114 protein-coding genes (1 of these 114 running past the window's edge) are annotated in these 115343 nt (G+C 36.2%); 56 read left to right on the forward strand and 58 right to left on the reverse strand.

Annotation, left to right across the window (positions count from 1 at the left end):
• Positions 1 to 360 precede the first annotated feature (360 nt).
• Both ACODST_RS19535 and ACODST_RS19540 read left to right on the forward strand, forming a co-directional pair.
• Positions 361 to 1602: a peptidase U32 family protein gene (locus ACODST_RS19535; RefSeq protein ID WP_488933765.1), complete on the forward strand. Its 1242-nt coding sequence runs from the start codon at positions 361 to 363 to the stop codon at positions 1600 to 1602.
• Positions 1602 to 1832 carry a ferredoxin gene (locus ACODST_RS19540; protein WP_199003158.1) on the forward strand — a complete coding sequence of 77 codons (231 nt, stop codon included), beginning with the start codon at positions 1602 to 1604 and terminating at the stop codon, positions 1830 to 1832. Before ACODST_RS19535 ends, ACODST_RS19540 begins: the two co-directional genes overlap by 1 nt.
• A gap of 121 nt (positions 1833 to 1953) precedes the next feature.
• Here ACODST_RS19540 and ACODST_RS19545 read toward each other — a convergent pair whose 3' ends face one another.
• The 8 genes from ACODST_RS19545 to ACODST_RS19580 all read right to left on the reverse strand — a co-directional run bounded on the left by ACODST_RS19545 (position 1954) and on the right by ACODST_RS19580 (position 7443).
• Positions 1954 to 2994 carry an XAC2610-related protein gene (locus tag ACODST_RS19545; RefSeq protein WP_488933766.1) on the reverse strand — a complete coding sequence of 347 codons (1041 nt, stop codon included), beginning with the start codon at positions 2992 to 2994 and terminating at the stop codon, positions 1954 to 1956.
• Between the two features lie 22 nt (positions 2995 to 3016).
• Complete coding sequence (locus ACODST_RS19550; protein WP_488933767.1) at positions 3017 to 3769, reverse strand: hypothetical protein; 753 nt, start codon at positions 3767 to 3769, stop codon at positions 3017 to 3019.
• 21 nt (positions 3770 to 3790) lie between these two features.
• Complete coding sequence (locus tag ACODST_RS19555; RefSeq protein WP_488933768.1) at positions 3791 to 4567, reverse strand: hypothetical protein; 777 nt, start codon at positions 4565 to 4567, stop codon at positions 3791 to 3793.
• 38 nt (positions 4568 to 4605) lie between these two features.
• On the reverse strand, positions 4606 to 5304 hold the full coding sequence (locus tag ACODST_RS19560) for a hypothetical protein (protein ID WP_488933769.1): 699 nt from the start codon (positions 5302 to 5304) through the stop codon (positions 4606 to 4608).
• Between the two features lie 37 nt (positions 5305 to 5341).
• Complete coding sequence (locus ACODST_RS19565; protein ID WP_488933770.1) at positions 5342 to 5890, reverse strand: hypothetical protein; 549 nt, start codon at positions 5888 to 5890, stop codon at positions 5342 to 5344.
• A gap of 33 nt (positions 5891 to 5923) precedes the next feature.
• Positions 5924 to 6589, reverse strand: coding sequence for a hypothetical protein (locus tag ACODST_RS19570; RefSeq protein WP_488933771.1), 666 nt, complete (start codon positions 6587 to 6589; stop codon positions 5924 to 5926).
• Between the two features lie 18 nt (positions 6590 to 6607).
• The gene (locus tag ACODST_RS19575; protein WP_488933772.1) at positions 6608 to 6889 is read right to left on the reverse strand and encodes a hypothetical protein; all 282 of its coding nucleotides are present in this window, start codon (positions 6887 to 6889) and stop codon (positions 6608 to 6610) included.
• A 74-nt stretch (positions 6890 to 6963) separates the two neighbouring features.
• Positions 6964 to 7443 (reverse strand): hypothetical protein, encoded by a 480-nt coding sequence (locus ACODST_RS19580; RefSeq protein WP_488933773.1) that lies wholly within the window; start codon positions 7441 to 7443, stop codon positions 6964 to 6966.
• 428 nt (positions 7444 to 7871) lie between these two features.
• On the opposite strand from ACODST_RS19580, the gene ACODST_RS19585 reads away from it, so the two are divergent.
• From ACODST_RS19585 to ACODST_RS19595, 3 genes are all read left to right on the forward strand, one after another.
• The gene (locus ACODST_RS19585) at positions 7872 to 8171 is read left to right on the forward strand and encodes a type II toxin-antitoxin system RelE/ParE family toxin (protein WP_488933774.1); all 300 of its coding nucleotides are present in this window, start codon (positions 7872 to 7874) and stop codon (positions 8169 to 8171) included.
• Between the two features lie 2 nt (positions 8172 to 8173).
• Positions 8174 to 8461 (forward strand): addiction module antidote protein, encoded by a 288-nt coding sequence (locus tag ACODST_RS19590; RefSeq protein WP_488933775.1) that lies wholly within the window; start codon positions 8174 to 8176, stop codon positions 8459 to 8461.
• A 231-nt stretch (positions 8462 to 8692) separates the two neighbouring features.
• Positions 8693 to 9109 carry an XRE family transcriptional regulator gene (locus ACODST_RS19595; RefSeq protein ID WP_488933776.1) on the forward strand — a complete coding sequence of 139 codons (417 nt, stop codon included), beginning with the start codon at positions 8693 to 8695 and terminating at the stop codon, positions 9107 to 9109.
• A 152-nt stretch (positions 9110 to 9261) separates the two neighbouring features.
• Here the strand turns inward: ACODST_RS19595 and ACODST_RS19600 are convergent, their stop codons facing one another.
• The 7 genes from ACODST_RS19600 to ACODST_RS19630 form a co-directional block, all read right to left on the reverse strand.
• Positions 9262 to 10176 carry a CbrC family protein gene (locus ACODST_RS19600; RefSeq protein WP_488933777.1) on the reverse strand — a complete coding sequence of 305 codons (915 nt, stop codon included), beginning with the start codon at positions 10174 to 10176 and terminating at the stop codon, positions 9262 to 9264.
• A 133-nt stretch (positions 10177 to 10309) separates the two neighbouring features.
• Positions 10310 to 11044, reverse strand: a complete 735-nt coding sequence (locus tag ACODST_RS19605; protein WP_488933778.1) for an XAC2610-related protein — start codon at positions 11042 to 11044, stop codon at positions 10310 to 10312.
• A gap of 154 nt (positions 11045 to 11198) precedes the next feature.
• Positions 11199 to 12263, reverse strand: a complete 1065-nt coding sequence (locus tag ACODST_RS19610) for an ankyrin repeat domain-containing protein (RefSeq protein WP_488933779.1) — start codon at positions 12261 to 12263, stop codon at positions 11199 to 11201.
• A gap of 33 nt (positions 12264 to 12296) precedes the next feature.
• Positions 12297 to 12839, reverse strand: a complete 543-nt coding sequence (locus tag ACODST_RS19615; protein ID WP_488933780.1) for a hypothetical protein — start codon at positions 12837 to 12839, stop codon at positions 12297 to 12299.
• A gap of 62 nt (positions 12840 to 12901) precedes the next feature.
• Positions 12902 to 13342 (reverse strand): hypothetical protein, encoded by a 441-nt coding sequence (locus tag ACODST_RS19620; protein WP_488933781.1) that lies wholly within the window; start codon positions 13340 to 13342, stop codon positions 12902 to 12904.
• Between the two features lie 212 nt (positions 13343 to 13554).
• The gene (locus tag ACODST_RS19625) at positions 13555 to 14904 is read right to left on the reverse strand and encodes an ankyrin repeat domain-containing protein (protein WP_488933782.1); all 1350 of its coding nucleotides are present in this window, start codon (positions 14902 to 14904) and stop codon (positions 13555 to 13557) included.
• A gap of 421 nt (positions 14905 to 15325) precedes the next feature.
• Entirely contained in the window at positions 15326 to 16507 is a 1182-nt protein-coding gene (locus ACODST_RS19630; RefSeq protein ID WP_488933783.1) for an ankyrin repeat domain-containing protein, read from the reverse strand.
• A 372-nt stretch (positions 16508 to 16879) separates the two neighbouring features.
• Here ACODST_RS19630 and ACODST_RS19635 point away from each other — a divergent pair, with 372 nt between their 5' ends.
• From ACODST_RS19635 to ACODST_RS19660, 6 genes are all read left to right on the forward strand, one after another.
• Positions 16880 to 18250, forward strand: coding sequence for a PSP1 domain-containing protein (locus tag ACODST_RS19635; protein ID WP_488933784.1), 1371 nt, complete (start codon positions 16880 to 16882; stop codon positions 18248 to 18250).
• Positions 18234 to 18713 (forward strand): gliding motility lipoprotein GldH, encoded by a 480-nt coding sequence (locus ACODST_RS19640; RefSeq protein WP_488933785.1) that lies wholly within the window; start codon positions 18234 to 18236, stop codon positions 18711 to 18713. Before ACODST_RS19635 ends, ACODST_RS19640 begins: the two co-directional genes overlap by 17 nt.
• Positions 18714 to 18727: 14 nt before the next feature.
• Positions 18728 to 21034, forward strand: coding sequence for a penicillin-binding protein 1A (locus ACODST_RS19645; RefSeq protein WP_488933786.1), 2307 nt, complete (start codon positions 18728 to 18730; stop codon positions 21032 to 21034).
• Positions 21035 to 21201: 167 nt separating this feature from the next.
• Positions 21202 to 21903, forward strand: coding sequence for a CoA transferase subunit A (locus tag ACODST_RS19650; protein ID WP_488933787.1), 702 nt, complete (start codon positions 21202 to 21204; stop codon positions 21901 to 21903).
• Positions 21904 to 21993: 90 nt separating this feature from the next.
• Positions 21994 to 22647: a CoA transferase subunit B gene (locus ACODST_RS19655; RefSeq protein ID WP_488933788.1), complete on the forward strand. Its 654-nt coding sequence runs from the start codon at positions 21994 to 21996 to the stop codon at positions 22645 to 22647.
• Positions 22648 to 22999: 352 nt separating this feature from the next.
• The gene (locus ACODST_RS19660) at positions 23000 to 25774 is read left to right on the forward strand and encodes a M4 family metallopeptidase (protein ID WP_488933789.1); all 2775 of its coding nucleotides are present in this window, start codon (positions 23000 to 23002) and stop codon (positions 25772 to 25774) included.
• Between the two features lie 94 nt (positions 25775 to 25868).
• Here ACODST_RS19660 and ACODST_RS19665 read toward each other — a convergent pair whose 3' ends face one another.
• Positions 25869 to 26396 carry a DUF6646 family protein gene (locus ACODST_RS19665; protein WP_488933790.1) on the reverse strand — a complete coding sequence of 176 codons (528 nt, stop codon included), beginning with the start codon at positions 26394 to 26396 and terminating at the stop codon, positions 25869 to 25871.
• A gap of 49 nt (positions 26397 to 26445) precedes the next feature.
• Positions 26446 to 27180, reverse strand: coding sequence for a metallophosphoesterase family protein (locus tag ACODST_RS19670; protein ID WP_488933791.1), 735 nt, complete (start codon positions 27178 to 27180; stop codon positions 26446 to 26448).
• A gap of 137 nt (positions 27181 to 27317) precedes the next feature.
• Between ACODST_RS19670 and dinB the strand changes: the two genes are divergently transcribed.
• A complete protein-coding gene (gene dinB, locus ACODST_RS19675) occupies positions 27318 to 28400 on the forward strand; it encodes a DNA polymerase IV (RefSeq protein ID WP_488933792.1) in 1083 nt (360 codons plus the stop codon).
• Between the two features lie 94 nt (positions 28401 to 28494).
• Entirely contained in the window at positions 28495 to 28995 is a 501-nt protein-coding gene (locus ACODST_RS19680) for a PAS domain-containing protein (protein ID WP_488933793.1), read from the forward strand.
• 124 nt (positions 28996 to 29119) lie between these two features.
• On the opposite strand, the gene ACODST_RS19685 is transcribed toward ACODST_RS19680, so the two are convergent.
• The 10 genes from ACODST_RS19685 to ACODST_RS19730 all read right to left on the reverse strand — a co-directional run bounded on the left by ACODST_RS19685 (position 29120) and on the right by ACODST_RS19730 (position 39260).
• Complete coding sequence (locus ACODST_RS19685) at positions 29120 to 30724, reverse strand: fumarate hydratase (protein WP_488933794.1); 1605 nt, start codon at positions 30722 to 30724, stop codon at positions 29120 to 29122.
• Between the two features lie 73 nt (positions 30725 to 30797).
• Positions 30798 to 31541, reverse strand: coding sequence for a hypothetical protein (locus tag ACODST_RS19690; protein WP_488933795.1), 744 nt, complete (start codon positions 31539 to 31541; stop codon positions 30798 to 30800).
• A gap of 4 nt (positions 31542 to 31545) precedes the next feature.
• Positions 31546 to 32007 carry an IS200/IS605 family transposase gene (gene tnpA / locus ACODST_RS19695; protein WP_488933796.1) on the reverse strand — a complete coding sequence of 154 codons (462 nt, stop codon included), beginning with the start codon at positions 32005 to 32007 and terminating at the stop codon, positions 31546 to 31548.
• A 732-nt stretch (positions 32008 to 32739) separates the two neighbouring features.
• On the reverse strand, positions 32740 to 34179 hold the full coding sequence (locus tag ACODST_RS19700) for a nucleoside recognition domain-containing protein (RefSeq protein WP_488933797.1): 1440 nt from the start codon (positions 34177 to 34179) through the stop codon (positions 32740 to 32742).
• Positions 34180 to 34289: 110 nt separating this feature from the next.
• Positions 34290 to 35363, reverse strand: coding sequence for a winged helix DNA-binding domain-containing protein (locus ACODST_RS19705; RefSeq protein WP_488933798.1), 1074 nt, complete (start codon positions 35361 to 35363; stop codon positions 34290 to 34292).
• 67 nt (positions 35364 to 35430) lie between these two features.
• On the reverse strand, positions 35431 to 36144 hold the full coding sequence (locus tag ACODST_RS19710) for a 3'-5' exonuclease (protein ID WP_488933799.1): 714 nt from the start codon (positions 36142 to 36144) through the stop codon (positions 35431 to 35433).
• A 193-nt stretch (positions 36145 to 36337) separates the two neighbouring features.
• Positions 36338 to 36814, reverse strand: coding sequence for a methylated-DNA--[protein]-cysteine S-methyltransferase (locus ACODST_RS19715; protein ID WP_488933800.1), 477 nt, complete (start codon positions 36812 to 36814; stop codon positions 36338 to 36340).
• Positions 36815 to 36957: 143 nt separating this feature from the next.
• Positions 36958 to 37773: an NAD-dependent epimerase/dehydratase family protein gene (locus ACODST_RS19720; RefSeq protein WP_488933801.1), complete on the reverse strand. Its 816-nt coding sequence runs from the start codon at positions 37771 to 37773 to the stop codon at positions 36958 to 36960.
• A gap of 147 nt (positions 37774 to 37920) precedes the next feature.
• Positions 37921 to 38373, reverse strand: coding sequence for a GNAT family N-acetyltransferase (locus ACODST_RS19725; RefSeq protein ID WP_488933802.1), 453 nt, complete (start codon positions 38371 to 38373; stop codon positions 37921 to 37923).
• The gene (locus ACODST_RS19730) at positions 38358 to 39260 is read right to left on the reverse strand and encodes a LysR family transcriptional regulator (RefSeq protein ID WP_488933803.1); all 903 of its coding nucleotides are present in this window, start codon (positions 39258 to 39260) and stop codon (positions 38358 to 38360) included. The genes ACODST_RS19725 and ACODST_RS19730 overlap by 16 nt, the downstream gene beginning before the upstream one ends.
• A gap of 149 nt (positions 39261 to 39409) precedes the next feature.
• Between ACODST_RS19730 and ACODST_RS19735 the strand changes: the two genes are divergently transcribed.
• The gene (locus ACODST_RS19735; RefSeq protein ID WP_488933804.1) at positions 39410 to 39805 is read left to right on the forward strand and encodes a rhodanese-like domain-containing protein; all 396 of its coding nucleotides are present in this window, start codon (positions 39410 to 39412) and stop codon (positions 39803 to 39805) included.
• 53 nt (positions 39806 to 39858) lie between these two features.
• Here the strand turns inward: ACODST_RS19735 and ACODST_RS19740 are convergent, their stop codons facing one another.
• The 3 genes from ACODST_RS19740 to ACODST_RS19750 are packed head-to-tail and all read right to left on the reverse strand — an operon-like array spanning position 39859 to position 44134.
• Positions 39859 to 42249, reverse strand: coding sequence for a M28 family peptidase (locus ACODST_RS19740; RefSeq protein ID WP_488933805.1), 2391 nt, complete (start codon positions 42247 to 42249; stop codon positions 39859 to 39861).
• 11 nt (positions 42250 to 42260) lie between these two features.
• Complete coding sequence (locus tag ACODST_RS19745) at positions 42261 to 42608, reverse strand: hypothetical protein (RefSeq protein ID WP_488933806.1); 348 nt, start codon at positions 42606 to 42608, stop codon at positions 42261 to 42263.
• Complete coding sequence (locus tag ACODST_RS19750; protein WP_488933807.1) at positions 42605 to 44134, reverse strand: carbon-nitrogen hydrolase family protein; 1530 nt, start codon at positions 44132 to 44134, stop codon at positions 42605 to 42607. Before ACODST_RS19750 ends, ACODST_RS19745 begins: the two co-directional genes overlap by 4 nt.
• Positions 44135 to 44311: 177 nt before the next feature.
• Between ACODST_RS19750 and ACODST_RS19755 the strand changes: the two genes are divergently transcribed.
• Positions 44312 to 44638, forward strand: a complete 327-nt coding sequence (locus ACODST_RS19755; RefSeq protein ID WP_488933808.1) for a single-stranded DNA-binding protein — start codon at positions 44312 to 44314, stop codon at positions 44636 to 44638.
• A 118-nt stretch (positions 44639 to 44756) separates the two neighbouring features.
• Here ACODST_RS19755 and ACODST_RS19760 read toward each other — a convergent pair whose 3' ends face one another.
• From ACODST_RS19760 to metG, 13 genes are all read right to left on the reverse strand, one after another.
• Complete coding sequence (locus ACODST_RS19760; protein ID WP_488933809.1) at positions 44757 to 45449, reverse strand: DUF2461 domain-containing protein; 693 nt, start codon at positions 45447 to 45449, stop codon at positions 44757 to 44759.
• Between the two features lie 86 nt (positions 45450 to 45535).
• Complete coding sequence (locus tag ACODST_RS19765) at positions 45536 to 45721, reverse strand: hypothetical protein (RefSeq protein ID WP_488933810.1); 186 nt, start codon at positions 45719 to 45721, stop codon at positions 45536 to 45538.
• 82 nt (positions 45722 to 45803) lie between these two features.
• Positions 45804 to 46322 (reverse strand): ferritin, encoded by a 519-nt coding sequence (locus ACODST_RS19770; protein WP_179003006.1) that lies wholly within the window; start codon positions 46320 to 46322, stop codon positions 45804 to 45806.
• A gap of 94 nt (positions 46323 to 46416) precedes the next feature.
• Positions 46417 to 47889, reverse strand: a complete 1473-nt coding sequence (locus ACODST_RS19775) for a hypothetical protein (RefSeq protein WP_488933811.1) — start codon at positions 47887 to 47889, stop codon at positions 46417 to 46419.
• A 135-nt stretch (positions 47890 to 48024) separates the two neighbouring features.
• Positions 48025 to 49176, reverse strand: coding sequence for an OmpA family protein (locus tag ACODST_RS19780; protein ID WP_488933812.1), 1152 nt, complete (start codon positions 49174 to 49176; stop codon positions 48025 to 48027).
• Positions 49177 to 49292: 116 nt separating this feature from the next.
• On the reverse strand, positions 49293 to 49922 hold the full coding sequence (locus ACODST_RS19785; RefSeq protein ID WP_488933813.1) for a CatA-like O-acetyltransferase: 630 nt from the start codon (positions 49920 to 49922) through the stop codon (positions 49293 to 49295).
• Entirely contained in the window at positions 49922 to 50629 is a 708-nt protein-coding gene (locus ACODST_RS19790; RefSeq protein WP_488933814.1) for an HAD family hydrolase, read from the reverse strand. The genes ACODST_RS19785 and ACODST_RS19790 overlap by 1 nt, the downstream gene beginning before the upstream one ends.
• A 294-nt stretch (positions 50630 to 50923) precedes the next feature.
• The gene (locus ACODST_RS19795; protein ID WP_488933815.1) at positions 50924 to 51808 is read right to left on the reverse strand and encodes a DMT family transporter; all 885 of its coding nucleotides are present in this window, start codon (positions 51806 to 51808) and stop codon (positions 50924 to 50926) included.
• A 155-nt stretch (positions 51809 to 51963) separates the two neighbouring features.
• Positions 51964 to 52497, reverse strand: a complete 534-nt coding sequence (locus ACODST_RS19800) for a hypothetical protein (RefSeq protein WP_488933816.1) — start codon at positions 52495 to 52497, stop codon at positions 51964 to 51966.
• Positions 52494 to 52829 carry a hypothetical protein gene (locus ACODST_RS19805; protein ID WP_488933817.1) on the reverse strand — a complete coding sequence of 112 codons (336 nt, stop codon included), beginning with the start codon at positions 52827 to 52829 and terminating at the stop codon, positions 52494 to 52496. Before ACODST_RS19805 ends, ACODST_RS19800 begins: the two co-directional genes overlap by 4 nt.
• A 101-nt stretch (positions 52830 to 52930) precedes the next feature.
• Positions 52931 to 54451, reverse strand: a complete 1521-nt coding sequence (locus ACODST_RS19810) for a flotillin family protein (RefSeq protein WP_488933818.1) — start codon at positions 54449 to 54451, stop codon at positions 52931 to 52933.
• Positions 54452 to 54462: 11 nt separating this feature from the next.
• Positions 54463 to 55029 carry a serine protease gene (locus tag ACODST_RS19815; protein WP_488933819.1) on the reverse strand — a complete coding sequence of 189 codons (567 nt, stop codon included), beginning with the start codon at positions 55027 to 55029 and terminating at the stop codon, positions 54463 to 54465.
• A gap of 163 nt (positions 55030 to 55192) precedes the next feature.
• Positions 55193 to 57250: a methionine--tRNA ligase gene (metG, locus tag ACODST_RS19820; protein ID WP_488933820.1), complete on the reverse strand. Its 2058-nt coding sequence runs from the start codon at positions 57248 to 57250 to the stop codon at positions 55193 to 55195.
• Positions 57251 to 57616: 366 nt separating this feature from the next.
• Between metG and ACODST_RS19825 the strand changes: the two genes are divergently transcribed.
• Positions 57617 to 57844 carry a CDGSH iron-sulfur domain-containing protein gene (locus ACODST_RS19825; protein WP_488933821.1) on the forward strand — a complete coding sequence of 76 codons (228 nt, stop codon included), beginning with the start codon at positions 57617 to 57619 and terminating at the stop codon, positions 57842 to 57844.
• Positions 57845 to 57994: 150 nt separating this feature from the next.
• Here ACODST_RS19825 and ACODST_RS19830 read toward each other — a convergent pair whose 3' ends face one another.
• From ACODST_RS19830 to ACODST_RS19845, 4 genes are all read right to left on the reverse strand, one after another.
• Positions 57995 to 58897, reverse strand: coding sequence for a PhzF family phenazine biosynthesis protein (locus tag ACODST_RS19830; protein ID WP_488933822.1), 903 nt, complete (start codon positions 58895 to 58897; stop codon positions 57995 to 57997).
• Positions 58898 to 58988: 91 nt separating this feature from the next.
• On the reverse strand, positions 58989 to 59390 hold the full coding sequence (locus ACODST_RS19835; RefSeq protein WP_488933823.1) for a hypothetical protein: 402 nt from the start codon (positions 59388 to 59390) through the stop codon (positions 58989 to 58991).
• Between the two features lie 5 nt (positions 59391 to 59395).
• A complete protein-coding gene (locus ACODST_RS19840) occupies positions 59396 to 59953 on the reverse strand; it encodes a YdeI/OmpD-associated family protein (protein ID WP_488933824.1) in 558 nt (185 codons plus the stop codon).
• A gap of 95 nt (positions 59954 to 60048) precedes the next feature.
• Complete coding sequence (locus ACODST_RS19845; protein WP_488933825.1) at positions 60049 to 60495, reverse strand: protease complex subunit PrcB family protein; 447 nt, start codon at positions 60493 to 60495, stop codon at positions 60049 to 60051.
• 237 nt (positions 60496 to 60732) lie between these two features.
• Here ACODST_RS19845 and ACODST_RS19850 point away from each other — a divergent pair, with 237 nt between their 5' ends.
• The 12 genes from ACODST_RS19850 to ACODST_RS19905 all read left to right on the forward strand — a co-directional run bounded on the left by ACODST_RS19850 (position 60733) and on the right by ACODST_RS19905 (position 72294).
• Positions 60733 to 61275: a DMP19 family protein gene (locus tag ACODST_RS19850; RefSeq protein WP_488933826.1), complete on the forward strand. Its 543-nt coding sequence runs from the start codon at positions 60733 to 60735 to the stop codon at positions 61273 to 61275.
• Positions 61276 to 61449: 174 nt separating this feature from the next.
• The gene (locus tag ACODST_RS19855) at positions 61450 to 62346 is read left to right on the forward strand and encodes a hypothetical protein (protein WP_488933827.1); all 897 of its coding nucleotides are present in this window, start codon (positions 61450 to 61452) and stop codon (positions 62344 to 62346) included.
• A gap of 25 nt (positions 62347 to 62371) precedes the next feature.
• Positions 62372 to 63769, forward strand: coding sequence for a T9SS type A sorting domain-containing protein (locus tag ACODST_RS19860; RefSeq protein ID WP_488933828.1), 1398 nt, complete (start codon positions 62372 to 62374; stop codon positions 63767 to 63769).
• 236 nt (positions 63770 to 64005) lie between these two features.
• Positions 64006 to 65277, forward strand: coding sequence for a serine--tRNA ligase (gene serS, locus ACODST_RS19865; RefSeq protein ID WP_488933829.1), 1272 nt, complete (start codon positions 64006 to 64008; stop codon positions 65275 to 65277).
• A gap of 132 nt (positions 65278 to 65409) precedes the next feature.
• On the forward strand, positions 65410 to 67191 hold the full coding sequence (locus ACODST_RS19870) for a tetratricopeptide repeat protein (protein WP_488933830.1): 1782 nt from the start codon (positions 65410 to 65412) through the stop codon (positions 67189 to 67191).
• A 134-nt stretch (positions 67192 to 67325) separates the two neighbouring features.
• Positions 67326 to 67637: a DUF4286 family protein gene (locus tag ACODST_RS19875; RefSeq protein ID WP_488933831.1), complete on the forward strand. Its 312-nt coding sequence runs from the start codon at positions 67326 to 67328 to the stop codon at positions 67635 to 67637.
• 162 nt (positions 67638 to 67799) lie between these two features.
• Positions 67800 to 68459 carry a hypothetical protein gene (locus ACODST_RS19880; RefSeq protein WP_488933832.1) on the forward strand — a complete coding sequence of 220 codons (660 nt, stop codon included), beginning with the start codon at positions 67800 to 67802 and terminating at the stop codon, positions 68457 to 68459.
• 45 nt (positions 68460 to 68504) lie between these two features.
• A complete protein-coding gene (gene rsmA / locus ACODST_RS19885) occupies positions 68505 to 69290 on the forward strand; it encodes a 16S rRNA (adenine(1518)-N(6)/adenine(1519)-N(6))-dimethyltransferase RsmA (protein ID WP_488933833.1) in 786 nt (261 codons plus the stop codon).
• A complete protein-coding gene (mgtE, locus tag ACODST_RS19890) occupies positions 69274 to 70623 on the forward strand; it encodes a magnesium transporter (protein WP_488933834.1) in 1350 nt (449 codons plus the stop codon). The genes rsmA and mgtE overlap by 17 nt, the downstream gene beginning before the upstream one ends.
• A 113-nt stretch (positions 70624 to 70736) precedes the next feature.
• A complete protein-coding gene (gene proC / locus ACODST_RS19895; protein WP_488933835.1) occupies positions 70737 to 71522 on the forward strand; it encodes a pyrroline-5-carboxylate reductase in 786 nt (261 codons plus the stop codon).
• A 255-nt stretch (positions 71523 to 71777) separates the two neighbouring features.
• Positions 71778 to 72005: a DUF2683 family protein gene (locus tag ACODST_RS19900; protein ID WP_488933836.1), complete on the forward strand. Its 228-nt coding sequence runs from the start codon at positions 71778 to 71780 to the stop codon at positions 72003 to 72005.
• Positions 71995 to 72294: a type II toxin-antitoxin system RelE/ParE family toxin gene (locus tag ACODST_RS19905; RefSeq protein ID WP_488933837.1), complete on the forward strand. Its 300-nt coding sequence runs from the start codon at positions 71995 to 71997 to the stop codon at positions 72292 to 72294. Before ACODST_RS19900 ends, ACODST_RS19905 begins: the two co-directional genes overlap by 11 nt.
• An 86-nt stretch (positions 72295 to 72380) precedes the next feature.
• Here the strand turns inward: ACODST_RS19905 and ACODST_RS19910 are convergent, their stop codons facing one another.
• Together ACODST_RS19910 and nhaA are read right to left on the reverse strand one after the other, a co-directional pair.
• On the reverse strand, positions 72381 to 72908 hold the full coding sequence (locus tag ACODST_RS19910) for a hypothetical protein (protein ID WP_488933838.1): 528 nt from the start codon (positions 72906 to 72908) through the stop codon (positions 72381 to 72383).
• Positions 72909 to 72918: 10 nt separating this feature from the next.
• Positions 72919 to 74073, reverse strand: a complete 1155-nt coding sequence (gene nhaA / locus ACODST_RS19915) for a Na+/H+ antiporter NhaA (RefSeq protein WP_488933839.1) — start codon at positions 74071 to 74073, stop codon at positions 72919 to 72921.
• Between the two features lie 191 nt (positions 74074 to 74264).
• On the opposite strand from nhaA, the gene ACODST_RS19920 reads away from it, so the two are divergent.
• The 7 genes from ACODST_RS19920 to ACODST_RS19950 all read left to right on the forward strand — a co-directional run bounded on the left by ACODST_RS19920 (position 74265) and on the right by ACODST_RS19950 (position 79769).
• Positions 74265 to 75812 carry a hypothetical protein gene (locus tag ACODST_RS19920; protein WP_488933840.1) on the forward strand — a complete coding sequence of 516 codons (1548 nt, stop codon included), beginning with the start codon at positions 74265 to 74267 and terminating at the stop codon, positions 75810 to 75812.
• Between the two features lie 51 nt (positions 75813 to 75863).
• On the forward strand, positions 75864 to 76811 hold the full coding sequence (locus ACODST_RS19925) for a 2-hydroxyacid dehydrogenase (RefSeq protein ID WP_488933841.1): 948 nt from the start codon (positions 75864 to 75866) through the stop codon (positions 76809 to 76811).
• 209 nt (positions 76812 to 77020) lie between these two features.
• The gene (locus tag ACODST_RS19930) at positions 77021 to 77446 is read left to right on the forward strand and encodes a DUF805 domain-containing protein (RefSeq protein ID WP_488933842.1); all 426 of its coding nucleotides are present in this window, start codon (positions 77021 to 77023) and stop codon (positions 77444 to 77446) included.
• 21 nt (positions 77447 to 77467) lie between these two features.
• Positions 77468 to 77746 carry a TM2 domain-containing protein gene (locus ACODST_RS19935; RefSeq protein ID WP_488933843.1) on the forward strand — a complete coding sequence of 93 codons (279 nt, stop codon included), beginning with the start codon at positions 77468 to 77470 and terminating at the stop codon, positions 77744 to 77746.
• A gap of 78 nt (positions 77747 to 77824) precedes the next feature.
• Positions 77825 to 78061, forward strand: coding sequence for a TM2 domain-containing protein (locus ACODST_RS19940; RefSeq protein ID WP_488933844.1), 237 nt, complete (start codon positions 77825 to 77827; stop codon positions 78059 to 78061).
• A 192-nt stretch (positions 78062 to 78253) separates the two neighbouring features.
• Entirely contained in the window at positions 78254 to 78520 is a 267-nt protein-coding gene (locus ACODST_RS19945) for a TM2 domain-containing protein (RefSeq protein WP_488933845.1), read from the forward strand.
• Between the two features lie 151 nt (positions 78521 to 78671).
• Positions 78672 to 79769, forward strand: a complete 1098-nt coding sequence (locus ACODST_RS19950; protein ID WP_488933846.1) for a suppressor of fused domain protein — start codon at positions 78672 to 78674, stop codon at positions 79767 to 79769.
• 71 nt (positions 79770 to 79840) lie between these two features.
• On the opposite strand, the gene ACODST_RS19955 is transcribed toward ACODST_RS19950, so the two are convergent.
• Positions 79841 to 81643 (reverse strand): GNAT family N-acyltransferase, encoded by a 1803-nt coding sequence (locus tag ACODST_RS19955; RefSeq protein WP_488933847.1) that lies wholly within the window; start codon positions 81641 to 81643, stop codon positions 79841 to 79843.
• A 120-nt stretch (positions 81644 to 81763) separates the two neighbouring features.
• Between ACODST_RS19955 and ACODST_RS19960 the strand changes: the two genes are divergently transcribed.
• From ACODST_RS19960 to ACODST_RS19980, 5 genes are all read left to right on the forward strand, one after another.
• Entirely contained in the window at positions 81764 to 82525 is a 762-nt protein-coding gene (locus tag ACODST_RS19960) for an exodeoxyribonuclease III (protein WP_488933848.1), read from the forward strand.
• 73 nt (positions 82526 to 82598) lie between these two features.
• Positions 82599 to 83543, forward strand: a complete 945-nt coding sequence (locus ACODST_RS19965; RefSeq protein ID WP_488933849.1) for an OmpA family protein — start codon at positions 82599 to 82601, stop codon at positions 83541 to 83543.
• 162 nt (positions 83544 to 83705) lie between these two features.
• Positions 83706 to 83957 (forward strand): hypothetical protein, encoded by a 252-nt coding sequence (locus tag ACODST_RS19970; protein WP_488933850.1) that lies wholly within the window; start codon positions 83706 to 83708, stop codon positions 83955 to 83957.
• Positions 83950 to 84243, forward strand: coding sequence for a type II toxin-antitoxin system RelE/ParE family toxin (locus ACODST_RS19975; protein ID WP_488933851.1), 294 nt, complete (start codon positions 83950 to 83952; stop codon positions 84241 to 84243). The genes ACODST_RS19970 and ACODST_RS19975 overlap by 8 nt, the downstream gene beginning before the upstream one ends.
• Before the next feature lie 225 nt (positions 84244 to 84468).
• Positions 84469 to 85506, forward strand: a complete 1038-nt coding sequence (locus tag ACODST_RS19980; protein ID WP_488933852.1) for an aldo/keto reductase — start codon at positions 84469 to 84471, stop codon at positions 85504 to 85506.
• 47 nt (positions 85507 to 85553) lie between these two features.
• Here ACODST_RS19980 and ACODST_RS19985 read toward each other — a convergent pair whose 3' ends face one another.
• From ACODST_RS19985 to ACODST_RS19995, 3 genes are all read right to left on the reverse strand, one after another.
• Positions 85554 to 87185, reverse strand: coding sequence for a DUF4139 domain-containing protein (locus ACODST_RS19985; protein ID WP_488933853.1), 1632 nt, complete (start codon positions 87183 to 87185; stop codon positions 85554 to 85556).
• A 63-nt stretch (positions 87186 to 87248) separates the two neighbouring features.
• Entirely contained in the window at positions 87249 to 87872 is a 624-nt protein-coding gene (locus ACODST_RS19990) for a murein L,D-transpeptidase catalytic domain-containing protein (protein WP_488933854.1), read from the reverse strand.
• A gap of 8 nt (positions 87873 to 87880) precedes the next feature.
• The gene (locus ACODST_RS19995) at positions 87881 to 89038 is read right to left on the reverse strand and encodes a vWA domain-containing protein (RefSeq protein ID WP_488933855.1); all 1158 of its coding nucleotides are present in this window, start codon (positions 89036 to 89038) and stop codon (positions 87881 to 87883) included.
• Between the two features lie 235 nt (positions 89039 to 89273).
• On the opposite strand from ACODST_RS19995, the gene ACODST_RS20000 reads away from it, so the two are divergent.
• Both ACODST_RS20000 and ACODST_RS20005 read left to right on the forward strand, forming a co-directional pair.
• Positions 89274 to 91094 (forward strand): tetratricopeptide repeat-containing sensor histidine kinase, encoded by a 1821-nt coding sequence (locus ACODST_RS20000; RefSeq protein ID WP_488933856.1) that lies wholly within the window; start codon positions 89274 to 89276, stop codon positions 91092 to 91094.
• Positions 91091 to 91840: a LytR/AlgR family response regulator transcription factor gene (locus tag ACODST_RS20005; RefSeq protein ID WP_488933857.1), complete on the forward strand. Its 750-nt coding sequence runs from the start codon at positions 91091 to 91093 to the stop codon at positions 91838 to 91840. The genes ACODST_RS20000 and ACODST_RS20005 overlap by 4 nt, the downstream gene beginning before the upstream one ends.
• Positions 91841 to 92140: 300 nt before the next feature.
• On the opposite strand, the gene ACODST_RS20010 is transcribed toward ACODST_RS20005, so the two are convergent.
• From ACODST_RS20010 to panC, 5 genes are all read right to left on the reverse strand, one after another.
• Entirely contained in the window at positions 92141 to 94108 is a 1968-nt protein-coding gene (locus ACODST_RS20010; protein WP_488933858.1) for a transglycosylase domain-containing protein, read from the reverse strand.
• Positions 94109 to 94128: 20 nt separating this feature from the next.
• A complete protein-coding gene (gene radA, locus ACODST_RS20015) occupies positions 94129 to 95490 on the reverse strand; it encodes a DNA repair protein RadA (protein ID WP_488933859.1) in 1362 nt (453 codons plus the stop codon).
• Positions 95490 to 96644 (reverse strand): alpha/beta hydrolase, encoded by a 1155-nt coding sequence (locus ACODST_RS20020; protein WP_488933860.1) that lies wholly within the window; start codon positions 96642 to 96644, stop codon positions 95490 to 95492. The genes radA and ACODST_RS20020 overlap by 1 nt, the downstream gene beginning before the upstream one ends.
• Positions 96645 to 96841: 197 nt before the next feature.
• Complete coding sequence (gene panD, locus ACODST_RS20025) at positions 96842 to 97192, reverse strand: aspartate 1-decarboxylase (RefSeq protein WP_008465481.1); 351 nt, start codon at positions 97190 to 97192, stop codon at positions 96842 to 96844.
• A 14-nt stretch (positions 97193 to 97206) separates the two neighbouring features.
• The gene (gene panC / locus ACODST_RS20030; RefSeq protein ID WP_488933861.1) at positions 97207 to 98085 is read right to left on the reverse strand and encodes a pantoate--beta-alanine ligase; all 879 of its coding nucleotides are present in this window, start codon (positions 98083 to 98085) and stop codon (positions 97207 to 97209) included.
• Between the two features lie 78 nt (positions 98086 to 98163).
• Between panC and ACODST_RS20035 the strand changes: the two genes are divergently transcribed.
• The 14 genes from ACODST_RS20035 to ACODST_RS20100 all read left to right on the forward strand — a co-directional run.
• On the forward strand, positions 98164 to 98970 hold the full coding sequence (locus tag ACODST_RS20035; protein WP_488933862.1) for a glycogen/starch synthase: 807 nt from the start codon (positions 98164 to 98166) through the stop codon (positions 98968 to 98970).
• Positions 98971 to 98991: 21 nt separating this feature from the next.
• On the forward strand, positions 98992 to 100716 hold the full coding sequence (gene bamH / locus ACODST_RS20040) for a BamH family beta-barrel-assembly machinery protein (RefSeq protein ID WP_488933863.1): 1725 nt from the start codon (positions 98992 to 98994) through the stop codon (positions 100714 to 100716).
• Positions 100717 to 100726: 10 nt separating this feature from the next.
• Positions 100727 to 102577, forward strand: a complete 1851-nt coding sequence (glmS, locus tag ACODST_RS20045; protein ID WP_488933864.1) for a glutamine--fructose-6-phosphate transaminase (isomerizing) — start codon at positions 100727 to 100729, stop codon at positions 102575 to 102577.
• A 639-nt stretch (positions 102578 to 103216) separates the two neighbouring features.
• Positions 103217 to 104137, forward strand: a complete 921-nt coding sequence (locus ACODST_RS20050; protein WP_488933865.1) for a hypothetical protein — start codon at positions 103217 to 103219, stop codon at positions 104135 to 104137.
• A gap of 314 nt (positions 104138 to 104451) precedes the next feature.
• Entirely contained in the window at positions 104452 to 107280 is a 2829-nt protein-coding gene (locus ACODST_RS20055) for a TonB-dependent receptor domain-containing protein (RefSeq protein WP_488933866.1), read from the forward strand.
• A gap of 84 nt (positions 107281 to 107364) precedes the next feature.
• Positions 107365 to 108918 carry an SGNH/GDSL hydrolase family protein gene (locus ACODST_RS20060; protein WP_488933867.1) on the forward strand — a complete coding sequence of 518 codons (1554 nt, stop codon included), beginning with the start codon at positions 107365 to 107367 and terminating at the stop codon, positions 108916 to 108918.
• A gap of 237 nt (positions 108919 to 109155) precedes the next feature.
• The gene (atpD, locus tag ACODST_RS20065) at positions 109156 to 110667 is read left to right on the forward strand and encodes a F0F1 ATP synthase subunit beta (protein ID WP_073415454.1); all 1512 of its coding nucleotides are present in this window, start codon (positions 109156 to 109158) and stop codon (positions 110665 to 110667) included.
• A gap of 92 nt (positions 110668 to 110759) precedes the next feature.
• A complete protein-coding gene (locus tag ACODST_RS20070) occupies positions 110760 to 111041 on the forward strand; it encodes a F0F1 ATP synthase subunit delta/epsilon (protein ID WP_488933868.1) in 282 nt (93 codons plus the stop codon).
• A gap of 189 nt (positions 111042 to 111230) precedes the next feature.
• Positions 111231 to 111869, forward strand: coding sequence for an NAD(P)-dependent oxidoreductase (locus ACODST_RS20075; protein ID WP_488933869.1), 639 nt, complete (start codon positions 111231 to 111233; stop codon positions 111867 to 111869).
• 74 nt (positions 111870 to 111943) lie between these two features.
• Positions 111944 to 113080: an aminotransferase class I/II-fold pyridoxal phosphate-dependent enzyme gene (locus tag ACODST_RS20080; protein ID WP_488933870.1), complete on the forward strand. Its 1137-nt coding sequence runs from the start codon at positions 111944 to 111946 to the stop codon at positions 113078 to 113080.
• A gap of 2 nt (positions 113081 to 113082) precedes the next feature.
• On the forward strand, positions 113083 to 113217 hold the full coding sequence (locus ACODST_RS20085; RefSeq protein ID WP_488933871.1) for a hypothetical protein: 135 nt from the start codon (positions 113083 to 113085) through the stop codon (positions 113215 to 113217).
• A 406-nt stretch (positions 113218 to 113623) separates the two neighbouring features.
• Entirely contained in the window at positions 113624 to 114496 is an 873-nt protein-coding gene (locus ACODST_RS20090; RefSeq protein ID WP_488933872.1) for a TraB/GumN family protein, read from the forward strand.
• A 7-nt stretch (positions 114497 to 114503) separates the two neighbouring features.
• Entirely contained in the window at positions 114504 to 115007 is a 504-nt protein-coding gene (locus ACODST_RS20095) for an RNA polymerase sigma factor (protein WP_488933873.1), read from the forward strand.
• Positions 114997 to 115343, forward strand: partial view of a hypothetical protein gene (locus ACODST_RS20100; protein ID WP_488933874.1) — the 5' portion only. The gene runs 268 nt beyond the window's last position; only the first 347 of its 615 coding nucleotides appear in the window; it begins with the start codon at positions 114997 to 114999; its stop codon lies off the right edge, out of view. The genes ACODST_RS20095 and ACODST_RS20100 overlap by 11 nt, the downstream gene beginning before the upstream one ends.

The following is a 115343-nucleotide window of genomic DNA, read 5'->3' on the forward strand; positions in this document are numbered from 1 at the left end:
CCGCAGGAACACAACGTATGTCCTCGACGATTATTCATTTCGCAGGATTAAATCGGAATGCTCAACGATACGTTCCCCGTGGTTGAAACCACGGGCTATATTTGACAAACAATACGCAAATGAAAACATAGCCTGCGGTTTCAACCGTAGGAACACAATGTATATCCTTGACGATTATTTATTTCGCAGGATTAAATAAATGCTCAACGATACATTCCCCGTGGTTAAAACCACGGGCTATAGCTATATTTGATAAAACATGATATAAATCATAGAAATCTAATCTACCCCCACATTATTTTTGCCAATTGTTAGAATGACTGATTGAAAAATCATTTCATTGAAATAATAGAATCAAAAATGACAATTAACAATACAATTGAACTCATGGCTCCGGCTGGAGACTTTGAGTCGCTTCAGGCTGCCTTAGATAATGGCTGTGATTCCGTATATTTTGGCGTGGAACAGCTTAATATGCGTGCACGTTCGACAATGAATTTTACGATTGATGATTTAAAAGAAATTGCCAATCGTTGTGAAGCCAAAAACGTTCGCAGTTATCTTACGTTAAACACCATTATTTATGATCATGATTTATCGGTTGTAAAAACATTATTGATCAAAGCCAAAGAAGCCAATATTACAGCCGTAATTGCTTCGGATCAAGCAGTAATTGCTATGGCAAGATCGATTGGAATGGAAGTTCATATTTCAACACAGTTGAATGTTACCAATATCGAAACCATTAAATTCTACAGTTTATTTGCCGATACAATGGTTTTAAGCCGAGAATTAAGCTTACGCCAAGTAAAGAACATTACAGATCAAATCGAAAAAGAACAGATCAAAGGGCCAAACGGGAATTTAGTCGAAATCGAAATTTTTGGACATGGTGCTTTGTGTATGGCGGTTTCGGGGAAATGTTATTTGAGTCTGCATTCGCATAATTCATCTGCGAATCGCGGCGCCTGCAAACAAAACTGCCGAAAAAAATATACCGTTATTGATCAGGAAACTGGTTTCGAAATCGAATTGGATAACGAATACATGATGTCGCCTAAAGATTTATGTACGCTGGATTTCTTAGATCAAGTTATTGATTCCGGGATTAAAGTTTTAAAAATCGAAGGACGAGGCCGTGCGCCAGAATATGTAGCCACAGTAACCAAAACCTATCGTGAGGCTATTGATGCATATTATGATGGCACTTTCTCAAAAGAAAAAACTGTAGAATGGATGAAAGCTTTGGAAACAGTTTACAATCGAGGTTTCTGGTCGGGTTATTATCTAGGTCAGGAATTAGGAGAATGGAGTGATGTTCCAGGTTCTATTGCAACGCAGAAAAAGGTTTATGTTGGAAAAGGAACGCATTATTTCCCAAAAGCAGAGGTTGGTCAGTTTAAGATTGAAGCTTATGATATTAAAATAGGGGATAAAATTTTAGTTACGGGACCAAGCACAGGAGCTCAGGAAATGATTATTGATGAGATGTTTGTAAACGATGCAGCTGGAGATAAAGCAACAAAAGGCGATGATTGTAGTTTCAAATTACCATTCAGAATCAGAATGTCTGATAAGCTGTATAAAATTGTTGAAGCATAATGGTTATCATAACTTTACAAAGAGATAAATGTATTGGCTGTAATTATTGCGTTGAAATGGATCCGGTTCATTTTCAAATGTCCAAAAAAGATGGGAAATCGGTTTTGATTCATTCTGTAAATGCTAAAGGATTTTTTACGTTGAAATCACCAAATCATACTATTGTTGAGAGTTGTGAATTGGCGGCAAAAGCCTGTCCTGTGAAGATTATTACGGTTAAAGAGACTTAGAGTAATTACTAAAAAATATAGATTCTTCTAGTTAGACCTAACAGGTTTTTAAAACCTGTTAGGTCTTATTGCGCAAATAAAAGGTATACTATGCCTAATTTATAATTGGAGTGTTTTAGAATTAATCATTTGTAACGTTAACAAATTTGTTGTTGACTAATTTTTGTAAAGTTCCAGTTTTATTCTTTCCCTGCCAGTCAGATATTTTTCCATTGACATTAATTTTGATTCCGACTCCATTTGCGGTTTCATAAACTAGATATTTTATACTGCCACTGTTAAATTCAAGTTCATAATCTGTATTTTGTTTTTTAAATTTAAAAGTCGATTTATCTGCTTTTTCAGGACTGGACGGATATGCAAAAGAGATAAATTTATATTCGTCGTTTTGTTGAAAACCATAGTACAGGATATCTTTAACCTTAAACAAGAGTATCCGACCTTTTCCGTTTTTAGTATCGAAAGAAAGAATTTTGTCTAAACCTGGTTCATAAACAGATAAGGAAGAAAAAGAAGCCCAATTGTTGTCTTTCCATTTTTTGCCCGTTATTGTTGAAAATGGAGAAAACGAATCGGCTCTTTCTTCAAAAGTGGCTATTTCTTTAACTTTTATTCCAGAAATACTATAGTAAGAAGAAACATGAAGTGCAGCGCCACCACTGCTCGAAGTGATAATGCGTTTGTTTTTAGAATCAATTTCAAATGAACCTCCCCGTACACAGTAAGCTTCATTGTATAAGCGACTGATATCAGGACTGCTGAGGAAATTTCCAGGTGTATTGATAAAAACATAGGCTGTTGCCTGAGCTGTATAACAGCCATCGTCGTTTATATCCGTTTCATGGATTACAATGTCTTGTCTGCCATCAAAGTTTACGTCACCTAATACCTGAATGTTTTTATCTGTGATACTTTTAAATGTTGCTGTTTTGGCTGTTTTATTTATTTCTGGTGTAGAAAGTTCACTTGCACCAAACTCAAGTACCGCTTTTTTACTTTCGTTTTCAGTGAGTTTATAATATTGCTTTGTCTCAGACTCCGTTTTATGACTGATAAAATACAAAGTATAACCTTTCATGAAATCATTAATTATATAAGCTTTCTGTGCCTTTACAGTAAACATTCCAGAGATAATGAAGAGCATTAAAATCTTTACTTTCATGTTTTTAGTATTGATGAGGTTTTTATCGGTTATCTGATACATCTAATTCATCGAAATCGCTGATATCGGATAATCTAAGAAGTTTGTTTGGAGGAAGTTTGGTTTCCGTTTTTTCAAAAATTTCATCACCGTCATAGGTGTTTTCGTTGACGTTCTGATTGACAATCTTTTTTCGGGTCAGGAAATTGATGCTGGTTTCGGTAAGTGTAACTGGTCCATGATTACTGCTGGCATCATAACCTATCAGTTCAAAATCATTGTTTTGATATCTAAAAGTATATTCCCAATAGCCGTATCTGCCGTGTCGGTAGGCAATATATAGTTTACCGTTTTTTATTTCGAGGTCAAGTTCAGGAGCATAGTAAACGCCTCCTTCTTCATTTTCAGACGAAAAACAATCGTAGTTTTTAACTGCCAGTTCGTAGCCGTTATTTTTGTGGATTAAAGCTATAATTCCTCTGCGGTTTCGGTCTAGTTTACCACGATATTCGTCTGTAATGACTTTACTTTTATCGGTACCCTTGATGATGAGAATATAATCTTCTAATCCGTCTTTATTAAAATCACCCGTAATGGTGTCAAAAGGAACATATCCTTTCGGAATAAAATCTTCTGGTTTTTTCTTTATATCGACTGAGGCTGTATCTCCTTCAAAAACTTCTTCAACGACAGGTATTTCTGAAACCTGAACAGCTTCGGTTTTTTCTGGTGTCTTTTTACAGCTTGCAATTGAAAGCAGTAAAATAATTGTAAATACATTAAATAACTTATTCATAAACAGATAGTATTTTGGCTTTTAATTTTTGAATTGTTTTTTGGATATTAATTTCCATTTTCCGTTTTTTCCAACATACTCATAATCATATATTTGTTTTCCGGTTCGATCCTCATAGTGTTTTTTTAGCGGGATTATAGTAAAATCATTTTCTAATCTATAGCTACTTTCTTCTGATGTTCCAAAAGCACTTCCATAACGTTCTGTATTTATAGTCTTCGTTTTTTTGTCAAATTCGGGTCTGCTCCAAATATAGGTTTGGTCAACGGTATTGTATAGCTTAATGAGTTTTTGTTTCTTTTGGTCATTAATAAAAATAATCGTCCATTCGTTGCCATTCATATTAGAGCTTACCCAACACAGTAGATCTTCGTCGCCGTCATTGTCAAAATCGCTGATTTTGAATCTTGAAGTAATTATATCCCCATCAAAATTCCAGAAAAAAGACTCATAATCTATATTTTCCTGAAACTGAAATTTGTTGTTTTTAAATTGATAAAGCGATGCTATCGAATCACTTTGTAATTGGAAATAATATTTTAAGAGAATCTTTCCTTTCAATTCAAATTCACACTTTGGTCTTTCTTTAGTAAAATTAATAAGACCGTCACTCAAAGTATCAGCAGGATTAATTTTAAAAATAAGAAACTTTGTAGAATCTGGTTCTTCAGGAATTTTTTCTTTAACTGTTGAAATCACTGTTTTTTGTTCTTCTACTTTTTTATTTTTTGATTTACTACAACTAATGTTTCCTAATACTATTAAAAGCACTACTGTAAAAAACAAGCACTTGTTCATATCGATTTAATGTTGAGGTTCTAAGGGTTTTCCTAAGATTAATGTTTTGTTTTAGATATTAATTTCCATTTTCCGTTTTTTCCAACATATTCATAATCATATATTTTTTTTCCGGTTCGATCCTGGTAATGTTTTTTTAGCGGTATAATAGTAAGATCATTTTCTAATCTATAACTGCTTTCTTCAGATGTTCCAAAAACACTTCCATAAAGCTCTGTGTCTATAGTTTTTGTTTTTTTGTTAAATATGGGTCTGTTCCAAATGTAAGTGTCATCAGCTGTATTGTAAAGTCTCACCAGTTTTTGCTGTTTTTGGTCATTAATAAAAATAACTGTCCATTCGTTTGTATTTACATTCGAATAGACCCAGCAGACTAAATCTTCATCTCCATCATGATCAAAGTCTGTTACTTTAAAATTTGACATTACGACATTATTGTCTAAGAGCCACATAAAAGGCTGATAATATAAACTTTCCTGACGTTGAAGTTTGTTTTTTTTAAATTGATGCAATGACGCTGTGGAATCATTTTCGAGATAAAAAGTATATTTTAACGGAATTTTTCCTTTCAGTGTAAATTCACATTTTGGTTTTCCTTTGGAATAATCAATTTCATCCAAGTCTGAAATTTTTTTCGGATGATTAACCTCAAAACCAAGCATATATTCTGAGGGTTTTCTCGTTTGAGAAAATGCAGAATTGTATAGTAACAGAAAAAGTAAAAAAGAATATTTCATTGTGGTTTATACTATTTAGGTTTTTTAAAAGGGAAATTTATAATACAAAATCCACATTTTTGTATCGTTCGTAGTACTGGCTTTCTTCCGGGATTTCTCCATTTGCCATTCTTTCTGTTATTTCCCTTTGAATTTGAATTTCTTCTTTAAGCAGTTTGTTCCAATATTCGGGGTTGTCTGAGAAATTTTCATAATAATCTAAGATATCAATAACCAATAGAAAATTAGAAATAACATTTTGTGGTTTTTCCAGACTATAAATGCAATTTTCCAGTCCGCTCAGGATGTTGACTTCCATAGGTTCGAGTTCGACAAAGTCATCAGCATATTCATCTGTTTCGGCATCATATTTTTCCAAGGCCTCTTTAATATACCAAGTGGTATTATTTTCTAAGTCTTTAATAAACTGCTCTTTAGTTGTTTTTATTCCCAAATGATCTTCCAGACATTCTGTTACATCAGGCAGCAGGAAATAGAATTGGGCAAAGGCAAAGGTGATTCTTTTGTTCTGAAGCGGATATAGTTCTTTTAGATTATGTTCTAAAAAAGCAGTGTGCTGTTTTAGTATAGTTAAAAGCTTAAACATATTATGATTATTTAAATTATCTGAAATTAAGCTTTACCAAATTTTCCACCAGGGTTTATTTTTAGGAGCAGTATTTTCCTGATCTATTATGCTCATAGCGTTGTATGTACCATCAATTTCTCTTAAAGCAAAACCTAAAAAATCATTTTTGTTTACTCCGGAGTGCTGGTGTGGCTGAACCATTAACTGGTATGCTCCAATATTGGTTGTAGCAGAAAATTTCTCGACACGGCCCCAAACCAGTTCCGGTCTGATTTCAGGATCTTTTGAAAATAAGAATATCTGAATATCATCCGGATAGCCATTGGCTCTTAAATGATCAAAACTCGGATTGTTTCTAAATTCAGTTAAATCATTTCTTTCATAGATTCCCAAATCGGAAGGATTTACTAATTGATGATTTTTCAAAAAAGAATCTTCGATCAGCTGATAAGGGGTTTCTGAAAATTGGGCATATCGAATAATAATCCGGAGCTCTTTATCAGACAAAGTATCCGTAAATTCTATTGTATCATCGACTCTGTTAAATAGTTTTATTACGTCTAGCGTAATTCCTGCCACATGATCAATGTAGATATATCCTAAAAGATGATCACCTGAGAGATCATATAAACCATTTGCAATAGCAGGATAATTTTGGAAATTGTCAATCGTTATCCATTTTCCACAAATGTCCCTGTCGTTTTTTGATGTATTCATTATGATGTTTTATGAGGTTTATTTTTTAAAGAATTTCTTTGTTACTTTCTGACAAACCATCAAACTAATAACCGCCAATATAAAAGCAACTACAATATCAAATACTAAGTTTAGGAAAATAAACCTCGTCACTTCTGCATTTGGAGCGGGCACGTCCATTCCGCCATACAAAACATAGAACGAAGCCGGAAAACCATACATGTCGTTTCCGTCTACTTTCATTTGCAGACTGGCAGTGGAGAAGGTGAGTACCGTAAAAATTACGATTGTTAGCAGAAAGATTGTTATAAATTTCTTCATTGTTAGATTTTTAAGCCTGCTGTGTTTTTTATTCATTGAATATTACACTGAAATCTCCGGACATAAACACAAAATCACCAATTTAAAGATAAGAAAACAAACTGCCATTTGTCTTCATATTCAATAATATAAGTTGACCAGCTCCACCATTCAAAAATGACAACAATATCAGTTGAAGTGTTTAAATCTATAAGACCGGTTAGTTCTTTTCTGGCTTCGGTTATTTTTGGGTCCCGATTTTTAAATACATTATGTATACTTTCCAGAAACTCTTTGGGTTCTAAATGTTTAAATTTAATTCTTTCTTCCTCATCTTCCCAGTCGTCAAAAGGATCATCTTCTATCTGAATATAACATTGACAAATAAAATCATAAATCGTATTGTTACTGTTTTTAGAATATTCGAATAAGGAATATTCATGATACACAGAATCGTATTCAAAAGAGTTTTCGAAAACAATCTGATTTGAAAAATCATTTGTCAAACCTTGATTCTTCCATTTATTCCAGCTTTCTTTAAGAGCGTTAATATCAATTGTTGTTTTTTTTGACATGGTTGGTTTTCTATATTTCTTACTAAATGAATTTTTTGGGATTCAGTTTTTTGTTTTTAATTGTCACGTTTCAGCTTTTGTCTGAATCCTATAATAAGTCCACTAAAGTAGTCAATATCTTACTTGTTCTAAGTGGTTTTTGTATTTTATTCTTTATGAATTCTCTTTGTGTTTATGGTAACAAGCAAGATGCTCGCACCAGCAGGAGGTACAAAACTTGGTAAACCTGCCTACGATTTAAAGTAGTGAAATTCGACCACTTTAAAATCGGGATTGTGTATTTGCTTCAGGTACCTAAAAATTCAAGTGTATAACGGTTTATAGTGTGGAGTTGTGTGTCATTTTACCAAAGTGAAATGGTCAAAACTGAATTTGCAAGATTAAATTATTCTTTATAAGTTTGTATCCAAATGAATACAGTTTGAAAAATGTACTTTATTGAAAAGACAATAGAATTTGATAAGTGGCTTAAGAAGCTAAATGACTTGAGAGCAAAAGCAAAAATTTTGTATCGTCTTCAAAAATTAGAAAAAGACGAACATTTTGGAGATTGTGAACCTGTTGGAGATGGAATTAGAGAATTGAAAATCAACTTTGCAAAAGGTTACAGAGTATATTTCAAAGAAATTGATGGAAAAGTTATTATTCTGCTTATTGGCGGAGATAAATCAACCCAGCAAAAAGACATTGAAAAAGCAAAAGAGATTTGGGAAAAATTAAAAAAATAAAAATGGAAACATCAAAATTTGATATAGCAGATTATTTGGATAACAATGAAATGATTATCGAATATTTAAATACAGTTTTGGAAGAAGGTAATGACACTGAAATTGTTACTGCTATTGGACATATTGCAAAAGCAATTGGTATGACCAAAATTGCGGAAGAAACCGGATTGAGCAGACCAAGTCTGTACAAAGCATTGTCAGAAGGTGCCAAGCCACAGTTTTCAACAATACTAAAAGTCTTGAAAGCCGTTGGAGGACAAATACATATAAACCCGGTAACTAACACTTAAAAAACATTAGATAAGGGGGTTTATTTTGAGTGGTTTTATTCTTTGTCGATTCTCTTTATGTGTATAAGTAATAGCAAGATGATCACAATGGCGAGGGAACTAAAAAAGCAAATAAATCAGATACAATATCTTACAAAAATAAATTTAACCGTATATTTTCTTATCTTTGAAACTCAGGATTTTTAATCCAAATCGCTTTATTTTTGAGTTTTTAGAAAACGAACATTCATTATGGAACAGAAAATACATCAGGGAAGAAACGTAAAACGTTTTAGAGAAATGCTTAACATCAAGCAGGAAGCTTTGGCTTATGATCTGGGAGAAGAATGGAGTCAAAAGAAAATTTCGATACTGGAACAAAAAGAGGTAATTGAAGAAAACCTGCTGAAACAAATTTCGGCTATATTAAAAATCCCTGTTGAAGCTTTTCAGAATTTTGATGAAGAAAAGGCCGTAAGTTTTATATCAAATACATTTGGTGACCATGCTTTTAGCAATGCTTGTGTTGGAAATCCTAATTCAACTTTTAACATTAATACTGTTGAAGAAATAAAAAAACTACACGAAGAAAAAATTGCCCTGTACGAGCGTATGCTAAAAGAGAAAGAGGATATGATGATAAGGCTTGAAAAATTAATCAATAAGTAATTATTTATAAAGATATATTGATTTTATAGAGAGACTTTTAAAGTCTCTTTTTTTATTCTTTGCCGGTTCTCTTTGTGTTTATGGGTACGAGCAAGATGCTCGCACCAGCGGGAGAGCAGAAGGTAAGCTGCATTTTGAATGTTGTTTTCTTGTCAGTCAAAATCAAAGTACAGTCTATATTTTTTACAGGTTAAACATTGAAATAAATATCCTTGACAGGAACCGTTATTTTTCAGGACTTTTGGCAAATCTTCTTTCTTTAGTCCAAATTCTGTGCAATCACTATCCAAATCAACAAATTCGTCTAGTTTGTCTTCTATTTCTGCCCAACCGACATAACCTACAAAAGCACATAAATCGTCACAATGTCCAAGCCAATAACCTTGTTGCCAACTGCTGTATGCAGGCGTTCTTTCTGTCAATTCAATCAAATTCTCTTTTTTGTAGTTTATAATATTAGAGGTCGACGGGTCGGCTGAAATACCTTCGATACTTGCATAGTCCTGAAATTCCCCATCAAATTTTTTTGAAGCTTTTCCGCTCGAAATACACCAAGGGCAAAGTGCGTCTATATTTTCTACACTATAAAATGGGCCTGTATAGTAAATGGGAGTTTCTTTTGCACAACAGTCGCATATGATAACATTATCCGACTCAAAAACACCTGTTTCAACAGGATTGGGATGAAATTTAAAATAAGGCATTTCTCTACCGGCTACTATTCCTTTTGATTTCTTGATTTTGGGTTGTGGCTTAACAATATCTTTGTGCGTATTTAATTCCTGAAGTAAGCCTTTATCTTTTGGCTTACCTTCTAATTCAATCGCTTTTTCTAACAGTGAAATCGCTTCTTTGTAATCCATTGTATAGGTTTTCAACTGGGATTTCATGCGATAAAAATGGGCTGAATTTGGAAAATCTAAAATGGCCAGATTCAACATTTCGTCTGCTTTTTCAAACAACGGTTCAGCAACTTTTGAAGGGAGATAGTGTTCAAAATAAAATTTACCACTTTTGCTAATTGCTTGACCCAATACTTTACTGATTTCTTTAATTCTTTCGGTCATAATGATGTACTCTTTTAAATTTTACTGTCTCCTGAAATGTTGTTGGTTAATCGTATGTGTTTTCTGTTTAGTCGTTTATTAAGTCCACACAAACTTTCAAATCCTGACTTGCATCAAATACATTTTAAATTTATTATCGTTTGAATTTCTGATAGTTTTTGTTCCAATATTCTTTGATGAAACTCCATTTGTCTGCATTAGAATCTAAGACGGAATAAGGAAGTTTCTTTATCAGTTTCAAATTTTCTTCATCATTGTTAAGCACCTTTGAGATTTCAATACTCTGTGGGTCTTCTTCATCGTCACAACCTTTTCCATAGATATAACCTACTACAAGGGTTTCAAAATTTTTGAAAGTAAACAATTCGCTTGTCCAGTTCAGATCAGCACAGCCAGCCCGGGAATAGCTGTACCAATAATTGGGATTGGATTTTAGTTGAACTGGCTCGCTGATACGCCCAAAACCTCTGGATTTTACAAAAGTATTTTTTAAAGAATCATACAAATAAAGTTCATTTTCGCCACCACCTTGTGCTCTGCGAGAAAACAGGATATCAAAATAACCATCATTATTAAAATCTATAAATTCCTGATTATAAAGTCCTCCTTTGTCAATATAGGTTTTGAAAATTATCAAAGAATCCCTCTTAACCTGAACCAAAAGCGTATCACTTTTTTCTAAATTAGGGTCAATAATTGCAATGTTGAATATGTGTCCTTTGGCAAACAGCGTGGTATCAGAGTTGAAATAACTTTCTGTTTTTGTAGTATCAGCAGGCATTTTTGCTGAAACAACAATTGTGTTCCTTTTGTTACATGAAGTTAATACAGTTATTATTGTAATTATAAAAATGAATTTTGCTTTCATGTTTCTAATTTTTGTTTGCTGTTGTGCATTTTGCTATGATTATTTTAAAATAGAGCAAAATGAAAATATCATTTAACCAATAGATATCGCTGTAAACTAAAAATATTGGAGGAAGTTCCTCTTTACTATTTTTGAGGTTTGTCCCACTAAGGTTCTATCTTTTATAGTTTGGTTTATCAAGTAATATCGGTTTTGTATTGGCCAGAACCCATTTAGTGGCCAGTTCGCATAAAAAATTAAGGTCATCGGTTTCACCATCTCCATTTTTGCGAATATCTTTTATAATTATATCGGCTTTTTCAAGTTCGTTATGAGACAATGAATCATTGGAAGACAAATGGATAAAAAAAGCATCCAACATTTTTTTAAAATCGATATTCCAGTTTCCACCGCCATTTCGGTATATTTCATCTCTCACTTTTCCGGCAATTCGAACTACTTCGCCTTGTACGGTTGTTGAACTGCCTTTTGACGGTACTAAGAGTTCCCATAGTTCTTCGTATTGTTTTTCCCATGTTGTGCCAGTTACCAAAATCGGAGATACACCGTCATGCATAATACGTTTTTTAACAGGCGCGACATTGTACATTTTATAAAGTTCAGATAACGCATGGTCTGTTTCTGCTAAATAATCTTTATTGAAGTTTTCTCTGTGAAATTCAAAATCTTCTCCTCTTCGGGTAACTGCATCTTTCATGGTTTGCGTTATTTCCATATTTGGTGTTAAAAGTATTTTTGATATTTCGACCAGATTTACAAGGTTTATGTTGCTTGCTCTAAGCAAAGCACGTTCCAAAGGAGTTTGTTTGCTTTTATTCAACGCATTGGTATCTGCTCCATATTCAATCAGTTTTTTAACGGCATCAGCATTATAGCCACTACCGCTTGCAAAATGTAAAGGAGTATCTCCATAATTGTCGATGGCATGTACATTTGAACCGAGTTCTAATAAAGTAGAAACCTTTCCAGTGCGTATCATTGCATTTTGATGTAATGCAGTGCGATTATAAGTATCGACCGCCTCTAAATCTGCACCGTTTTGTACCAGCCAATGTATAAGTTCATCTGGAATACCCCAAAAACTTAACGCTGTCGTTTTTCCGTACCCGCCTCTGGCTTCTAATTCGCAGGTATCAAATACAGCTTTTAAAGCTTCAATGTCTTTCTTCTCAATTAATTCATTGAAATTTTTAGGTAGTGTTTTCTTTTTCTTAGCCATTTATTCAGATTGCTTTTTTAAAACCATTTATCTTTAAATTCCTATTTTGGCATTAATGTTATGTTTTTCAACATAAGCTTTAGCAGTATTCATCAGTTTTGAGAACTTAGCATCAATATCGTTTTGAGTCGAGGCATCAAAATTTGCGATTGCTTTTTCTATTTGTTCTGGAGAAGCTTTTTCATCTTTTAGTTTCGCAATGGGTAAATAACCTTCTTTTTGTTTTGCTATAGCATACTTAAAAAGGTCTTTTGATGCCTGAAGCAGTTCTTTATTGTCATCGTCTTCTGTTATTTCTGCGATACTTTTTAATCGGATTTCTAAGTTAGAAATATCATATTTAAAATAATCGTAGTAAGAAGAAGGAATCATTTTTTTCTGGCTCTCATCATATACTTGTGGTTCCGACTTTAATTTTTCATTAATTTCTTTACCTCCAAAACGGGATAATAAATTCGAGTTTAACGCCGCTATTTCAAAAGTTTTTTCCGGCGAAAGGTTTGTACAAGAGCTGGAAACCAAACTTGCAACGGTTACTACTAAAAACAGGATTGTGGTATTTAAGATTTTATTCATTGTATTATTTATCCTTTTAAGATTTTATTATTTATTTTAAAATTTAGCCATTTTCTTCCATGCTATTCAAAATAGGTCAAACTATCTTTTGCATTATCGATAATGTTTTGCGGGTATTCTGTATTTAGAGAAATACTCTTCATTACGTCCAGATATTTTTGATGTTCAGGATGATTATCATCGTTTATCAGACGATGTAATAAGCCCAAAGTATATTCTGTCGGTTTACGTTCAATAGATTGTAAAAGCAATTCTTCGTATCCGTTTTTATAATGGTTTTCCATAAAACTGCCTAATGGGCCAGGCCCACCATAATCTATATCAGGACTACGTTCAATCAGTTCAAAAATGGGTTCTATTGTGTTGAAATTATCTTCCATCGCTTCCAATTCGTCACGGATTTCATAAGCAGGGTCTATAAATTCATATTTATCTCCCGTTTCGTATGCTTTTTGAATGTATTGTTCCAGATTGGTAATGATTGTTTTAATTTGGGTTGTCATATTTTATTGTTTTTAAGATGTTGGGTGTAATTCATGTTTTTTTATTCAACACATAGAAACATAGATTTTATTTTAAAAAGGGGATTAAAAAGAAACCAGTTTCTAACACATAGCAAACTATGTTTGTTTTAATAAAGTGAAACGCCTTTGACGGTACCCTAAATCTATGTTTCTATGTGTTTGAATTAATTGAACCCAATGAGTTGTTATTTTTATCCTTTTAAGATTTTACTTTTTTCCGTATCAAATTCCTCCGAAGTCAAAATTCCGGCATCTAAAAGCTCTTTCAAATCCAGTAAGGCTTTCTTTTTGGCTTCCATCGAATTCCCTGCATCTGATGTTGCGGGTTCTTCCGTTTTGGTTTGAATTGGCGTTACAACCGTTCCTGAAGGTGCATATTTAAGAATCAGTTCTGTGATTTCATTAAAACCTTTCACATTCGAATAATCAATTGCTTTTTGTTCCTTAACGTTTACGATTGAGGCATCGGCTTTGTTGTCAAGAAGATATTTTACTACATCTTTCTTTCCGTTTGCAGCACTGTAATGCAAAGGTGTATTTCCAGATTCGTCCTGAATATTGATATTTGCTCCGGCTTCAATTAATAGTTTTACCATGCTGAGGTTTCCTTTTTTGGTGGCAACGTGTAAAAGACTTTCTCCGCCGTAATTGTAACTGCTGTTTAATGTAAAACTCGAATCGTTGGAAATGTTTGAAGCACTTACAACCCAATCCAAATAATCGTTCATAGACGAAGTATCGCCAGCGACTGGTTTGCTGTAATTGACATCAACGCCATTTTCTAAAAACAAAGCCACAATTTCCTTTTGATTATTTGCACAAGCGTACCAAATTGGAGAATAACCATTGTTGTTTGAGGTAAATACATCGGCGCCTCTTTCGACTAATAATTTTGCCAGCATTCTGTTAGTTTCGTAGCAGGCAATCAAAAGTGCATTTTCGCCCGAATGATTGGCATGATTCACATCGGCACCATTGTCCAAAAGTAAAGTTACCATTGGTAATGATTTGGTATAACAAGCATAAAGCAATGGCGTATTGCCTTGTTTATCGGTCGCATTAATATCGGCACCTTTGTCTAGAAGCAATTGTATAATTTCTCTGTTTAATCTGGCCGATGCCAGTAAAAGTGGTGTTTCGCCATTGTTATTCAATAGATTAACATCAACCCCTGCTTCAAGCAACTTTGTTGCAATTTCAACTTGAGCTGTCTGTACAGTCAAGTGTAACAGGCTGTTACCGTTTTTATCATTGATTTCGATTTTGGCTCCGTTTTCCAAAAGATACAATGCAGTCTGTTTTTGTTTTTGAAGACAGGCAAAGAACAAAGGTGTTTCTCCCGCATGATCTTCATAATCAATATCGGCACCATCTTCGCATAATATTTTTACAATATCCAGATAACCTCTGTGAGCAGCATAATGAAGGGCCGTTCTTCCAAGTTCATCGGTATATTTTACATCTACTTCTTTGTTTTGAAGTAGTAATTCAGCTATTTTTCGGTTGCCGTTTTCGCAGGCAATTATAAATGACATTGACATAGAATCTTCGTTTTTATATAATTATTTTTAAACACATAGAAACATAGTTCTTTGGTAACTTAAAAAAAGGCGTTTCACTTACATAAATTCACATAGCTTTCTATGTGTGAGAAACTAGTTTCTTTCTAACTTCTTTAATATTCACAAACAAAAATCTATGTTTCTATGTGTTTATTTTTTTCTCGCAGATTTTGCAGATCTCGCAGATTTTTAATTTTAATCTTTTGAATCTGTGGCTTAAACTTTTTTAACACATAGAAACATAGCTTATTGAAGATTAAAAAAGGCGTTTCACTTGCATAAATTCACATAGCTTTTCTATGTGTGAGAAACTAGTTTCTTTCTAACTTCTTTTATTCACAAATAAAAATCTATGTTTCTATGTGTTTAAATTGTTTTTTATTAAACCATCTGGATAAGTTTAAGTTTTCATTAAAAGCTCAACAGTTTTTACTTTCAAATTATCTGTAGAAGCAAGCGTAAGAGCCGTTTCGTCTTTATCGTTGGTAATCTCTTTATCAGCTCCATTCTCCAAAAGTAATTTTACTTTTCGGTAGATTTCTTTCGCTGCTTCCGCATCATAATTCACATTATACCCGCAGACTTTGTGTAAAATGGTATTTCCTTCGTTGTCTTGTTCGTTAACATCAATGCTTCCACTGTCTAATGCCGATTTTAAAATACCTGATTTTTTTTCAGCAATATAATCAATACCCGATTTTGGATTTCCGTAATAGGTAGCGCAGTGGTTTAAGTCGGCACCATCTGATAATAATCGTTGTAAAGAGTTTAAATCATATTCAGAATCAGACATCATTCGGATAAATTCGGTTAGTAAAGTTCTTCCGTCTTTGTTGATACTGTTGAAATCAGCTGATGAAGATTCGGCCAGAATTTCGTACATCGGAATCGAAAATTGCTCGCCTACAGCATAATAAAATGAACTGTTTTCCTGATTGTCTTTTTCATTTGGATCAGCTCCGTTTTCTAATAACATCGGAATGTATTCTTTTTTATGTCTTTTAATGGCATACATCAAAGGCGTTGTACCGACTACATTTTTATCATTGATATCAACTCCGTTTTCAAGAAGGGTTTTAATATACGCTGTACCTTTTTCAGCATTCAAAGAATAATTATTAACGATTTTATGGATTAGATTTTCTTGTGAATTGCTTTTGTAATTGGCATTACAGCCGAAGTCTTCTATTAAGATTTTAATGACTTCCGGAACGGCTTCTTTCTCGATGAAGTATCCCAATAACGTCTGATCGCTGATTTCGTCATTTACATTATCGACTTTTGATAGGATTTCTTTGAAGAAAGAAAGAGATGCATCATCATTTTTGATATTTCTGGAAAGAGGATTGAATATTGATTTGTCAAAACTGTCCAGTTCGTAGATATCGGTTTCAATAAAACCGGATTTTATTAAGACTTCTATGAGATCGATCGCTTTTGCCTCTATGATTTTGGCAGTGATCTGCGAGAAATTGTTTTTTAGATATTGCTCGGAAAAAGGTTCCCCATTTTTAATAGCTTCCCGGGCAGCGTCAAGATTTCCCTGAAAAATGTACTGTTCGATAATGTTCTGTGTGTGCATGTAAAAAATATTAAAGTGATGGATAAAGATTGAATTATACCGTTTAGCCTTCTAAAATTAAAAAAGTAAAAACGGAGTTGTAAGATAAAACATAAAATCGATAAATATATTTCAGAATTAAAATTAAAAATGTCTGTTTGTGTTATAAAATTGACAGAATAAGATTTTTGATGTGTTTTTTAGGCCGGTTTCTAATAAAAAAAACGAACTAACAGCAATTTTGGTACGAATCATTTGTAGATAACGAGGCATTTTTTTATTTAACAACCCTTTAGATTTAATCTATAAATAGCAAAATAAAAAAAATACTATCTTTACCGATCAAACGTTTATGAACTTAAGCTGCGTTTTGGCAGCACTACATATATACTTATGGCATGTACAAGTTGTTCAACCTCAGATGGCGGCGCACCAAAAGGTTGTAAAAATAATGGGACTTGCGGCACCGACAGCTGCAATAAATTGACGGTTTTTGACTGGCTTTCGAACATGAGCCCGTCCAATGGAGAGGCGATTTTTGATTGTGTTGAGGTTCGTTTTAAAAACGGACGTAAGGAATTTTTTAGAAATTCAGAAAAATTAACTTTAAGTATTGGTGATATTGTTGCTACTGTTGCCTCACCGGGACATGATATTGGAATTGTTACTCTGACAGGAGAATTGGTTAAGATTCAAATGAAGAAAAAAGGAGTTAATCCGGATAGTAATGAAGTTCCAAAGATTTACAGAAAAGCATCTCAAAAAGATATAGACATCTGGTCTGTGGCTCGTGACCGCGAAGAACCTATGAAAGTTCGTGCACGTGAACTGGCTATCCAGCATAAACTGGAAATGAAAATCTCGGATATTGAATTCCAGGGAGACGGTTCTAAAGCTACTTTTTACTACACAGCAAACGATCGTGTCGATTTTAGAATGCTGATTAAAGACTTTGCTAAAGAATTCAGTACCAGAGTCGAGATGAAACAAGTTGGTTTCCGTCAGGAAGCGGCTCGTTTAGGGGGAATAGGTTCCTGCGGACGTGAGCTTTGCTGTTCGACCTGGCTGACCGATTTCAGAAGTGTAAATACTTCGGCGGCACGTTACCAGCAGTTATCTTTAAATCCGCAAAAATTAGCGGGTCAGTGTGGTAAACTAAAATGCTGTCTGAATTACGAGTTAGATACGTATATGGATGCCCTGAAGGATTTTCCGGATTACGATACCAAACTGATTACCGAAAAAGGCGATGCAGTATGCCAGAAACAAGATATTTTTAAAGGTTTGATGTGGTTTGCTTATACTAATAATTTTGCGAACTGGCACGTTTTGAAAATTGATCAGGTAAAAGAAATTATAGCCGAGAACAAACAAAAAAACAAAGTCTCTTCATTAGAAGATTTTGCGATTGAGGTAACTTCAGAACCGGAAAAAGATTTCAATAATGCTATGGGGCAGGAGAGTTTAACCCGTTTTGACCAGCCAAAAAGAAAGAAGAAAAACAATCGTAAACGCAAACAGACTGCTGAAGCTGCAGCTGTGGAGACTCCTGCAAAACCAAAACAGGCTAATAATAACAATAAACAGGGCGGAGGTAATCCAAATCAAAATCAGCAGAACAAACAAAATCCAAACAAAAATCATAAGAACAAGCATAATAATTCGAATAAAGGAAATCACCCGAATAAGCAGAATTCTAATGAAAACAAATCAGCTGAACCTAAGAAACCTATAAATAACAATAGAAATGAGAATAAAAAATAGCGGGATTCTTGTTTTGGCCGCGATACTTTTTTTTTCGTGTGATAAAAAAAGAGTATTCGACGAGTACAAATCTGTTGGAAGTGCCTGGCACAAAGACAGCATTGTTACTTTCGACCTGCCGGTTTTAGATTCTACTAAAAGATATAATTTGTTTGTAAATCTCAGAGATAACAACAATTATCCTTTCAATAATTTATTTTTGATTGTCGCTATGGAAACACCAAGCGGTTTTACAAAAGTAGACACACTCGAATATCAGATGGCCAATCCGGACGGAAGCCTTATGGGGAACGGATTTACTGATATTAAAGAAAGTAAACTGTATTACAAGGAGAATGTAAAGTTTAAAGGACAATACAAAGTTCATATCAAACAGGCTCTTAGGGAATCCGGAAAAATTCCTGGTGTAGAAGCTCTGGAAGGTATTACAGATGTAGGTTTTAGAATAGAACAAAAAGATTAGATTAGAAAATAGTTATGGCTGCTAAAAAAAACAATCAAAACAATACCGTTAAGGATATTAATTACTACAAAAAGAAATTCTGGAGAATTTTTGCCTATTCGTTATTAGGTGTTCTGGCCTTCTTTTTATTTGCCTCCTGGGGGGTATTTGGTTCTATGCCTTCGTTTGAAGATTTAGAGAATCCGGATTCAAACCTTGCTACAGAAATTATTTCTTCGGATGGAGTTGTAATTGGTAAATATTTCAAAACGAACAGATCACAGCTTAAATATTCAGATTTACCTAAAAATCTGGTAGATGCTTTAGTTGCAACTGAAGATGCCCGTTTTTATGAACATTCGGGAATTGACGGTCGTGGAACTTTACGTGCTGCTTTTTCGCTGGGAACCAATGGAGGAGCGAGTACCATAACACAGCAATTGGCCAAACAGTTGTTTCATCGTGGAGGATCCAGTTTTTTACCTTTTAGAATAGTGCAAAAAATAAAAGAATGGATTATCGCTATTCGTTTGGAAAGGCAATATACCAAAAATGAGATTTTGGCGATGTACTGTAACGTTTATGACTTCGGAAATTACGCTGTTGGTGTAAGTTCAGCCGCTCAAACCTATTTTTCCAAAGACCCTAAAGACTTAACCATAGACGAGTCGGCAATTTTAGTGGGAATGTTTAACAATTCATCCCTTTACAATCCGCTTCGTAATCCTGTTGGAGTAAAAAACCGCCGTGATGTTGTTTTGGGACAGATGGTAAAAGCCAAGATGATTACTAAGGCTGAAAAAGAAAAGTATCAGGCATTACCAATAGCTTTAAAGTTTAAATTAGAGAGCCACCGTGAAGGAATGGCCACTTATTTTAGAGAATATCTTCGTGATTACATGAAGAAATGGGTTGCCGAAAACAAAAAGCCAGACGGATCTGACTACGATATCTACAAAGATGGGCTTAAAATTTATACTACAATAGATTCAAGAATGCAGTCGTATGCAGAGGAAGCCGTTGCAGCACATATGCAAAACCTGCAGCAGCAGTTTTTTATTGAACAGAAAAACAATAAAAATGCCCCTTTCGTCAATATTACACAGGCCGAAACCGAAAGAATTATGATGCAGGCGATGAAAAACTCGGTTCGCTGGGCTCAGATGAAAGAAATGGATAAAAGCGAAGAGGATATTATTGCTTCTTTTAAAGTGAAAACGAAAATGCGTGTTTTTACCTGGAAAGGAGAACGTGATACGGTAATGACACCAATGGATTCTATTCGCTATTACAAACACTTTCTACAGTCAGGTTTAATGGCGATGGAACCTCAGACCGGAGCTATTAAAGCTTGGGTTGGAGGTATTAATTATAAATATTTTCAGTACGATCACGTAGGACAGGGAGCAAGACAGGTGGGGTCTACTTTTAAACCTTTCGTTTATGCAACCGCAATCGAAGAGTTAAATATGTCGCCTTGTGATTCTATTTTAGATGGTCCGTTTATGATTCATAAAGGGCGTCACCATGTAACAGCAGACTGGGAACCAAGAAACTCTGACTACAGATATCGCGGTATGGTTACTTTGAAACAGGCCTTAGCAGCTTCGATCAATACGGTTTCGGCTAAATTAATTGACAGAACAAGCCCTGAAGCGGTTGTGGAACTGACTAAAAAATTAGGAGTAAAAACAGAAATTCCGGTACAGCCTTCAATTGCCTTAGGTGCTGTTGATATTACAGTGGAAGATATGGTGGCTGCATATAGTACATTTGCAAATCAGGGAGTGTATGTAAAACCACAGTTTTTAAGCCGAATCGAGAACAAAAGCGGGGAAGTTATTTATGAGCCAATTCCGGAATCGCATGACGTTTTAAATAAAGATATTGCTTTTGCCGTAATTAAGTTACTTCAGGGAGTTACCGAAAGTGGTTCTGGTGTACGTTTGCGTACGCAGGGCGGAGGAAGCGGAGATAACCGCTGGACAGGTTATCCGTACATGTTTACAAACCCTATTGCCGGTAAAACCGGTACAACGCAAAATCAGTCTGACGGCTGGTTTATGGGAATGGTTCCGAATCTGGTTACCGGAGTTTGGGTTGGATGTGAAGATCGTTCAGCACGTTTCAAAAGTTTAACTTACGGACAAGGTGCAACGGCAGCTTTACCAGTGTGGGGATATTTTATGAAAAAATGTTACGCCGATAAAAACCTCCAGATTTCTAAAGGAGAGTTTGAGCGTCCGGCTAATCTTTCTATAAAAGTGGACTGTTATCAGAGACCTGCTGTAGTAAAAGATACTACGCAAACCGAACAAAATACGGATGAATTTGAATTGTAACAATGTTGCAATAAGGTTTGTCTAACTATATTTGAATCCCTTTACGACTCTTTTTAGAAGATTAGTAAAGGGATTTTTATTTTGGTTTTATTTTTACGAAATCGTTATAAATCCATCTAAAAATCTTATTTTTATCAAAAAATAGACAGTAATAAAGATAGTTTGTTATGATAACAAAAAAAGTAAATAACGTTCAGGAGGCTATTGAAGGAATTGAAAGCGGTATGACCATTATGTTTGGCGGTTTCGGATTATGCGGTATTCCTGAAAATACAATAGCGGCTTTAGTAAACACATCGATTTCCGATTTAACGTGTATTTCAAATAATGCGGGAGTAGACGATTTTGGTCTGGGGCTGCTGCTTCAGAAAAAACAGATCAAAAAGATGATTTCTTCTTATGTGGGCGAAAATGCAGAGTTTGAACGCCAGATGCTTTCGGGTGAACTGGAAGTTGAACTCACTCCTCAGGGAACTCTGGCGGAAAGATGCCGCGCCGCTCAGGCTGGAATTCCGGCTTTCTTCACACCGGCAGGCTACGGAACTGAAGTGGCGGAAGGAAAAGAAGCCCGCGAGTTCAACGGAAAAATGCATATTATGGAAGAGGCCTTCAAAGCCGATTTTGCTATAGTGAAGGCCTGTAAAGGAGATGAAGCCGGAAACCTTATTTTTAAGGGAACTGCCAGAAACTTCAATGCCTGTATGGCAGGTGCGGGAAAAATTACCATTGCCGAAGTAGAAGAACTGGTTCCGGCAGGAACTTTAGATCCAAATCAGATTCATATTCCGGGAATTATGGTGCAACGCATTTTTCAGGGAGAAAAGTTTGAGAAACGTATTGAACAACGTACAGTAAGAGCTAGAAATTAGATAATGAGAAAATGTGACAATTAGATAATTTCAAAGCAGAAGGTGAAAATTATCTAATTATCAAATTGACTAATTAACACATTAAAAGATATGTTAACAAAAGAAGATATAGCAAAACGAATTGCCAAAGAAGTAAAAGACCGTTATTTTGTAAATCTGGGTATCGGAATTCCAACGTTGGTGGCTAATTACGTAAGAGAAGATATTGCTGTAGAATTTCAAAGCGAAAACGGTGTTTTGGGAATGGGGCCTTTTCCATTTGAAGGCGAAGAAGATGCCGATGTTATTAATGCCGGAAAACAAACTATTACAACACTTCCGGGAGCCAGTTTCTTTGATTCGGCTTTCAGTTTTGGAATGATCCGCAGTCAGAAAGTCGATTTGACGATTCTGGGCGCCATGGAAGTTTCTGAAAACGGAGATATTGCCAATTGGAAAATTCCGGGCAAAATGGTAAAAGGAATGGGAGGCGCTATGGATCTGGTGGCTTCTGCTGAAAATATTATTGTAGCGATGATGCATGTAAACAAAGCCGGGGAGTCAAAAATTTTAAAAAGATGCACTTTACCGTTAACTGGTGTCGGCTGCGTTAAAAAGATCGTAACGGAGCTTGCGGTTCTCGAAGTAACAGAAAAAGGTTTTAAGCTCTTAGAACGAGCGCCAGGCATCTCAGTAGAGCATATTATTGCTTCAACTGAAGCCGATTTAATAATTGAAGGAGAAATTCCCGAAATGAATATTTAAATCAATTTCTTTTCATAAAGAAGAAGCCGGCTAGAAATAGCCGGCTTTTTTTGTGCTGTTTATTGTTAGGGTCACAGGACTTTATTTGATGATTTATTTGTTTTTGTCTGTAATTCAGTACTTTAAAATTGATTGATATGTTATTTTTCGCACATATTTGCTGCTAAATTCTTATGGTTTGTTATATAAAAGTGAAATTTAAGTAAAAAATGTTGCATTTTATCGATTAAAGGCAAATTTCATCGATTATCTAACAAAATTGAAATACTTTTATCTGTAATTTAAGTATTTACTTACTTTAATTCATTTGTTTTCAAAAACACTTTTACCAAACCTAAAAACCCCGCTTATTATGAAAAAAAAATTACCACGGATTATTACATCAGCCGTTATAGTAACTTTTTCACTCTCCGCTTTCGCTCAGGTAGCCGATAAGAGAGTCAGCCAAAAAAACCTGTCAGAAAATGGACAGCCAAGTTTAATTACTTTCAGCGAACTTTCTGATTACAAAAACTCAGAGTCACATAAGATTTTTAAGGAACAGCTGGGTTTAAAAGAAACGCAGTCATTTTCAAAAATTAAAACGGAATCTGATAAACAAGGTTTTATGCATGAAAAATTCCAGTTGTACGAACAAGGAGTTAAAGTAGAATTTGCTAATTATACGTTACACTCAAAAAACGGTAAGCTGGTTTCAATGAATGGTGAATTTTACAATTTTGAAAATGTAAAAGTTACTCCTAAGCTTTCCCGTGAAGCGGCATTTACGAAAGCGCTTAGTCATACAAAAGCTTCAGAATATCTTTGGGAAAAACCGGAAGATGCCAAAGAAATGGGATATGAAAAGCCTAAAGGCGAATTGGTACTGCTCCCGGATATGGAACAGCAGGGCGAAAACAGAGTGAGCGATAAGGTGCGCCTGGCCTATAAGTTTGATATTTACGCCACAAAACCGTTAAGCAGAGGAGATCTTTACATTGATGCTGAAACCGGAAAAGCCTTGTTTTACAATGCCGCTATAAAACATTTAAATGATAATGTTCATGGAAAGAAGTTTTCATCTTCTGAGAAAATAGAAAAAGAAGCTTCTTCATCAAAAATGGCAATGGTAGCTGCAAATGCGGCAACACGTTACAGCGGAACCCAGACTATTCAGACAACTTTAAGCGGTTCATCTTATATTCTTCTGGACGGAACAAGAGGAAACGGAATCCAGACCTATAATTCAGCAAGGACTGCAACTTATCCTACTACTAATTTTACAGATGCAGATAATAACTGGACTGCTGCAGAATATAATAATACCAATAAAGACAACGGAGCGCTGGATGCTCATTGGGGAGCCGAAATGACTTATGACTACTGGTCGGCTGTTCACGGCAGAAACAGTTACGATGATGCCGGAGCAAAAATTAGAAGTTATGTACATTATAATTTAATTGCGGCCGGCTATTCAAGTAATAATAATGCTTTCTGGAACGGAAGTGTGATGACGTATGGAGACGGAAGCGGCACAGGAGGTTTTGATATTTTAACTTCTCTGGATGTGGCCGGACATGAAATAGGCCACGCCGTTTGTACCTATACCGCCAATTTAGCTTATCAAAAAGAATCAGGAGCTATGAACGAAGCTTTTTCGGATATCTGGGCAGCTTGTATTGAGTATCGCGCCGCGCCAACCAAATCGACCTGGTTAGTGGGAGAAGATATTGAAAGAAGAAGCGGTCATATTGCCTTACGTTCTATGAGCGATCCAAATGCCGAAGGTCAGCCTGATACGTATGGTGGTACTTACTGGGTTAATGTAAGCTGTACGCCAACCAGCAGCAATGACTATTGCGGTGTTCATACCAATTCTGGTGTACTGAACCATTGGTTTTATATTTTGACCATCGGTAAAACAGGTACCAACGATATTGGAAATGCATACAGTGTAACAGGTATTGGTATTGATAAAGCGGCGAAAATTGCTTTTCGTTTAGAAGATGTGTATCTGTCATCTAATTCTACTTTTGCCAATGCCAGAACTTACGGGATACAATCGGCAATTGATTTATACGGGGCTGGTTCTGCTGAAGTAATCGCAACGACCAATGCATTTTATGCTATAGGTGTGGGTGCTGCTTATTCAGGAACGACAGATACAGTGGCACCTTCTGCGCCAGCCGGACTTACAGCTTCGGGTACAACCGGAACGACTACCAATTTAACCTGGACTGCTTCTACAGATAATGTAGCTGTAACAGGATATGACATCTATCAGGGAACAACCCTAAAAGGATCCTCAACCACAACTTCATATACGGTAACGGGATTAACAGCTTCTACCGCTTATACCTTTAGTGTAAAAGCCAAAGATGCAGCAGGGAATGTTTCGGCTGCCAGTAATACTGTAAATGTAACGACAACTACAGCTTCTGTAACCTATTGTAATTCTCAGGGAAGCAGTGCGGCAGATGAAAGAATAGGTAAAGTTGTATTTGGAACTATCAATAATACATCCACAGGAACCACAGGTTATGAAAATTATACGTCGATCTCAACTAATGCAGCCAGAGGCAGTTCTTATACGATTACGATAACACCAACATGGACTTCTACCACTTACAATGAAGGGTATGCTGTGTTTATTGATTATAATCAGGATGGTGATTTTGCTGATTCAGGAGAAACGGTCTGGACCAAATCGGCTTCAAAAACAACTCCGGTAACGGGAACCATTACAATTCCGTCAACAGCAGCTTTAGGAACTACCAGAATGAGAGTGTCTATGAAGTACAATGCTGTTCCAACATCCTGTGAAGGTTTCTCATACGGACAGGTGGAAGATTATGCGGTAAATATTACTGCTTCAGGAACAATTGAACCAGAGGAAATTACAGCAGGACTGATTGAAACTACCGAAGCTGGTTTTGCACTGTATCCAAACCCGGTTGAAAGCGAATTAACCGTTTTGATTCCGGAAGCAGAAGCCTATTCCTATAAAATCGTAAATACATTAGGACAGCAGTTAGGTTCAGGTCAGGCTGCAGGAGCGATTGATGTGAGCAAATTAAGCACCGGAATTTATCTGATTGAATTAAATAACGGTGATAAAAAGATCGTTAAGAAATTTGCGAAAAAATAGAAAACAAATGTATTGAAGGTAAGTTTTTCAAAAATACTTAAAAACAAAAACCGCCCTTTTTGGGGCGGTTTTTATTATATAAAGACTGTGTTTTTTACAAACTAAAAGAAGCTCCTAAACTAAAAGTAGCCTGATTGTTTAAATGATCAAATACATCATTATTGTCGCTGTATTTGGCAATTGGGAAACCAATTTCGGTAAAAACACCAAATCCGTCAGTAAAAAAGTAACGCCCGCCAATATGTCCGCCAAAGTTGCGTAAACCTAAACTTAAACCAGGATAAACGTCTAATTGCTCTACTCCGATAACACTGCTTAAATTGGCATTGATTCTTGCTTTAGCATCAAAACGATCTTTAAATTCCGGTTTGTAATCGTAGTAAGGAGTTGGATTGTTGTGGTAGATACCGTTAAAATTATCTACTCCCAGTAAATAACTTGTAACAAATCCAAAAGAGAAGTTCTCTCCTAAACCAAAGTCAATTGACCCTTGAATTCCTGAACCTCCATCTTGCAGATTAGCACCTACATTTACTCTCATGTCTCCTTTTCCTTTAAAAGCCTGTTGTGCCTGAGTAAATCCAAATGATACTAAAAACAAAAATGTGATAACTTTTTTCATAAACTTAAATATTAATTATTTTGCGTTGGCAAATTTAGTTTTTTACAGATTAATTCCTACCTTTTTCGTTAGAATACAATTCATTTAACGGTTCGCTCTGCCAGAATTCCTTGGTATTGATGTCCATAATAGTCAGTGGACCTTTAAAAGCGGCACCCGTATCCACATTCCAGACACAGGCTTTGTTTATAGGGACAGTCTGTCCGATTCGGGTAACCGGAGTGTGCCCGATATAGATTTCTTTATACACCGTAAATCGTTTAGGGTAATACAAATCATCAGGTTTTAAATTAGGATCTAATGCCAGGGCCGATTCCCAAAGTGTTCTGTCCCAGTAAAATAATTTTGGGAAATATTCCCAGACTACCCCGTTAAGGTTGGTAAATCCGGCATGGACAAAAAGACGGTTTTCATCATCCAGATAATAATCTTTTAGATCTTCAAAAAAGGCAATATGATCTTTTTTTCGTTCAGGAGAAATTTTAGCATATCCTTCAACAGTAGCTTTACCGCCATGTTTGTACCACATTTCTTCATCAAAATCTTCATGTCTGTTCTCAAGCCAGTCTAAGGCCAGCTGATCATGGTTGCCCCGAATAAAAATGCAGTTTTGTGTTTTTTTGAATTCAATCAGAAAATCAATTACTTCAGCCGACTGGCTCCAGCCGTCAACGTAATCACCTAAAAATATAAGGGTGTCTTGTGCAGTAACTCCGGCTCTTTTCAACACCTGCTGAAGTGCAAGCAGCCCGCCGTGTATGTCACCTATAACAAATGTTCGCATTTTTAAATATTTCGTAAACTACAAAAATAACGAAAATGATTTGTTTGGAATCATTTCCTTTCTAATCTTTAAAAATTGATATTATTTATAACTATTGACAACGTTTTTTTTAATGTTTTCCTGTTTAAATTTGCATAATGTCAGAAGAATCCATATATCGAAAAATAATCCATATTGATATGGACGCTTTTTATGCTTCGGTAGAGCAGATGGATAACCCTGCCCTAAAGGGAAAGCCAATTGCTGTGGGAGGTTCTGAAAACAGGGGTGTCGTAGCGGCAGCGAGTTATGAGGCGCGAAAGTTTGGTGTGCGGAGTGCCATTAGCGGCGTTCTGGCGAAAAAATACTGCCCCGAAATTATTTTTGTCCGGCCCAGATTCGATCGCTACAAAGAGATTTCGTCTAAAATTCATACTATTTTTCACGAATATACCGATCTGGTCGAACCACTTTCACTTGATGAAGCCTATCTGGATGTAACCCACAATAAAAAAGGCAATCCAAGTGCAAGCCTGCTGGCTCAGGAAATCCGTTTCCGGATTTTAAATGAAGTAGGGCTTACCGCATCGGCAGGAATTTCAGTTAATAAATTTGTGGCTAAAATAGCGAGTGATGTTAACAAGCCAAACGGACAAAAAACGGTTAACCCGGATGAAATAGAAGGTTTTTTGGAAGAACTGCCTATTCGAAAGTTTTACGGAGTGGGAAAAGTAACGACCGAAAAAATGTATCAGCTGGGGATTTTTACCGGTTTAGATCTGAAAGCCAGATCGCTGGAGTTTCTGGAAAAGCATTTTGGCAAATCAGGGGCTTTTTATTATCGTGTAGTCCGGGGAATTCATAACAGCGAAGTAAAACCCTTTAGAGTTACCAAATCAGTTGCGGCAGAACATACTTTCGACGTGAACCTGTCTTCGGAAATTTTTATGCTGGAACAGCTTGAGAAAATTGCAGTTTCACTGGAAAAGCGGCTTCAAAAACATAAAATTTCAGGTAAAACGGTAACACTTAAAATAAAGTACAGTGATTTTTCACAACAGACCAGAAGCAAAACCCTGCCTTATTTTATCTCAGATAAAAAATTAATCCTTGAAGTAATCGAAGAATTACTGTATCAGGAAAAGATGAAAGATTCTGTCCGGCTGCTGGGTATCTCACTTAGTAACTTAAATACAGAAGAAAAAAAGGCAGTAGCGGTGCAGTTGAAATTCACTTTCTGATCTACAGAAAATTCCGTAAAATGAAGTTTTCCATAGCATAAATCATGAATTTAGTCTTACCTTTGAGGAAAAGGATTTCTAAAATTCATTAAAAATGAAAAAGAATAACTCAGAAGAAATAACTGGCCGTACTCTGGTACCAATTCTGGCCCTGGATCTTCATTATGAGTATTTAAATGAATTGAAGGCCGTTTTTGCTGATATGAAAAGGGTTAATAAAATCTCAAGTCAGTTTACCTGGAATGAGAACGATCTTAACATTGAGGAGCGGATCAAAGAAGAGGTGGTTCTTATTACTGATCCGGATTTAAGAATTGTCTTTGCCTCTAACGGAATCAAAAAAATGACAGGATATCAGGAAGACGAAATCCTGGGTAAAACTCCAAAGATGTTTCAGGGAGCCGAAACCTGTCCTTCTGTACTTCAGGAGATTAGGGAAGCCATACAACAAAGAATCCCCTTTAAGAAAATCATCAATAATTACAAAAAAGACGGCAGAACTTATAAATGCAGTGTCGATGCACAACCCGTTTATAATGCAAAAGGGGAGTTGTCGCATTTTATAGCATTTGAAAAAGAAGATAAAAGTCTCTGAGTTGAAAGGGTGAAAAGGAACAAAACCACAATGGAAAATTTATTATAAAAAAGAAAACCGCCCTGAATAAGGCGGTTTTTTGTATTTAAGAATAGCAGTGTTTCCGTGCTTTTGCAGCTAAAAACTATAAATTTTCAAAGAAATCATTTCCTTTATCATCAGTAATAATGAAAGCAGGGAAATCTTTTACGGTTATTTTACGAACCGCTTCCATTCCTAATTCTTCAAAATCAACGACTTCTACTTTTAAGATGTTGTCTTTTGCCAGGATAGCAGCAGGACCTCCAATAGAACCCAGATAGAATCCGCCGTATTTGTTACAGGCATCAGTAACCTGTTTGGTACGGTTTCCTTTGGCCAGCATCACCATACTTCCGCCATGTTTCTGGAACTCATCGACATAAACGTCCATACGTCCGGCTGTTGTAGGACCAAAACTTCCCGAAGCCATTCCTTCCGGTGTTTTGGCAGGGCCCGCATAATAAACCGGATGATTTTTAAAGTAATCCGGCATTGGTTTTCCGGCATCCAGTAATTCTTTAATTTTGGCATGAGCAATATCACGTGCTACAATCACCGTTCCGTTTAATTTTAAACGGGTTTTGATTGGGTATTGTGATAGTTTTGCCAGAATATCAGCCATTGGCTGATCTAAGTCAATTTCAACAGGAGCTTCTAAATGTGGAGCTGTTTCCGGTAAAAACTGTTTTGGGTTTACTTCCAGCTGCTCAACAAAGATTCCGTCTTTGGTAATTTTGCCTTTAATGTTGCGGTCCGCAGAACAGGAAACTCCTAATCCAACCGGACAGGAGGCTGCATGGCGCGGCAGACGGATAACACGAACATCATGCGTAAAATATTTTCCGCCAAACTGAGCTCCGATTTCACTTTCCTGACAGATTTTTTGAACACGTTCTTCCCATTCTAAATCACGAAATGCCTGACCGGCCATATTCCCTGAAGTTGGGAGATTATCATAATAGCCGGCAGATGCTTTTTTAACAGCACTTAAATTGGCTTCTGCCGAAGTTCCGCCAATTACCAAAGCCAAATGATAAGGAGGACAGGCAGAAGTTCCTAAATCTTTAATCTTAGTACGGATAAAAGCATCCATCGATTTATCATTCAGTAACGATTTTGTCTGTTGGTATAAATACGTTTTATTAGCAGAACCACCGCCTTTTGCCATGAAAAGGAATTCGTAAGAAGCTCCTTTTTTAGCATAAATATCGATTTGTGCCGGAAGGTTCGATCCGGAGTTTTTCTCTTCAAACATCGAGATCGGAACAATCTGCGAATAACGAAGGTTGCGTTTTTGATAAGTATTGAAAATACCTCTGCTTAACCATTCCGCATCATCAACACCCGTAAAAATGCTTTCCCCTTTTTTTGCCATAACAATGGCCGTTCCGGTATCCTGACAGCTTGGTAACTGACCTTCGGCAGCAACAGAAGCGTTCTGAAGTAAATTGTAAGCTACGAAACGATCATTGTCTGTAGCTTCCGGGTCGTCAAGTATGTTTCTTAGTTTTTGTAAATGTGTCGTTCTCAGCATGAACGAAACATCGGTTAAAGCTTCTTCAGCAAGCAGTTCTAAACCTTTTGGATCGACAGTTAAAACTTCTCGTCCTCCAAATTGTTCTGTTTTTACAAAATCAGAAGTGATTTTGCGGTATTGCGTATCATCTTTTAAAATAGGATACGGATCCTGGTATATAAAATCAATCATTTCTTTGTTTTTTTACAAAGTTAGAAATTATTTACCTAAGAAAGAATTTGAATAAGGCTGCTTAGAATGGTTTTTACTGCTGGTTGTGAAACTCATTAAAGCTCATTTTCTTTTCAAAATACGCTTTGTCTTTTGCAGAAAGCAGTCTCTTTTTCCATTTATCGCCTTTTAATGAAAAAGAGATAGAATCGTAATATTTTACAACGCCTGAATCTTCTGAATCATCCTCTCCGGGTTCAAATGAAACAGTCTTGCAATAAAAACTTTCGGGGTCTTTTCCATTGTCGTCGCTCAGAAATTCAGTCCAGTTTCCCCAGCCGCTGTCGGACATCGAATACCATTGGTGTACAAGCTGAAGTTTATTGTTTTTCAAATAATAGAGATAATGATCATGGTTATAACCGCAGGCAGGATATCCCGAGCTGATTTTGATAAAAGAAGAATTTTTATCTGAAGAATCCGTTAAGCCTAACGAACCGTACCATTCGGCACCTTTTTCATACTGTTTGATTGATACATTCGAAGAAGCTATTTTGGTTTTGTTCTGATAAAAGTCGAGCCTGAAATGTGAAGTAACGATACTGTCTTTATCTGCTTTTTGACTCATCAGATTGGCAAATACATGACTAATACTGGTATTTTTATCATCCGAAAGACGGATCGTATCAGTATGCAGAGATTTTGGTTCAGTTTCTTTTCTGTTTTCCGAAAGCGTTTTTGAAGTCTCAATTGGATTTAAAGCTGCTGTCTGGAGTTTCTTCTGTTCTTTTTGACAGGCAGCAAACAGAATGATGATGAAGATATATGGTAGTTTCATAATATTACATTAGATCCTCAAAAATATATTTTTCTTCGTACTGAACCTTGAATTTGTTCAGAAAATTTAGATATTCATCGTTGAAATTTTGTTTTTTGTGGTGCTCTTTTTGGTTTTCGATGTATTTGTAGACCGCATCGATCTGAGATTGACTGTAAGAGAAAACTCCGTAACCTTCCTGCCAGGAAAATCTGGATTTAGTTAAATGATGGTCGTTTATGTATTTCGAAGATTTTGCTTTTACAGCTTTCATTAATTCTGACAGGGTTGTGGTGGGTTTAAATGCAAACAGACAGTGGACATGATCTTCAACTCCATTTACGATAATTGTTTTACATCCCGTTTCATTGATAAGATTCCCAATTACCCCCAGTAATTTTGATCTCCATTTCTCGTCAAGCACCGCATTTCTGTATTTTACCGCAAAAACAGCCTGAATATAAATTTGATGGTAGGTATTTGCCATTTCATTTTTTTTATAAAATAAATGAATCTTCACGGAATAAAATTTGTTTTTGTAATATTTAACTTTCTTTTTTTTAATAAATTTTCAACGGATTAAAATCCGTTGCTACAAAATGAATCGTTCCTTCGGAACTTTAAGATGGAGGTGCTTTATTTTTTAATGAATTTTAATCTGTCCCTGGAAAATGAATTGTTCTTCCGACATTCTGGGAATATTATAAATTCATTCGAATAAATCCGTTTTAAGAGGAACACATGATTATTCAAGAGCCATCGGCTCGTTTAATAGTGTAGGGCCGGATTTTAATCCGGTTATACGAATGAATGCGAAAAGAAAAAAAGATCCGTAGGATCGGATCATAAAAATTAGATTTTGTTTTTAGGATTTAATTTGTCGAGCTGTATCGTTCCTCTGGAACTTTGCGTTAGCGACGTTCTGTTTTCAACGGATTAAAATCCGTTGCTACAAAATAGATCGTTCCTTCGGAACTTTAAGATAGCGGTACTTTATTTTCAATGAATTTTAATCCCTTGGTGTAAAAATGAATTTTTTCTTCAGCATTTTGTAAATCTATCGCAATAAATTCGTTTTAGAAAAAAGTATTATGATTCAAGAGCCATCGGCTCGTTTAATATTGTAGAGCCGGATTTTAATCCAGCTATGCGAATGAATCGAAACAGAAAAATAGATCCGTAGGATCGGATCATAAAAATTAGATTTTGTTTTTTAGATTTAAAAAAACCATGTTGCGACAAAAATAGCTGTAATCACACAAATAACATCTACTAAAAGCATCGTACCAAGAGCATAGCGGGTATTTTTGATGTTAACTGATCCGAAATAAACGGCAATTACATAAAAAGTACTTTCGGCACTGCATTGGAAAATACTGCTTAGTCTGGCAGTTAACGAATCGGCTCCAAAAGTGTTCATAGAGTCGATAAGAAAACCTCTTGATCCGGCAGAACTAAACGGACGAAGCATAGCCACAGGCAAGGCGTTAGTAATTTCTTTGCTTACTCCCATATTAGAGAAAACAAAAGCAATTCCGTCACTTATAATTTCAAATAAACCACTATTTCTGAATAATGAGATGGCCACAAGCATTCCCAGTACATAAGGAAAAATGGTAACACCGGTTTTAACGCCATTATTGGCACCCACTACAAACGTGTCAAAAACGGTAGTATTGGCTTCTGCGAATTTCTTTTCATTTTTGAAAGAAAAGATCAGCGTGAAAGCAATAATCGCAATTAAGATTAATCCCGAAAGATTAGAAGTAAAGTAATTTTTTCCAATTAAATCCAGTTGATTTACGTACATCAGTAAACCAATGATGGCCGCAATTAATCCCATTAAACCAATGAGAAGGGAGCCGCTTTTAAAATTGATTTTTTGTTTAATTCCCACGATCAGAAAGGCAGCGATTGTTCCAATGAATGACGTAATGATACATGGAAGCATTACATCGGCAGGATTACTCGCATTGGCTGCGGCACGATATCCGATAATTGAAGTGGCAATCAGGGTTAAACCCGAAGCATGCAGACACATAAACATAATCTGGGCATCACTTGCTTTGTCTTTTTCAGGGTTTATTTCCTGCAGACTTTCCATCGCTTTAAGTCCGAAAGGTGTTGCAGCCGAATCTAATCCGAGGAAATTGGCAGCAAAATTTAAAGTCATATAGGAAATAGAAGGGTGATTTTTAGGAATACTTGGAAACACTTTCACAAATACAGGGCTTAGCAGTTTTGCCAGATTTCCTGAAGCGCCCGAAACAATTAAAAGTTCCATCAGCCCGCAGAAAAAGGCCAGATAAGCAATTAATGGCAGAATTAAATCTATTAAAGTACTTTTACAGGTTGGCAGTAAACCGTCGGATTTTTGAAGTCCGCTGTAAATTTTTACCGTTTTGTTTTTGAAAACATAAGTAGTATCGGTATTAAGCGTATCACGATTGATAATCATGGTCTGATCCGGGGCCTTTTTGATACTGTCTTTGATAAAAGACGGAAGCTGTTCTATATATTTTTCGGATACCAGAATCGGATCGTCTTTTTTACCATTTAAAACAGAATCGATTGTATAAGTGTTAGCTGTAAATAAGCTCACTACAATAAAAACAATCGAAGAAATAAAAATGACCAGCCAGAATCTGCTTAATACCATAATGCTAATTTTTTTGTAAATGTAATTATTTAGCGAGAATAAGTACAAAGATTTTGTTCTCTAAGGGCGAATTATGTTTGGAGTGGATATAATCGTAATGAAATTTCTAATTATTCAATTACGATTTTAGTCCCAAGATAGTTCTCAAAAGATTTGATTTCCTCAAATATGGCTTGTTTTTTTGAGTTGTCAGTTTCATTAAAAAACTCGGTTTCAATTTTGACATGATCTTTTTTGAAGGTTCTTTTCCAGATTCCGGTCACTTTTCCGTCTTCCAGAATTATGGGTTTAAAAATGCCGTTATTGGTAAAAACCTTATTTTGATGTTCTGATAAAAAAGAGACTTCTCTGGTTTTATAGGCGATTAGAATTTCGTCAAAAGCGGGGAGGAAGTGAACTTTTTTATTATAGCTATTATGTTCAAAGTTTTGATTTACAAAGTAATATGTTTTATTTTCTATCGTAACATTTTCTAATTGCAACTTAATTGCGTCAATCGTTTTTTGGCAGATTGTAGGTGAAAAGCCCGACCACCAGGAGAAATCAGACAGTGTTGCAGGACCATGACTTTCAAAATAACGAAGGGCCAGTTTCGTCAGACCTTCTTCTTTAGTCAGTTTGTTTTTTGGTTTTGGAACACGTTCTTCCAATAGAGCATAAGTGATTTTTTTACCCTTCATTCTTCCATTACAAACCAAACCATCCTGTTCGGCATGCATCATAATCGCGGCGCTTAGAAAATCTTCCTTAGAAGTTTTTTTTATGCCGAGTTCCTGCATGATTTCGTCACGGGTTAAATAATTGTTTCCGGATAATAGTTTAGCGATAGCACTATTGGTCTGTTCTAATTTTTTAGCATCGTAACCAAACTTTTTAGCTCCTGATAACGTCATTTGTTTTACCTGATGTCCGGCAATGTCCAGCATCCAGTAAATATCTTCGGGTGCAACAAAATGCCAGGTGGGGCGTAAAATATGGGTTCTAATGATTTGTGCCGAGTTTACAGCTTCTTCAATTTCTTTTTCTGAGGCATCACAACGGGAACCAATGGCCCATTTTGCCATAGCATAATCCTGAGCCTGCATGGCACCAAAATGCCGAACGACCTCCTGTGGCGAACATGTAGCAGCCTTAAACAATTTTTGACAAGCCAGACGGTGATGAGAAATTTCAGAAGGAGTCATATTCAGAAGTATTTTAAACCATGTAAGTTAAGTTCGTGTAAAAAGCAATTTCAGCGTCTTAAAAGCATCAGACATGAATAATTTCATCTTCAATCAATAACTCTTCACGGCGTAAACGGAGAAAAATCTGTGCTACTGCAATAGTATCTTTTTCGCAATACGTTATTATTCGGTCAATATCTTTATCGACATAATACACCTGGGCTACCTGACTGCCGTCAATATCACCTTTTGGAGAAGGCACACCAAGAATTTTGGTCAGGAGTTTCAGAGAGGTAAAATGTTTGTAGTCGCCAAATTTCCATAATTCTAATGTATCCAGATGTGGGATTTCCCAGGGCTTTTTACCAAAAAGATTCAGTTTGTCCGGGATGGCAATCTGATTGATAATCATACGGCGGGCTAAAAACGGAATATCAAATTCTTTGGCATTATGGCCGCATAAAAGATGCTGTGGTTTATTGAAATGATTGTTAAGCAGATTATTAAAGTCCTTGAGGATCTTTTCTTCTTCTCCAAAGAAAGAAGTTACCCTGAAATTACGGACATCCGCTTTAATAGTAAAATAACCAACGGAGATACAGACGATTTTGCCAAACTCTGCCCAGATCCCGGCACGATCGTAAAATTCTTCAGGTGTAAAATCGTCTTTTCGCTGATATTGGGTTTTACTATCCCAAAGAGACTTCATTTCTTCATCGAGCAGATTGAAGTTTTCTTCTTCGGGAACGGTTTCTATATCCAGAAAGAGGATATTGTTAAGGTTTATTTTGTCGATCATAGTTTTATTATGTATGGTTTTGCCACGAATTCGCGAATTTTTAATAATTCTTTATGTGGTATAAATGTACACAATTTTGATTTTTATAAAGTATTTAATCTTATAAAAAGAATGAATTTTCTTATTTTTAATAAAGCGGTATTGCTGAGAAATAAGAATAGAAGAAAATTGAAATAATTCGCAACAAATCTTCTTAAAATAAACTTTGCTGTTTGGCTGGGCTTTCATGTTCCAGCAGCCATTTTTTACGGGTTAATCCGCCGGCATAACCGGTTAAAGATCCGTTTGTTCCAATAACACGATGGCAGGGCACTACAATCCATAACGGGTTTTTGCCATTTGCCGAAGCAACTGCCCGAATTGCTTTTACATCGCCGAGCTTTTTGGTTTGGTCCATGTAACTAACGGTTTTTCCATACGGAATTTCAAGTAACGATTTCCATACTTTTTGCTGGAATTCGGTTCCCTGCGGATTTAGTTTTAAATCAAAATCGGTTCTTTTGCCTTCAAAATATTCATTTAGCTGTGAAACCGCATTTTGCAAAACTTCCGGAATAGTTTCTGAAACTTCACTTGTACCGGCATCAGAAACAGAAATGACAGCAATGCCATCCAGATCTCCAACAATTTTGGTGATTCCTAAAGGCGAATTGATGTAGACTGTTTCCATAATTTTTTTGAGTTAATTACAAAGATAAGGAAGGTTTTGCAAAAGTTTTTTAAACCATATAAGTTATATAAGTTCTCTTAAGCCAGGTTTACTAGATTTTGCGTAGAGAAAACAATGAAAAACTCAAAACGTTTTTTAATGGTTTAATAATTTTCCAGTTGAAAAGAATAGTTTAAAACGGCTTCAATTTTTTCGCCGGAGATTACCTTTTTGATGTTTGATTTTTCGGAACTGAATCCCGGTAGTATAAGCTTTCGCTCTTTTGCTTTTTGGGTATAATATTCTTCTCTTGTGGGATGAAATGGTGCTGCAGCATTAAAAACCTCATTCCATTTCTCCTGCTTTATGATTTCCTCAATAATTCTGATGCAGTCATTCTGATGGATCAGATTGACTGGCGCATCCGGGCTTTCAAGGTTTTCTTTTCCGGCTAAAAATTTAACGGGATGACGGTCTTCACCGATTAATCCGCTGAAACGAAGAATCGTGGTTTCGAAGTTTTGATTACTTTGAAGAACCTTTTCTGCTAAAAGCAATTGTTTACCGCTTTCAGTGTCAGGGTTGGGTATGATTTTTTCTGTAATGAATTCGTTATCGTCTCCGTATACTGAAGTAGAACTTACAAAAAGTACTTTTTTGATACTGGATTTTTCAATAAACGGAATCAGGTTTTCGATTTTTTGTACAAAAACCTTCTTTTCAGAATCGGGATTTTCATTGCGTAATTTTGGCGGAATATCTATAATCAGGATCTCGCTTTCGGCTAAAAAAGCAGTTATGTTCCCCAAAATGCCATCACTTTCAACATTAATTAAAAACGGATTTATTCCACCTTCTTCTAAGGTTGAAAGTTTATTTTCGGAAGTTGTGGATCCTTTTACTGAATTTCCATTTTTAATTAGTGTTTCTGCTAACGGAAATCCGAGCCAGCCGCAGCCTAATATGCTTATTTGAGTCATTCTTTTAGAGGTTCAAAGAAGCAAAGATACAAAGGTTGAAAGGTTTTTGTTTCATGTACTTTTGGAGAGTACAAATCATTTTAATCCTTTAATCTGTGGCTGTAAAATTTTGCGTGCCCGTTCTGGACAGCTGCCGGGATTATGAGATTAAATCAAAGCCAGTGTAAATCGAACTTTGTCTTTTCCTTTTGCACCAATCCGGTTATAGAATTTAATGGCTCTTTCATTAAAGTGAGGAGTCTGCCATTGTATGTTGATACAATTATTTTGAATACCTATTTCTTTTAATTTGTCTATGAGGACTTCTCCAATTCCAAAACTGCGGGCTTCTTCTTCTAAAAACAGACAATCCATATACAGAAAATCAGCAGCATCCCAGGTTGAAAAATCAAAGGTATAAGAAACGTATCCTGCGATCTTGTCTTTTACAGAAACAACCAGACAATGCAGTTTTGGATTTTCACCAAAAAGGGCTTTCCTCAGTTTTTCTTCTTTTCCTTCGGGAGAATAATCTGCTTTTTCAAAGGCAGCATGTTTCTCACACAAAACAACGAGTTGAGGCAAGTCGGTTATTTCGCAGTTTCTTATTGAATATTCCATTGGAGGTTAATTTCGCTTTGCAGAAAAGTAATAAAATGATGAAAATAATCAGGATGGGTTTCATTTGCTCTTACAGCGATATAATGTTTGCGTTTCAGTCCGTTTTTGCCCACCTTAACGGCTTTGATCGGATTGTTCTTTAAATGCGGCTGTAAAGCCCATTTTGCCATTGACATTACGCCCATGTCGGCTTTTACCATTTCAAGAGAAGCTTCTGTCAAAGGCATTGGAGTTATCTTTTTGGGAGAAATTTTAGCCGGTGCCAAAAGAAACTGATGAATGGTAACGGTTTCCAACGGAAGAGAATGTATTATCAAATGTTCATTGATGAAATCTTCGGCTACAACATATTTTTTGTCTGCCCATCGATGATTTTCAGAAACCACCATTACCATTTCATCCTGAAAAAGTTCGGTATATTTTATATGATTGTCTTTAATGGTATCGCTTACAATGGCAATATCGATGGTATTTTCTAAAAGCTTCTGCAAGGGGATATGTGTTGCCTCGGTCATGATTTTAAGCTCGACATTGGGATACAAAAGATGAAACTGTTTTAAAACAGAGGGCAGCCAGTGGTAACTCGAAAAACACTCGGTACTGATCCGGATTTCGCCGTATTCACCAAAAACCATCTGTTTGATCTGGCTTTGGGTTTCCGAAAGTTTGTTCAGAATTTCATTAGCCGTTTCATAGATTTTTTCACCGGCTTTTGTGAGAACCAGTTTTTTGTTGGTTCGTAAAAAAACGGGAGTCCCCAATTGATATTCGGCTTCTTTAAGCTGATGGCTCAGAGCTGATTGTGTCAGGTGAAGTTTGTCAATGGCTTTGGTGATACTGCCTTCTTCAACAATTGCTTTGATCAGTTTTAAATGACGGATTTCCATTTTTTTAGGTATTTACAGAACAAAGTAACAAAATTTTAGACTGGCTTTTACATGAAAAAAACTAATGCGGTTCATGAATTCTTTTCGTTTTTATGACAGGGAATGAACTTCTACTTTTGGAAAACAAAATCATTAAAAACACAATTACAATGGAAGCACAAATTAAACATTATGAGAATAAGCTGGCTTTTGAAATGGATCCTTCAGATTTATTCGATGCTCTAAACGATGGTGAAAAAATAATAGCAATCGATGCCCGGCGGGCTTTTGGATATGACGAAGAACATATTCCAAACGCAATCAATATTCCGCATCGTGAAATGAACCTGGAAACAACACAGCATTTAGACCGTGAGGTTTTGTATGTGGTATACTGTACCGGAATTGGCTGTAATGCTTCGACAAAAGGAGCTTTAAATATGACCAAACTGGGATTTAAGGTCAAAGAACTTATAGGTGGTCTGGAATGGTGGAAAATCGACGGTTTTTCAACCGAAGGGACAAAAGGGGTGAAGGAAGGTTTAAAAGTAGAATGTGCGTGCTAAAAACAAAAAAGCAGACTTTGTTTCGAAAGTCTGCTTTTTTATTTGAAGTTCATTTATTGCGGAATAACAGGTTTCAAACTGTCCTTTACAATTACAGCGCTGTCTTTAACCGGAGCGGGCTGTATTGGAGGAGTTACCGGAGCGGTATATCTTTTTATTTTCTGCTGAATCATTATGGCATCGTTTAAAACAAAAGGTGTCGGCATCATCCAGTCGCTCCTTGGTTTAACTTTTAATTCCGGATTTGTCATCAGATCGAAGGAACTTTCGATTAAATCCATATCAAAAACAGACGATTTGTTAATATAGAATTCCATTACGAGCGGTTCGTTTCCTACCACGTAATAACATAAAATTTTACTGTCTTCACGCTGTAAACGGTTTCCTTTTTCACCAGCAGTTGAAACACCGTTTGCTTTAAAGTTATAAAACGTCATTTTTGGATTGGCGTAGATATCGTAACGGTTTACTTTTCGGTTTGGCGTGATTTTAATCTTTAAGTAACGGTTACTGCCCACAACGCTGTCTTTCAGAAATGCAATTGTTGGTTTTGGAATATCGATAACCGGTGCAATTGCACTGTGCGTGAACGTTGTATTGTATTTACTGGCAATAGGGAGACTGTTTAAACCCGGGGCTTTTTGGTTTTTTTCTCCCAGATACGATTTAGTCCATTCATCAAGATTGATATCATAAGTGGCCCAGACGGCAGAATTGGTATTGGCGTTGTAGATATACAACAAGCTGTTTGATTTTGCTTTTCCGTGTTCGTATCCAGAATGGTATCCGGCATAGACGAAAAACCCAATGGATACCGCAAAGAAAACCATAATCCAGGCTCCTTTTTTAGCAAAAGTATTGAATATCGGAAGCAATAATCCGAAAAGAAGAACGGTTAGTACTGCACTTCCAAAAAGGATTTTCAATCCTAAACCAATGGGAAACATGACTATAAAAGGTGCAATGACAGCCAGAGCCGGAATACTGAAAAGTAAATTCACTCCTAAACTGTAATGCTGGGTAAAAACAAATATTCCGAACAAAAGGATTCCAAAATATACCGGAATAATTAAGAAGCCGGCTCCTGTTAAACTGTTTGCCAGAAATCCGTTTATGATGATCCAAAGCAGCAAAGGCGCTACAAAATGGTTCATGGTTATTTTGGCATCCGAAAAATGGTGGTAAAAAGCAAAGCAGATCGCGATACTTAAGGTTACAAAAGCCCCAATGTAGGCATGGCCGTTATAAGTGAATCCGTTTAACAGATCAGAGTACTGAGGGTAGATTTCCAGAATAATTTTCCATCCCAAAAAGGTCACTAAACCTGCAATGATGAGAGAACCCAAAAGCGGAACAAAACCTTTGAATATTTCTCTGAGCGTAATCATTCTTTTGGCTTTTCCAATAAACATGAAAATGACTAATAGTCCAAAAGCAATAAGTGTCATTGGCATCACCCATGAAAACGGGTAACTGATAAAAGTGAAAGGAGCATTAAAATAGACATAATCTTCGGTAGAAGTGGTCTGGTTTAAGTCTGTATTGGCGAAGTATTTTAGTAACGGCATCAGATAAGAACCCTGATGTGCCAGCGTGGTTTTGTTTAAATGCTGAACGTCGTCCTGCTGGGTGTGGTAATTGTAGTGTCCGTCGATAAAAGCAAAATTAAAGCCTGGAACATTCCCCTGTTCTCTAAAAACAGTTAAGTCGGTATCGTTAGGAAGCATTTTGTAAATGCTGTACATGAGAGAATTAGATACCGGATAAGAAGGTTTGGCACTGCTAAATTCCTGTATAAGTTTTTGATTGCCCTGATTGGTTTCCAGAAGCATGTAGCTTGGCCCTGAAGTTCCCCTTGCTTCAAAGTTTAATACCAGACCTACATCTTTTGCCCACGGATGTTTGTTTACAAAAAGTGCGGCGCCGTTTAAACCTAATTCTTCTGCATCGGAGAACAGAATAATGATATCATTTTTTTGAGGTTCTTTGGCATATAAAAAGGCTCTGATTCCTTCGAGTATGGTAGCAACACCCGATGCATCGTCGCTTGCACCTTTTGAAAAAGAATGCGGCGCACTGTCATAATGAGAAAGTAATAAAAGAGCTTTTGTATTGTTTGTTCCCTTAATCCGGGCCAGTATATTTTTAGATTTTACTAAAAGCCCCCTGTCGTTAAGTGTATATCCTTCCTGAATACTCGTCTCTAATCCAATTCTGTTAAGCTCCAATTTAAGATAATTGGCTACCAGTTCGTGATTGGTTGAGCCTACATAGTGTGGTTTTTGGGCTATAATTTCAACCTGATTTAAGGCTCTTTCAGTCGAAAAATCAGCAAGAGCTTCATCGTTTTTTGAAATGTACTGCGGCATCATTGTGGTATAAATAATTGCCAGCAATGCCAGTATACAGACTATTGCGAGAATCGAGGTGGGGTTTTTTCTCATGGTAAATACATCTAAATTTCTTTTTTAACAAGCATATAATAATCATTGTCCAAAGACCGATATCCCTGGTCATACAGGAAATAGTAGGTATTGCCTGTTTTGGTGTGCAAGATATTAGTAAAGAAATCAAAATCAAAACCTTTATTAATCATTTTCTCCCTCGTTGCTTTTGATTTTCCATCCACATTAAGCTCTGACAAAATACGGTAATTTTTTCGTAATTTATTATTTACATTACGCATGAAATTAGTACTGTCTTTGTTTATTTTATTGTTGTAGGCATTGCGGCAGCTGTCTGAGCAGAATTTCTTATCTTCCCGGCCTACCAGTTTCTCAGAGCATTCCAGACATGTTCTCATTTGTTAGACTTGTTAATTTGATATAAATCTTTTCTTCTGTCTTTTAGAATTCGGACACTTCCGTGTTCGTGCAGGTTTTTCAGTAAGTTTAGATCGACATCAACAATCAGTGTCATTTCGGTATTTGGGGTGGCTTCGGCTTTAATTCCATTACTTGGAAAAGCAAAATCCGAAGGGGTGAAAACAGATGCCTGAGCATACTGAATGTCCATATTGTTTACTTTTGGCAGGTTGCCTACACAGCCTGCAATAGCCACATAACATTCATTTTCTATAGCTCGTGCCTGTGAGCAGTGTTTGACACGGGTATAAGCATTTTGGGTATCGGTCAGGAAAGGAACAAAAAGGATATTCATTCCCTCGTCGGCAAGTAGTCTTGAAAGTTCAGGGAATTCGACATCATAGCAGATCAGAATTCCGATTTTACCACAGTCGGTATCGTAAGTTTTAAATTCAGATCCGCCTTTCATTCCCCAGTGATGGACTTCATTTGGGGTGATATGAATTTTATAATACATCTCAGAGGTTCCGTCTCTTTTGCATAAAAAACCAACATTGTAAAGGATTCCGTTTTCAAGATGCGGCATACTTCCGGTTATAATGTTGATGTTGTAGGAAATGGCAAATTCCTGAAAACGCTTTCTGATAGGATCTGAATGTCTCGCCAGTTCACGGATGGCCTCGGCTTCGGATAAATGATTGAAATCGGCCATAAGAGGTGCCGTGAAAAGTTCGGGGAATAAAGCAAAGTCACTTCCGTAACCCGAAACGACATCAATAAAAAATTCAGCCTGTTCAAAAAGGGCTTCCACATTGTTGAGCTGACGCATCTGCCATTGAATCAGCCCGAGACGGATAATACTCTTTTCAGAATTAATCAGTTTTGGACTTTCATCATAATAGACATTATTCCATTCGAGTAAAACAGCAAATTCTTTTGATTCTTCATCGCCTTCGAGGTAATTCCTCATAATACGAAGCACATGAAAATCATTGCTTAACTGAAACGAAAGCACCGGATCGTGAAGTTCTTTGTCTTTTACTTTTTCGATATAATTTCTGGGAGAAAGCTTTTTTGCATATTGATTGTAATTGGGAATTCTGCCTGCAAAAACAATGGCTTTTAAGTTTAATTGTTCGCAAAGTTCTTTACGGGCATCATAAAGCCTGCGGCCTAAGCGTAGTCCGCGATAACTCGGGTGTATAAAAACATCAATTCCGTACAGGATTTCACCATCCGGATTATGGGTCGAAAAAGTGTAATCACCTACAATCTGACGGTAATTGTGTCTTTTGTCAACCAGTTTTTCATCAACAATGAGCGATAAAGCAGAACCTACTACGATGCCGTCTACCAGTATTACCAATTGTCCTTCGGGAAATATAGAGAGTAATTTTTTTATGTCGCTTGATCTCCAGTACGAATTGGCCATTTCGGGATAAGATTCGACCATTGAATTTTTCAATTGTTTGTAATCTTCAAATGCCAGGTTTCGTAACTCTACTTTTTTGATTTCTGTCTGCATATATTGTACGATTTATCTCAAATATAGCAAAAATAAAATCCATTTACAAACGCTTACAAATAATTACAACCGAAAGTAAATAGTTTGTAACCGAATATTTTAGACAGACTGATGCAACTTTGCCTTGTTGAATCTGATCAACGAATTTTTTATATGAACATTTAAATAGTATAAGCCATGAATGCAATGAAAAACAGAGTACAGTTAATTGGTAACGCAGGAAACGATCCTGAAATCAAAACTTTAGAAAACGGGAGAAAATTAGCCCACTTTACCATCGCCACAAATGATATCTATAGAAATGATAAAGGCGAAAAAGTAGAACAAACAGAATGGCATCGATTAACTGCCTGGGGAAAAACCGCTGAAATTATCGAGAAGTATGTGGTAAAAGGAAAAGAAGTCGCCATTGAAGGTAAATTGACTCACAGAAGTTATGAGGACAAAAACGGTGAAAAAAAGTATATCACCGAAGTAATTGTAAACGAAATTTTATTGCTTTAACAATCAGTCTTTGATTAGAGCCAGAGAAATCAACAGCAATATCAGGTAATTTTGGTATGGCAGAATAAACCCGACAGTTTTAAAACCTGTCGGGTTTAACTTTTATAAAGAAGTATGTTTATAAAATCGAAACTCCATTACTATCTGTTGTTAATACCTCGCTCATATAATCAAAAAAAGGTCTCATTTTTTTGAAAGTGTCTAAAGCCTGTTCTAAAAATGCCGGGCTCAATACTTCCTCATCTGTAAAACGTTTGATGATTAAAAATTGTTTGTAGCGCAGTAAATCAATGGCTTCATGATTGGCATCAAAACCTTTTGGAGCGGTTTTCAATTGTTCGCCTTGCAGTGTTCCAAAGGTATCTTTGAAAGATTTGGAGTTCAGGATTTCCCGGAAAGCTTCAGAGTTAAATCCAAATTCAGTTCTGATGCGTTTTAAATCAGCTGCATTGGGCCCCCAAAAACCGCCGGCGAAAAAGCTGTTTCCTTTTTCCAGATGAAAATAATAACCGCCTCGTCTTGCCGCCGTAGCACGCGTGTAACTTCCGCCCCAATAATGTTTAAAAGGCGTTTTGTCTTTAGAGAAACGAATGTCCCGATAGATTCTGTAAACGCTTTTTTTACCTGAAGTATTTTCCAGAACATCGGTTTTAGAAAGTTCTTTTAGTAAAGCATCTGCAAAGTTTTGGATGTGTTCTAATTCGGTTAAATATTCAGATTTATGATCGTCAAACCAGGGTTTGTTATTGTTTTCTTTGAGCTGGACCAGAAAGTCAAGGCTTGATTGAGGTATAGTGATGTAGTTTTCCATAATTGAATTTAAAAATCAGAGAGATTGACTGCAATTTAAAACTAAAAAACCCATTAGAGAAATCTAATGGGTTTTTCTATATCTTGTTAAGCCGTTTTTTTGAATAAATCAAACATAGGACAGCGGGAACAGCGCTTTTTTTCGCTCTTTTTATATTTCTCACAGCAAGAAGATTTACAATTTTCCATCTTCTTAATCTTATCAAGGATCTCAGATTTTTTCTTTTTCTTTTTATCCTTTTTCTTCTCCTTGTCTTTTTCTTTCTTGCCCAATTTTCCTCTGTATTATAAAAACAGAGACAAATATAAACGAAAAAAGTAATTTTTAAATATTCTAAATAAACTTTAACTTTTTTTATTTTGGATTGATAGCAATCGAACTCGTAACTGTTAATTGCTGAATATCACGATCAAACAAGTAAAGTCCGCCTTTGTCTTCACCAATTAAATTGATTTTATCCAAAATAGATTTAGCTGTAGCTTCTTCTTCGATTTGTTCAGAAACATACCATTGTAAGAAATTATGGGTTGCATAATCTTTCTCTTCAAAAGTGATGTGTACCAATTCGTTGATCGATTTTGATACAAAAAGTTCATGATTGTAAAGCTCCTCAAACATTTCTTTAAAAGTTGAATAGGTTATTTTAGGTGCTTTTAAATCTGTTACCTGAGCATGACCGCCGCGTTCGTTTACATACTTAACCAATTTAAGCATGTGTGCACGTTCTTCATCTGACTGTGTGTACATAAATTGAGCAATTCCCTCTAATCCTTGTACTTCTGCCCAGCAGGCCATAGAAAGATACGTTTGAGAAGATTCTGCTTCTATGCGGATTTGCTTGTTTAAGGCTGATTCAATATTTTTTGATAGCATAATGATGTCTTTTTTGTAAAATTAAAAAAAATAATCCAAACCATTTTTGGCAAAGCCGGAAAATAGGGTGTATTTGAATTAATTCGCGATAAATTTAATGTGATTTAATTTCCCCAAATACAGCGGGTCTTGAAAAAACAGCTTTATTCATAATTGGATTCCCGCTGTCTTCCCGGATAAAACCATCGGTAAATTTTCGCAGGATGAGTTGTTTTAACGACGCATCATAATAGCTTAAAAGATAATAATCGTTGAGTTTTAATAGGTTTTGAAGTACCACATTTTTATTGGTTCCCAAATAGTAATAAAGGTTATCAATGGCAAGCGGATCTGGCTGTCTGTCGTTTACAAAATTCAGATTAGAGTCCAGTACAGAGTCAAAAAACACCATTTTGGTTTGTGAATAATAAGATGCTCGTCCGCTGTTAAAATCATTAAAAAAATCACCTTGTCCATAATCAAAATTTGTCATAAGATATTCCGCAAATCCGCCAAAGGTGACGTAGTTGTTTTTTTGGTTTTGGAAGACGGAAATACCCGCTCTTAAACCGGATAAGTTTTTAAGAAAACGGGCTGTGTTTTTTAATTCTAAAGGCCTGTCATTGTTGGTCTGGTAAAACAAAGGGGAGGTTTTAAAACGGATGGTATCGTTTTTTGAAACAGAACCGCTTTTTAAGGATGTTCCGGAATCAAAATCTTTTATATCGTATGCAAACTCATCGCTGCCGGTTCTGATTTGGAATAGTCTGCCATTGCTGTAAAAGGAATTGGAGCTTCTGGAATTTTTTTGCAAAACGGGCTGATTAAAGATTTTTTCTTCGACTTCTGAAGTTTCGATATTAAGATCAAAAACCTGCGTTTTTTGTGTGTTATAATCTACTGTTAAAAGAAGGTGATTTCCGTTTAGTACATATATTTTATTTATGCCTGCTGTTTTGTCCAGAGAATTGAAATCATCGGTTTCTATTTTCTGAACAGGATAATTTCGGATCAAAGCATTAAAAGAGTAGTTTTGGCCTCTTTCGTTCTGAAAAGTGAAACCCGAGAAATCAAACATTTTTATTTCGCATTTTCCGTTTTGAAACTGGTATAAAAGCAGGTGCGGCTGTTTTTTTTCTTTTCCCAGCATATAAAAAATATTGTCCTTTTGAAAAGTAGTAATGATATATTCATTCACTTCAGGGAAATCAAAATTTAGAGCCCGGGAAGTTTTTGTCTCTAAAAAATATTTAATGAGTCGTAAGCTTTTAGAGTTTTCGGATTTCCAGTATAACAAGGGATTCCCGTCTTCACTGATACTGTGACCGATTAAGGTTTTATTTTCGGCATAACGGATAGAATCTGTAAATTGAGAAGTGAGGAAAAGTGATTTGCTGTATTTTAAAATAGTGATGTTTTTGTTATCTGCTGCAAAGACTACTATATCATGTGTTTTTGCATCTTCGGCGCTTAAAATTTGACCGTTTACCGAAGGGTTATTTAAATCCAATGGAAAAGAGTTCAGTATTGTCTGACCTGGTAATACTGACTGGCAAAGTAAAAGAAGAAAGAGCAGTGTTTTTTTCATGAGTTTTTACGGGCAAATACTATTCCAAATGTAATGAAATAAACAAACGGATTTGCTGCAGCTGTCCCTGAAAATAAAAAAGCCCAAAAGCAGTTGCTCCCGGGCTTTAGATTTAATCTTTAAAAAAGAGGCAGATTATTTTACAGTGAAAGTAACTCTTCTTGCTAATCTTCTTCCTTCTGCAGGATGTTTTTTGATAGAGGTATCCGCTCCGCCTGCAATAACATTTAATCTTGAAGAAGCAACACCAGCATTTTCAAGAATTCTTTTTACGCTGTTAGCTCTTGCTTTTGATAATTTCGTGTTATAAGCTGCACTTCCTACCTGATCTGCATATCCAATAATATCCAGAGAAGCAGATGGATTTTTTCTTAGGTAAGATAAAATAACATCAATAGCAGCTGTAGAATTTTCTATTGGCGTAGATTTGTTGAATGCAAAATATACATTGTAGTATTTATCATTGATCATATCCTTCACAACATCTCTGTTCGTGTCTTTAGGAGTATTATCGGCTACTACATTGTTATTTACCGGTTTTTCAACAATCACTTGTTTTTCAGGAATTTTGTTCACACGGTTTTCAAGTTCTGCTATTTTGTTTTCAAGAGCAGCAACATCGGCATTTTCTGAAAGCACAGTCCAGTCAGCATGTTTCGTGTTTTTACCTAAATACACATTTAATCCTACAGTTCCGTTAAAAAGGATACCTGCGAATCCGCGGTTATCAATCTTTTTCTGACCGTCAAAAGTAAGATCCTGAGAGGCATTCAGAATAGTTGAGAAATCTCCGGTTAAGGCTACTCTGTTTGATAATCTTACCTGTCCGGTTACACCGGCAATAAAATTACCCATTCTGTCCTTCGCATTTAATTCTTTACTGTCTAAACGGGCAAGTCCAAAACCAGCATGTCCCAGTAAACCAAAAGTATTGGTCCAGGTTTCAAAATTCATAATTCGTCCAAGATTAGCAACCCCTTGTAAATCTACTCGATAGTATTTTGAATCAAAATCGATGGAGTTGCTTTTACCGGTAAAACTGTTGTATCCAAAATCAGCTTTCAAACCAAATTTGTTATTAAACATGTAACGAACTCCTAAATCACCAACCCATGGACTCGGTGTACTGGTAAAATAACCGGAACTCATAGGACGCTGAGGTTTGTTTAAACCAGCACCCAGCTCGATGGACCATTTATTATAATTGTCCGGAGCTTTCGTTTCCGTTTGTGCATTTACATGCATTAGGCATAAAGCAAACGCAAGAGTAATGACAACTTTTTTCATTGTATTTTGAGTTTTAAAATTTTCCCCAAACCAACGATTTATTGTAAGAATTCTAGTCCATTAAAAGTTTTGAAAGTATTAAAATAAGCTTTAATAACGATTTTGGCGATACTAAGTTATTGATTCATCAGTTTTTGAAAAGTATCTACGAATTGTCCAACATGCCATCCGTCCATTAAACCATGATGTACATGAACCGAAAGAGCCATTGTTCGTCTTCCGGAATCGGAAGTCATCATCTTTCCAAACGAAATTTTAGGACAGCTGTCCGGAAAAGTAAAACTTCTGGCATGTGAAAGAGAAGTAAAGTTTAACCACGGAATTGCCGAAAAATGAATCAGGTTATCCTCATCAAAAGATCTTGTAAAAAGTCCTGTTGTATTTTGAATGCGCTCAATTTCGGTTAAAGTATTCTGTTTAAAAGTTTCAAAATCGGGATGATATTCAATGAGAGAAAAGCCAAAAGTACCGTCTTCCCGTCCAATAGTGGCTGAAGCATCGATACGATCGTTAATGAATATTCTGCCTTCTGAAATTCTGTATCTGAAGTTTTCTACAGCGTTTACTGCCGCAAGTGTTTTGTGTAAATAGAAAATAAAAAAAGAAGTATGTAATTCCCTGGCTGTTTGATATGCCTGAGTGCAGTCAATTTCGACCACAGCACCAAAAAACGGTTCTTCCATTTTGCTGAAATGTTCAAAATGCTCTTTTCTGTTCCAGTTTTCTAAGTCTAAAAGTGTTTTCATTATACTAAATTGCGGACTACTTCGGTAATCTTTTCGAAGGAGCTGAAATGTTTGTGTTCTACTTTATGATTAATTTTTTCGTGTTCCCAGGTGGTATGAAACGGAATATGAACGGCGTAACCGCCAATTCCTAAAACCGGAAGAACATCTGATTTTAATGAATTTCCGATCATCAAAAATTCATGTGCCTGAATATCCAGGCGGCCAAGCAGTTTCTGATAATCAATTTCCTGTTTGTCTGACATTACTTCGATATGGTGAAAGTAGTGTCCCAGTCCGGAACGGTGCAGTTTACTGTGCTGGTCTTTTAGATCGCCTTTGGTAGCTACAACCAGTTTGTATTTTCCATGAAGGGCCTGAAGTGTTTCTTCGATGCCGTCCAGCAGTTCGATTGGCTTTTCAAGCAGTTCTTTTCCGTATTGAATAATCTTTTCAATGACTTCAACCGGAATGGTTTTGTTCGAAATATTCATCGCCGCTTCGATCATCGATAAAATATATCCTTTGATTCCGTAACCGTATAAAGGCAGATTGGCAATTTCGATTTTAAATAATTCCTGCGAAATGCCCTGATGTGAAAGATAATCTTCCATCAAAGCACAAAACTTATGTTCGGTTTCCTGGAAATAAGGTTCGTTTACAAACAAAGTATCATCGGCATCAAATGCGATTACTTTAAGGTTTGGTATTTTAGTTTTATGTAACATAAGTTTTTTGTTTCAAGTTTTAGGTTTTCTTTGTTTCAGGTTTTTTAGCCACAGATTATTTGGATTAAAAAGATTTTTTAAAAATATCTGCTAAAATCTGCCAAATCTGCGTGAAATTTCTTTAGCCACCAATTTGACGAATTATATTAATTTTTTAGCCACAGATTATTTGGATTAAAAGGATTTTTTTAAAATAAATCTGCTTAATCTGTCGAATCTGCGGGAGAACTTTTCTAAAATTAACTAATAATCTGTGTCAACCCTTTGAATCTGTATAAAATCCGTGGGCTAACTTTATTTAGAAAAAAAACTTTTCAAAGAAATAGTTTTATCGTAAAAAGTGATTCGGATTCCGAAAAGAAGAATGATTCCACCGAAAACCATCTGTAAAGTTATTTGTTCTTCCAAAAACAACCAAGCCAAAATGGAGGTAATTACAGCCTGACTTAATAAACTTAGCGAAACTCTGGTAGCACGCATGTGTTGTGTCGCATAACTGATCGAAAGCCATGCACACAATTGACAAATTACTGCTTGAAGAACGAGAACAAACCAGCCTGCATTTGAAAATCCAGTAAAAGGTTCGCCTAACGAATAGCAAAGAATTCCTAAATAGATGCTCGAAGCAAATAAACTAATGGTCATAAACGAAAGAACATCGACTTCTGATAATACATTTTTGCTGACCAAAAGATAAATCGAATACAGAATTCCAGATAAAACAGCAAATAGAAATGCTTTATCGAAGTTTAAATCAATAAAAAACTCAAAGCCGACTAAAGTTACCATTCCGAATAAAGCGACTAATGTTCCTGTCCAGAAATTTGTGGCAGGTTTTGCTTTTAGAAAAAAGAAAGAACCAACACCAACCCAAACAGGAGATAAATTGGTCAATAAAGAGGCCTGTGTAGCGCTCGATTCCTGAATGGCGATATTCCAAACCGCAACATCAGAAGAAAACAAAACACCACAAAGCACAGCCAAAAGTGCAAATTTTAGTTTTGGAAGCTTAAAATTTCCGCTGAAAATAACATAAGGCAGTAAAAGTAAAACAGCAAAAAACATTCGGTAAAAAGCAGAAATTAATCCTGGTGTTAAACGTAATTTCACTAATATCGGGAAAATTGAGATGCAAAGGATACCGCAGATTAAAGCTAATCTTGGTTTGGTAAGTTTCATTAAGTGTATTTATTCTTTGATATTTTTTTTCAAAGATAGTTTAGAAAAGGAATATTTTGAAAGCAAAAAGCGTGAATCAATTAAAAACTATAATCGGTTCACGCTTTTTAATTATTTTCAGATTTAAAATGTGTGTTTTTTAAACAATATATTTTTCAAATTTTTGAAAAATCGTTTTTATCATTTTGAATATTTGAATTTACGGTTTTCCAAATTTCTTCAAATTCACCTACATATTCAAGTAATTTTTCTTCAATTATAACTTTCTTATTGTCAAACTGAATTTCCATTTTTCTGTTATCGCCTGTTAACGGATTAAGAGAGATATTTGTTATTAAATCAAAGTTAATTGCGGTTTCACTTGGTTCCAAAGTGTTTTCTGGATAATAAAGATTCGAGTTGGTAATTCGAATAAATTGATCTCTTTTACTTGCTTTATAAATTTTAAACTCTTTAAAAGATTCATATAATAATGCTAAGGCACCAATAAGAAATAAAATAGTAGATACGGGCGGATCTATACAAAAAACTCCTTTTAGAAAGCATATAGTACTTGTATGGGTAATAATTACATAAATACCACCTGATCCGAAAAGTAATCCGACTAGCATTCTAAAAATACTTGATTTTGGACGATAAGAATATTTTAAATCGATTCTAGAATTTACTGGGGCTGGATTTTCTGTCATATTATTTTTTCAATTAGTGCATAAATGATGATAAGGAATATTAATACAGTCCCGATATGCATCCAATGCGGAACCTTTGTTTCGTTATAGATTTCTTGAAAAGAAGCACACAGTTCTTCGTCCATACTGTCATCGATGCCATACGTTTTAATGCAATGTGAGCAAATTGTAGTACCTGATTTTTTGCTTGGAAAAACGGGAATAATATTATAAACAGCTGTATAATTTACTGTTATAAAAATATTGACAGAATTTTCAGTTTTGCAATTCTGACAAATACCCTCAAAGACTTTTTGGGCTAATGTTTTAGTTTTTTTAGTGGATACAACCATGGTTTTTTTGGAAATGTAATTGGTTAAATCTCTATTGAAATGATAAAAAGTGAATCAGTCAGTATCTTAACCGATTCACTTTTTTATTTTAAAATTGATCTTTATTCTTTCGTCTCTTCAACTTGTATGGTTGGAGGAGTCTCTGATGTTGGCATATCTTCACCTTTTAAATAAGTCGGTAGATTTAATCCGGCCATGTTGAATAAATCATTTAACGGCGGCACTGTTTTCATCATTCCGGAAACAAAATTGGCAGTTGAACCATTTTCACCCTGACCATTTCCAGAATCCCAAACCGTGATTTTATCAATCTTGATATTCTTAACAGCTTCAACCTGAGTTTTAACCAATTCAGGAAGTTTCTCCAATAATAAAAGCTGGAATGCTTTGCTTGGATCTCCGCCTGCAGCAGCTACAACATCTTTGTAACCTTCGGCTTGTTTGGTTAAGATTTCAAATAAACCTTTTGCTTCAGCTTCCATTTTAGCGAAAATCGCATCCGCTTCTCCTTTTGCATTTTCCCTGATGGTTTCTGCGGCGGCCTGTGCTTCGATAATCGCTCTTTGTTTGGCAATTTCGGCAGGAACTACAATGTTTGCAATTTGTGTAGAACGTTCTCTTTCAGAACGCGCCAACTCGGCTTTTTGCTCTGCAAGATACGATTCTTCCAATGCTTTTGCCTGTTGTACTTTTTCGGCAGCAATTGCAATACGTAACGATTCTGCTTCTTTTTCTCTACGAATAGCTTCAGAATTCGCAATGGCAATTTTTGCCTCGTTTTCTCCCTGAATCGCAATCGCGTTAGCTTCAGAAGTTTTTACCCTTGTATCTCTTTCAGCTTCAGCTTTACCAATCGTTTCGTCTTTAGCAGCTGTTGCAATACTAATTTCACGGTCTTTTTGAGTAATCGCAATTTTTACGTCACGATCTCTGTGCGTTTCTGCAATTTGAGTATCTTTTTCTCTGTCAGCAAGAGCTTTACCGGTTTCCCCGATTTTTTCCTGCTCAGCCACACTGATTTTAGCTTCGTTGATCGCTTTTGCAGCGGCTTCTTTTCCTAAAGCTTCGATATAACCGGACTCGTCACGAATATCCGTAACGTTTACGTTGATTAATTTTAAACCGATTTTCTTTAATTCACTGTCAACGTTTTTAGAAATGTTGTCCAGGAATTTATCACGGTCGGAGTTGATTTCTTCAATAGTCATCGTTGCGATAACCAGACGTAACTGACCAAATAAAATATCTTTTGCAAGCTCCTGAACCTGTTCTGAAGATAAACCTAATAATCTTTCAGCAGCTGTATTCATACTGTCCGATTCTGTAGAAATGGCAATGGTAAATCGGCAGGGAACATCGACCCTGATGTTCTGACGGCTTAAGGCATTTGTCAGATTGGCTTCGATAGAAAGCGGTTTTAAATCCAGAAATGAGTAATCCTGAATTACCGGCCAGATAAAAGCACCTCCACCGTGTACACATCGTGCTGAGGTTCCGCCAGTGCGCCCGTAGATTACTAAAATTTTATCTGAAGGACAGCGCTTGTACCTTGAGATTAATGCTGAAATGGTTACGAACAGAACGATTGCTGCAACTGCAATCAAAATAATTGGGTTGATCATTATAATTTATGTTATATGGTTTCTACGATTAAGAGGTTGTTGTTTTCTATTTTAACAACTTTTACTGAACTTCCTGACGGAATCCGTTCATTTTCGGTCATGGCTTCGAGTTCATGAAATGCACCGTTTACACTGATCATGATTTTGCCTTTTCCGCTTTTCTTTTCCGGAATGGTGAGATAAACTTCGGCCGTCTTATCAAGTGTATTGGTTATTTTAAAAGAGTTGTCTTCGGCTAGTTTTTGCACTTGTTTGATCACGAAGAAAAACAAAAGCACAAAGAAAACCCCAACCACAAAAGAAGTGATAATAAGAAACACGGGCTTTTCGCCCATAACGGCATAGAAAGAGATTCCTGTCCAGCTGAAACCCAGCAAAAAGTTAATTAAGTTTCTTAATGAGAAAAGCTGAAAATCACCTCCATCGTGAACATCTGCATCAAAATCGGTATCGAAACCGTCTGCCACATCAAGACCCGAAAAGGTAATAACGGTTTGAATAAGAAAAATTAAACTTGTTGGAATCGCGATGTACCAAAAAGATTTAAGCAACGTAGGTAAACTGTCTAATAGCTCCATAATTTTCAGTTTTTCGAATAACTTTTGGCGCTAATATCTTATTTTTTTTGTAAGAAAACTAATTTCGGTTAAAAATCGGTGTTATATAGTTTGTAGAAAGAAAAAACGCAAATCAATTAAAAGAATAATCGATTTGCGTTGTGATTGATATAATGGTAAAACTTTAGTTTACAGTAGCTCCGTTTGGCGCATCGGCATCCGGATTTACGAAAACCAGTTTTCCTTCAGCATTGGAAGTCATTAAAATCATTCCCTGACTTTCAACTTTAGCGATTTCTCTTGGCGCTAAGTTGACTAAAACAGAAACGCGTTTTCCGATGATTTCTTCCGGAGAAAAGCTTTCGGCAATTCCCGAAACAATAGTACGTACATCAATTCCGGTATCTACTTTAAGAGTTAAAAGCTTCTTGGTTTTTGGCGTTTTTTCGGCTTCAAGGATAGTTCCTATACGAATGTCCATTTTAGTAAAATCATCAAACTGAATTACGTCTTTTTGAGGTTCAGCTTGTTTGCTTTCTGCAAGATTTGCGGTTTTTGTCGCTTCCAATTTATCTATTTGTTTTTGTATTTCTGCGTCTTCTATTTTGGCGAAAAGTAATTCGTTCTGCCCGATCTGATGTCCGGACGCTATTAATTCTGAATTATCTGCAACATCAGCCCATTTCAGGCTGCCTTCATTTTTTAGAATTTTCGATAATTTTCCAGCAGTAAACGGTAAGAACGGTTCAGATAAAATGCTCAAAGCAGCAGCGATTTGGGAGGCTACATACAGTTGTGTTTTCACACGCTCCGGATTTTCTTTGATTACTTTCCAGGGCTCTTCGTCTGCTAAATATTTATTTCCTAAACGGGCTACATTCATCAGCTCGCCTAAAGCTTCACGGAATCTGTAACGCTCAATTGAACTTGCAATTACAGCCGGATAGGCTTTTAATTCGGTTAAAGCAGCTTCGTCAACCTCTGTAAATTCATTTGGTACGGGAATTATACCATCGTAGTTTTTGTTAATTAAAACGGCAACACGATTTACGAAGTTTCCAAAAATGTTTACTAATTCATTATTATTTCTTGCCTGGAAATCTTTCCAGGTAAAATCGTTGTCTTTTGTTTCGGGTGCATTTGATGTTAAGGCATAACGTAAAACATCCTGTTTGTCCGGAAACTCTTCCAGATATTCATGCAGCCAGACTGCCCAGTTTTTAGAAGTGGAAAGTTTGTTTCCTTCCAGATTTAAAAACTCATTGGCCGGAACGTTGTCCGGTAAAATATAACTTCCCTCGGCCTTAAGCATAGCCGGGAAAATGATACAGTGAAAAACAATATTGTCTTTCCCGATAAAGTGAACCAGTTTAGTGTCCTGATCTTTCCAATACGGTTCCCATTCTTTTCCTTCACGGGCAGCCCATTCTTTGGTAGAAGAAATATAACCAATAGGCGCATCAAACCAAACATATAGTTTTTTGCCTTCGGCACCTTCAACCGGAACGTCAATTCCCCAATCTAAGTCACGGGTTACGGCACGCGGCTCTAATCCGGCATCGATCCAGGATTTTACCTGTCCATAAACATTCGTTTTCCAGTCGTTTTTGTGGCCTTCCAAAATCCATTCACGTAAAAAAGCATCGTAACGGTTAAGAGGTAAAAACCAGTGTTTCGTTTCTTTTAAAATTGGAGTTTCTCCGGTAATGGTCGATTTTGGATCGATCAGATCAGTTGCATTTAAAGAAGACCCGCATTTTTCGCACTGATCTCCGTATGCTTCGGGATTAGCACATTTTGGACAGGTTCCGATAACGAAACGGTCAGCAAGAAACTGATCCGCTTTTGCATCGTACAACTGTTCGGTAACTTCTTCAATAAAATCTCCTTTATCATACAAAGTCCTGAAGAATTCCGAGGCGGTATCATGATGGATTTTAGCCGAAGTTCTGGAGTAATTGTTGAATGAAATTCCGAAATCGGCAAACGATTTACGAATGATTCCGTCATATTTGTCAATCACTTCCTGCGGTGTAACTCCTTCTTTTTTGGCTTTCATCGAAATGGCAACTCCATGTTCATCGCTTCCGCAGATAAAGGCAACATCTTTTCCCTGCAGACGCAGGTATCTCGAATAGATATCGGCAGGCACATAAACGCCTGCTAAGTGCCCAATATGAATAGGGCCGTTAGTGTAAGGCAATGCAGCTGTAATAGTATATCTTTTTGGATTTTGTATCATATTTCAATTTTATTGAGTGCAAAAATAAGCAATAGAATTGAGATTTCGTTATTCCCCAGAGATTCGCTAAGATTTTTCATTTTTCGAATCCCGTAAAGACGAAGAGGCACAAAGCTTTTAATTTCAAGCAGATTCCGGCAATTAATTTTAAAAATCATTTTAATCCTTTAATCTGTGGCTAAAAAAACTGCGACTCTGTGGGTTTGCGAGATTATTTTTCAGCTTACATCAATAAGCTTTGTGTCTTAGTGCCTTTGCGGCAGAACTCCCATTAAAATAGAACCAGTTTAAACTAGCTTTACAAGCAAAATCTTCAGAATATATTTCGCAATCTTTGCACCCGAAAAAAAACAAAAAAACAAGTTTATGAGCAAGACAAAATTAATCATCAATAAAAACGGATCAATCAAGATTGAGGGTGATTTCGAAATTATGGACCCGGAAGGAACACTTTACGGATTACAGGGAAGATCAGCACTTGGACTTTGCCGCTGCGGATTATCGGCAAACAAACCATTTTGTGACGGCGGACACAGAAACAACTTTGAGCATGATTCAAAAGCATTTGATTTACCTCCGATGAAAACGAACTAAAAAATCGGGTTGTCGAATTTCATATAAAAAAGGTGGTAGTAAAATGCCGCCTTTTTGCGTTTAAAGAATATCATTCAGCTGGTTTTTCTTTAGTAAGCTGACGGATTATTTCTTTATGTTTTTTCTTATCCATAAAAAAGTATCCTGCTTTTATAAATACAATTCTCCTTTCATGGTAATAATAGAAGAACCGCCTACCAGAATATCTTCTTCACAGTTCATAACTTCGATCATCGAGGCCTGTTTTAGTTTTACTCCCTGAAGAATTTTATACTCCTTATCCGGTTTAGTGAATTTTTTTTGCGTTAAAAAACCAATCAGAGAGCCGGCAGCTGTTCCTGTTGCGGGATCTTCGTTTATACCGATTATCGGGTTAAAAAACCGGGTTTCAACAATATGCTCCTGATTTTCATCGGCAATGGTAAAACAATAAAAACCTTCAAAATTATATTCTTTTGAAATTTCAATTAACAGTTGGTTGTCGGGAACACAATTATTGAGTAACAGACTGTTTTTTATAGGAACCATTGTATGGCTGACTTCTGTTTTTACAATAGTGGGAACAAAAGCATTGACGTCTAAATCTTCAATTTTTAAACCAAGTGCCACGGCAATTCTGTAAGTCGGGATTTCCTGTTTGATAACAGCCGATTTTTGATGCATTTTTACAACAGGATAAAAAGTAACCGGATCAAAACTTACGGTTAAAGGTATAGCCGAATGTTTCATAATTACAAAAGGTTCGCTTTCGTTCTGCTCATCAAAAATGGGCATGCCTTTTAACAGTGCACCGCAGACTGCACCTAATAAATTATGCCCTGCACCGTCGATTTCAATTCCTGTGGGGGTAAAGGAGCGTACCATGAGTGCTTTTTCCCTTGTTGAATAATAAACAAATGAGGTTTCAGAATAACCAAACTCTTTGGAGATATCCTGATAGGTCTCTAATGGTAAATTGCCGTCAGTAAAAACAACAGACAGCGGATTGCCTTTATAACTTTCGTTTGAAAACACATCTAAAACGTAATATTCTAATGCCTTTCTTCCTTCCATTCCTTCTTCTTTTTAACTAAACTTTTTCAGACGGAATAAAATTACGTTTTATTATTGTAATTCCCCTACAGAATAAATACCCGTTTTATACTTATTTTATTAGTATGAGCTCGCTTTCTGAATCAAAAATTTCGGGATGTATTGTTCTAAGAATAAGTTTTTCATTATTTTCAAAAAGAATAATGATCTGACTGTTATTTTGCCGGGGTTCACACCAAATCTTTACAATCACTTTTTCAAAAATCCCAAACTCATTTGTTTTATCACTATAATGGTAATCATCATCATCGTCAATTTCATCCCAGTTTTGCCAAAAACCTAAACCGGCATCAAGAAAATACTGATGCCACTTGTTGTTTTCAACTTTTATATAAACAACAACAGGTTCTTGTGTGTCTGGTTTTTCACAGACTATAAGTTTCTGTAATTTAAGATTATCAAATTCTGTAAACGTAAAAGTATTGTCCTGATAAATTGGTCCTCTTGGCTCCATGTTATTTACAGCATTCGTTTTCCTTCAGCACTAAATTGTATTGCTTTTTCCAATCTTGCAAGTCTGGTTTTTTCCTGCTTGGCGCTCATAATTACATGAATTATTACTTTTTTGTACGATGGTGCCTGATTGTTGAAATAGTACCAGGCTGTTTTATTGGCTTTAAACTGTTTTTCGAATTCGGGATCAAGAACATAAGCTTCATTTTCATGTGAATAGATTTTAGATCTTTCCTCCGATCTGTATTCGAAAGCTTTAATTCCGGGTTCTTTCATGAGTCCGGCTTTTGTCAATTGTTCTATTTTTTTGATGTTTATGGCACTCCAGATGCTCGATTTTTTTCTGGGTGTAAACCTGATGGAATAACTTTCGTGGTCTATGGTTTTGCGAATGCCGTCGATCCAGCCAAAACACAATGCCTGGTCAACAGATTCTGACCAGGACATAGATGGTTTTTGTGTACTTACTTTATAGTAGCCAACAATTAATTCGGTTTCTTTCTGGTGATTATTTTCCAGCCATTCTCTGAATTTTTCCTGTGTTGAAAAGAAAGTCGGCGCCATTATAGTTTAAGACTGATTATGTGAAGTTTGAAAATTTATTAATTATCTATAAAAATAGGATAAATAATAAAAAAGCAAAGCAGGGATTGCCGCTTTTATTCAAAAACCACTTTTTTATTGCTTTTCGGTATTTGTACCACATGATAAGGCTGTGTGATTACAGTGGTTATGCCTCCGGGACGTAATTGTTCTACTTTAACAAATATACGGTTGTTTGTCTGGGTAATCTGAGTAATGTCGATAGAATAGCCGCCATAATTTCGCACCTGATCAATAACGGCAATAACCTGATATTTCTTAAAATCGACTGTTGGTTCTACACCGTTGGCATAAGGAGAAGGAACAAACTTCATTCTGGCAGTTAAACTGTTCCATTCGGCCTCGGTTTTTATAACAAGATTCGCTTTCGGGGTTGTATAATCGCCATTGAAATGATCACCATAATAGACTTGGGTAAAAGCCATTTCTGATGGTTCCGATTCGTCGCTGCTGCAGCCTGTAAAGACTAATAAAAGACTGAACATAAAAATAATCTGTTTCATAGTTTTGGTTTTGGGTTAATTGTGTTTGGATATAAAATCCTATTTATTAAACAGATATGATTTTTTTAAATGGTTGCGTTGAAATAGTCTAATTGACGTTTTGATGACATACATTATCTGAAGGTTTTACTAAATAGCTCCTTCGCAGATCAGATCAGGGATCAAATATTTAAAATAGTACTCATCATATTGTTTTTTCCCTCAACTTTGCAGTAAAAAATCTCAAAACAAATAAAGATGGAGGAATTCGGCAGAATATTAGTTTCAGAAACAGCAGCACAAAGCGAAAACCCGCAGGATATTATCAACTCTAATATTTCAATAATCAATCTGATGCGAGAGGAAAAAGTGAGCGACGATTTGATTCATGAAGATGCTCTGCTGAGTTATTATTTAGATTATTATACCTCTCAGTATACTGCAGGTAATTTTTCACAGTTTGTATATAATTCAGGCTGGAATAAAGAACTCAATGAACTAATTGAGGAAGGTCTGGCTTTAATAGGAGCAGAGAAACATTTAGAATTGTTTCAGGCCCAGTCTAAAAGAGTAAAACTGCTCAGTTCGGTTAAAATTGGTAAATTTTTAAAAGGAAAACTTGAGGGTGTTAATCCTGTAAGGGATCTGCTTAACAACAATAGCTTTTTTGAACTGGATGAAAATCTGGTTGAACTAAATGCAGGTTTCCTGAAAAGTCATCCCGATTTTGAAGCGCTTCCGGTCGAGGAGATATTTGCGGTTTTGGAGGAATTTACCGGGCATGAAATCAAAAGGGCGTAGTTTTTACAAAGGCAGTATTGGAATAAAGTAGTAAATGTTTACCGCTTTTAGAAAGATGATGCGACATTGTTTTTGCGAATCTCAAAATTAATAAGTGTATTTTTTTGATTTTATTTAAAAAGCTTAGTCAGAATATTTTATATTTGATAGCCCTTAATTTTAAAATCAAAACCAATGAAAATTAAAACCTACTTAATTCTCAGCGGCGCTTTTCTGTTTTTATTCTCCTGCGGGAAGAATGAAAAGCAGCGTATTGAAGAAAACGCCCCCTCATTAGCCGTTCAGTCTGAGAGCCCTAAAGCAGTCGAAAAGCTAATTTTTAAGAAAACTGAAGACATTGTCGCTTCTGATGAACTGAATCTAAACCTGCTCAAAAAAGCGGCGGATAACCTTAACATCACTTATTCCAGTATCAAAATTGAAGATGTCAGTTCGATATCGTACAATGATAAAACCACTTTTTTTGTGATCTGTATTATTAGAAAAGACCATAAAGCCGGATCAGGCGGCGAAGATTTTGGAAATTATTACGAAAGAAAATATGTTTTTGTAAATAATGAAGATGGAAAAATTCTGGCACAGGAAACGGATCCGAATCTGGGATATTATGAAAATGAAGGACTCAGAACCGCTAAGACTTATATCCTTAAAGATTTACTGCCGTTAAATGATAAAACCCGGGGAATTGCTTTTAGTACAGAAGTCTATTCGAACAGTCGTGTGGTGATGTTTTCTGAAGAAAAGTTTACAATCGTGACTTTTGACGGACGCAGAATCAGGAAAGTTTTATACGAATATCCAATACGTTCCGCCAATGGTGATTCAAACGGGGCCGGAACTTATCAAATCGAAACTTTGGAAACCGGAATCAGTATTTCGGACAGTCAGACCGAAGGCTTTTACGATCTGCTGGTCTCTAAAATCTTTACCTATGAAGATGCCGCCGAAGAAGATTTAGAAAATGATATCCAGAAAAAAAGTGATTTGCAAGTCAAAAAAGAATTTCAAAAACTAAAGTTTAACGGGAAAGTCTATTCGTTTAAAAAAGACAATCGGAACCGGTTTTTGTAATTTCGCATTTAACTGAACCTGAAAAATGTGTAAAAAGACCCTTTTTATTTTGCTGATCTGGCCTGTTTTCCTGCCGGCTCAGGAAAAACCCCAAACAGCATCTGATAATGTTACCCGTTATTTCTATGATGATAAATCTGTTTCGGTTGCTATTTGGTACGGAGAAGATAAAAAACCGGATAGTTCTAAAACCTATTATCAAAACGGTAAATTAAATGAAGTTTTTTATTTTGATAAAGACGGTCTGAAAGACGGTGATGCTTTTCAGTATAATAGTCAGGGCGAAAAACTGGTTACCTGGAATTTCTCGCATGGTAAAATGACGGGAAGAACAGACCATAAACTTCCTTTTGGAAAGGAGCGGGAAGAAAGTGCAGGCAAAGCACTAAAATTACTCACAGATCTCAATAATAAAACCCATTTTAATCCGGTTAGTGTTAACGATTTGTATAATCGGGGCGTATTGGAAGTAAGTCTTGGGAATAATACACTGGCAATTGAAGATTTAAAAAAAGTTGAGTTTGCGGTTGATAAAGATCCGGAAAATAAAAAAATAGTACTATCAGATTCTGCTCAAAAAAAGACAGCTGTTTTTAGAAGCAAACTGTATGACCGAATGGCAAGTGTATATGCTTCTCTGGAAATGGAAGGTTTTGCTTTTCATTACTATTGCAAAGCCATTCAGAACAATCCGGGCGATTTCCGTACTTTATATAATTTTGCAACATTGTTGCAAAAAAGAAAAATATACGGTCCGGCACGTTACTATTTAGAAAAAATTGCGGCCGAAAATCCGGGCTATTCTCAGGTATACTGGCCGCTTACCAGATTATTGACCGATACGGGCGAGTATAAAAAAGCATTTGAAATTATTCAGAAACACGAAAGTGAAATTGCTAAAACAGTCTTTTACGATGGAAAGAATTTAAAGACTATTCGGGGACTGCTTTATCATAAATCAGGAGAATCCCGAAAAGGAATTGCTGATTTGAAAGCCGCTTTAGAGGCTGATAAAAACAATTCTTATGCTATGAGAAATCTCGGAATGATTTATCTCGACCAAAAAAAGGATAAAGAGGCCTGTGCACTTTTTCAAAAAGCCAAAGAACTCAATTATGATTTCCTGTATGATGAAAATGATCTGGAACCATTGATACAGATTGCCTGTAATAAGGAGAAGCTGCCAAAAGAAATCGAAAACGAACCTGCTATTTCTCCAAATCCCGCTGCAGATACTGTTTCGGTTCAGAATTTTGCAGCTTTTAATTTTGATTTTGAGTTCTTTAATTATGAATCCAAATCGGTTTTAAAGGGAAAGTCGAACGACGGAACCATAAATATTTTAAGATTACATCCGGGGTTTTACTTTTTAAAAGTTACTGCAGGTGATAAGGGGGCAATTTTTAAACTGATAAAAGAATAAAACTTTAATAATCATTTTGTTAACGGGTTACAAATACAGTATATATCAATTGGTATATTTTGTTTAAAAACCTTGTATTTTCTCTGCTTATCTTTCCGTATATAAAGAAAACGCCTGTTTTCGTTTATACGTTTGGACTAAAAAACTTTAGATCCAACTTTGTACGCAATCTTAGCAAACATTTCCTTAAATTTGCTTCCGTTATAAAAAAATACAATAGTTATAAAAATCAAGCTATGTTACAAATTGCATTTATTAGAGAAAATCAGGAGAAAGTAATCAAGGCTTTAGCAAAACGAAATATCGATGCTAAGAGCGTTGTTGAAGAGGTGGTGAAATTAGACGAGAATCGTCGTGCTGCACAAGTGGAGCTGGACAATACGCTGTCTGAATCTAATAAATTGTCCAAAGACATTGGTGAATTAATGAAAGCCGGCGAGAAAGCCAAAGCTGCTGTCTTAAAAGAAAAAACCGCTGTCTTAAAAGAAAAAAGTAAAGAACTTGGTGAAAAAGCTGAAGCGCTTGCCGTTGAGTTAACCAATAAATTATATACTTTACCCAACCTCCCTGCTGATATTGTACCAGAAGGGAAAACAGCCGATGATAACCTGAATGTTTTTCAGGAAGGTGATATCCCGGTTTTACACGAAGGTGCACAGCCTCACTGGGAACTGGTAAAAAAATACGATATTATTGATTTTGAGTTAGGGGTAAAAATCACAGGAGCCGGTTTTCCTGTTTACAAAGGAAAAGGAGCCCGTTTACAGCGAGCTTTAATCAACTACTTTTTAGATAAAAATACCGCTGCTGGTTATAATGAAGTGCAGGTGCCGCATTTGGTAAACGAAGCTTCAGGTTACGGAACAGGACAACTGCCGGATAAAGAAGGACAGATGTACCATGCCGGACTAGATGATTTGTACTTAATACCAACGGCTGAGGTTCCGGTTACGAATTTGTTTCGTGATGTTATTTTAAACGAAAGCGAACTGCCGGTTTTACAAACGGCTTATACGCCATGTTTCCGTCGTGAAGCAGGTTCATACGGAGCACATGTAAGAGGTTTAAATCGTTTACACCAGTTTGATAAAGTGGAAATTGTTAGAATCGAACATCCCGAGAAATCATACGAAGCGCTTGACGGAATGGTAGAACATGTGAAAAACATTCTGCAGGAACTGAAATTACCATACCGAATTTTACGTTTATGCGGCGGCGATATGGGGTTCACCTCTGCTTTGACTTATGATTTTGAAGTGTTCTCTACAGCTCAGGACCGCTGGTTAGAAATCAGTTCTGTTTCTAACTTTGAGACTTTCCAGGCTAACCGTTTGAAATTACGTTTCAAAGATAAAGATGGCAAGAACCAGCTCGCTCATACGCTTAACGGAAGTTCATTGGCACTGCCAAGAGTTTTAGCCGGAATTATAGAAAATTACCAGACACCGGAAGGAATTGTAATACCAGAAGTTTTACGTCCTTACTGCGGATTTGATATAATTGATTAACTTAGTAGTATTAGTTTACAGTCGCAGTCGCAGTCGCAGTTTTCCGTTTTTAGAAGAAACATTACTGCGACTGTGACTGAAAACCGCGACTGAAAACTGTGACAGTAAACCGCGGCTAAAAAGAACAGAAATATGAAAAACATCTTTATCTATATCGTTTTGTTGTGGTCAGGTCTTGTGTTTTCGCAAAACGAACAGTTAGCGAACAATTACTACGATAAGGGTGATTTTGAAAAAGCGAAAATCATTTATGAAGACCTTCTGAGAAGTTCCCCATCCAATACTCAGTATTTTTTAAGAACGGTTGACTGTTATCAGCAGCTGCAGCAGTTTGATATTGCCGAAAAAACAATTCAGGAACGTTATAACCGTTATAAACAGGGGATTTTTCTGGTAGAATTGGGGTATAATTACCAATTACAGAAAAATGAATCAAAGGCCAGAAATTACTACGAACAGGCCATCGAGAAAATAAAAACCAATCCTAATGATGTGTATGGCGTAGGCAATGCTTTTGAGAAAAAAGTGCTGCTGGAGTATGCGCTCAAAGCCTATCAGACAGCCATGCAGGTGCAGCCCAATTATAATTTCAACTTTCAGATTGGAATGCTGTACGGCCAGTTAGGAAAAACCGATTTGATGATCGATCTTTTGCTGACGGAATCTTACAATAATCAGCAGAATGCCAATTTAATTCAAACGCAATTGTCCCGTTTTATGAATGGTGAAACAGACAATACGGCTTTTAAAGACGCCATGCGAAAAGCACTGATTTTAAAAACCCAAAAAGATCAGGATGTATTCTGGAATCATTATTTAAGCTGGTTTTATGTACAGCAGAAAGAATTTGGAAAAGCCTTTATTCAGGAAAAAGCCATTTATAAACGCGAACCCGAATCGCTGATTAGTATTGTTAATTTAAGTCAGTTTGCGCTCAATGAAGACGATACTGAAACGGCCGCTGAAATCCTGAATTTTATTCTTTTAAACACAAAAGATACTGATCTGCTCATTAAAACCAATGCGAGTTTAATGCAGATCAAAATTGACAAAGCACAGGACAAAGATTATCCGGCCATTGCCGCAGAACTGCAGCAGTTACTCGTTACTTATGAAATAAATCCATTCACAATGTCCCTGCAGTTAATTCAGGCGCATTTTCTGGCGTTTAATTTAAAAAAGACAGAAGAAGCTAAGGAAGTAGTAAAAAAAGCTTTAACACTAAACCTGAATGCGTACCAGCAGGCAGATGCCAAAATGGAGCTCGCCGATATTCTGCTGTTAGAAGAAAAATACAATCAGGCACTAATATACTATTCGCAGATTCAGCTGGATTTAAAAAATGATGTCATGGCTCATGAAGCCAGTTTGAAAGCTGCCAAAACCAGTTATTATAAGGGTGATTTTGAATGGGCATTAAAACAGTTTAAAGAACTAAAATCGGCCAATACCCAATTGATTGCCAACGATGCGTTAGAATATTTCTTACTGATAAACGATAATACAGCTGCCGATTCGACGCAGACAGCCTTAAAACAATTTGCCAAAGGCGACTTTTTATTGTATCAGAATAAAAAACAGGATGCTGTTACGCAGTTCCAGAACATACTGAAGAATTTTAAAGGTCAGGAAATTGAGGCAGTAACACTGCTTCGTTTAGGAAAGATTTATGAAAACCAGAAAGATTTTGTTTCGGCTTTAAGTCAGTATCAGCAGATTATCGACAATCACAGTGACGGAATTTATGTAGACGAAGCTTTGTTTTTTTCGGCAGAAATTTACAATGACGAATTAAGGGATACGGAGAAGGCGAGACCTTTGTATGAAAAGGTAATTTTTAACCATCAGGACAGTATTTACTTTGTTGATGCCCGAAAAAAATACCGTGAGTTAAGGGGAGACAAGAATTTGTAGTTTTCAATAGTGTAAATGTCAAATTCCAAAAATGAATTACTAACAGGATGATGTAGTTAAAGAGTCTAAAAAGTAAAAAATTTAGAATCTTAGTCCCCATAGCTATCAGGACAGCATCTCAGAAATTTAAAAAAATGATTATTTTCAACGTTACTACCAATATACACGAAAGTGCACATGATCAATGGTTAAAATGGATGCAGGAAAAGCATATACCGGAGATTCTGGCGACACAAAAATTTTCTTCGGCACGAATTGTAAAAGTGCTGGTAGAGGAAGAAATGGGAGGAGTTACTTACTCCGTTCAGTATACTACAGACAGTAAAGATACTTTAGAAAAATACTATCTGGAAGACCAGCCCCGGTTTGACAGAGAAGCTTTGGAGCTGTTTGCAGATAAAATGCTTTCTTTCAGAACAGAATTAGAGGTTATTTCAGAACATTGATTTCGTTTTTAATTAAATAAGGATTAGGATTGTTCTGTCTGCGGGATCAAAATGATATCGCAGATTAAAACAAACAGGCCTTTTCTCTTAATGTCTAAAAGGAGTATATTTGCAAAAAATTAATTGCCAATTAAAAACGGTGCTTGTTCACTCAGTTTGTTTATGAAATACCTGCAAGCTAAATTTGTTTTGTTTTTACTGCTAAGTCTGAATGTCTGCTGTCAAAGCAAAGAAGGACAACCAGAACCGCAAGCTGAAAAAGAAACATCGACAGCTGTTATTTTGCAGCTTAATGAATTTAGAAAAATTGGAGAGACTTCTAAAGAAATCTTAAAACATATTGCGTCGTCTAAGTATGAAGTGCTAAAGATGAGAAACGAGGAGCAGCCTGAAGTATATGGAGAAATGATGGGGTCTGCAGCACAAATTTACTCCGTTGGGAACGAAATTAATGATTATATCGATGAGATCAAATCAGGAATCCCTGAAGAAGATTTTTTCGTTACAAACGACACAGCACTTTATGATGCATTTGTAAAACAAAAATATGCTGTTTTAAAAAAGAAGATAGCCCTTTTTTATAAACAAAATAAAGTAATTATATCCTCTTCAAAGCGGTATGCCGGTTTTGAAGAAGATAATGAAATATTCAATACCAGTAAGACCTTTGTAAATAAAGAAGGTAAAAAGGTAGATTTTTTAAACTTTAAGTTTGGCTGTAAAGCCAATATCGGACTGCTGACGGGTTTAGAAAAAATTCAGTTTGAAATTGTTCATTTTCAATATATGTTCATGAATACGATTATGGGATCTGCTCATTAAGATATTGCGTTAATACATTAACAAAGCAGGAAACAAATAACGAATATGGAAAAAGTAAAAGCTAAAAAACATTTAGGACAGCATTTTCTTAAAGATGAAAGCGTAGCCAAAGCTATTGCCGATACTTTAAGTCTTAAAGGATATGAGGAGGTTTTAGAAATAGGACCGGGGATGGGTGTGCTTACTAAATATTTACTTGAAAAGCCAGTCAATACTCACGTTATTGAGATCGATACAGAATCTGTAGCGTATCTGGATGCTAAATATCCAAAACTAAAAGATAAAATTATCTCTCAGGATTTCCTGAAGTATAATATAAATGAAGTTTATTCAAATAAACAGTTCGCCATAATTGGCAACTTTCCGTATAATATTTCTTCCCAGATTGTTTTTAGGACATTAGAGCTTAGAGACCAGATTCCTGAGTTTTCGGGAATGTTCCAGAAAGAAGTAGCCGAGCGTATCTGCGAAAAGAAAGGCTCGAAAACCTACGGAATACTATCAGTTTTAGCTCAGGCTTTCTATGATACAGAGTATCTGTTTACGGTTAATGAAAACGTTTTTATTCCTCCGCCCAAGGTAAAATCGGGTGTGATGAGAATGACCCGAAAGGAAGACTACAGTCTTCCGTGCAGCGAAAAGCTATTTTTTACAGTTGTAAAAACGGCTTTTCAGCAAAGACGAAAAACATTACGTAACAGTTTGAAAACATTAAATTTATCTGATAATCTGCGTGAAGACACTATCTTTGATAAACGTCCGGAACAGCTTAGTGTAGACGAATTTATTGTTTTGACTCAAAAAATAGAAGCCGATGGAGTTCAAAGTTAGCAGAGAATTTATCCACCAATTAGAAGAACTAATCGTTAAGAAAGATGACAACGAACTTGAAATTTTACTTAACGATCTTCACCATGCTGATATCGCTGAAATTCTTGATGAATTAGATTTTGACGAAGCCACCTATATTTTCAAAGTTTTAGATAGTGACAAAACAGCAGAGATCCTTCTGGAACTGGAAGAAGATCTGCGTGAGAATATCTTAAGCCGACTTTCGCCAAAAGAGATTGCGGAAGAGCTTGATGAGCTTGAAACCAATGACGCAGCGGATATTATAGCCGAACTTTCGCAGGAAATCAAAGCGGAAGTTATCTCGGAAATGGTCGATGTGGAACACGCCAAAGATATTGTCGAGTTATTACGCTATGACGAAAATACAGCGGGTGGTCTGATGGGAAAGGAGCTGGTGAAAGTTAATGAAAACTGGAACGTTCTGACCTGTGTAAAAGAAATGCGCATCCAGGCCGAAAATGTTTCAAGAGTGCATTCGATTTATGTGGTCGATGATGAAAACCGCTTAAAAGGCCGTTTATCACTCAAAGATTTACTGACTTCTTCTACCAAAACCCAGATTGGAGATGTTTATATCCGAAAATTAAATTTTGTAAGAGTAGACACAGAAGATGTCGAAGTGGCCCGTATCATGCAGAAATATGACCTTGAGGCTATTCCGGTTGTAGATGAACTCGGACGTCTGGTAGGAAGAATTACCATCGACGACATCGTAGACGTAATCAAGGAAGAAGCCGATAAAGATTACCAGCTGGCAGCGGGTATTACGCAGGACGTTGAATCTAATGACAGCGTTTACGAATTAACCAAAGCGCGTCTGCCGTGGCTTTTAATAGGGATGGTAATTGAAATTGTAGCTTCTTTTGTCCTGAAAGACAATGAAACGGCATTCCAGAAATATTCGACTTTAATTATTTTTGTGCCTCTGCTTTCGGCAACAGCAGGAAATATTGGTGTTCAGGCATCGGCGATCGTAGTACAGGGTCTGGCAAACGGAACGTTAAAAGAATTCAGCAAAAGTTATTTTAGCAAAGAGATTACCGTATCGATGATTTCCGGAAGTATCATTTCGCTGCTTTTACTGGGATATCATTCTCTAATGTATCAGCAGTATTTAGTGGGATTGGCCATTTCAATTTCTATGATTGTGGTGATTATGTTTGCCGCAACACTGGGAACCCTGGTGCCGCTTTTTCTTCATAAAAATAAAATAGATCCTGCTATTGCAACGGGACCGTTTATTACTACTACTAATGACGTTTTTGGGATTATGCTCTATTTTGGAGTAGCCAAAATGATTCTGGGCTTTTAGATTTTTGCCACAAATTGACCTTTTGCAGTGATTTAAAATCTGTAAAATTGGCGTAATTTACAGGCCGAAAAATCAGCTATTAGCCAGCCAGAAATAAATTAAAACCAAGCAGGATGAAAGTACATATTATAGGAGGCGGAAACCTTGGGGTTTCTATTGCCCTGGGAATTGCAAAATTTTCTAAAAACAACGAGATAACCGTTACCAGAAGAAACACTGCTTCTATTCAGTATTTAGCAGAATATGGCATTACAGTTTCTAACGACAATAAACATAATATCCAGGAAGCCGATGTAGTAATCCTGACTATAAAACCTTATCAGGTAGATACGGTTTTGGCGGAGATCCTTCCGGTAATTCAAAACAAAACGATAGCTTCGGCGGTAAGTGGTTTGTCTCTGGATATGCTTCAGTCAAAAACCGGTAATGAATATCCTGTGGTACGCATTATGCCAAATATTGCGGCGCAGTTTGGGGAGTCAGCAACCTGTATCTCATTTCCCGAAAAAGACCGAGAAAAAGCACTGCCAATTGTAGATCTGTTTCACGATCTGGGAACAGCACCTGTTATTGATGAAAAATTGATGGATGCAGCGACAGTTTTAGGGGCCTGTGGTACTGCTTATGCTTTACGTTATATTCGTGCCTCTATGCAGGCCGGAATCGAAATTGGATTCGATTCTAATACAGCACTTGCCATTGCTGCTCAAACGGTAAAAGGAGCGGCTAAAATGCTGTTAGAAGAAAGAGTGCACCCGGAACAGTTAATCGATCGTGTAACCACACCTCAGGGCTGTACCATTGTAGGGCTGAACGAGATGGAACATAATGGTTTCAGTTCGTCTTTAATTAAAGGAATTAAAACTTCTTTAAAGCAGATTAAAGGGTTGTTAAAATAAAAGTTATAAAATTACAATAGTAGAAATTCCAAATTCCAAATTTTATTGAGGTTTGGAATTTTTTGTTTTTAAATAATAACGTGCGTTTTACTATGCGAAGAAATGAAGTATCAAATAAAAGGTTCAGGAAAGCAGTTCAATTGAACTGTCAGTGAACAGGAGAATTTAAATGCTGGAATTTTGTTTTGTTAAAAATTAACATGGAAATCAGGCTTTTGTCTTAACTTTGTTTTTTAATTTTAGTAAATCAATCTCATGAAAGCAATTAATATTACAGCATATACAGAAGATGCCTCTCAAATAGAAGCTGTAAAAGCTTTTATGGAATCACTAAAAATTAAATTTGAGATAGCAAATGTAAAACCCTATGAGCTATCTGAGAAACAGCAGGAAATCTTAAACAGTCAATTAAATTCAGACAAAAGTCTTTATACAGATGCAGAATCAGTTTATGCAGAGTTAAAAAAGAAGTATGAACTATAAGATTATTGTTTCTCCAATTGCCTTAAAAAATATTGAGGAAGCCGTTTCGTATTATGTTTTAAAAGTCAGCAAAAAAACAGCATTAGATTTTCTGAATGATTACGAAAAGGTTTATAAAGCTTTGCAGATAAATCCTTTTTATCAATTATACGATAACAGTTATCGCTATCTGCCGTTTAAAAAGTTTCCCTATGTTGCGTTTTTCATTGTAGATGAATTATCAAAAACAGTGTTTTTAAATGCTGTTTTCCACACTTCACAGAATCCTGAAAAATATCCGATAAGATAATGTGTTTTGTCGTGCTCAGGAACAAAGCCTGGCAGAAGAGATTCCAAAAAACTTCGGTTGGGATCTGAAATTTAAATATTGAATTCTTATTTTTTAATCAGCTGTATGTACTTCCTGTCACATTCTGAAATTTTGGTGTAGTAATTCATGGCATTACCGGAATTTTGAATGGTTAGGGTATCTTTGGTATAAAGCGCTTCAATTCCAACTGGGATTTCCGGTTCTTCAGAATCGGCAGGACTTTCTTCATCGCCGCTGATGTCTCCTTCATATTCGTCCCATTTAATGCCTTCCAGAACCAGATATTCTGCTCCGGAAGTATCAGATGTAAAAGAAGCTTTTCCTTTTAGTTTTCGGAGTTTGGTTGTCATGAGATAGGAATAACCCTCTTTGGTTTTACTTATCTCTAATAAAAGGCTGCATTCTCCCGAGTCGTTTTCTTCTGATCGGGTTTCGTAAATTCCTTCAATTGCTTTTTCTTTAGTAATAATTGTAGGAACAGGAGTAACTTCAGGAATGCTCTCCTGAGGTGTCACAGCTGTTTTTTTATCAGTGCACGACGATAGCAGTAAAAGACCAAAAAACAGAAACAGGGAGGTATGGGTTGATTTCATATCCAGAGTTTTAATTACCGTCGGGAGCTTTGTCCTGAGTCAGGATGAATTTCAGATAAGCATATCCGAGAGCTCCGGAAAGTACAGAAGCAATCAGAATCGATATTTTGGAATACAGAATAATATCCGGATCGTTAAAGGCCAGTAAAGTAATAAAAATAGACATAGTAAAGCCAATGCCGCCCAGCATTCCGGCACCCAGAATATGCGCCCATTTTAAACTTTTGGGCAGTGCACATAATCCGGCGCTTACGCCAATAGAAGAAAAGAGTGCGATTCCCAATGGTTTTCCAATTACCAGTCCTAAAATAATTCCAAAAGCATTGGGATGATTTAGTCCGCTGTGCCAGTCTGAATTAATGGCAATGCAGGTATTGGCAACAGCAAATAAAGGCAGGATAATAAAAGCGACAGGCTGATGCAGGAAATGCTGCAGTTTGTACGAAGTAGACTGCTCGCTGCCATCGCCAAACGGAATTACAAAAGCCAGGATTACGCCTGTAATCGTGGCATGAATCCCGGAATTAAGCATAAAATACCACATTGCTGCTCCTCCAATGAGATAGGGAATCAGGCTGTAAACCTTCATTCGGTTCAGAACAAATAAAACGCCCCAGATTCCTAAAGCAATTCCCAGATTTACAAATACGATTGTTTTGGTATAAAAAACAGCAATTACGATAATTGCTCCTAAATCGTCTATAACTGCCAGTGCTGTTAAGAAAACTTTTAGTGAAGCCGGAACTTTATTGCCCAGAAGTGATAAAATCCCAATTGCAAAAGCAATATCGGTCGCCATTGGGATTCCTGCACCGTTTTGTGTGGAGGTACCAAAATTTAAGGCGAGAAAAATAGCGGCTGGTATCAGCATGCCGCCCAGTGCGCCCATAATAGGCAGCGAGGCATTCTTTATGTTTGATAATTCACCATGATATATTTCGCGTTCCAGTTCTAAACCAATCAATAAAAAGAAAATGCTCATTAAACCATCATTGATCCAGTGTGTAAGGGAATGACCGCCCAGATCTCTTTCCCAAAAAGCAATATATGCAGCAGAATAAGACGAATTAGCCACATACAAAGAAATGAGGGTGACAAATAACAAGAGTAATCCTCCCGATTTTTCGTTTTCAAAAAAGGCTTTAAAAGTCTTGGTTAATTTCATTATGAAGAGATTGTAATCATTTATAAAAGATGGGATTTCTTTTGGGGATATAGTCAAAGTTAAAAAAAAAGCGGCAATAAAAAAGGCCGGCCTGAAAGTCCCGGCGATTTTGGTTAAAAAAGAGCAAAATATTTTTTTAGGAAAAAACTTAGACAAATAAGTATATTTTTGTTTTTATAAAATGATATGTTATGAATTATAAAACTATTTTTTTTCGCGCCGTAAGTCTTTCTTTGATCTTAATTCAGATTTCCTGTAAAAAAGAAACCAGTATTAATAATGAGGAAATAACACAAAACCTAAGCAGGTCTGTTTCTGCTCCCATTAGTAATGACTATCAGACAGACGAAGATCAAGCGGACAATGAAAAGCTGGAAGTAAAATCGGTTATTCATTTTTCAGGCAGATTTAGTTCGCCTGAATTATGGCATTATGAGAAAGAAATCAATCAGGGGGCTCTTCGGAATTTTGGCCGGCTGACTAACGGAGATTTAGTTTGTTTTATAGAAGAAGGTGATGGAAAGTATAATTTTACGCCTTATATTCTGATTCTTGACAAAGCCGGAAAACAGAAGCTCTGGCAAAAAACGGGAGACCGTGTTTCGAAGTATAACGCATACAATGTATTGATATGCGATGAGCATAACGGAGGCTTTACCTTGTTTGTGAAGAAAGAAATAAAATCTGTAAACGCATCCGCAGGCGGTGACAATGAAAAAATGCAGCATGTTTTAGCAGGCTGGCAGATTGAGAAAATGGCTTATAAAAATGTAAACTCGCCTTATAAACCGGAAACAAAATCAATGAAAGCTATTTTTCTTAAAGCTTTTGAAGAAAGAGGATTCACTTACATAAGAAAATCTGATTTTTCTCTCTATTATGTAAAAGGAAAAATCTTTGTAAGCGGCACTGCAGCTAAACCGGATCAAAGTGAAATTCCGTTTATTGCGGTACTCGATAAGAACCTGAAATTATTAAAACTGAATAGTTTTGAGGGCTATCCGCAAACGGATATTAATGCGATAAGCCCGAATCCTGATGGTACTTTTTATGTTGAAGGAATTGAAGATTCAGCAGCAGACGGAACCTATTCTTCTACTTATAAAAGATTTACAATGAATGATGATTTGCAGCTGCTCAAAGACAAATCAGATAAGAAGCCTTTTTCCTCTTTTTACAGAGGACCGTCGGCACCGGATATTGAAGAAGAAGTTTCTGAAGAGGATACCGGGATAACAGAAAGTGAAACCAAACCTCAGGAGGAAGTGAAAGAAAAGGAAAATACGATTGTTTTTCATTCCGATAACTTCGAAAATTATTATTACAGTCTTAAAGAAAAAGAGATTAATTCAGGTGAAATTGTATTTGGGAAAAACAAAAGTCAGGACAGTACAGCTGTCTGGCAGGTTAAATTTATATTTCCTAAAAACTATGAAGTACCTTTTCCTAACAGTTCACAGGGATTTAAAAGGACAAACGGGGATTTCATTTTTTCTTTGTTTTTACGTAATGAATCTGTGAAAAACGGTGTGCTGAGTATGGCCATTTTTGTTTTTAATAAAGAAGGGCACCTGATCCGTCAGTTTGAAACCCCGGCTTATTTTGGTCTGACTGATTTTGAAATGAAAGAATCTGACGGCAGACTGATTGCGGGCTTTATTTCCTATGATGCCAATTATGTAAACGGAGACTGGGAATATCCCCATGTTTTTCGCTCCTTATCTTATTCGTTAGAGTAAGCAATCTTAGAGAATTACTCTTATTTTTGCTTAATATTAAATTCAATAAAAATGAGTGTAAAAATTCTTCATATCGATAGTAATCATCCGGTTCTCTGGAACCAGCTGGAAGAAGCGGGTTTTGAAAACCACGCCGATTTTAAATCTTCTAAAGAGGAAATCGAAACTAAAATTCAGGAATATAACGGAGTGGTAATCCGCAGCCGTTTTAAAATTGACCAGACGTTTTTAGATAAAGCCGTAAATCTGCAGTTTATTGCAAGGGTTGGGGCAGGTCTGGAAAGCATTGACTGTGATTATGCCGAAACGAAAGGAATTCATTTAATTGCGGCCCCGGAAGGCAACCGAAATGCTGTTGCGGAACATTCGCTGGGAGTAATTTTATCACTGTTTAATAATCTGAATAAAGCTGATGCTGAAGTAAAAGCAGGGCAGTGGAACCGTGAAAGCAACAGAGGTCATGAATTAGACGGAAAAACGGTGGGGATTATTGGTTATGGAAATATGGGAAAAGCTTTTGCTAAAAAACTTCGCGGTTTTGATGTTGAGGTGCTGTGTTATGATATTCTCGATAAGGTGGGCGATGATAATGCCAAACAGGTTTCGCTGGAGGAATTACAGCAGAAAACAGATGTTCTAAGCCTGCACCTGCCATGGACACCGCAGACTGATAAAATGGTGGATGCTGCTTTTATCGCCGCTTTTTCAAAACCATTCTGGATTATCAATACTTCACGCGGAAAAAATATCGTGACGGCAGATTTGACTGAAGCCATGAAAACTAAAAAAATACTCGGAGCCGGACTGGATGTTCTGGAATATGAGAAATTATCTTTTGAAACCCTGTTTCAGGATAAAAATACTCCCGAAGCATTTCAGTATCTGCTTGAAGCAAAGAATGCGCTGTTAACGCCGCACATAGCCGGATGGACTTTTGAAAGTCACGAACGTCTGGCTCAGGTTATTGTAGATAAAATAAAAGCGGTTTATAATCAGTAAATTACAGAATTAAGAATTAAACCGGCTCTTGATTTTGAGAAATCCAAATTAAAATTTAATAACAAGGTATTTCTGTAAAAGTAACTTGTATTATTAGTTTTTGAAATATTTTTTTTTTAATATTGTTTCCGATTTTTAACAAAATTTTAAAAAAAGGAGAAGCCGAAAATCCAAAAAGAGTAGGGGTAACGAATTAATTTAATTAAATCATGATTGAGTGGTACAAAAAGGTAGTTTTTGAAAACTATGCAAACTTTACTGGTCGTGCAAGAAGAAGTGAATACTGGTATTTTACTTTAATGCAGCTTATAATTCTTATTACAGTAGTAGTTCTGGGAGCTATTATAGGAGCATTATTTGATAACGTACTTGCAGGATTTTTGGTGGGATATGGACTTTTTGTGCTTTACTCTTTTGCCACTTTTGTGCCTACTTTGGGGGTCGCTGTAAGACGTCTGCATGACAGTGGAAAAAGCGGCTGGTACTATTTTGTTGCGCTTATTCCTTTTGTTGGCGGAATCTGGATGCTGATTTTGTTATGTACAGACGGCGATTACGGTCCAAATCAATACGGGTCGGATCCTAAAAATGTGGTGGAAGAAATCAATGAAATCGGTAATGTTGAATTGCAATAATAATTAACTAAATATATAAAAATGGAGACTACAAAACCAGAAGCATGGAATACCCCATCTGAACCAAGACAGGAAAACAAAAAAGTTGTTGCCGGAATTCTTGCCATCTTATTAGGAGGATTTGGAATTCATAAATTTATCTTGGGATACACTCAGGAAGGGATAATCCAAATAGTTATTACAATCGTTACCTGTGGATTCGCAAGTATAATCGGACTTATTGAAGGGATTATTTACCTTACGAAAACAGACGAAGAATTCTATCAGACTTACCAGGCAGGTAAAAAAGGCTGGTTCTAAATATATACAGAATCCCATTTGTTTACAGATGGGATTTTTTTTATCACTAATGGAGTAAATATTAAATTTTTAAGATACATGAGCACACAGGAAAATAAAAAAGTTACTGCCGGAATTCTGGCTATTTTGTTAGGAGCACTAGGAATCCATAAGTTTTATTTAGGATATAGTAAAGAAGGCGTTATTCAGCTTATTTTAGGGCTTTTATGCGGTATTGGCGGTATAATCGGACTTATTGAAGGAATTATCTACCTGACGAAATCAGACGAGGAATTCTACCAGACTTATCAGGTAGGTCAGAAAGGCTGGTTCTAAATCATACAAATCCCATTTCGCAGCGAATGGGATTTTTTATAAATAAGAAGTTGGGGGCAGGTAACTTTATTTAATATAATAAAAACCTTTAGTGGATTATTGATCTGGCTGTAAGTGTCTAATATTGCACATGTTGTAAAAATAACAACGTATAAAAAACTAATAATCTATAAATTAATTATTTAGAAAAACATGGAAACTACAGGATTAGATTCAGAAAACACAAAGCCGGAAAACAAAAAAGTTGTGGCTGGGATCTTAGGGATTTTATTAGGCTCATTTGGTGCCCATAAATTTTATCTGGGATATAATAAAGAAGGTATCATCCAGCTTATTGTAAGTATTGTTACCTGCGGCCTGGGAGGTATGATTGGTTTTGTCGAAGGCATTATTTATTTGATAAAATCGGATGATGAGTTTTATGAGACCTATCAGGTTGGAAAGAAACCCTGGTTTTAAATAAAAATTGTAATTAAAAAGTCCCACCTGTCATGGCAGGTGGGACTTTTGATTTGAAGTAATTTATGGTGATTAAAACGGGATTTTTTTATTTCAAAATATGTTTTTTAGTATAAATTGGTACTTCAGATCTGAAAAATAAGAAAGAAATATGGGATTATTTAGTAGAAATAATAAGATTCAAAAGCCCAAAGTGATTCTTGAATTAAGGAGTCCAAGCTGCCCAATAACGGCTATTGTCGAACAGGATAACAGAACAGCCTATTTTTATTTGTTTGGCGATAATGAAGATTTTGGTGTTAAAAGCTGCTGGATTAGAAATTTAAGTAAAGCGCCAGAGGAAACAGAACTAAAATTGATGGAAAAAGGTGTGCCCCCTATGTTAACCAAAGAGTTTTGTAAGTTTCCGGAAGGCCAGAATGCGCTGAATGCTAAGGACCTTGAAATTGTATGGTTAGAAGAAGGAGATGGAGCAGCATTGTTGGAAAATGGATCAGTTTTATGTGTAATTCCAAGCTGGGGAGGAGATGGAGGATTTTACGGATATGCCCGTGATTGCAGAGGAGAGGGGGATTTTGCCTGGGAACTTTCCGAAGATAATGAGATGAGAAAACGGATAAAAAATGCCGTTTCTTTTAGTAAAGCATGGGATGAAGAAATGAATCCTTTTCGAACTTTACAGCCAAAAGTTCTGAACTACTATGAAAGTCTGTTTGGAAAAAGCGAGAAGTATTATGCTATTGATAATTCAGAATGGCCTCCAAAAGGTCTTTATTTATACGAAGGACAAGAAAAGATTGTTTTTGCAACTGTAGCGGTATCATTACGACCACAGCCAAAAATTGAAATGTATTTTGAAGACTCCGCTAATGTAAACAAGATTGAACTCGGAATTATTTTGAAGTCAGGATTAACAAATGATCAAATAAATAATGTGGCAGGTCTGATAAGCGGCATTACAACAATACCCTGGGACTATATTACTTTTTTAGCAGAAGGACATACAGTAGAATTTCAGAACATTGTTAGTAATAAATTTAAGTATGCGGTGCTGACTAATAAATTAAAACTTCTGCCTCAAATGAATGTACCCGCTTTTGGGGATTCGCAGACTAATTTTTTATGGATCGTACCTGTTTCAGATAAAGAATGGAAGGTAATGAAAGAATCTGGTTCTCAGATGATACTGGATAAACTTGATACTATTGGTGAAGAAATATTTAGTTTGGAACGAGAGGAAGTTGTCTAAGGATAGTAGTATAAAAAAAGAAAACTCATAAATTTATGTTTATGAGTTTTCTTTTTTTTAGGATTGATTTTTTAATCTTCTTTCTCGGATAGTTTCTTTTCTAATTCGATTTGAAATTCTTCAATAACGGGTTTCATAGTACTTTCCGGAATATCTGCGATTCTAATGTACATTAGGCCGTCTATAGCATTATTAAACAAAGGATCGACGTTAAAAGCAACTACTCGTGCATTTTGTTTGATGTATTTTTTAATTAAAACCGGCAGACGTAAATTGCCTGGTTCCAGTTCATCAATAATTTTATCAAACTTATTTAAATCAGACTCGGCTTCATCAAAAATAAAGTCTTTGTCGGCATCTTTCAGTTTTACTTTATATGCCTTTTTAGGATGGATATACTGGGCAATATAAGGATCATAATAATTCGATTTCATGAACTCGATCATAAGTGATTTCGAGAAATCAGAAAACTGGTTGCTGATGCTGACTCCGCCCACCAGATACTTATGTTCGGGATTGCGCAGTGTAGTATGGATAATTCCTTTCCATAACAGGAATAATGGCATTGGTTTCTGCTGGTATTCTTTTACGATAAAAGCGCGTCCCATTTCGATCGATTTGTGCATCATATCATGAAGTTCCGGTTCAAAGCGGAAAAGATCCGTCAGGTAAAAACCTTCGATCCCGTATTTGGGATAAATCTCAGAGCCTAATCCCATACGGTAAGCTCCGGCAATTTTTTTGGTTTCATCATCCCATAAAAACATATGGTGATAATACTGATCGTATTCGTCTAAATCGATAGATTCATTGGTTCCTTCACCCACTTCACGGAAAGTAATTTCACGAAGACGGCCTATTTCATGCAAAATGTTCGGAATTTGTTTGGCACTTGCAAAGAAAACCTCATAGTTTTTGCTTTGTAAAAACCTGGAGTCACTGTCTCTTAAAGCCTGAACTTCATCAATTAGTTTTGATTCGTTGGCCGGTGTAACAATTTTTTTAGGTGCTTTAGGGATTTTAAGGCTTGCCGTGTCAATCAATTTGGTATCTTTCTCAAAAGGATTGGCCAGCATATAGGTTTTCTTTCTTAAGAATTCTGAATATTCTTCAAAAGATTCAATTTCGTTTTGTTCACTTACTGAAATTGGTTTTCCAATACGAACTTTAATCACACGGTCTTTTTGTGTAAGTAGTTCCGATGGCAGTTTTGCCGTACGTAAGGTATCGTCAATTTTGGAGAGCCAGTAAAACAATTTGCTGTTTTTGGCATGGAAATAAATGGGTACAACCGGAACTTTTGCTTTTCGGATCAGCTTAATAGCTCCTTCTTCCCACGGTCTGTCTACTACTAATTTTCCGTCTTTATAAGTGGAAACTTCTCCGGCAGGGAAAATTCCCAGCGGTTTTCCGTCACTTAAATGGCGCAGTGTTTCCTTAATACCAATTACGCTCGATTTGGCATCCTTGTGATTCTCAAAAGGATTAACCGGCATAATGTATTTTTTCATCGGAACAATTCTGTGCAGTAAGAAGTTGGCAATTATTTTGAAATTAGGCTCTCTTTCAAGCATTAGTTTCAAAAGCAAAATACCGTCAATTCCACCAAGCGGATGATTGGAGATCGTAATATAGGCCCCGTCTTTTGGCAGACGTTTTAAGTCTTCTTCCGGGATTTCGAATTTGATTTCCATTTCATCCAAAATTCCGTTCAAAAACGCAAGGTCTTCCAGGTGTTTATTACGGTCGTAAATTTTATTGAGGGTAGAGATCTTAAGAACCTTCATAAGAATCCAGCCGGAAAAGGTACCGAAAACCCCGTACTTTTCAACATTTATTGCCTTTGCAACTTCTTTCGCGGTAACTAAACCCATGTACTATTTTTAATTTATTAGAACAGCGAACAAAGATAACAAAAAACTCTACTTTTCGTTGTTTCCAAGATAAACTTTGCACTTTTTTATTACATTTGGAATCCTAAAAAAGACAATCTGATGAAAATTATTTCTTATAATGTAAACGGAATACGTGCTGCCATTACTAAAGGTTTTATCGAATGGCTGGAGGCTGCAAACCCGGATGTTATCTGCCTTCAGGAGATCAAAGCTACTAAGGATCAAATCCCTGTAGAAGCTATAACGGCAGCCGGTTATCCCTATCAATATTATTACCCGGCTACAAAAAAAGGATATAGCGGAGTAGCCATACTATCAAAAACAGAACCTAAAGCAGTAGTGTACGGAACCGGAATTCATCATATGGATTTTGAAGGGCGAAACCTTCGTGTAGATTTTGAAGACGTTTCGGTAATGAGTCTGTACCTGCCATCGGGGACCAATATTGAAAGGCTGGATCATAAGTTTATGTTCATGGATGATTTTCAGGTTTATATTAATGAGCTGAAACTCACGATTCCTAATCTGATTATCTGCGGGGACTATAACATCTGTCATGAGGCAATTGATATACATGACCCGGTTCGTAATAAAACAGTTTCGGGATTTTTACCGGAAGAACGTGCATGGCTGGACGCTTTTATGAAATCGGGGTTTATTGACAGTTTCCGTCATTTTAACAAGGAACCGCATCACTATTCCTGGTGGAGTTACCGTGCAGGAGCAAGGGGAAATAATAAAGGCTGGCGTATCGATTACAATTTGGTAAGCAATGTAATGGAACATCGTTTAAAGCGTGCTGTTATTCTTCCGGATGCCGTGCATTCAGACCATTGCCCGGTTTTAGTTGAAATTGATTAAAGTTTGGTATTGTTCTTGTTGAGAGAACAGCTGTTTAGAATAGTAATAGCCCCGAATATAAACCAAAAGTAACATGATTAAAAAAGCCTCCATCGGATTAGTAGTTTTAGCTTTGTCTGCAACTTCTTGTGTGTCCAAAAAGATTTACAATGATCTTGAAACCAAGTATTCAGATCTGAAAAAAGAAAATCGTTCTATTGCAGATGAAAATGCCGATTTGAAAAAAGCAAAGAACCAGTTAGAACTGGATCGTGATAAACTGACTAAGGATTTAGCAGCAACAAAAGACGAGCTGGCCAAACAAAAAGCCGATTTAGCTGCCGAACAAAAGAAATACAGTGTATTGCAGGATTCTTACAATGCCTTAGAGAAAAACAGCAACGATGCCCTAGAGAAAAACATGGCGAAAAACCGTGAATTACTGGCACAGTTAGAAGCAAAAGGTAAAGCGCTTGCAGACGAACAGGCCCGTCTGGATAAAACGGCCAATCGTTTAAAAGAACTGGAAGATATGATCGCAGCTAAAGAAGAAGCGATGCGTAAATTAAAAGAAACCTTATCGAAAGCCTTAACGGGTTTTGAAGGTAAAGGTCTGACAGTAGAACACAAAAACGGTAAAGTATATGTTTCTATGGAAAACAAATTACTTTTTAACTCAGGAAGCTGGGCAGTTGGTTCAGAAGGAAGAAAAGCCGTAGTAGAACTTGGAAAAGTTTTGGGTGATAATCCGGATCTTTCGGTACTGATTGAAGGACATACAGACGATGATCCGTATGCAGGTTCAGGACCTATTGCTAACAACTGGGATTTATCTACTAAAAGAGCAACAGCAATTGTGGCTATTTTAACTGAAAACCCAAAAATCAATAAACAAAAATTAACAGCAGCAGGACGCAGTGAATTCTCTCCTTTGGCAAGCAATGCTACTCCGGAAGGAAAAGCAAAAAACCGAAGAATTGAAATCATCCTGACTCCAAGACTCGATGAGATTGCGGAGATGCTGAATAGTATTAATTAAGGCGCTATCCCGATAGCTATCGGGACTGAGATAGTAAGATTTACAAAAAGGGTTCAAAGTTTTGCTTTGAACCCTTTTTATTACTATCTCGTCTTGGAATTTGAAAATTTGGAATTTCTATTCTTTATTATTTGTAACTTTGATTTGTATAAATTAAAAATTATGGGACTTCCTGAATTAAAAGAAAAGATAAAAAATCAATTAGAATTGGCAGATGAAAGGGTTTTAAGAATTGTTTCTTCTGTTTTTGACAATTATTTGAATGAAGTTGTTTCGTACGATGCCAAAGGAAATCCATTAACATTATCAGAGTATCATAATAAAGTTGAAGAAGGTCTTGATGATATTAAATACAATCGAATGATTTCAAAAGATGATTTGTTGAAAGAAATGGAAGGTTGGGATAATGAGTAAATTAGAAGTCTTCTGGAGTGAAAGTGCTAAATTGGATCTGAAAGATATTTACTTGTATTTAAAAGAAAGGTATTCTAAAGAAACGGCTTTAAAAATTAGAGAAGAATTATATCAGTCTACTGATAAGATTATTTTTCCTGAGCAATTTCAAATTGATGATTATAGAATTGATTGTCGTAGAATTGTGGTTCGAAATTACAAAGTTTTATATCAGATTAAAAATGACTCGATTTTTGTAATTAGGATTTTTAACACATTTCAAAATACATTAAAAAGTTTGAAATAGGTAAAAGAAGATATTATGGTTCTGAAATTCTAAGATTTACCAAAAGGGTTCAAAGTAAAACTTTGAACCCTTTTGGTTTTCAATAAGAAAATCTTAGAATCTCAGACCTTAGCTACTTAGTAACTTAAAAAAGAATCTTGTACTTTTTTTAACCTTTTTCAAATCTTGATTTGGAAAATCCCTTTGTACCTTTGCTTCTTTGCAACTTTGAACCTATTAAAAAGAATGAAATACACTACATTACCCAATACCGATATAAAAGTTAGTAAAATCAATCTGGGAACGATGACTTTCGGACAGCAGAATACAGAAGCCGAAGGCCATGCCCAAATGGATTATGCACTTGACAGAGGGGTTAATTTTTTTGATACCGCCGAAATGTATTCGGTTCCGGCAAGTGAAGCCACTTACGGCAGCACAGAGAAAATTATTGGAACCTGGTTTAAAAAATCAGGAAACCGCGATAAAGTAGTTTTGGCCTCTAAAATTGCAGGACCCAACCCTAATTTTGGGTATATGCGTGAGAAACTGGATTTTTCTCCGGCAAGTATCAAATTTGCTGTTGAGCAAAGTTTAAAAAGACTTCAGACTGATTATATCGATTTGTATCAAATGCACTGGCCGGAAAGAAAAACGAATAATTTCGGACAGCGCGCTTTTCACGGGCATAATGATGCTTGGGAAGATAACTTTAGAGAAATTTTAGAAACTTTCGACGCATTGATCAAAGAAGGTAAAATCAAACACCTTGGAGTTTCTAATGAAAATGCCTGGGGAATGATGCGTCTTTTGGAGGAAAGCAAGTACCACAACCTGCCAAGAATCAAAACTGTTCAAAATCCGTATTCGCTGCTGAACCGTTTGTTTGAAGTAAACTCGGCCGAAGTTTCTAAGTATGAAAACGTAGGTCTGTTAGGATATTCTCCATTAGCTTTTGGGGTTCTGACCGGAAAATTCCTGACCGGAGAAAGTCATCCTAAAGCGAGAATAAATCTTTTTCCGCAATACAAACGCTACAATAGCGATCAAAGTACACAAGCAGCCAAATTGTATCTGGAAATCGCTAAAAAACATGGTTTAACGTTAACCGAACTGGCAATGGGATTTGTGCTGCAGCAGCCATTTTTGACAAGTGCTATTATCGGCGCAACCACATTGGAACAGTTAAAAGAAAATATTGATACGATTGATGTAGTTCTTTCTAAAGAAATTCTGGCTGAAATTGATGCGGTTCAGGCGATTATTCCTGATCCGGCGCCTTAAAACAAAAATCCCGATAAATTAATTATCGGGATTTTTTTTCAGAGTCTCTATAGATTTAAAATCTGATCTTTTGGATAACGCACTTTATAGCTGATCCTGATTTTTTTAGTTTCATTGGGTTTTAAAGCCAGCTGCCAGGTCAGTATTCCGGTTTCGGCATTTACTTTAGCCGAATCACTCTGTAGTAACTCCACTTCGATTTCCTTATTGGTTGTCAATGGGTACTGATCTTTCAGCAGCAGCTCAATAACTTCTTTTTTGTTGTTTCGTACTGTAATGTCATAGGTAAAGACCTGCTCTTTTTTGGAAGATAAAAATTTGGTGCCCGATTTGTCTGCAGCTTTCTCCCGTTTAATGGATACTTTTTTGTCACGTCCCATACTTAAATTTAAAGTATCGCCAGTTTGGCTGGGCTGAATAAAAGTCTTACCGGTATACATACCTTCAAAAATAATATTGGCTTCTCCCTGAAGCAGGTTATACTTACTGTAATCTGCAATTTCGGCCAGAAGAAAAGCTTCGTTTTCGACTTTTGGAACGGCATAATATTTATATACAGCCGGAAGTTTTATCTCTTTTAAAGAAACACTGTGAATTTTTCCATTTGACAGAATATCGTAGGGAATATCGATATCAAAAGAAACATTCAGCTGATTTTCAGAAACTGTTGTAAAATCAGAAATCGTAGACTCTGCCATAACCGGAGCAGCGGCATAATTAAGATCACTGCTTTCTTTTTTAGCCTTCATATCGCCGCGGGCACTTTGCAGCTGATTCATTACCGCTCTTTGGTTATAGCCGTAATTAACATTGTTTCTTAAAAACCATGAACTTAAAACCGGAGCCTGATTATTTTGATTCGGATAACCGCTGGATAAAGTCAGTTTTACTTTTTTCCAGTCAATTCCTGTATTTTGAACAACTTGTGCTTTGTATACCATATTTATAGGCGCATTAACACTTTCGGTTCTTAAATCATAAAAAGGCGACCAGGAAGCATCATTAGTTAAATAAGATATCTCTAAGGGAACCGGGCCGGCAGCATTGCTCATAACCTGAACAATTAATTTTCCTGATGAGTTTTTTTCTTCTTTACTGCTGTCAACTTCCAGTTTGTTGTTTAGTTTTTGAAGTATTCCATCCAGTTTTTGCTTTCTTTCGGTCAGGTTGTTAATATTGTTGGCCAGTTCAGTTTGTTTGTTTTTATAATATTCCACCATTTTCATTAATTCGGTTACATTCAATCCGGAATTAGTACCTGAAATCTGCTGGTTTTTATCTAATAACTCAATGGTTTTGGTTTCGGAATGGATTGTGTTATTTACTTTTTGAATTTCCTTCTGAACCAGAATAATACTGTCTCTCACTTTTTTTAATAAAGGTGATTGTAAATCGGTGTCATATTCTGAAATATAATTGCTGCTGAACTGAACCGAAAGTACTGTTACATTTGCCAGTGTTCCAATTTGTACAGAACTTTCGTTTAAGTTTACAGCCACATTTTTAATTACAATTTCAGAGTTTCCTGCTGGTAAAACAGCATTTGCGGTTTGTGATATTTCAGCAGCATTAAAATATACTGTCGCGGCTTTTACTTTAGCGGTTACAAAAACAGGTTTTTGCGAAAACACCAGTGAATAAAGGAACAGCAGGAGGATAGTGATGAATTTTTTAATCATAAAGATATTTTTTTAGTTATGAAATGACTTTTAATGGTATAAAAATTTTAATACCAAATGTATTCAATAATACATGATCAGGATAATTTTCTTCTTAGAATTATCAATGAGTTTTTCGAGGGTATTAAAGAATTTTTCATTTACCATCGGACAGCCCAGACTGTTGCAGATTGGATAAGGCTGCTCTTCAAAAGGAACATCGGCATATTTATGAAGCACAATATTTCGGTCAAAAGCATTGCTGTTGGTTGTGTCTAAACCATACAATTTATACGCTTTTCCAAATCTTCCTGAATAAGAACCGCCAACAGTATATTTACCCAGTGAACTGCAATTGGAGTTTTTAGTATTGCTAAATTTCAGTTCACCGTAAACACCGGTTTCGGAGCCAGAACCATGTCCAACCAAACCTTTATCCAGTAGTTTGTTCTTTTTTAAATCGTAAATAAAAAACCGGTTTCTTCCAGATTCTATCCTCATGTCTAAAAAGAAAGCAACATCTGAATTGTATTTAGGAGATTTCCCCAAAAAGCTCCGGATTTCTGTTATCTTACTTCTTAGTTTCTCTTCATAGGAATAAACCGGTTTTGAATTTTTACGCACTATTGGTTTTTCTTCTTTATTGCGGCATGCAAAAGCAGTGAAGAAAACACTAAACAGACACAGAAAGAAAATTTTTCTTTTCATTTCAGTATTTATTTTTCAACGGTATAGCCTTTTACTTTGGCGAAAGACACTATGGAGGAATTGATGGTGTTACCCAGATCATCCTGTTTTTTACTTTTTTTAGCTTCAGTATCTATGTATTCCTGACGCTTTTTGGCCAGTACGCTGATTTCTTTTTGAATGTTTTCTCGTTCTTTTGTTTTTTCAGTTACTATTTTCTGCAGTTCTGCAGTCGATTTGTTTTGCAGTTCAGCGGGTAATTCTTCTTTTTTGATTTTTGAAATGGCTCCTGCATCGTCTTTTACCTTGTCCACCAGATCCCAGCTTTCGTTTTTATAAACCGCTTTTGATTTGCTTACGGCGCGATCTGTATAATTGGCGTGGGAAACTTTTTTAGCATTTTGATCCTGCATGACCTGATTCATTTTTTTCTCAGCTCCTTTTGCTCCGTAATTGATGTAAGTTTTGTTTATTTTTTCATCGCATTTGGCAATTTCGTCATCATAAGGTGTGGCAATGTATTCCACAGTCCTGTCAGAATCAATATTGAAATATTTTCCTTTGCCTCTGTCGGCGCCGTCTTTCCAAAACGTGTTAATGCCTTCGGTTTTATTACCGCAGAAAATGGTATTCACATAGATATCATTTTTTAAAGCATTGCTGATAGCTTCTTTGTAACTGATTCTGCCCTGATTGAATTCTTCGTTTCCTGCAATATAAATCAGTTTCATACTGTTTTTTTCTGCGGTCCATTTCAACTCCTTTGCAGCATCCTGAATAACAGCTCCGCAGTATTCGCTTCCTCCGTTGGTTCTGAGTGCAAATAGTTTTTCGGAAATCAAATCCAAATCCGTTGAAAGCGGTGTCACCTGTCGGATGTAATTTGATTTTGCAGAAAGGCCGTCATTGCCATATTCGTATAAAGCAATTTCGATGTCAGGTGTTTTTCCTTCGTATTTTAAGGTGGTCAGAGTATTTACAATATTCCATAATCTTGATTTGGCCTGATCGATTAAACCGTCCATGCTGCTCGACGTATCCAGTAAAAGGGCAACCTGTATTTTAGTATTGGAATCTGCCGGTTTTTCGATTTCATTTTTTGGTTTCGGATTAGCATTGGAAGAATAACAGCTGGTTATCGAAAATGTTACTGCAAATAATGCTGTGATAAAAAGAGTTGATTTCATGATTTTTAGTTTTATTGATGATTACAGACCAAACTTAGAAACAAAAAAGACCTGTTTTTCGGACAAAGGGTGAAACGGGTCTTTGACTTGGTAAAACGGTTTGTGCAGGGATTATAAAATACTTTACTTTACATTATGTTTTATAAAGCTTTTGAAGTTCAGAGAATCTTAGTGTTGGATTCTCAAAACAAAACAGCAGGTTTATGGAATTAACCTTGTTTTAATAGTATTGTGTATGAGACTTTTATTGTCAAAATTTAAGATTTTCTTATTCTTTTTACTGTTGCTTCCTTTGGGAATGACGGCACAGGATTCTGTTTCTAAAAAAAAAGCCATGCCGGCAGCCAAAATGAAATCGGTGACTAAAGATTTAAAGAAAGCGCTCGAAGTAAATGATGAAGGGCTGATTGCACAGAATTATGAAAAACTCGCAAATGAATTTTTAAACAAAGCAGATAATGCCAAAGCAGAAGAATATTTTAAAAGAGCTTTGAACAGTTATACCAAATTAAAGCTTACAGAAGACAAAACCCGCGTAACCAGAAGTCTGGCCAAAGTACAGGAAGATCAGAAGAATTTTGGATCGGCCATCAAAAACTATGAAGCGGCAGGGGCTTTAACAAAAGATGCCACAGAGGAAAAAATCAATTTAAATGATGCAAACCGGTTAAGAAACCAGGCGAATCCGGCCAGTCAGACCAATTATGTCAATTCGAATATCGATTTGCTGAAAAAAGAAAATAAAACCGCGGAAGTTACGGATGCCTATGTACAGAAAGCGCAGAACTCATTACAGCTTAAAGATAAAGAAGTTGCGATTGAGAGTTATAAAAAAGCAATAGTGTATGCCAAAGATAAACCCGAAGAAGTTATCAAAATTAAGAACGAAATTGCGAAGGTGTATGCCGAAGCCAATCAGTTTGATAAAGCGGTAGATATCAGTGAAAAATTATTAGCGGAAGCCATAAAGAACAAAGATTTTACTGCCGAAATAAAACAGCTTCAGTCCTTATCGTCTCTTTATTTTGAAAAAAAAGAACCGGAAAAGGCGATTTCATCATTAAAAAAAGCGTATGATTTATCTTTTCAGAAAGGAAATTCGGCCGAAGCCAAAAACAGTTTGTCTTCTTTGGTTAAATATTACAAAACCAAAGGTCAGGATAAAGAAAGTATGGTTTTGTATGAGCAGTTTTTAGAAAATTTCGACAGACTGATTCATTCGGATACGACACTGATTGATGCGAAGACTTTTCAGATTACAGAGGAAAAAATCCGTCAGCTGGAAAAAGAAAAAACGCTGAAAGACGAACTGATTTCGAAGAAAAATACTTTTAATTATTTTCTGATTGGTTCGGTTATTTTGCTGCTGCTGCTGTTTTTATTTATTGTGAAAGCCCTGTATTCCATTAAAATTAAAAATAAAGAAATTGCACTGCAGTCATTACGCCGGGAGATGAATCCGCATTTTATTTTCAACAGCCTGAATAGTGTTAATCAGTTTATTTCGGAAAATAAAGAACTGGAAGCCAATAAATATCTAACATCTTATTCGAATTTAATGCGGAATATGATGGAGAGTTCTAATAAAGATTTTATTTCCCTGGACAAAGAAACAGAACAGCTGAAAAAATACCTGGATTTAGAACATCTGCGTTTTGAAGATAAATTTGATTTTGAAATTACAGTAGACGATTCGCTGGACCCGGAAAGGGTTTTTGTGCCGAATATGATTTTACAGCCTCATCTCGAAAATGCGATCTGGCACGGACTGCGTTATCTGGATCAAAAAGGTTTTTTGTCATTACGATTTGATGTGAAAAACGGAAAAATAATCGTGACTATTGAAGACAACGGAATCGGGCTGACCAAAAGCCGTGAGCTCAAAACCACGAATCAGAAGATATACGAATCCCGTGGTTTGAATAATACCAAAGAGCGCATTGCACTTTTGAACGAATTGTATAAAAAGCAAATTACATTTGCAATTGTAGAAAAAGAAGGACTGGAATCCGGTACCATTGTTCAGATTGTTTTTCCTTTAATCGATAAAATATGATGACGATCCAAAAGATAAAAAGTGTAATTGTAGAAGACGAATTGGCGGCACGGGAAGTACTCAAAAATTATCTGAGCAAATACTGTCCGCAGGTTGAGGTTATCGGTGAAGCGCAAAATATCAAAGAAGCCGTTCCGCTGCTCCATGAACTTCAGCCGCAATTGGTTTTTCTGGATGTCGAAATGCCTTTTGGGAATGCTTTTGACGTTTTGGAAGCCTGTAAAGATTTACATTTTGAAACCATATTTGTTACCGCTTTTTCTGAATATTCACTTCGTGCCCTGAATCAGAGTGCCGCGTATTATCTTTTAAAACCCATTAGTATTGAAGAACTGATTGTGGCAGTCAATAAAGTGCAGCATCAGATCATGAATCATGAAATCTTCAACAGAAATAAAATAATTGTAGCAAATTTTCATGAACAGAAGCCTGAAAAACAACAGGTGATTCTGCCAACACTCGAAGGTTTTGAAGTGGTCAGGATGGAAGAAATTGTACGCCTGCGCGGTAACGGAAACTTTACCGATTTGTATCTGAGCAGCGGAAGTAAAAAAATGGTCTGCCGTTTCCTGAAACATTTTTCAGAAATTCTGCCCCTGCCTTTTATCCGGGTTCATAAATCGCATATTATCAATATCAATTGCGTGAAATCGTATAACAAAGGCGGAATTGTTACCCTTAATGATGGCGCTGAAATTGAGGTTTCCCCAACGTATAAGGAAGAGTTCTTGAAGAACTTTAAATAGTGGGTTTGCCACGAAGGCGCTAAGACACAAAGTTTTTTTAAGCTTGTGGAATTTGCTCGCAAAGACGCAGAGTCGCAAAGTTTTTTAATAGCCCCTAGCTTTAGCTAGGGAATTGAAGTTGATATCAAAAGGGCTTTAGCCAAACCTTAAAGTTTGGCTAAAGCCCTTTTCTCTGTGTTTATATTTTCATCCAGCTAAAGCTGAACGTTATTGAATTTAATACAGTACACTTTGCGACTCTGCGACTTTGCGAGATTAAAAGAAAACCTTTGTGTCTTAGCGCCTTCGTGGCAAAAAAAACTACAAATCAAATTCATCATCAACGGCCAGAGAATCATTTTGTACAGCTGTAGAATCCGGAGCCTTGATTCGTATTAATGAACGGGCATTTCCTGAAATGTAAAAAGGCAGCTGTCCAATGGTATCTTCAGGAATTAAAAGACCACGGCGGAACATCAGATTTTTTAAGAATTTTTGGTTTTTCAGAGCGAAATCTTTCAGATTACCTTCATCGTTAAACTGATACATGAATTTTCTCGGTTTCGGAATAATCGTGGCTAAGTACAAACATTCATCAACATTTAAAGCCGAAGGACTTTTCTGGAAATAAAAGTGACTTGCTTCTCCAATTCCGTATACATTAGGTCCCCATTCGATAATGTTGAAATAGACTTCCAACATTCTTTCTTTACTTACAATACGGTTGTTTTCTAAGATATACACTAAAAGAATTTCTTCCAGTTTTCTCGAAAGTGTCTTTTCTCTGGTCAGGAAGACATTTTTTATAAGCTGCATGCTGATCGTGCTGGCACCACGGGAGAATTTTTTCGTTCGGATGTTTTTTAGAATCGATTGTTTGAAGGCTTCATTAATGAATCCGCGATGAGAGAAGAAAGACGGGTCTTCTGTGGTTAAAACACATTTTCTCAGATAAGGAGAAATCTGATCTAATGGCGTGTAATTCGGATTGGCATTTCCAACCAGAACAGGTCTTTGAAGTACATTCTGAATAATAGCGCGATAGACAAATTCGCTGTTTAGTTTATTTAAATCGGCTTCGCCATATTTGGTAATTCGTAAATCTTCTTTATTGAGTTTACTGTCAAAAACCAGAGTATTGGGTTTGTTTTTATTGAATTTAAAGTCCAGTTTGTAATCAAAATTTCCGGTAGCCTGCATGCCCTGAAAATGCGTAAACAAACCATCAGGAAGTGATACAATGAAATCTTGTGCCTTCATTTTCGGGATGTCGACTTTTAAAGTGTAAACAGTATCTTTTTCGGTGTTATAAGAAATATACGGACGCAGTTTGATTTTATTAAGCGTCATAGTTGAGGTACTGTCAATCGAAATAAAATCGTCGCCCAGTAAAAAGCGGTAATCAAAGCGGGCATTTTTTATAACAACATCTTTGCTTGCAATTTTAGGATGATTGATTTTTAAGTTTGCAATAGAGGTAAAGCCGTCAAGATGAAATTCGCTGCCGCTTTTATCAATGTTTTCAATATTTAAACGAATGGAATCAAAGCTTGCTTTTAAATTATAGCGTTCATCGAGGTAAGGAACGCGAATGGCTCCGGTGTCTAAATTAAAGAAGCGGATATCGGCTTTCTGATTTCTCGGATCGGCAAAGCCTTTCAGGTTCCATCGCTGGTCAAAATCTTTGCTGACAACGTGAATGTTGGTTTCGAGCTGTTTGTTGCTTAAAACAAGTTTATTTATAGCTACATTGGTTTTTTTTCCATTGTCGTCAATTTTAAACTGAAAGTTTTCCAGATTCATATCGGTTGGAACCAGATTCAGGAGTTTGGAAATGATACGATAAGCAAAAGCACCGTATTTTCTTTTTTCATTACTTTCAGAATCCTCGTCACGGTTTCTTTTTAGGAAAGCATCGAAATTGCGGATCTTCCCTTTTTTTACTAATTGAATATAGCCTTTGTTGACTTTTAAAGTTCCTACCTGAACATCGCCAATGAGTAAATTGCTTAAACTGACACTGGTTTCAATAGTATTGATTTTTAAAAGAGTGTCGGCGTTTTTAGGAACCAGCACAACATCTGTTAGTTTAATAGTTGATAATCCGTCAAAAGAAGCTTCTTTAATCGAAAAATCACTGTTATAGGTAACAGCCATTTTGTGGGTCACTTTGGCAATGGCCTGTTTTAAAAGAGAATTACGGAAATAGTATAGTCCGATGCAAAGTACAAGTATTACTATTCCTAGTATTTTTAGTGCTTTGTATATTTTTTGTTTAGGAAAATTCATAGTGGTATTTTTATCAGAAATCAACCAAAAAGAATACTGGCTACATCTTCAATTTTAGCAACCAGTTCAATTTTGATTCCGGTATTTTTTAAGGCTATTTTATTGTATTTGGAAACAAAGATAGTGTCGAAACCTAATTTTTCGGCTTCCTGAATACGCTGGTCAACACGGTTTACCGGACGTATTTCGCCCGAAAGTCCTACTTCTCCCGCAAAACAAAAGCCTTTTCCAACCGGAATGTCTTCGTTTGAAGAGAGAATAGCGGCCACAACGGCCAGATCAATAGCAGGATCGTCTACTGAAATTCCGCCTGTGACATTGAGGAAAACGTCTTTGGCTCCTAAACGAAAACCGGCCCTTTTTTCGAGAACAGCCAGAATCATGTTTAAACGTTTAGCATTGTATCCTGTTGTACTTCTCTGTGGTGTTCCGTAAACGGCAGTGCTTACCAGTGACTGGATCTCGATCATCAGCGGACGCATGCCTTCGAGTGTGGTGGCAATCGCGGTACCGGATAATTCTTCGTCTTTGTGTGAAATGAGAATTTCAGACGGATTGCTTACTTCGCGTAAACCGCTTCCCAGCATTTCGTAAATTCCAAGTTCGGAAGTAGATCCAAAACGGTTTTTCAGAGAACGTAAAATCCGGTAAATATGATTTCGGTCGCCCTCAAACTGAAGAACAGTATCGACCATATGTTCCAGGATTTTGGGTCCGGCTATATTTCCGTCTTTGGTAATATGACCAATTAAAATAACGGGAATACTGGTTTCTTTAGCAAATTTGATCAGTTCGGCAGTAGTTTCCCTGATTTGCGAAATACTTCCGGCTGTTGATTCGATATAATCGGTATGTAAGGTCTGAATAGAATCAATAATGACAATTTCAGGCTGAATGGCTTCAATCTGTTTGAAAATATTCTGTGTTTTGGTTTCAGTGAGTATATAACAATTATCGCTGTTTGGCGTAATTCGTTCCGCACGCATTTTGATTTGTTTCTGACTTTCCTCGCCTGAAACATACAGGGTTTTATAAGGTAATTTTAATGAAATTTGAAGTAAAAGTGTACTCTTTCCAATTCCCGGTTCACCGCCTAAAAGTGTTAAAGATCCCGGAACAATTCCGCCTCCCAAAACACGATTTAATTCTCCGTCAGTAGTATTCATCCGAATTTCCTGAGTCGAATCGATTTCGTTTATTTTTAAAGGTTTTGGAGCCCTGCTGCTGGTAGAGGGTTCACTTTTCCAGGCTGTTTTTTCCTGTTTCTGGATGATTTCTTCGGCAATGGTATTCCATTCTTTGCAGGCATTGCACTGGCCCTGCCATTTGGCATATTGGGTACCGCAGTTCTGACAGAAAAAGGAAGTTTTAACTTTTGACATTATTTTGTTTTTTTAGCAAGGCTGTTCATCTGGTCAATTTTCTCATACATCAGGTCCTTGTTTAAATCTCCAATAGGTTCCATCTGGGAAGCATTCTGGTATTTTTTGGCAGCATGTTTAGGATCTCCCATTTTTTCATACATCAACCCCAGTTCGTATTCTCCGAGCATGGCTTTTGGGTAATTTACATTTCCAATTTCAGCCATTTTTCCTAATTCATCGTAGGCATTTTTTTTAAGGATAATATTTTCAATTACTTTAAAATCACTCATTCTAACCGGAATCTGAACGCCGAGGACTTCAGACATCATATTGTATTTTTTTTCCAGATAGTCAGCATAACCCGTTTCAAGAACAGCAATTTTATCGTTGTATTCGGCAGAATTTATTGGTCGGTAAACTTCAAAAATCTGATATAAAGCACTTGGAATAGAATGTAAAACTTCAGTATAATGTGTTGCATTCTTAAAAACTTCGTATTTATAATTAACTAACGGATTATTGGCAATTTTAATATTACCGGCTAATTTTTCAATCGGCTCTTTTATTTTTTTTATATCACCTTCTCCGGCAGAAAGGTAATAGAAGACCGGCTTTTGTATTTTGGCAAATTTTTCGGCTATACGAACTTCCATTTTTGGTGCCAGTTCAGGGCTTAAACAAATGTAGGCATCAAAAATCGGATTTTCTTTATACAGGTAAAAATTAGCAAAACTTGCTGTAACATCGTGCCCGGCAATAATTCTGAACGGTGAGGTACGGTATTTTTTCTCTACATACGGAATGAGTTCTGAAGCTATAAATTCGAAAAATTTAGCTCCTTTTTCAAAAGGTAAACCTTCATTTTGATCGATGGTGGTATCATCATATCGTTCCTCGTCTTTATTTTGGTGTACCCCTATGATAATCATTTCCGGAATATCGTCCCAGTAAGTCCCATAACTTACAGCTCCCGAAAAAGGATCAAACAGATAATCTCCGTCTAAAAGATACAATACCGGATATTTTTTATCTGATTTCGCATCGTAAGAGGCAGGTAATCCAATGGTTATTCTTCTTTCTTCCCCTAATTTTTCCGATTGAATGTTGTCAAATTTTTTCTGGGCAAAAACAGAAGCGGAAAACAGAGTTATCAGCAGGTAAACTTTTTTCATGATTTGTGGCATTTCAGTGAATTAAAAAGTATTGAAAATAGTAGGCAATATAATACTTTAATTTGCTTTTTGGTTAACGGGGTATCAAAAAAGCAATGATTTCTTACGCAGAGAGATTCGGATTAAGACAAAAGGATAACTGTTTGTACAAAAGTATTTTGCCAAAGCGGTATTGTAAAGTAAAAGTGGGAATAAATCTAGGTTAACGAATTGTCGTTTTCATTTGGAAATATAATCCAGGGTTTGAAAGTTTTGGCTTCCTCAAAATCCAGGGTTGCATACGAAATGATAATAATAATATCGTCTTTTTGAACCTTTCTGGCCGCAGGACCGTTCAGGGTGATTTCACCTGAGTTTTTTTCTCCTTTAATGGCGTAAGTTTCAAAACGCTCTCCATTATTAATATTAACAATAGATACTTTTTCGCCTTCAATAATATTGGAAGCTTCCAGTAAAGTTTCATCAATAGTAATACTGCCAATATAATTTAAATCGGCACCGGTTACTTTAACACGATGAATTTTTGATTTTATAACTTGAATTTGCATGCAGCAAAGGTAATTTAATTTAATGAAATGGTGTCAATTAACCTTATAGAATTAACAAATACCGCTATAAATGCGCGGTAGTTTTTGTCTTTTATTTTGTTATCTATGGGTAATAATGTGGATTCGTCAGCAATTACAAAATATTCGAGGTCAAATACCGGATTGTCTTTAAAGGCTTCTTCGACAAACTGAATAGTGGCTTCGGGCGTACTGTTTTGGAATAATTCCCGGGCTTCTGTCAGGACTTTATAGATTATAGAGGCCTCTTTTCTTTCTTCGGGAGTAAGGCGTTCGTTACGAGAACTCATGGCCAACTGATTGTCTTCCCGAAAAATTGGACAGCCGACAATATTTACCGGCAGATCGTTTTTCTCGACCATTTTTTTAACAATCTGAAGCTGCTGGAAATCTTTTTCGCCAAAATAAGCATTGGTTGGTCTGACGATTTCGAACAAACGTTTTACGATGGTTCCGACTCCGTTAAAATGACCGGGTCTGAATTTCCCTTCCATCTGATTTTCGAGGCCGTCAAAGTCAAAAGACTGTGAGATGGTATTTCCTTCGTAAATATCCTCAACCGATGGGGCGTACAAAATGATTTTATCACTTAATCCTCTCATTTTCCTGACATCTTCTTCAAGAGTACGAGGGTATTTTTCAAGATCTTCAGGATTGTTAAACTGGGTCGGATTTACAAAAATGCTTACAACGGTATCGTCATTTTCTTTTAATGAACGCTGCATTAAAGCCAGATGTCCCTGGTGTAAAGCTCCCATAGTGGGTACAAATCCGATAGTTGAATTTGCGGTTTTGATAGTTTTTAAATAGGCTATCAGAGCTACTTTACCGTAGAAAATATGCATGGCGGTATTATTAAAATTTAGTGCAAACATAATATATTAGTTATAAACTGCATAAAATTTTGTAATTTTGCGACGTTTTTATTACCAAAAATTAAGTAAAATACTATTATGAAAGATAAGAGGATATTATACGTATCATCTGAAGTCGTGCCATATCTGGCTGAAAATGAGGTTTCTTTAATGTCTTATGACGTTCCTAAAATGATTAATGATCAGGGAGGTCAGATAAGAATTTTCATGCCAAGATATGGGAATATCAATGAAAGAAGGCACCAACTGCATGAAGTAATCAGACTTTCAGGGATGAATTTGGTAGTGAATGATTTAGATATGCCGTTGATTATCAAAGTAGCTTCGATTCCAAAAGAAAGAATCCAGGTATATTTTATTGATAATGACGAATATTTTAAACGTAAAGCCACTTTTGCAGATGAAGAAGGAGCCTTGTATCCGGATAACGATGAACGTTCTATATTTTTTGCAAAAGGTGTAGTTGAAACCGTTAAAAAACTAAACTGGGTCCCGGATATTATTCACGTACACGGGTGGCTGGCTGCGATGCTGCCTATTTATATGAAGCATTATTATAAAAATGAAGCTTTGTTTAATGATACGAAAATTATTACCTCGGTTTACGGTCAGTCGTTCGACGAAAATTTAGATATGGAGATGATCAATAAAGTGAAGTTTGACGGTGTACCGCACGAATCTGTTGCTGATCTGGAGACTCCAAATTATGAGAATATTTTAAAAGCCAGTATATTACATTCTGATGGAGTAATTATAGCATCTCCGAATGTTTCTTCAAGTTTAACAAAATTTATAGAATCTTCAGGAAAACCTTTTTTACCTTTCGCCGGGAAAGATGGGTTCGCTGATGCGTATACAAATTTCTACAGAACGTTTGGTCTTTAAAAATTAACTTTTATTATTAATATGTACAATACTTCTTTTATTAAGAAAATTCTATTAGCTGTTACAGTTGTTCTTTTCTGTTCTTGTGACAAAGATTTTAATGCACTGGGTGATGATTTGATTGGGGATGATAATTTTGGATTAGAATCTGAAAAGTATGATGTTCTGGCTTATAATCAGGAAGTAAAAGCTGTTCAGTCCAATTCTTTAACACTTAATGCTTTAGGTATTTACGATAGCCCGGTTTTTGGAACCACCACGGCAAATTACAATACACAGGTGGCTCTTACGTCTTATGATCCTACTATAGGAGAAGAACCCGTTATTGAAAGTGTAGTATTGAGCATTCCGTATTTCAGCCGTATAACAGAAACCAAATCTGACGGAACGCATACCTACGCACTCGATTCTATTTATGGAGCTCCTGAAGGAAAGCTTAATTTAAGCGTATATGAATCCGGTTACCAAATGCGCAGCAATTATGTAGATAATGGTGCGCAATTAACGCAGTTGTATTATACAGATCAGAATACAGACTTTTTTAGTGTTAAAAAACCTTATGGTTCTAAGGGGCGGTTAAATGATGATGCGGCGAAAGCTCAAAATGACGAGTTCTTTTTTGATGCGGGAGAGATAACAGATAAAACAAAGGACAGTGACGGTAAAGAAGTAATAACCCTGGTGGCGCCGCAGATGCGTTTAAATCTGAATAAGGACTTTTTTCAGGAAAAAATATTAAATGCTCCAACTGCAAAACTGGTTTCAGCGGATGTTTTTCAGGAGTATTTCAGAGGACTGTATTTTATGGTTGAAAAATCTTCAAGTACATCCAAGAGTAATATGGCGCTGCTGAATTTTGCCCAGGGTAAAATTACCATAAAATACAAAGCTAAAACGGCTATCACGACAGACAGTGAAAGTACCAAAGAAGATAAAACGATAGAAATCAGTCTAACGGGTAACAATGTAAATTTACTTAATGATGCTAAAGACTCTAATTACGAAACAGCCATAAAATCGCCGGATAAAACAAATGGCGATCCTTCTTTATATTTAAAAGGAGGACAGGGGTCTGTTGCTATAATTGAGCTTTTTGGGAATACAGATTTGTATGGGTATGATGAAGAAGGTTTAAGAAAAGAAGGTGCTAATAAAGTGCCGGATGCTTTAGATGAGATCAGACATAACTATACCTATAAAAACTGGCGTGTAAATGAAGCTAATTTGGTGTTTCATGTAGATGCAGATAAAATGGCGGCAAAAAATGCAGATAACCTGGCGACACAGGAACCTATCAGGGTTTATCTCTATAACTTAACAGATAATATTCCACTTGTCGATTATTCAACTGATGGCAGTTCAAGCAGTACAACTGATTCAAGATTGTCGAAAGTTATTTTTGGAGGTATCCTTACAGTAGACGGAACCACTAAAAGAGGGTCTACTTACAAAGTAAGAATAACCAATCATGTTCGTAATCTTATAAAAACTGCTACGGCAGCCAATGTAAAACTAGGACTGGTGGTTACAGACAATATTAGCATTATAACATCAAATAAACTGAAAAAGAGAGTGCTGATCGATAATGATCCGGCTAATCCAAATGAATATTTTTCAGACGTACCAAGAGCATCAGTTATGAATCCGTTAGGAACTGTATTGTTTGGTAATAACATCCCTTCAACAGATAAGACTAATTATGATAAACGATTAAGGCTCGAGGTTTACTATACGAAACCAAATTAATAATTTATATATGTGTGGAATTGTTGGATATATCGGTCACAGAGAGGCTTATCCTATTGTTATCAAAGGACTAAAGCGGCTTGAGTACAGAGGATATGATAGCGCCGGCGTTATGTTATATGACGACGGATCGGGCGTAAAACTATGCAAAACAAAAGGTAAAGTTTCAGACCTTGAAGTTAAAGCGCAGGAAGGTTTTACAACAAACGGAAATATTGGTATTGGGCACACACGCTGGGCAACCCATGGTGTTCCAAATGATGTTAACTCTCATCCGCATCTTTCTAATTCCGGTGATTTAGTAATCATTCATAACGGAATTATCGAGAATTATGCTCCTTTAAAAGAAGAGCTGATCAAGAGAGGATATACTTTTAAATCAGATACAGATACTGAAGTTTTAGTGAATCTGATTGAAGAAGTTCAGAAAAAAGAAAACCTGAAATTGGGTAAAGCCGTTCAGGTAGCCTTAAATCAGGTAGTGGGAGCTTATGCGATCGCTGTTTTTGATAAAAAGAACCCGAACGAAATTGTAGCGGCCAGATTAGGAAGTCCGCTGGCAATAGGTGTAGGTGAAGGAGAATATTTCATCGCTTCAGATGCATCTCCGTTTATCGAATATACTTCTAATGCAGTGTATCTGGAAGACGGCGAAATGGCGAATATCAGACTGCATAAACCTATCAAAATAAGAAAAATTAAAGACGACTCTTTAGTAGATCCTTATATTCAGGAACTTCAGATGAACCTGGAGCAGATTGAAAAAGGCGGTTACGACCACTTTATGCTTAAGGAAATCTATGAGCAGCCAACCGTAATTAAAGATACTTACAGAGGACGACTTCATGCGAATGAAGGGATTGTTCAGATGGCCGGTGTTGAGGATAATATCGAAAAATTCCTAAACGCAAACCGAATCCTGATTGTAGCCTGTGGTACTTCGTGGCATGCAGGTTTGGTGGCAGAGTATATTTTTGAAGAGTTTACCCGTATTCCGGTTGAAGTAGAATATGCTTCGGAGTTTAGATACCGAAACCCGATTATCAATAAAAACGATGTGGTCATTGCTATTTCACAATCAGGTGAAACTGCAGATACCATGGCAGCTATAAAACTGGCTAAAGAAAACGGCGCTTTTGTTTTTGGTGTTTGTAATGTAGTAGGTTCTTCTATTTCCAGAGAAAGTCATGCAGGAGCGTATACACATGCAGGACCCGAAATTGGAGTGGCTTCTACTAAAGCTTTTACTACGCAGATTACAGTTCTTACCATGATTGCACTGCGTTTAGGAAAAGCAAAAGGAACTTTGTCCAATACAGATTTCCATACCTATTTACAGGAACTGGAAATTATACCGGAGAAAGTTACAGAAGCGTTAGAAACCAATGACAGGGCAAAAGAAATTGCAGCTGCGTTTAAAGATGCTCCCAACTGTTTGTATTTAGGAAGAGGGTACAATTTCCCGGTAGCTTTAGAAGGAGCTTTAAAATTAAAGGAAATATCCTATATTCATGCTGAAGGCTATCCTGCGGCAGAAATGAAACACGGCCCGATTGCTTTAATTGATGAGCAGATGCCGGTTATCGTGATTGCACCTAAACAAGGACATTACGATAAAATTGTAAGTAATATACAGGAAATTAAATCGCGCAGCGGTAAAATTATTGCTGTAGTGACCAAAGGAGATATTCAGGTTCGTGAACTGGCCGATTATGTAATCGAGATACCGGAAACTTCTGATGCTTTATCGCCGCTTATTACTACAATTCCGTTACAGTTACTTTCGTACTATATTGCGGTTATGAGAGGATGTAATGTCGATCAGCCCCGTAATCTGGCTAAATCGGTTACAGTAGAATAAAAAAACAGAATATATAATATATTGATAAAGCGGAACTTAGGTTCCGCTTTTTTTGTTTGTAGGTTTGTGGATCTATAATGGTCTGCATAGGTACGTAAAACTCTTTTCGCATAAATCCTTTCACGTGTCATTACTGATAATTGAACTCTCTTTGTAGATTTATAGGTTTCAAAAAGGATATGGAATTATAAAAATCATAATCCTAAAAGTTTGTATTTATGAGTTTTGTGATAAAGATCTGGTTTGATATAGGTTTTTACAATGTTTATTGTTTAAGCCTGGTTTTTCAGATGAAAATTTCTGGAGTAATAATAAAAGAGACTAGAAAAAACAGCTTTATAAGCTGTTTTTTTTAGTGTATAGAAATCATTTTACTGTCTTTTAGTTGTTAAACTAAAACTTTTAGGGGTTATACTTCCGAAATGTTATAATAATCTTTGAAGAACAACTTGCATTACTGGTTTTTTCAGTAAGTGAGTAAGAGATGTCGAATCAGTTTATTGTGTATTTTAAGAAGTTTTGGTATTATACAATCTTTTTTCCATAAATAATCTGTTTTTTTGAATAAATAAGGTTATAAAGGTATATTTACAAGAATAATCTGTTTTTTATATATTAAAAAAAAATATACTTATCAAAATGAAAAGAAAAGAATTTAAGAATTGTTTTGCGATTATGGGGCTGCTTTGTTCGGGGATGTTTTATGGTCAGAGTCTGCCTATTGTAGGTTTTAATGATCCTGCTCATTATACAATAGGAATCTTCCCTGTTACAGGTTCATCGGGTTTAGAATTACAATGGTGGGGAGGGATACGTTTTGGAGACCGAACGGGTAAAAATGTTATGCAGATTACCAATGGAAATGTAGGTATTGGTACAGCGACACCTGCTGCGAAGCTTGATTTATACAGTACGGCAAAAACCGGTTCCGAAAACCTGTTAAGACTAAATGTAAGTGACGCTCCGGAAGATTATTTCAAAATTGTTAATCTTACTACCGTCGACGGGCAGTTTACGCCCAGTTTACAGGGATATCATGTTAGTGACAACAAGGCAGCGCTCCATTTTGCCGGGCTGATTGATTCGGCAAATGACAATGGCACAGTTCCGGTAATGACATTTGATTCCAGACTTAGTGATATATCGGTTGCCACAAGACCATTGTTTTCCTGGGAATCTTATGGAGCCAAAAAAATGATATTAAACGCCAATGGCAGTTTAGGTATCGGAACCACAACTACGGGTACTCATAAACTGGCTGTCGAGGGGTCCATAGCTGCGCGTGAAGTAAAAGTGCTGGCTTCAGGCTGGTCCGATTTTGTTTTTAAGAAAGAATATGAGCTGCCGACACTTGATGAAGTAGAACAGCACATCAAAGAAAATGGGCATTTAAAAGATATTCCAAGTGAAAAAGAGGTATTACAGGATGGTATTAATCTGGGAGAAATGAATGCAAAACTGCTGCAGAAAATAGAGGAAATGGCTTTGTATATCATTGAGCAAAACAAAGAAATGAATAAGCTGAAAGTACGTCTGGATAAAATAGAATCCGGTAAGTAAGTATAGGCAGGAGTAATGTTAAAAAAGCAAGATTTAGGATCTTGCTTTTTTTATTATCAAATTTTTTTTCTGACCAGTGTATTTTTATTAAATATTTAAAAAAACTGACAAAAATTATATGTATGCATAGTATTGTTGTGAATAAGTTAATACTATTTTGATTTTAATCCAATAAATTTAATTATGAAATAGTTAAAATTGTTTTAATAAAAGTGTATAATGTTGGTTTTTTTTAACGTTTTTTTATTAATATCAAAAATATTTGTATTTTGGCTATAGAAACTAATAAAGAACTAACCAAAAAATTAACCCTAATGAGAGTCTATTTGCTAATTATGTTGTTTTTCAGCGGAATTTCTTTTGCGCAGAATACAATTACAGGTTCTGTTACCGACAGTAACAAACAGTCTATTCCTGGTGCTAATGTTGTTGTGTCAGGAAGCAGCAGCGGTGTATCAACCGATTTTGACGGAACGTTCAAATTAACCACTAGTGCTAAACTGCCTTTTTCCATAAAGGTTTCTGCAGTGGGATTTGAAACTAAAACCATCAGTATTACAGCTGCTAATCAAAAAGTAAATGTGGTTTTGGCAGATGAAGAAACGAAACTGGATGAGATTGTGGTTTCGGCATCAAGAACCCCTGAAAGAGTTCTGGAGTCACCGGTAACTATTGAACGAATGGGGATTCAGGATATCAAAAAGACAGCTTCGCCTTCTTTTTATGATGGTCTGGAAAATATGAAAGAGGTACAGATGAATACCAGTAGTATGTCATTCAAGTCTATCAATACAAGGGGATTTGCTACGGTGGCTAATACTCGTTTTATGCAGCTGGTAGATGGTATGGATAATTCATCTCCGTTATTGAACTTTGTTTTAGGAAACATGATCGGGGTTTCTGAAGTTGATGTTCAGAGTGTGGAGCTTCTTCCCGGAGCTTCTTCGGCTTTATATGGAGCCAATGCATTTAATGGTATATTGTTTATGACCAGTAAAAGTCCTTTTACCAATCAGGGAATTTCGACTTATTTTAAATACGGAGTAACTTCACAGGAGGCTGCAGGTACAAATGGGTATTATGATTTCGGTATCCGTTTTGCGCACGCTTTTAATAAGTATTTTGCAGCCAAAGCAAACTTTACTTACATGCAGGCTACAGACTGGTATGCAACGAACTATGATGATAAAACCCGAGCAGGTATTGACAGAACAGATCCGGGGTATGACGGTATTAACGTGTACGGTGATGAAGCTTCGACAAACATTAAAGGTGTAGGACAAAAATTAGAAGCGATGGGATTGATTCCTGCGGGCGCATCTAATCTTCTGCCAAATACAACTGTCAGTAGAACGGGTTATAATGAAATAGATCTTACGAATAATAAAGCCTCAAATAAAAAGATTGACTTCTCTTTTCACGGACGGCCTTTTGGTGACGAAAGACTGGAGATTATCTGGCAGAGTAAATTTGGTACAGGTAATGCAGTGTATCAGGGAGCTAACAGATATTATCTGAATGACTTTTTTATGCAGCAGCATAAATTAGAGTTTAAAGGAAAAAACTTTTTCTTAAGAGGGTATACTACTTCTGAAGATGGTGGTCATTCTTATGATATGGTTTTTACAGGTATTAATGTAAATAGAAAATGGAAAGATGATAATACCTGGTTCGGACAGTATGCAGGAGCTTACATTCAGGGTACTCTGGCAGGTATGAGTCCGCAGCAGGCTCACGCAGCGGGAAGAGCTACAGCAGATACAGGTCGTTTTTTACCGGGTACCTCTCAGTTTAGTAAAGCCTTTAATCAGGTTATAAATGAAGAAGATGTCCTGTCTGGTTCAAAATTGGTGGATAATTCAAGAATTTATCATTCAGATGCCAATTATAATTTTAAAGATGAAATTAAGTTTGCCGAAATTCAGGTGGGAGGTTCTTTCAGATTGTATGAGCTGAACTCTCATGGAAGAATTTATACAGATGCAGATGGTCCTATTAATTACAATGAGTACGGAGCTTATACACAAGTGATGAAAAAATTTATAGATGACAGATTGAAGTTTACAGGTTCGATTCGTTATGATAAGTCTAAAAATTTTGATGGAAATGTTTCGCCGCGTTTGTCTTTGGTGTATTCTGCAGGAGAAAAGAAAAATCATAATTTCAGAGGGTCTTTTCAAACCGGTTTCAGAAATCCGTCAACTCAGGATCAGTATATTGGGTTTAATATTGGAAATGCCGTATTGCTTGGTTCTGCACCAGACAACCTGACCCGATTTAATGAAACTTTTAATCTGAGTGCAGAAGGTCAGTTGTATACAGGAAGCGCTACTAAAAATATGAATGGAGAAGATGCCTATGGAAATTCTTATCTGGCAAGTTCTGTGAGCGCTTTTTCTGCAATGGCGGGAACTAATCCGGTAGCCGCAGCGGCATTGTTAAAGAAATCAAGAGCCAATTATGTAAAGCCGGAAGAAGTGAAAGCTTTTGAATTAGGATATCGCTCTGTTTTCGAAGGATTCTCGATAGATCTTAACGGTTATTATAATATCTATAATAATTTTATTGGAAACTTAAATGTAATTTCTCCTTATTACGGAACAGCACAGGATAACCCAAATGTTCTGGCAGGCACTGCTGATCCTGGTGTACAGTCTATACGTGCTATTCAGAATGGTGAGTACAGAGTGTATCAGTTGTATACTAACTCCGAGGTAGAAATACATTCGCTGGGATTTGGAGTAGGGCTGTCTAAGAAAGTAATCGCTGATTTTGAGTTAGGGGTGAATTATAACTATGCTCAGTTTGATTTTGATCAGTCAAAAGACCCTAGTTTTGAAGCAGGATTTAATACTCCGAAACACAGGGTTAAAGTTTCTCTTGGTAATGAGAAATTATTTAAAAATTTCGGTTTCAATGTCAGCGGAAGATGGAACAGTGAATATGAGTGGGAGTCCAGCTTTGCGGATGGAACCATAAAATCAGCAACTGTAATTGATGCTCAGATCAATTATGGAATTCCAAAATTAAAATCAGTAGTAAAATTAGGAGCTGCTAATATTGGTGGAAAAGAGTACTATCAGGTTATTGGAGCCGGATTGATAGGTCAGCAGTATTTCGCTTCGTGGACTATTAATCCGTAATCATAATCTTTGACCAATTAAATAATGGTTATTTGCTTTTCTTAAAATGAACTTTTGAAAAGAATAATTTAAAAATATAGCATCATGATAAAAAATTTCAAATGGCTTGTATTGGTTTCGTTAACCTTTATGGCTTGTAATAGTGACGATGAGACAACGGCTGCTGTTGACTCATCTGATGGGCAGCCTCTGACTTCCGGGTCTGCTGATTTTTCAAAATACGTCGCGTTAGGGGATTCCTTTGCGGCTGGTTTCAGTGATAATGCCTTGTTTATAAAAGGACAGGAAGGGGCATATCCTAATATTCTGTCGCAGCAGTTTGCTTTAGTTGGAGGAGGAGAGTTTAAAACACCTTTTGCAAATGATAATATTGGAGGTTTGCTGCTGGGAGGAAATGTTATTTCTGGTCCTCGTTATTATTTTAATACTACTGTAACGGCTGATCATCCTGAATCAACAGTTGATCCGGTAGCCGGAACACCAACTACAGAAGTTACGGCTCATTTGTCAGGGACTTTTAATAATTTAGGGGTTCCCGGTGCTAAAAGTTTTCATTTGTTAGCGCCTGGTTATGGAAATGCTGCGGGAGTTGCGACAGGAACGGCAAATCCGTATTTTGCCCGTTTTGCATCCAGTGCTACAACCACAGTTCTGGCTGATGCCTTGAGTCAGAATCCTACCTTTTTCTCTTTATGGATTGGAGGTAATGATGAATTAGGTTATGCGACTGCCGGTGGAGATCCAACAGTAAATCCGTTAACACCTCCCGCAACTTTTGAAGCAGCTTATAAAGGCCTGGTTGCTCAGCTGGCTTCCGGCGGCAGAAAAGGGGTTATTGCGAATCTTCCTAATATTACGACACTTCCTCATTTTCACGTGATCGCTTATAATCAGTTAAAGCAGTCTAATTTGACTGTTAACGGAGTTAGTCTGGTTGGTGCTTTAAATGCTCAGTTGTATAGTCCGCTTCATAATGCGTTGGCTTATTTGGGTCAGGGAGACAGAATTCAGCTTTTGTCTGCAACAGGTAATAATCCGCTATTGATTACAGATGAAAATCTACCGGATTTGTCGGCCAGTTTAAAAGCAGTTTTAATGGGTGGTGGATTAGATGCAACTACAGCTACCGTAATGGGGCAGATTTTTGGAAGAGCAAGACAGGCAAAATCTACTGATCTTATTGTTTTAGGTGCTTCTTCCAGAATTGGTAAAGTTCCGAGTGTTGCTGCTGACGGTGTTGCTTCGCCTTCGCCTTTATTGTCACAATTGGGAGTTACTTTTCCTCTGCCGGACAGATATGTTTTACTGCCTTCGGAAGTGGCAGAAATTGAAACAGCTACTACTGCTTACAATTTAGTAATTAATGCAGCGGCTGAGGCAAATGGTCTGGCTATTGTTGATGCTAAAAAGATTATGGATGATTTAAATACTTCAAATGGAGTTTCTATGAATAACTTTACGCTGAAAGCTACATTTGTTACCGGAGGGATGTTTTCTTTAGATGGCGTTCATCCTTCTCCAAGGGGATATGCTTTTATTGCTAATAAATTTATCGAAGCAATTAATGCTAAATATGGTTCTAATTTAAAAGGTGTGGATATTGGTAATTATCAGGTCCTGTTCCCAAAGCAATTATAATTAAAGATATTTCTAACTTTTGAAAAAAACCGCTTCTGTTTAAGATGAAGCGGTTTTTTCTTTTATTAAAAAAATGCCGTTTTGGTTATTTTTTGAGCTAGTTTTATGAATCAAACAAAATCATGGTATTTTTTATGAAAAAAAAATTGATTTTATATTTTAAAAAATTATCTTTGCGCTCTGAAAAAAGAGGTATTTTCGATAAACCTAAATAGCTATTTAATAAATACATAAGTAATGTCAAAAGTAATAGGAAAAGTTGCTCAAATCATTGGACCAGTAGTAGACGTAGTTTTCAACGGTAAAGATGTTGAACTTCCAAAAATTTATGATTCACTAGAAGTCACTAAAAAAGACGGAACTTTATTAGTTCTAGAAGTACAATCTCATATTGGAGAAAACACTGTTCGTACAATCTCTATGGACTCTACGGACGGTTTGTCAAGAGGCTATGAAGTAGTTGGAACTGGTAATCCAATCCAAATGCCAATCGGTCCGGATGTATACGGAAGATTATTTAATGTTGTTGGAGATGCCATTGACGGTTTAGGTAATTTACCAAAAACTGGAGAAAACGGTCTGCCAATTCACAGACAAGCTCCTAAATTCGAAGATTTATCAACTTCATCTGAAGTTTTATTTACAGGTATCAAAGTAATCGATTTGATTGAGCCTTATGCAAAAGGAGGAAAAATTGGATTGTTCGGTGGTGCTGGTGTTGGTAAAACAGTATTGATTCAGGAGTTGATCAACAATATTGCAAAAGGTCACGGTGGACTTTCAGTATTCGCTGGAGTAGGTGAAAGAACACGTGAAGGAAATGACTTGCTTCGTGAGATGTTAGAGTCAGGAATTATTAAATACGGTGATGATTTCATGCATTCTATGGAAAATGGAGGATGGGATTTGTCTAAAGTAGATATGCCGGGAATGAGAGAGTCTAAAGCTACTTTCGTTTTCGGACAAATGAATGAGCCGCCTGGAGCTCGTGCGCGTGTGGCGCTTTCAGGATTATCTATCGCTGAGTATTTCCGTGATGGAGCTGGATCTGACCAAGGGAAAGATGTATTGTTCTTCGTTGATAACATCTTCCGTTTTACTCAGGCAGGTTCTGAGGTATCAGCTCTTTTAGGACGTATGCCATCTGCGGTAGGTTACCAGCCGACATTAGCAACTGAGATGGGGGCAATGCAAGAGCGTATTACCTCTACAAACAAAGGATCTATTACATCTGTACAAGCGGTTTACGTTCCTGCGGATGACTTAACTGACCCGGCGCCGGCTACAACTTTCGCGCACTTAGATGCTACAACTGTATTGTCTCGTAAAATTGCTGAGTTAGGTATCTATCCTGCGGTTGACCCGTTAGATTCTACTTCAAGAATCTTGACTCCACACATCTTAGGAGATGAGCACTACAACTGTGCACAAAGAGTTAAAGAAATTCTTCAAAAATACAAACAATTACAAGATATCATCGCGATCTTAGGTATGGAAGAGTTATCTGAAGAAGATAAACTTGCAGTATCCAGAGCACGTCGTGTACAGCGTTTCTTGTCTCAGCCATTCCACGTAGCAGAGCAATTTACAGGTATTCCGGGTGTATTAGTTGATATTAAAGATACTATCAAAGGATTTAACATGATTATCGATGGTGAGTTAGATCACCTTCCGGAAGCAGCTTTCAACCTGAAAGGATCTATTCAGGATGCAATCGAAGCCGGAGAGAAAATGTTAGCTGAAGCATAATCAAGCATAGCTTGACAAACATCAAAAAATAAAAATTCCAAATTCCAAAATTGGGATTTGGAATTTTATAATTTGGAACTTAAAAAAAAGTTATGATTTTAGAAATAGTATCACCAGAGGCTAAATTATTCTCAGGAGAAGTTACTTCGGTTACTTTACCGGGAGTTGATGGAAGCTTTCAGATTTTGAATCATCACGCACCGATTGTTTCTATTTTAGAAAAAGGAATAATTAAAATTGCAGCTCCTGGCTTCAGTTTTTCTAAAGAGGTAGCTGATAAATTTACGAGAGTTAATGATCAGACTTATACATTAGCAATCACGTCCGGAACAATTGAAATGAAAGACAATAAGATAATTGTTTTAGTTGACTAAGACAATTTTAAAATAAGTTAAAAGCCAGATAGTTATTGTCTGGCTTTTTTTATTTTCCTATTTTTGAAGCATTAGAATCTCTTTATAAAATATTGATTTTGTTGTAAAGATTTAGTAAGTCTTTATGTTTTCGCTTTTTCTGTAAGATTAAGCGACAAATTTTTATGTCAAATTTTATAAAGAATACCTATGAAAAATATATCAAAAATCGCTGTTCTCGGGGGTGGCGGAAAAACTGGAAACTATCTGGTAAACCAGTTACTGAAAGAAGGATTTAGTTTAAAACTATTACTTAGAAATCCTGAAAAATTCGAAATAAAGAGTGATAGAATCGAAATCATCAAAGGTGATGCTCTCCATTTTGAAAACATAAAATCGTTATTAAAAGATTCTCATGCTGTTTTGAGTACTATCGGCCAAAGAAAGGACGAGCCTTTGGTTGCAGCTGAAGTCACAAATCATGTTTTAAAGGCAATGAATGAATTCGGAATTGAGCGTTATGTTTTGCTCGCCGGACTTAATATAGATACTCCTTTTGATAAGAAAAGCGCAAAAACGATTATGGCAACAGATTGGATGAAAGCTAATTTTCCGATAATTCAGGAAGATCGTCAAAAAGCCTATCGGCTTTTAGAAGAAAGCGATGCAAATTGGACACAAGTTCGCGTTCCTTTTATTGAGTTTACAGACAATAGTTCTGAGATAATGGTAAATCTGGAAGACTGTTTAGGAGATAAAATCTCTGCTTTAGGCATTTCGAAGTTTATGATTAAAGAAATGACAGAATCTAAATACAGCAGACAATCTCCTTTTATCAGTAATTTATAAAAGTAAATTTACAACAGCGGATTATTCAATCCGCTGTTTGTTTTATTGCAGCTTCAATTTCTTAATTTTACTTTATGGAACTACCTGAAAACCTAAATCAGAAACCGGAGAGTTGTAAAGAGAATAATTCTTTTCAAAAACGTCCGGTTTTCAATAATCTGATTGATTTCTTTTCTGATGATTACATTGGTTTTTCAAAATCTGAAATTATATCAGGGAAGGTATCTGCTAATCTTCTTGAAAATAGATTTTTCCAGAATGAGACCGCATTTTCCGGACTTATTTCGGAGAATGATTCACTTGTTGAAATCGCAGAGGATTTTATAGCAGATTTTCATAACGCAGAAGCGGCTTTAATGGTTGATTTGAACTTGAATATCAATGCTGTTTTTTTTGACGCTCTAATGCAGGAAAACGATGTTATTTTGTATGATGAATTATGTTGTGTTTTGTTAAAAAACGGAATTGAAGAATCGAAAGCTAAATCATTTAAATTCATTCATAATGATGTTGAAGATTTGGAGCAGTTTCTCCTCAGATTTCCCGGTTCAAATATTTATATTATTACCGAAAGTGTTTTTTCTCTGGATGGAGATAGTCCTAATCTGGAAGAATTAATTTTGCTTTCAGAAAAATATGGTTGTTATTTAATTGTTGATGAATCTTCTGCACTGGGAGTTTTTGGAGAGAAAGGAGAAGGTCTGGTTCAGCATTTACAGTTATCTAAGAGCGTTTTTGCCCGAATTTTGAATTTTGAGAAAGGGCTGGGATGTTCCGGTTTTGCGTTTTTGGTCTCAGCTGAACAAAAAGAATATCTTGTAAATTTCTCAGAAAATTTAATACGACGTGCCGCTTTGTCTTCACATTTGACGGCGGGAATTTTGACAGCTTATCAGCAATTGAAAGTTGAAAATGAAGCTGTCAAAAAACTTCGTCAGAATATTGTGTTTTTTAATCAGCAGAAAAATTTATTGGGTTTAAAACCAATGTTCGTTCCCAGTAAATCGGCGATTCATTCTGCTATTGTACCGGGTTATGAAAATATAAAAGAATTGAAGATAAAACTTCAGTTAAAAGGTTTTGATGTACAGTCCCTTCTGCCGCCTTTGGTTCCCGAAGGTCAGGAAAGACTGCGTTTGTGTATTCATAGTTATAATTCTCACGAAGAAATTAACAGGGTTTTGGAATTGATCAGAGATTTTATTTTTTAAGTATGGAAGAAGATTTTAAGTTTATTAAAAGTTACCAGTATTCTACAGAAGCTCAAATATTTTGCGGTAAACTGGAATCGGAGGGAATTGAAGTGTATCTGAGAGATAATCATGTTGTAGATTCAAACCCTCTTTAAAGTAATGCAGTAGGAGGAGTAAAGCTTTTTGTTAAAAGTGAAGATTTTGAAAGAGCTGAAGAAATACTGGCAGCCGTTAGTCAATATTCATTAGACGAAAAAAATATGATTGCGGGGCAGAAGAAGTTCACATGATAACTTCTGTCAGAGATGTAAAGTCTCTTTTTGCATTTATTTTTTCATTGCTTTTTGTTTTAATGCCTTTTTATCTTAAATATCGATACCAATGCAATCGTTGTAAGGCAGAATTCCGAATTTAGTATGCTTTGATGTTTTGTTTTTACTGCATTTAAAAAAAAGATAAAGAGTATTGTAACGTTTTGGTGATTTGATTACTTACGCACTGTATTCAATAAAACTAAGTGATACTTAGACAATTTCAATTGCTCATTTTAAAACAAGAAAAATGAAAACTAACAAAACAACCTTTCAATCCATCTTAACTGTTTTTTTATTCTTTTTTACTGCCGTTATTTTAGGGCAGTCGCAATCATTAAAACTTGAAAATTCACTTCTGTGGGAAGTTTCAGGAAAGGGGCTTAAAAAGTCATCCTATTTATACGGAACCATTCATATGATTTGTTCAAAAGATTATTTTTTGTCGGAAAAGGCGAAAAAAGCATTCGGTTTATCAGATAAATTATTTCTGGAAATCAATTTTACGGATCCCAATGAAATGAGTCAGATGCAGCAGCTGGCCATGGGGAAAGAGCCGCTTAGTAAAAAATTAAGTCCGGAACAGCTGGCTAAATTAGATGTTATTTTGAAAAGAAGTGCAGGAATGACTGTGCAGCAAGTAGACAGTTTTAGTCTTTTAACGGTTTTGAGTTTAATTTCTATGAAAAGTTTTGGCTGTACAGATTTGAAGTTTTATGAAATGGAATTTTCGGGATTGGCAAAACAAAGAAATAGTACAGTTTCTGGTCTTGAAACCGTTAAGACCCAATTTGAAATTCTTGAAAATGCGTATTCAAATGATGAGATTTTAAAACTTCTGGAAGAATCAACCGCTGAGGAAACAACGGATTTGGTAGAGACTTATAAAACTGAAAATATCAATGAGATGTATGCATTGACAACGGATGTAAAAGTAACCAGCGAGAAAACTAAAAAGCAAATTCTGGACAATAGAAATTTAAACTGGGTGAAAGTTATGCCTGAACTAATGAGTCAAAACGGAATTTTCTTTGCGATTGGAGCGGCACATTTGGGAGGCGAGTATGGAGTTGTTAATTTGCTGAGAAAAGAAGGATATACCGTAAACCCCATAATGAACTAAATCTGTTTTGAAAGCAAAGGAACAAGAGTTTTTGGATCGGATAGAATGCCATAAAGGAATTTTGTATAAAGTTTCTAAAATGTATATGGACAATTCTGATGATCAGCAGGATCTATTTCAGGAAATTGTTTGTCAGCTTTGGAAATCGTATGATTCGTTTCGAAATGAAAGTCAGTTTTCAACATGGATGTACCGTGTTGCTGTAAATACAGCAATTGTTTTCCTGAAAAAGGAAAAGCGAAAAGTAGATAAGTATGCTGTCATTTCGGATAATATCAGACAGGAAGAAGGAGATTCGCACATTAAAGAAAGTCAGATTGAACATTTTTACAAAGCAGTTCAAAAACTTGAAAAAATAGATAAAGCGATCATTTTTTACCAGCTAGAAGGATTTTCCCATAAAGAAATTGGTGAAAATCTGGGGATTTCAGAAGGAAATGCAAGGGTGAAATTAAACAGAGCTAAAGAAAAATTAAAAGAAATTATTAAAAATCAAGGATATGGATTTTAACGATATACAAAATGCGTGGGATAACGAAAAGCCCGAAAATGTTACACTGCCAGTAAATTTGGAGAAAATACAATTGGCCAACACTCCATTGGATAAGATTAGAAAAAATTTAAAGAAAGAATTTGTTTACCAGGTATCTTCGATTGTTTTTGTTGGAATTGTTCCTTTGTTCCCTGGCTTTTCTCCTAAAATTACTTTTTTTTATTATTTATTATTCAGTTTGTTTACCGCTGTTTGTGTTTATTATTTAACAAAGCTTTATTTTTTTTATAAAAGATTAAATAATATAACTTTAAGAACCAAAGACAGTCTTTACGAAACCTATTTTGATATCCG

Source organism: Flavobacterium sp. FG19, assembly GCF_057809475.1.

Bases quoted from the DNA above. Each gene is read 5' to 3' on its own strand.
- ACODST_RS20055 (WP_488933866.1), top strand. From the start codon at position 104,452: ATGAGAGTCTATTTGCTAATTATGTTGTTTTTCAGCGGAATTTCTTTT.
- ACODST_RS19825 (WP_488933821.1), top strand. From the start codon at position 57,617: ATGAGCAAGACAAAATTAATCATCAATAAAAACGGATCAATCAAGATT.
- ACODST_RS19630 (WP_488933783.1), bottom strand. From the start codon at position 16,507: ATGCACACACAGAACATTATCGAACAGTACATTTTTCAGGGAAATCTT.
- tnpA (WP_488933796.1), bottom strand. From the start codon at position 32,007: ATGGCAAATACCTACCATCAAATTTATATTCAGGCTGTTTTTGCGGTA.
- ACODST_RS19975 (WP_488933851.1), top strand. From the start codon at position 83,950: ATGAGTAAATTAGAAGTCTTCTGGAGTGAAAGTGCTAAATTGGATCTG.
- ACODST_RS19940 (WP_488933844.1), top strand. From the start codon at position 77,825: ATGAGCACACAGGAAAATAAAAAAGTTACTGCCGGAATTCTGGCTATT.
- ACODST_RS19770 (WP_179003006.1), bottom strand. From the start codon at position 46,322: ATGCTATCAAAAAATATTGAATCAGCCTTAAACAAGCAAATCCGCATA.
- ACODST_RS19955 (WP_488933847.1), bottom strand. From the start codon at position 81,643: ATGGGTTTAGTTACCGCGAAAGAAGTTGCAAAGGCAATAAATGTTGAA.
- ACODST_RS19860 (WP_488933828.1), top strand. From the start codon at position 62,372: ATGTGTAAAAAGACCCTTTTTATTTTGCTGATCTGGCCTGTTTTCCTG.
- ACODST_RS19960 (WP_488933848.1), top strand. From the start codon at position 81,764: ATGAAAATTATTTCTTATAATGTAAACGGAATACGTGCTGCCATTACT.
- ACODST_RS19780 (WP_488933812.1), bottom strand. From the start codon at position 49,176: ATGAAAAAAGTTGTCATTACTCTTGCGTTTGCTTTATGCCTAATGCAT.
- ACODST_RS20070 (WP_488933868.1), top strand. From the start codon at position 110,760: ATGATTTTAGAAATAGTATCACCAGAGGCTAAATTATTCTCAGGAGAA.
- atpD (WP_073415454.1), top strand. From the start codon at position 109,156: ATGTCAAAAGTAATAGGAAAAGTTGCTCAAATCATTGGACCAGTAGTA.
- rsmA (WP_488933833.1), top strand. From the start codon at position 68,505: ATGGAAAAAGTAAAAGCTAAAAAACATTTAGGACAGCATTTTCTTAAA.
- ACODST_RS19610 (WP_488933779.1), bottom strand. From the start codon at position 12,263: ATGGCTAAGAAAAAGAAAACACTACCTAAAAATTTCAATGAATTAATT.
- ACODST_RS20060 (WP_488933867.1), top strand. From the start codon at position 107,365: ATGATAAAAAATTTCAAATGGCTTGTATTGGTTTCGTTAACCTTTATG.
- ACODST_RS20010 (WP_488933858.1), bottom strand. From the start codon at position 94,108: ATGAATTTTCCTAAACAAAAAATATACAAAGCACTAAAAATACTAGGA.
- ACODST_RS20085 (WP_488933871.1), top strand. From the start codon at position 113,083: ATGGAAGAAGATTTTAAGTTTATTAAAAGTTACCAGTATTCTACAGAA.
- ACODST_RS19805 (WP_488933817.1), bottom strand. From the start codon at position 52,829: ATGGTTGTATCCACTAAAAAAACTAAAACATTAGCCCAAAAAGTCTTT.
- ACODST_RS19910 (WP_488933838.1), bottom strand. From the start codon at position 72,908: ATGAAATCAACCCATACCTCCCTGTTTCTGTTTTTTGGTCTTTTACTG.
- ACODST_RS19575 (WP_488933772.1), bottom strand. From the start codon at position 6,889: ATGAAGAAATTTATAACAATCTTTCTGCTAACAATCGTAATTTTTACG.
- ACODST_RS19635 (WP_488933784.1), top strand. From the start codon at position 16,880: ATGGCATGTACAAGTTGTTCAACCTCAGATGGCGGCGCACCAAAAGGT.
- metG (WP_488933820.1), bottom strand. From the start codon at position 57,250: ATGATACAAAATCCAAAAAGATATACTATTACAGCTGCATTGCCTTAC.
- ACODST_RS19720 (WP_488933801.1), bottom strand. From the start codon at position 37,773: ATGACTCAAATAAGCATATTAGGCTGCGGCTGGCTCGGATTTCCGTTA.
- ACODST_RS20000 (WP_488933856.1), top strand. From the start codon at position 89,274: ATGAGACTTTTATTGTCAAAATTTAAGATTTTCTTATTCTTTTTACTG.
- ACODST_RS19640 (WP_488933785.1), top strand. From the start codon at position 18,234: ATGAGAATAAAAAATAGCGGGATTCTTGTTTTGGCCGCGATACTTTTT.
- ACODST_RS19725 (WP_488933802.1), bottom strand. From the start codon at position 38,373: ATGGAATATTCAATAAGAAACTGCGAAATAACCGACTTGCCTCAACTC.
- ACODST_RS19670 (WP_488933791.1), bottom strand. From the start codon at position 27,180: ATGCGAACATTTGTTATAGGTGACATACACGGCGGGCTGCTTGCACTT.
- ACODST_RS19560 (WP_488933769.1), bottom strand. From the start codon at position 5,304: ATGAAATATTCTTTTTTACTTTTTCTGTTACTATACAATTCTGCATTT.
- ACODST_RS19905 (WP_488933837.1), top strand. From the start codon at position 71,995: ATGAACTATAAGATTATTGTTTCTCCAATTGCCTTAAAAAATATTGAG.
- ACODST_RS19690 (WP_488933795.1), bottom strand. From the start codon at position 31,541: ATGAAACTACCATATATCTTCATCATCATTCTGTTTGCTGCCTGTCAA.
- ACODST_RS20050 (WP_488933865.1), top strand. From the start codon at position 103,217: ATGAAAAGAAAAGAATTTAAGAATTGTTTTGCGATTATGGGGCTGCTT.
- ACODST_RS19950 (WP_488933846.1), top strand. From the start codon at position 78,672: ATGGGATTATTTAGTAGAAATAATAAGATTCAAAAGCCCAAAGTGATT.
- ACODST_RS19655 (WP_488933788.1), top strand. From the start codon at position 21,994: ATGTTAACAAAAGAAGATATAGCAAAACGAATTGCCAAAGAAGTAAAA.
- ACODST_RS19790 (WP_488933814.1), bottom strand. From the start codon at position 50,629: ATGTTACATAAAACTAAAATACCAAACCTTAAAGTAATCGCATTTGAT.
- ACODST_RS19945 (WP_488933845.1), top strand. From the start codon at position 78,254: ATGGAAACTACAGGATTAGATTCAGAAAACACAAAGCCGGAAAACAAA.
- ACODST_RS19600 (WP_488933777.1), bottom strand. From the start codon at position 10,176: ATGACCGAAAGAATTAAAGAAATCAGTAAAGTATTGGGTCAAGCAATT.
- ACODST_RS19775 (WP_488933811.1), bottom strand. From the start codon at position 47,889: ATGAAAAAAACACTGCTCTTTCTTCTTTTACTTTGCCAGTCAGTATTA.
- ACODST_RS19830 (WP_488933822.1), bottom strand. From the start codon at position 58,897: ATGGAAGGAAGAAAGGCATTAGAATATTACGTTTTAGATGTGTTTTCA.
- ACODST_RS19750 (WP_488933807.1), bottom strand. From the start codon at position 44,134: ATGCAGACAGAAATCAAAAAAGTAGAGTTACGAAACCTGGCATTTGAA.
- ACODST_RS19680 (WP_488933793.1), top strand. From the start codon at position 28,495: ATGAAAAAGAATAACTCAGAAGAAATAACTGGCCGTACTCTGGTACCA.
- ACODST_RS19730 (WP_488933803.1), bottom strand. From the start codon at position 39,260: ATGGAAATCCGTCATTTAAAACTGATCAAAGCAATTGTTGAAGAAGGC.
- ACODST_RS19620 (WP_488933781.1), bottom strand. From the start codon at position 13,342: ATGACAACCCAAATTAAAACAATCATTACCAATCTGGAACAATACATT.
- ACODST_RS19840 (WP_488933824.1), bottom strand. From the start codon at position 59,953: ATGGCGCCGACTTTCTTTTCAACACAGGAAAAATTCAGAGAATGGCTG.
- ACODST_RS19845 (WP_488933825.1), bottom strand. From the start codon at position 60,495: ATGAAACAGATTATTTTTATGTTCAGTCTTTTATTAGTCTTTACAGGC.
- ACODST_RS20035 (WP_488933862.1), top strand. From the start codon at position 98,164: ATGAAAGATAAGAGGATATTATACGTATCATCTGAAGTCGTGCCATAT.
- ACODST_RS19930 (WP_488933842.1), top strand. From the start codon at position 77,021: ATGATTGAGTGGTACAAAAAGGTAGTTTTTGAAAACTATGCAAACTTT.
- dinB (WP_488933792.1), top strand. From the start codon at position 27,318: ATGTCAGAAGAATCCATATATCGAAAAATAATCCATATTGATATGGAC.
- ACODST_RS19965 (WP_488933849.1), top strand. From the start codon at position 82,599: ATGATTAAAAAAGCCTCCATCGGATTAGTAGTTTTAGCTTTGTCTGCA.
- ACODST_RS20005 (WP_488933857.1), top strand. From the start codon at position 91,091: ATGATGACGATCCAAAAGATAAAAAGTGTAATTGTAGAAGACGAATTG.
- ACODST_RS19540 (WP_199003158.1), top strand. From the start codon at position 1,602: ATGGTTATCATAACTTTACAAAGAGATAAATGTATTGGCTGTAATTAT.
- ACODST_RS19795 (WP_488933815.1), bottom strand. From the start codon at position 51,808: ATGAAACTTACCAAACCAAGATTAGCTTTAATCTGCGGTATCCTTTGC.
- bamH (WP_488933863.1), top strand. From the start codon at position 98,992: ATGTACAATACTTCTTTTATTAAGAAAATTCTATTAGCTGTTACAGTT.
- ACODST_RS19660 (WP_488933789.1), top strand. From the start codon at position 23,000: ATGAAAAAAAAATTACCACGGATTATTACATCAGCCGTTATAGTAACT.
- ACODST_RS19835 (WP_488933823.1), bottom strand. From the start codon at position 59,390: ATGGAGCCAAGAGGACCAATTTATCAGGACAATACTTTTACGTTTACA.
- panD (WP_008465481.1), bottom strand. From the start codon at position 97,192: ATGCAAATTCAAGTTATAAAATCAAAAATTCATCGTGTTAAAGTAACC.
- ACODST_RS19665 (WP_488933790.1), bottom strand. From the start codon at position 26,396: ATGAAAAAAGTTATCACATTTTTGTTTTTAGTATCATTTGGATTTACT.
- ACODST_RS19715 (WP_488933800.1), bottom strand. From the start codon at position 36,814: ATGGAAACAGTCTACATCAATTCGCCTTTAGGAATCACCAAAATTGTT.
- ACODST_RS20075 (WP_488933869.1), top strand. From the start codon at position 111,231: ATGAAAAATATATCAAAAATCGCTGTTCTCGGGGGTGGCGGAAAAACT.
- ACODST_RS19875 (WP_488933831.1), top strand. From the start codon at position 67,326: ATGATTATTTTCAACGTTACTACCAATATACACGAAAGTGCACATGAT.
- ACODST_RS19605 (WP_488933778.1), bottom strand. From the start codon at position 11,044: ATGAAAGCAAAATTCATTTTTATAATTACAATAATAACTGTATTAACT.
- ACODST_RS19705 (WP_488933798.1), bottom strand. From the start codon at position 35,363: ATGACTCCTTCTGAAATTTCTCATCACCGTCTGGCTTGTCAAAAATTG.
- ACODST_RS19990 (WP_488933854.1), bottom strand. From the start codon at position 87,872: ATGAAAAGAAAAATTTTCTTTCTGTGTCTGTTTAGTGTTTTCTTCACT.
- ACODST_RS19935 (WP_488933843.1), top strand. From the start codon at position 77,468: ATGGAGACTACAAAACCAGAAGCATGGAATACCCCATCTGAACCAAGA.
- ACODST_RS19745 (WP_488933806.1), bottom strand. From the start codon at position 42,608: ATGAGAACATGTCTGGAATGCTCTGAGAAACTGGTAGGCCGGGAAGAT.
- ACODST_RS19650 (WP_488933787.1), top strand. From the start codon at position 21,202: ATGATAACAAAAAAAGTAAATAACGTTCAGGAGGCTATTGAAGGAATT.
- panC (WP_488933861.1), bottom strand. From the start codon at position 98,085: ATGTTTGCACTAAATTTTAATAATACCGCCATGCATATTTTCTACGGT.
- ACODST_RS19785 (WP_488933813.1), bottom strand. From the start codon at position 49,922: ATGAAAACACTTTTAGACTTAGAAAACTGGAACAGAAAAGAGCATTTT.
- ACODST_RS19995 (WP_488933855.1), bottom strand. From the start codon at position 89,038: ATGAAATCAACTCTTTTTATCACAGCATTATTTGCAGTAACATTTTCG.
- ACODST_RS20080 (WP_488933870.1), top strand. From the start codon at position 111,944: ATGGAACTACCTGAAAACCTAAATCAGAAACCGGAGAGTTGTAAAGAG.
- ACODST_RS19550 (WP_488933767.1), bottom strand. From the start codon at position 3,769: ATGAATAAGTTATTTAATGTATTTACAATTATTTTACTGCTTTCAATT.
- ACODST_RS19980 (WP_488933852.1), top strand. From the start codon at position 84,469: ATGAAATACACTACATTACCCAATACCGATATAAAAGTTAGTAAAATC.
- ACODST_RS19685 (WP_488933794.1), bottom strand. From the start codon at position 30,724: ATGATTGATTTTATATACCAGGATCCGTATCCTATTTTAAAAGATGAT.
- radA (WP_488933859.1), bottom strand. From the start codon at position 95,490: ATGTCAAAAGTTAAAACTTCCTTTTTCTGTCAGAACTGCGGTACCCAA.
- ACODST_RS20090 (WP_488933872.1), top strand. From the start codon at position 113,624: ATGAAAACTAACAAAACAACCTTTCAATCCATCTTAACTGTTTTTTTA.
- ACODST_RS19645 (WP_488933786.1), top strand. From the start codon at position 18,728: ATGGCTGCTAAAAAAAACAATCAAAACAATACCGTTAAGGATATTAAT.
- ACODST_RS19900 (WP_488933836.1), top strand. From the start codon at position 71,778: ATGAAAGCAATTAATATTACAGCATATACAGAAGATGCCTCTCAAATA.
- ACODST_RS19710 (WP_488933799.1), bottom strand. From the start codon at position 36,144: ATGATCGACAAAATAAACCTTAACAATATCCTCTTTCTGGATATAGAA.
- ACODST_RS19625 (WP_488933782.1), bottom strand. From the start codon at position 14,904: ATGTCAATGTCATTTATAATTGCCTGCGAAAACGGCAACCGAAAAATA.
- serS (WP_488933829.1), top strand. From the start codon at position 64,006: ATGTTACAAATTGCATTTATTAGAGAAAATCAGGAGAAAGTAATCAAG.
- ACODST_RS19615 (WP_488933780.1), bottom strand. From the start codon at position 12,839: ATGAATAAAATCTTAAATACCACAATCCTGTTTTTAGTAGTAACCGTT.
- ACODST_RS19880 (WP_488933832.1), top strand. From the start codon at position 67,800: ATGAAATACCTGCAAGCTAAATTTGTTTTGTTTTTACTGCTAAGTCTG.
- ACODST_RS19755 (WP_488933808.1), top strand. From the start codon at position 44,312: ATGAATGCAATGAAAAACAGAGTACAGTTAATTGGTAACGCAGGAAAC.
- ACODST_RS19800 (WP_488933816.1), bottom strand. From the start codon at position 52,497: ATGACAGAAAATCCAGCCCCAGTAAATTCTAGAATCGATTTAAAATAT.
- ACODST_RS19740 (WP_488933805.1), bottom strand. From the start codon at position 42,249: ATGAGAAAAAACCCCACCTCGATTCTCGCAATAGTCTGTATACTGGCA.
- ACODST_RS19535 (WP_488933765.1), top strand. From the start codon at position 361: ATGACAATTAACAATACAATTGAACTCATGGCTCCGGCTGGAGACTTT.
- ACODST_RS19850 (WP_488933826.1), top strand. From the start codon at position 60,733: ATGGAGGAATTCGGCAGAATATTAGTTTCAGAAACAGCAGCACAAAGC.
- ACODST_RS19760 (WP_488933809.1), bottom strand. From the start codon at position 45,449: ATGGAAAACTACATCACTATACCTCAATCAAGCCTTGACTTTCTGGTC.
- ACODST_RS19925 (WP_488933841.1), top strand. From the start codon at position 75,864: ATGAGTGTAAAAATTCTTCATATCGATAGTAATCATCCGGTTCTCTGG.
- ACODST_RS19590 (WP_488933775.1), top strand. From the start codon at position 8,174: ATGGAAACATCAAAATTTGATATAGCAGATTATTTGGATAACAATGAA.
- ACODST_RS19545 (WP_488933766.1), bottom strand. From the start codon at position 2,994: ATGAAAGTAAAGATTTTAATGCTCTTCATTATCTCTGGAATGTTTACT.
- ACODST_RS19585 (WP_488933774.1), top strand. From the start codon at position 7,872: ATGTACTTTATTGAAAAGACAATAGAATTTGATAAGTGGCTTAAGAAG.
- ACODST_RS19810 (WP_488933818.1), bottom strand. From the start codon at position 54,451: ATGATCAACCCAATTATTTTGATTGCAGTTGCAGCAATCGTTCTGTTC.
- proC (WP_488933835.1), top strand. From the start codon at position 70,737: ATGAAAGTACATATTATAGGAGGCGGAAACCTTGGGGTTTCTATTGCC.
- ACODST_RS19920 (WP_488933840.1), top strand. From the start codon at position 74,265: ATGAATTATAAAACTATTTTTTTTCGCGCCGTAAGTCTTTCTTTGATC.
- ACODST_RS19555 (WP_488933768.1), bottom strand. From the start codon at position 4,567: ATGAACAAGTGCTTGTTTTTTACAGTAGTGCTTTTAATAGTATTAGGA.
- mgtE (WP_488933834.1), top strand. From the start codon at position 69,274: ATGGAGTTCAAAGTTAGCAGAGAATTTATCCACCAATTAGAAGAACTA.
- ACODST_RS20020 (WP_488933860.1), bottom strand. From the start codon at position 96,644: ATGAAAAAAGTTTACCTGCTGATAACTCTGTTTTCCGCTTCTGTTTTT.
- nhaA (WP_488933839.1), bottom strand. From the start codon at position 74,073: ATGAAATTAACCAAGACTTTTAAAGCCTTTTTTGAAAACGAAAAATCG.
- ACODST_RS19580 (WP_488933773.1), bottom strand. From the start codon at position 7,443: ATGTCAAAAAAAACAACAATTGATATTAACGCTCTTAAAGAAAGCTGG.
- ACODST_RS19985 (WP_488933853.1), bottom strand. From the start codon at position 87,185: ATGATTAAAAAATTCATCACTATCCTCCTGCTGTTCCTTTATTCACTG.
- ACODST_RS19565 (WP_488933770.1), bottom strand. From the start codon at position 5,890: ATGTTTAAGCTTTTAACTATACTAAAACAGCACACTGCTTTTTTAGAA.
- ACODST_RS19815 (WP_488933819.1), bottom strand. From the start codon at position 55,029: ATGGAGCTATTAGACAGTTTACCTACGTTGCTTAAATCTTTTTGGTAC.
- ACODST_RS19570 (WP_488933771.1), bottom strand. From the start codon at position 6,589: ATGAATACATCAAAAAACGACAGGGACATTTGTGGAAAATGGATAACG.
- ACODST_RS19735 (WP_488933804.1), top strand. From the start codon at position 39,410: ATGGAAGCACAAATTAAACATTATGAGAATAAGCTGGCTTTTGAAATG.
- glmS (WP_488933864.1), top strand. From the start codon at position 100,727: ATGTGTGGAATTGTTGGATATATCGGTCACAGAGAGGCTTATCCTATT.
- ACODST_RS19870 (WP_488933830.1), top strand. From the start codon at position 65,410: ATGAAAAACATCTTTATCTATATCGTTTTGTTGTGGTCAGGTCTTGTG.
- ACODST_RS19970 (WP_488933850.1), top strand. From the start codon at position 83,706: ATGGGACTTCCTGAATTAAAAGAAAAGATAAAAAATCAATTAGAATTG.
- ACODST_RS19700 (WP_488933797.1), bottom strand. From the start codon at position 34,179: ATGGTATTAAGCAGATTCTGGCTGGTCATTTTTATTTCTTCGATTGTT.
- ACODST_RS19595 (WP_488933776.1), top strand. From the start codon at position 8,693: ATGGAACAGAAAATACATCAGGGAAGAAACGTAAAACGTTTTAGAGAA.
- ACODST_RS19855 (WP_488933827.1), top strand. From the start codon at position 61,450: ATGAAAATTAAAACCTACTTAATTCTCAGCGGCGCTTTTCTGTTTTTA.